The organism is Sphingomonas sp. P3_C5, assembly GCF_056402635.1.
Window position 1 is genome coordinate 55,798 of record NZ_JBFUHA010000012.1, and the last position, 81,753, is coordinate 137,550.

An 81,753-nucleotide genomic window follows, 5' to 3' on the forward strand; every position below is an offset into this window, starting at 1 on the left:
TCAACCGATCCGAAGGATCAGTAGCTGTAATACATGTCGAACTCGACCGGGCTCGGGGTCATTTCCCAGCGCGCCACGTCTTCCATCTTCAGCTCGATATAGGATTCGATCTGGTCCTTGGTGAACACGTCGCCCTTGAGCAGGAAGTCGTGGTCGGCCGCCAGGCACTCGAGTGCCTCGCGGAGCGAAGCGCAAACGGTCGGAACCTCGGCGAGTTCTGCCGGCGGCAGGTCGTACAGGTTCTTGTCCATTGCCTCACCCGGATGGATGCGGTTCTGGATGCCGTCCAGGCCGGCCATGAACAACGCCGCATAGCAGAGATACGGGTTGGCCATCGCATCGGGGAAACGCACTTCGACGCGCTTCGCCTTGGCGCCCGCACCATAAGGGATGCGGCACGATGCAGAGCGGTTGCGCGCCGAATAAGCGAGCAGCACCGGCGCTTCGTAACCCGGCACCAGCCGCTTGTAGCTGTTGGTGGTCGGGTTGGAGAAGGCGTTGACAGCCTTGGCGTGCTTGATGATCCCGCCGATGAAATACAGGCAGGTGTCGGAAAGCCCCGCATAGCCATTGCCGGCGAAAAGCGGGGTCGAACCCTGCCAGATCGACAGATGGGTGTGCATGCCCGAGCCGTTATCTTCCTTGATCGGCTTCGGCATGAAGGTGACCGTCTTGCCATAAGCCTGGGCCACGTTGTGGCAGACATATTTGTAGATCTGCATGCGGTCGGCGGTGGTGGTCAGCGTGCCGAAGGTCAGGCCGAGCTCATGCTGGGCAGCCGCGACCTCATGGTGGTGCTTGTCGCAAGGCAGGCCCATTTCAAGCATGGTCGAGACCATCTCGCCGCGGATATCGGTTGCCGAATCGACCGGTGCCACGGGGAAATAACCACCCTTGGCGCGCGGACGGTGGCCCAGATTGCCGCCCTCATATTCCTTGCCGGTGTTGGTCGGCAGCTCGATATCGTCGATCTTGTAATAGCTGGTCGCGTAGCTGTTCTCGAACTGGACGTTGTCGAACATGAAGAACTCGGCTTCCGGGCCGATATAGACCGTGTCGCCGATCCCGGTGGTCTTCAGATACGCCTCGGCGCGCTTCGCGGTCGAACGCGGATCGCGGGCATAGAGCTCGCCGGTCGAAGGCTCGACGATGTCGCACACCAGGATCAGCATCGGCGTCGCCGAGAACGGGTCGGTCCAGACCGCGTCGAGATCCGGCTTCAGGATCATGTCGGATTCGTTGATCGCCTTCCAGCCGGCGATCGAGGAGCCGTCGAACATGAAGCCGTCAGTCAGCTCGTCCTCGCCGACAACGCCCGCGACCATCGTCAGATGCTGCCATTTGCCCTTGGGATCGGTGAACCGCAGATCGACCCACTCGATCTCCTGGTCCTTGATCATCTTGAGGACGTCATTCGCCGAATTCGCCATATGCCCCATACCCTTTCGTTTTCGATTGTCTGCCCGACAGAATCGGGAATCATGTTGTCACCCGGACGCGCGCGTTGTCACAATATGTTGCGCCGCGTCAAATAGCGTCTTCATTCCGCTCGCCGGTGCGGATGCGCAGAGCCGTCTCCACCGGAATCACGAAGATCTTGCCGTCGCCGATCCGGCCGGTCTGCGCGGCGGCGGCGATCGCCTCCACGACACGGTCGGCCAGGGCGTCCTCGACGACCACCTCGAGCTTCACCTTGGGAAGGAAATCGACGACATATTCCGCGCCGCGATACAGCTCGGTATGTCCCTTCTGGCGACCAAAGCCCTTGGCTTCGGTCACGGTGATGCCGGATACGCCCACTTCGTGAAGCGCCTCCTTCACCTCATCCAGCTTGAACGGCTTAATGATGGCTTCGATCTTCTTCACTTGGGTACGCCCCCGATAGTTGATGCATACGACTGCCCTGTCGGCCACCCTTACAACAAGCGTGCCAGCCGCGCGAGCCGCTACCAGCCCTAGCCGAGGGCAGCTGGCCGCGTAAACAAATGCCTAACGTCCATGCAGGCGGGCAGCTGCTGCCCTATTTTGCGGCAGTCCGACGCGCAGAAGGTATCAGGGCTCGCGCAGGAATGACGCCGGCACATGATCGGTCAGCCACACGCCATTGCCGGTCAGGAAAAAGGCGTGACCCCCCGCCGCCATGTCGCGCGCCCGAATCGTCAGGATCATCGCCTTGCCGCGCCGATTGCCGACGATCGTCGCGGTCGCTTCGTCAGGCGAGAGATGGACATGATGCCGCCGCATCGGGCGCAGGCCGTCGGCACGGATCGCCGGCAGGAAGCGCTCGACGGTGCCATGATAGAGGAATTCGGGCGGATCGACCTGCGGCCAGTCAAGCGCGACCTCGACTGAGTGCCCCTGCCGCGCCCGGATGCGGCTGCCATCGGCCGACATCTCGTACCGCTGCTTGTCGCTCGTCTCGACGATCGAGATCAGCCGCTCCCAATCGCAATCGACCTTCTCGGCGGCGAACGCGGACAGAACCACGTCGGTATCGGTCCAGCCCTGTGCATCGAGCGTCAGCCCGGCAGCATCGGGGCGATGCCGCAGCCAGAAGGAAAGGGTTTTGGAGATGTTTTGGTCGGTAGCCATGGGCGCGCCTTACAGCGCTCCTGGTAGGAAAGGGAACAGTGATGGTTTGGCCAGGGGCCCTCCTGGAAGCAATGTTTAAACTGGAAGCGCTCTTGGCTCGTCAGCCACAGTTCCGTGGGTAAGCAGCCCGCCTATGTCCGTCATGACGCGCCGTACGAGCTGACTTTGCCGATTCACGCCGATCTTTTCATAGATCGATTTGAGATGGGTTTTAGCTGTGTTTTCTGTGATTCCGCGGGCCTCGGCGGCCGAAGCAACGGTAGCTCCCATGACGATACGCGCGGCAATTTCTGCTTCGGCGACGGTCAAATTATAAATCGACGCGATCCTCTTCACCGAAGGGCTGGTGTTCGGGCAGGAGTCTCCCACGAAGAGTATCGTTCCTGCGCGTCTGCCCTGACCCAAAGTTTCATTGTGCCCCGGAGCAAGCGGCTCCGCGACGACGGCGATAGGGTTCACGTCATTCGAACGGGAAATCGAAACCGCATCGCCGGCGACCAAATCCTTTCCAACGCCGGTGCGCGCCGCGCGATAGATCAAGCTGCGCAGCTTTTCGGCCGGCCTTGTCCGGGTTGCGCGCACACGGCCTCTGGTCGCATCGATCCCGTCGCCCGCCGTCAACAAACGATCCGCGGCCCGGTTCGCGAAGCGGATCTGACCTTCCGGGCCGGTAATGATGACACCCCGTTCCAGCTTGTCGAGCGCAGCGGTCAGGTCGTCACTATGCGCGCGCATCTGTTGCAGCTGGCGTCTCACGCGAAAAGACCGCGCCAGATGAACGAGAAGCCGCCGAAAAACGCCGGTATCCGCCACGGAAAACGGACGGCTCCTGCGGCCGAGCATGATGATGTCGGTCTGTTCCGGCTGCCGCTCGAGGACAGCGCCGATCGTCTGATGGCACGCGAACGCGATATAGAAACCTTCCCAGACGCGACTGCGGCGAAGCACCTCCTGGCCGCCGATATCGCTGACGGTGACTGGACGGCGAAGGGGTAGCCTGGGTGCAGCGGCAACCCATGGATTATCGTCGGGATTTGCCAATGGGCCTGAAAGCAGGGCCACCGCGGCGGGATCGAGCCGGTGGCCGCTCAACTCGAAATTTCCCCGGCTGAACATTGTCCCGATCAACAGGCCGCTTTGCCCGACAACATCGCTCACCAGGTCGAGCGCCGCGTTCCAGCTGACGTCATCGGCCACGCCCTCATGAAGCGCGCCGACAATGTCCAGGATGTCGGTCGTGGTCGGCCGCATGCGCCAAATTCCTCGCTTGGCCAGTACGATGCGTCTCGCCGGGGAAAAAGTACAGCCTCCCCCGTTCGGGTGAGCCGGGGCGCGCGGCGAGCCCCTACGGACAGGTTCCCCGTACATCCAACATTGGAGGTTTATATGTTATCCCCGACAATCACCCGCAAAGCATCATCGACCGCTTTGCTCGCGCAAAATCTGAATGACCGCGCGAGAAAATCGGTTCTAGAAATTGCCGACCTCGTAACATCTGTGTTCGGTGAGGCGAGTGACGCGATCAAGAAGAAGGTCGCTGCCCTTGGCGGAGCGCCAGGCAAAGCATTGGGCAGGGTGGAATTTGGAGCCGGCAATGGCTTTCGGCAAAAATTCGAGAACGGCGAAATCTTCCTTTTGCCGCCGAACGCCCCCTGCTGGGTGCACGGCGCCATCCTGGCCGAGTATGACGCGCTGGGAGCGGAGGGCGGTTTTCTTGGCTACCCCGTGACCGATGAGCGCCCGACGCCGGATGGAGCTGGTCGCTACAATCATTTCGCTAACGGCTCCATCTACTGGAGTTATGCTTCGGGCGCACACGAAATCCATGGCGCAATTCGCGACAAATGGGCCTCGCTCGGTTGGGAGCAGGGGTGGCTCGGATTTCCGCTCGAAGGGGAACGTCCGTTCACCGAGGACGGCAGGATTTCACGTTTTCAGAACGGTGCGATTTACTGGTGGCCGGATATCGGCGCCTTCGATGTCGGTGCGGTGACCCTGCGGTACAGGGGCATCTATTGCTTCGGCGAGTCCGACGAAGCGTCGTCAGCCGACGAACCCTATGTGGTGATGGGCGCGGTGCCGGTCCCCGGCGCCTCCAGCGCGGCGCCGTCCGCCATCCGGTCGCCGATCTACGATGATGTCGATTCCGGCAATGAGCGTCCGGATGACATTGAAGTCTATCGTGGAAATCCTTTCGGGCTGGCCCTGGGGGTCGCTCTGATCGAACATGACGAAGGCAATCCCGACTCCTATCTGGGTCTGGTCAAGGCCGGTGTCGATCTGGCCGGCAAGGGCGTGTCCGCAGGATGCAGCGCGCTGTTCGGAGCGGATGCCGCGCAGGTCTGCGATTCGATCTGGAGCGAGATAGCGCCGAAGATCGTTTCCACCGTGAATGATCTCATCGGATCAGAAGATGATTTGATCGGTAAAACGACTCTCTACATTTCAGCAAAGCAAATGGTAATGCTTGTCCATCAGCCCTGGTACCGGTTCTGGGGCATTCGCTATCACTTTGAAACTGAATTGCTCACCGATGGCGATGCGTCTTATAAGGCATATTTTTCGGTCGATCCTGCCTGAGAATGGCGTGATCTGATACTCGAAGAGTATCTCCGTTTTTCGAAAGATGTTTTTTGTGAAGCAGGTCTCTCAGCCGCTTTATCGGCACCCGCCGATAGTGCGGCTGAGACGACGGCTTTATTACCCCGCATCCTCGCAAATGCGCACGGCCCGCCGGCCCGGTTTCGGCATCGCGGCCTCCCGAATCACTGCTGAACGGTTCGACGTGGCGCAGAGCAGCCATTCGCCAGTTTGCGCTGCGGCGTAACGAAGGTAGGTTTATGGGATGGAGCCTCGCTATCTGCATTTGCGACCAGAGGGCCCGCCGCCAGATTTGGTGGCGGCACCATATCGAGCCATCATCATCGCCGATCAGGCGGTCGGCGACGACTGGCTGCGTCGCATCGCTGAGTGGATTGTCGCGATCGGAAGCCTCTACGTGGTTGCCTGGGGCGTCGATTGCGAGAAGTGGCACGATGGCGTCGATTGGGTCAGTCTTGAGATGTTCGAGTTCGGCGACATTCCCGACGATCGCTTTGTGATGACCACGTGGCACAGTGAGGAACCGATTTCGGAAGCCTTCTGGTTCGCCGAACATTGTGCTTTTCACCCGGACGTCGAGCTATCGGAAACGATTATTCTCCACGTCGCCGCAGAAGCGCGCGCGACGGCCATGTTGCAGACATATCGCGATAGCCAAATAATGGCCGATGACCTCTGATCTTTGGCCCGGTTATCGGGGCGATATCAATCGGCCGGTGCGCCAGCTGGATCGGCAGGCAGAGCTGAAACAACGCCGCGGTGAACTGAACGCCGGTCATCACCGTGTCCCTGACGAGAAGGGGAGATGTGCCCCGAGTGAACGCCGGCGGAGTGAGGGCTTATGACCTTCGCCCGCCGCCGCGTGGCAAAAAGCTCATGAACGTTACCGCCCCGGCGCCGGCGATTATCACGGCGACCGGAAGGTTGCAGACGACGCTCATGAGCGCTGCGGTGACCATCGGGAAAAGGCCCAGTATCCCGATGCAGAGGCGGGTAAGCATTGGGTCCTGACGCCGGCTATTATGGACAAGGCGATGGCTGGTCTGGGGCATGATGATGAACCTGGATTGATCACGCGATCCGACAACGGGGGCGCGAAAGCCCCGGACGCGAGCGTCGGGTCCAGTGGACCGTGACGCCCGCGCCGCTTCTTGTGGTGCGTGGTTTGAGGGATCAGAAGCGATAGGTGATGCCGGTCAGCACCTGGTGACGGTCATATTTGCCGTCACCATTGCTCAGATCGGCATAGCGATATTCGACCCGGGCGGAGACATGATCAGTCACCATGCGCTCGACACCGCCGCCGACCAGCCAGCCATCGCGATCCTCAGACGCGCTCGTGGTGAGCGTCGGCGAAACGATCGTCGTCTTGACGCGATCGTTCGTATAGCCGGCGCGTCCATAGACCAAAGTCCTGGGCGTCACGAGATAGCCGGCGCGGGCGGTGAAATCGAACGAGCGCTTCGAATCGAGCATGACGCGGTTCGCGCCGGTGCCGCTGTTCACGGTATCGCTGGTGCCGAAATTCGCGCCCATCTCGGCGCCGAGTACGAACTTTCCGAATTCCTTGTCATAGGCGGCATAGCCACCGACAACGGCCGAATCCTTCGAAGCGTCGGCCGACACAACACCGAGATCGGTCTTGGGATCGCGCACCTTGTTCTCGGTCCACCCTGCCTGCACGCCGACCGACGGGCCGTCGAAGCTTTGCGCCTGCGCTACACTCGTCGCAGACAGCGTGGACAGAAGGGCGAACATCGAGATCGAAACAGTCTTCATCTTACTATACCTTGATATCACGCACTGATTGCATGTGAATTTCGAAGTGCGCGGTTGAACAATTGGACTAAACATTCATCTTGTGTGCGTGTTACTCAGGGTACTGCAGTCTCCTTCTTCGTCGTTGCTTGAAATCAGTGAGCGCCACTGGTGTCGATCGGGCCCTTCGGCTTCGGAACCAGCCAGATCAGGGTGGCAGCAAAGCCCAGGCAGAGCGCGATCACACCGAACATGTTGAGCGTGGCGAGCATCACGCTCTGCCCCTCCACCACCATCGACAGCAGGGTGACTGACCCGTCATGCGGCATGCCGGCTTGGTCGGCGGCCTCGATCAGATGCCGGCCATTGCTCATGGCGCCGGCAAGCTCGGTCTGGTTGGCACGCGTCGCATTCGACCAGCCACTCTGGATCAGCGAGGTGGCGAAGGCGCCGGCCAGGGTCCGCATGAAGTTCGACAGGCCGGCCGCATTGGCCTGCTCGTCGGGCCTGACGCTCGCCATTGCGAGGCCGGTGACGGGTACGAAGAACATCACCATGAAGACGCCGGTGAGGAGCGTCGGCCAGGCCATCTGCGCGAAGGTCACATCGGGGGTGAATTCCCACATCCGCCAGACCATGATCAGCCCGAGCCCGACGACGCCGGCACAGACGATCAGCCGCGGATCGAACTTCTCGCAGGCCTTGCCGACGAACGGCGCCGAGAAGACCGCGAGGATTCCCATGATCCCGGTCGCATAACCGGCCCAGGTGGCGGTGTAGCCCATGTTGGACTGCAGCCAGAGCGGCAGGATGACGATGCTGGCGAAGAAGCCGCCAAAGCCGACGGCATAGGTCAGCGCCGCCCCGACAAAGCCGCGATGCCGGAAGATCCTGAGGTCGACGATCGGGTTCTTCTCGGTGAGCTCCCAGATCAGGAAGGCGACGAAGCCGATGGCCGCGACGATCCCCAGCGTGCGGATCTCGGCCGAGGCGAACCAGTCATGGTTTCGGCCCTCGTCGAGCATGATCTGCAGCGCACCGACCCAGATGATGAGCAAGGCGAGACCGACCTTGTCGATAAAGGCCTCGCTCTTCGGGTCGGACTGGCCCTTCATCAGATTCATCAGGACAAAGCCGCCAGCTGCCGCGATCGGCACCTTGATGAAGAAGATCCATGCCCAGCCGTAATTGTCGCAGATGATGCCGCCGAGGATCGGCCCGGCGACCGGACCGACCAAGGTGGTCATCGCCCAGATGACGGTCGCCAGCGTCGCCTTCTCCTTGGGGAAGACGCGGAGCAGCAGCATCTGTGACAGCGGCATGATCGGGCCGCCGACCAGACCGAGCAGCACCCGCGTTCCGAGCAGCATGCCGAGCGAACTCGACAGGCCGCACAGGAGCGACACAGCGGCAAAGCCCAGATAGCAGGTGATGAACGTACGCTGCGCGCCGAACTTCCGCGCGAGCCAGCCGGTGAGGGGCACGGTGATCGCCTCGGCGACCGCATAGGAGGTGATCACCCAGGTGCCCTGGGACGACGACACGCCGAGATTGCCGGCGATCGTCGGCACCGAGACGTTGGCGATGGTGGTGTCGAGCACCACCAGAAAATTACCGAGCCCGATCAGGATCGCGGCGATGTACAGCGGCACCCCCGTCAACGGGGCGGAGTCCGGCTGTGCTTTGAGGGCTGCTGCCATGGCTTTCTGCTTTCCTGAGTGGCGGAGGTCAGCCGGCGATCTGGACGTCGACGTCCATCGACAGGCCGACGCGGAGCGGATGTTGCGCCAGCTCAGCCGGATCGAGCCTGATGCGGACCGGCAGGCGCTGGACGACCTTGATCCAGTTGCCCGTCGCATTCTGCGCAGGCACGATCGCGAACGCAGCCCCGGTGCCGCCGGAGAAGCCCATGACCGTGCCGTGATAGACGGTTTTCGCGCCATAGAGATCGGAAGTGAGCTCGACCGGCTGGCCGGGACGCACCTTGGCGAGCTGAACTTCCTTGAAGTTCGCATCGACATAGGCTGCCTGGACCGGCACCACGACCATCAGCATCGCGCCCGGCTGGACGCGCTGGCCGACCTGGACCTGACGCCGCGACACCACGCCGTCGACCGGCGCGCGCAACACGGTGCGCGCGAGATCGACCCGCGCCTGATCGAGCGCGGCACGTGCCGCGAGCACTTCCGGATTGTTATCGACTGACGCGTCGGCGATCAGGACGCGGTTCGCCTCGCGGGTGCCGATCGCCGCATCGCGCGTCGCCGCCGCCTGCGCGCGGGCGGCCTCGGCTGACCGGAGGTTCGCCGCCGCCGTGCTGAACGCATTGCGCATCGTGGTCAGCTCCTCGCCGGAGACAGCACCCGAATTCGCCAGGCCTTCGCGGCGGGCGAGGTCGATCCGCGCCTTCTCGGCATCGGAACGCGCAGCGACGAGCCCGGCTTCAGCCTTCATCTCGTCCGCATGCCGCGCCGAAATCTGGGCGCTGAGCCCGGTGTCGTTCGCGACGAGCCCACGCACCCGGCGGATCGTGACCGCGAGATCAGCTTCGGCACGCGCCACCGCGATCCGGGCGTCGGTATCGTCGAGCCGGACGAGAATGTCGCCGCGGCGAACCATCTGCGCATCCTGGACAAGGACTTGGCTGACAGGGCCGCCGATCAGCGGCGTCACCTGAGCGACGTCTGCGCCGACATAGGCATTGTCGGTCTCGACATGGTGCGATCCGACCATTGCGTCATAACCGTAATAGCTGCCGCCGATCAGCGCGATCGCCGCGGCGAAACCGCCGAACAGGCGCTTGCGCTTGGCCTTGGTCTTTTTTGCTTCGAGTTCGGCCTGAGCCGGATCGACGTCGAAATGATGTTCGATGACTGACATGAATTGGGTCTCCTTTTATGAATGGAATCCGCCACCAAGGGCGCGGATGAGCGTGACATCGAGGGCGAAGGCACGGGTCTCGAGCTTTGCGACGTTGAGGCGGGAATCGAGCACGCCCTCCTCGGCCGAGAGCACATCGAGATAGGTCGACAGCCCTTGGGAATAGCGAAGCCGCGCAAGGCGATTGGCTTCCTCGAAATCGGCCAGCGCGCGGCGCGAATTCTCCAGCCGCGCGGCGAGCCTGGTCTTGCTCGTCAGTGCGTCGGCGGTCTGGTGCAGCGCCTCGATGACCTGGCGATCATATTGGGCGATCGCTTCGTCATATTGGCCGCGGCTGGAGCGGTACTGGCCCTGGAGCGCGCCGCCATGGAAGAGCGGCAGGCTCACCGCGGGGCCGGCATTTCCAAAGCTCGAGCCTCCCTTGAACAGATTGGCGATGCCGAAGCTTTCGAAGCCGGCAAGCGCACTCAGGCTGACATTCGGGTAGAAATCGGCACGGGCGACCTTGATGCGCTCCGCCGCGGCGTCAGCGCGCGCGCGGGCGGCGGCGATATCGGGCCGGCGGCCGATCAGGTCGATCGCGGCATTGTCTGGAGTGCCCTGCGCCGCGAGCGCCGCGATCATCGGGCGGGTGATGCTCCGGCCGCGGTCAGGCCCGGAGCCGATCAGCGCGGCGAGCGCGTTTTTGGCGAGCTCGATCCCTTCGTCGGTGGCGGCGAGGTTCGCATTGGCCTGTTCGAGCCGACCCTTTGCCTGGCGCAATGTCGCGTCGGCATCGAGGCCTTGCTCGACGCGCTGCATGACGAGCTGCAGCGTCTGGGTGCGGATGACGACCGCGGCCGCGAGGCTGTCATGCTGTGCATAGAGCGCGGCCAATTCGGCATAGCCTGAGGCGATCCCGGTGGTGAGCGCCAGCCGCGCCTCCCCGGCGTCATAGCGTGCCGCCTGCAAGTCCAGCTTGGCGGCACGCAGCGCTGCGCGGTTCTTGCCCCAGAGATCGAGGTCGATCGAGATGCTGAGGCCCGCCATGCCGCTGTCGTTCCAGCCGCCGGGCACGAGTTGCGCGGGAACGCCGTTGTTTTTGCTGAGCTTCCCCTCCTGGACATTGCCAACGGCATCCACCGTCGGGAGGAGCGCAGCGCCCGCCTGCCGGGTAAAGCCTTCAGCGGCCCGGATGCGCGCCGCCGCCACATCAAGGTCAGGCGAATTGGCCAGGGCTTCCTCGATCAGCTTTGAAAGCTGCGGGTCCTGATAATGCTGCCACCAGCCTTCTCCGGGCCATTCCGAACCGGTTCCGGCGAGCGTGAGTGATGCGGCCGCGACGGGAGCGGTGCGGCCGTTGGACATCGGCCCCAGGTCCGGAACCGACGCACAGGCGCTTGTGCAAAGCGCAAGCAGAAGAGCCGCGCGGCGAGGCCGCGCGGGAATGAAGCGGATCATGTCCGAATGTCCTTTGTTTCTGAACGGGTGTTTTGAACTGGTACCGTACGGTCTAGTCCAATTTAGAATTGCTTGTCAACGACAAAAATGGACCGTACGGTACCGTTTAGATTTTAAGGAGTTAGCGGACGTGGCGCGAATGAAGTCGGACGAGAAGCGCCGGGAGATCGTGCGAGTCGCATCACTGGCATTTCAGGAGCTCGGTTATGAGCGCACGTCGATGCTGACGATCGCCGAGCGCCTGCACGGCTCCAAGCAGACGCTGTATAACTACTTCCCCTCAAAGGAAGATTTGCTGCGCGCTGTGCTCGATTTCGACGTGGCCGAGGTCAGCGACAAGGCGATGGCGACCTTCTTCGCCGAGCCCGATCTCCAAAAGGGGCTGGCGAAACTCGGCCAGATCTATCTCGAACGCCAGCTCGGTCCGCTGGCCATCGCCAACATTCGTACAGTCTCAACGCAGCCGGCCGAATCGCGGATCGGCGAGGAGTTTTACCGCAATGTCCTGTGCGCAGCCTGGAAGCGCCTCGCTGACGCGTTCGAGGCACTGATGGGGGAGGGGAAGCTCAGGCGCGCAGATCCCTGGCTGGCAGCCATGCATTTCAAAGGCCTGATCCTGCAGGACCTGCTCGAAAGACATCTCCTCGGTGCCGCGACGGCGATAGATCAAGCCGAAGTCGCGGCCGCGGCGCAGCAGGCGGCCGATGCTTTCCTCATGATCTACGGCCCGCGCGAGTCCGCGCCCGCCGCGTAAGCACCGCGGCGCCGGCGTGGGCGCTGCGGTGAGCGCCAGACCGACCGCTCAAACAATTCCGTACCTGCTGGTCCATTTTCCGTTGACGTCCGTTAATTAATGGACTAGACCGTACGGTACCAGATCAATGAAGCTCAAGAAATGAGTTCGGGGCTGGCAGGCCGCCCCCCCCACCCGTCGGCCGCCAGTCCCGGCCCTGCCCGCGCTCTGTCAGTGCGCGGGCAGGGCTCCCATCAGGAGCCAGAGAACACCGAATGCGCTCACGTACCGAAAGAAAGAAAAACGAGATTATCCAGGTGGCAGCGGAGCTTTTCGACGCATTGGGGTATGAACGCACATCCATGTCCGCAATCGCGGCCCGCGTAGGTGGATCCAAGGCGACGCTTTACGGCTATTTCGAATCCAAGGAGGAGCTGCTCCGCGCGATCCTTGATCGCGACGTGAATGAGGAAGCCGACCGCCTGATCCAGGAGCTTCTGTCCGAAAAGGACTTGCGGAGCGGCCTTATCCGCCTCGGCATCGCCTATCTTGCCGGTCAGCCGGCGCGGGCGGCGAGTATCCGGACCGTCGCCAACCAGCCGATCGCGCAAGCGTTCTACGAGGACGTGCTTCGTCCGGCATGGCAGCGCCTGGCCGACCGCTTCGCGACGATGATGAAGGAGGGCAGGCTCAAATTCGCCGATCCCTGGATCGTGGCGATGCACTGGAAGGGTCTCAACGAGTGGGACATGCTCGAGAAATATCTTCTCTGCGCGCATGTCGGGCCCAATGCGAATGACATCATGAGCGCCGCAGCCGCGGCGGCGGACGCATTTCTCAATCTCTATGCCGATCCATCCGAAGCCAGGCAGGTGCCGGCAGGATGAACAAGGGCACGGTCACCTTCGCTGTCGAACCGAACGCCAGCAATCATCTCGCCTGGATGAACGCGATTCTCGGCTTGCAGCGCACGCTGATGGCCGCTGAACGCACGGCCGTGACGCTGATCGCCTTCGGCTTCACGGTCGCGCAGATTTTCCAGAACATGAAAGCGATCGTGCCGCCGCAATTCCTGATTCTCGGGTCGCATCTTCCCCGTACCGTCGGGCTCCTGATGATCGCGGCGGGAGTCGGCTCACTCGCGCTCTTCACCTGGCAGTATCTCCGCGCGGTCGCCTATCTCGCGGCCGAGCCGTTTGTCGGCATCTCGGTGAAGATCGGGAATCCGCTGCATCAGCTTACCTGCTGCACGGCCTATGCGATCATGCTTCTCGGGACGCTGGGTTTTGGCTCTGTGCTGGTAAGCTTCTGATCCAGCATGAAAGGTCGAACCCGCGAGGCAGGGCCTTTACTGAAATGAAGCTGAGTGATTACCAGCGGTTCCAGCTTCAATCGACGTAACGAGACAGTGCCGGCGCGGCGCAACTGTGCTCGGGCCAGCGCTTTACGCCGCCCCGATCCGCTGCAGCTTCGCCAGCAACGTCGCCTCGTCGAATGGCTTGGTGACATATTCGTCAGCACCCGCGTCGATGCCCTTGTGGATGTCGGGCGCGTCGGATTTGGAGGTGCAGAACACCACTTTCGGCCCCACACCGCCCTCGAGCTGCCGCAGTGCCGCGACGAACTGGACGCCGGTCATCACCGGCATTTCCCAATCGAGCAGGATGAGGTCGGGCATCGATGCCTGGCAGCGCAGGAGCGCTTCCTGGCCATTCTCCGCCTCGGTCACCACATAGCCGAGATTGGCGATGATGCGACTGGCGACCATCCGCATCACGCGCGAATCGTCGACCAGCAGGCAGCGCGGCTGGCGACCCGGCGCGGCGGGCGCCGTGGGTGCGGGCGGCGCCGCGGCCGCTGCCGGCGATTCGGACTCCGCGGGCAGGGGAGCGGTTCGGCCGAGAGCCTCCGGGCTCAAGCGCTTGATCAGACCCTTAATGACTGCGGCTCCCTTTGGCTGAGGACCTGGCTCGCAGCGGCGACCACTGCCTGATCCGCTTCTGTCATGCGGACGTGAATATACGGCACCCAGATCTCGCCGAACTCGGCTTTCTGATACCACACGTCGATTACGTCGTACGAGGCCCAATAGCCGTCCGGCTGACGCAGCCGCAGGCCTTCGCCGATCCGGGGGACCGATGCGAAGCGCAGCCCGACCTGGGTCTGGTGGGTCTCGTTCTGAACTTCGATCTCAATCAAGGACTGCTGCCTCCTGTACGTGGAGATCACCATAGCCGGCAATTCTTGCCGAAAAGCGAATGACGGGGCCGCAGTGGCCAAAAATTCGTGTTTTCATTGGCGATTCGTCGCAATTCAACACGCGGCCGGCCTCGGCTACGATGGTAGGGTGCCACCGCCCTCCGTTAACGTTCTCGCCGCGCTAGGCGATTCGCGCTCCGCGCGCTTTTTCCGATCGGCGCGGCCCCAATGGTGCGACAAAACTCTCCAACAAAGCGCGGCCACGCTGTCATATCGTCGCTCTCCAGAAACCGATCGCGGGGAGTTCCGGTGGGAGTTTCGGGGACACTATACTTAATTGTTTGGGCCTTGACTGAACGAGACGCCGATCATCAGTCCGGCCATTCCCCGGATTGCCAGTCGCGGGCGGTGTGGATCAGGCGCAGGGGTGGCTGATATTGGCTATTTCGGCGACAGTCCGCAGCCCTAACAATATCAAGCCACCCCCGGATAGGCATGACATAATTCACCGGCCCCAAGCGCCCGTTTCCACCCATTTCCCCTCGTAAAACCCCACATCGCGCACCGCATCCGCCCTCGAATTATGTCACAACTAACGCCGCCGCAGCCCGCCAAACCCGCCCGCCGGCCCGTTGATTCAACCCCACCGCAGCCCGCGCTATCCACCCCTCATGACCGCAGGACGCCCCACCACTTATCGCCCCGAATATGCCGAGCAGGCGCGCAAGCTGTGCGGCAACGGTGCCACTGATCGCGAGATCGCCGATATCCTCGGCGTCTGCGTGCGCACCTTCTACAGGTGGCGCGCCGAGTATGACGCATTCGCCGAGGCGCTCACCGCCGGCAAGGAATTCGCCGACGATCGGGTCGAGCGCGCGCTGTACGAGCGCGCCTGCGGCTATGAGTATTCCGATGTGAAGATCTTCCACCCCAGCGGTGCGAAGGAGCCGGTGATCGTGCCGGTGACCGTCCACGTCCCCGCCGATGTCGGTGCCGCCAGGCAATGGCTCGCCACGCGCCGGCCGCCTGCGCCTCCCGAGCCCCCTGAGAATACGAGCTTCGTCGAGCGGTTCCGCAAGGCAATGGCGCGCGTCGAGGAGGGCAGAGCCCAAGACCAGGCTGCCAAGGCCAGACACTTCGCCGACCGGGTCGAGGTCCGGGTCAGCGAGGAACTCGCCCGACGCGGGCTTCAGGCATGAGCGTGGCTGATCGAGCCCGATGGGGCATGCCGTGAAAATCTCTCGTCGGCCCGCCGCCTGCGGATTGCACCGAGGGTCGTCACCCGGTGTCCGCCCGCAGCACCTCGAGCGCCGCGTCGGGTCGGGCCAGCACGATCAGGCGCAATCCGCAGGCGCGGGCGCGATCGATCGCGAGATCGGTCGCGGCGGACAGGGTCACCAGCATCGGGCAGCCGGCCAGTGCCGCCTTTTCCACCAGCTCGTACGAGCATCGCGACGACAACAGGGCGAAGCCGCCGCCCCAATCCTCGCCGGCCCGGCGCATCGCCCCGATCAGCTTGTCGAACGCATTATGCCGGCCGACATCCTCGCGCACCGTGACGATCGACCCGTCGGCACGGCAGCGCGCGGCGGCATGGACGGCTCCTGTCGCGCGGTTGAGCGGCTGATGCTCCCGCAACGCAGCGATCGCCTTGAAGATCGTCGTTTCGTCGATCTCGCCGCCGCCGCTGACGGCGGGCAACGGCCGCAGCGCCTGTTCGAGATTCTCGATGCCGCACAGCCCGCACGACGATTCGGACACCCGGTGCCGGACGCGCTCGAACACCTGTTCGGCACAGCGCGGCGAAAGCGTGACACGCAGGATCTCGCCGTTTTCCGTGCCGTGGTGATCCACGTCGATCACGTCCCCGGTCTCAGCGATCAGCCGCTCGCTGAGCGCGAAACCGACCGCGAAATCCTCGAGATCGGCGGGCGTCGCCATCATCACCGCATAGCCGATCCCGTTGAACTCGATCGCGATCGGCCGCTCCACCGCGACCGCGCGTGCGACCATGGTGCGTGCACCGTCCGGCTTTATGCTGTCGAACGCTGAATCCCTGGCGCCGCCGATCGAGCCGTCCCTGATCGAACCTGGCCTGTCGTGCACGCGCTTCTCCTTCAGCGGAAACGCAGATGAGGATTCAGGCGTAGGGCGGCCGGTCGAGCCCGGCTGGGCTGGTCGTGAAGATCTCGCAACCCGTCTCGGTGATGCCGATCGAATGCTCGAACTGCGCCGAGAGCGAACGGTCGCGGGTCACCGCGGTCCAGCCATCGTCAAGCAGTTTCACATCGGGGCGGCCGATATTGATCATCGGTTCGATCGTGAAGATCATGCCGGGGCGGAGCTCGGGGCCAGTGCCGGGCTTGCCGACATGGACGACCTCGGGCGCGTCATGGAAGAGCTGGCCGAGGCCATGGCCGCAGAAATCGCGGACCACGCCAAAGCGGTGCTTTTCGGCATGATGCTGAATGGCGTGCGCCACATCGCCCAGGCGGTTGCCGGGTTTCGCCTGCTCGATGCCGAGCATCAGGCATTCATAGGTCACGTCGACCAGCCGCTTCGCTTTGATCGGCACGTCGCCGATCAGATACATCCGGCTCGAATCGCCGTGCCAGCCGTCCAGGATCGGGGTCACGTCGACATTGACGATATCGCCCGATTTCAGCGTCTTCTCGCCGGGAATGCCGTGGCAGACGACATGGTTGATCGAGATGCAGCTCGAATGCGTGTAGCCGCGATAGCCGAGCGTCGCCGGCACGCCGCCGCGCTCGGCGATGAAGCGGTAGATCATCTCGTCGATGTCGCTGGTCGCGACGCCGGGCACCATGTGCGGCACGATCATGTCGAGCGTCTCGGCGGCGAGGCGGCCGGCCTTGTGCATGCCGTCAAAGGCAGCGCGGCCATGAAGCTTGATGGCGCCGGTGCGGCCGGCGGGCGCGTCCGGGGTTACGGTTACATAGTCGGTCATGAGAGGCGATATAGCGAGCCCGGCCGGGCTTTGCGAGACCCGCGCGAAGGGCTATGCGAAGTCATGAACGAGCGTATCTGGACAGCCGCCCTCGCGGTGATCGGCGACGAAATCCTGTCCGGCCGCACCCAGGACAAGAATATCGCTCAGGTTGCGGCCTGGCTCAACGTCCAGGGGATCCGCCTCGCCGAAGTGCGTGTCGTGCCCGACAAGACAGCGGCGATCGCCGAGGCGGTTAACGCGCTCAGCGCCCGCTACGACTATCTCTTCACCACCGGCGGGATCGGCCCGACGCATGACGACATCACCGTTGATGCCATCGCCGAGGCGCTGGGCGTGCCCGTGGTGTACCATCCCAAAGCGGTCGCGATGCTGGAGCAGTATTACGGCCCGCGCGGCGGGCTGACCGAGATTCGCAAGCGGATGGCGCGGGTGCCCGAGGGTGCCGATCTGATCGAGAATCGCATGTCGGGCGCGCCTGGCATCCGAATCGGCAATATCTTCGTGATGGCGGGGGTGCCGCATATCACCGCAGGGATGCTGGATTCGCTCACCGGCACGCTCGAAGGCGGGCTGCCCGTGCTGTCGCGCACGATCGGCTGCTGGGCGCTGGAAAGCGAGGTCGCGCTGCTGCTCGCCGATGTCGAGCACGCCTATGAGGGCGTCGCGATCGGCAGCTATCCGTTTTTTCGAGACGGCCGCACCGGCGCCAATTTCGTGGTCCGCGCAACCGATCAGGCGCTGGTCGATGCCTGTATCGACGATCTCACCGCGCGGCTGGAAGCTGAGGGAAGGACAGTGGTTGCGGACGGAATCTGATCCGCATCCGTTTTCGCCCGCGTACGCCCGGAATGGGAAAACAATACGTATGCGAAACAATCATTGCCATGACCGGTGGCGCCGGGACTTCAGTTGCACAAGGCGCCTGTCGATATGGAGCAGCAAGAAAAGCTTCATTATTCATTCGGCAACGAGTAGCCACTATTGATCAAGATGATGGCGCGTCCTCAAAAGAAGGTATAACCATTCTGGGGATAATTCGTTAACGCTAATCAACGGAGAGGCCGGTGGTTCCCACCATCCTTATAGCTGATGACCATCCCGTCTTTTCGGTCGCGCTCGGGATGGCTGCGCGTCAGGCGATGCCGAGCGCGATGACCGAGCATGCCACGACGATCGCGGACGTGTACGCACGCGCGAAATCCGGCCCGCTAAAGTTGATCCTGCTCGATCTCATGATGCCCGATGTTCAGGGCTTTGCCGGGCTCGTGATGCTGCGCCAGCTGCAGCCCAACGCAGCCATTGCCATCGTCAGCAGCAACGATCAGCCTGCACTGATGCGGCGCGCGGCGCAGCACGGCGCCAATGGATTCATTCCCAAAAGCACCCCGATGAGCGGGATGATCGATGCCATCTGCGTCCTGCTCGCGGGCGGGCAGAGCTTTCCGGTCGAAACCTTTGCCGATGAGGACAAGGATGCCGAAGCGCCGGCCATCGCGCAGCGCATCAAGGAGCTCTCGACTGCGCAGCTGAGGGTGCTGCAAATGGCGGCGAGCGGGCGGCAGAACAAACAGATCGCCTATGAGCTCGGGGTTGCTGAAACCACCGTGAAGACTCACCTCGCCCAGACCTATCGCAAGCTCGCCGTGACCAACCGAACCCAGGCGATTCTCGCCCTTCAGACGCTCGACATAGCGCGCTGACTGCGCGCCATCGCGATCGCGGCGATCGTCTCGTTGCCGCATCGTGCCAGCGGCGCTGACAAGTCCGGCAGGCTGTTGGCAGCGCCAAATTCCACGGCACCACAGGACTTTGCCAGCCGGCGCGCGCCGATTCCGTCCGCCGCTCCGCGCAAGCTATGCGCCTCGGCACGCGCCTTGGCGCCTTCATGATGGTCGATCGCGGCCACGATCACCTTTACCCGGTACGCGATGTCGCCCGCCATCAGCCCGAGGATCATGTCGCTTTCATCGTCCCCGAGCGCGGCCCGCAGATCCGCCAGCTGAGCTGAGTCGATCAGGGGCGCCTGCTCGATGGGACTGTAAAATGTCATGCCTGGAATCCTCCAGCGTACCGCAGCGGAACTGACTGCACGATGGACTCCGGCTCGGCGCCAAGCCAGTCGTGAAGCAATTTATCGAGGGCCGACAGAGTGACCGGTTTTGTCAGATGGCCCTGCATTCCGGCATCCATGCAATTCTGGATATCGGCGGGATAGGCGTTCGCGGTCAAGGCGACGATCGGCAGTTCGGCGGCAGTGACGCCCGAGGCGCGTATGAGGCGAGTCGCCTCCAGCCCGTCGATGCTCGGCATCTGCATGTCCATCAGGACCAGTTGATAAGGCGTGCCGGCTTTCGTCGCCTCCGCGATCATACGGATCGCCTCAGCGCCATCGTCCGCGATGTGCGGCTCCAGGCCGAGCCGGCCGAGCATCGTCTTGATCAACATCTGCTGGATCTGGTTGTCCTCGGCGATGAGGATCCGCGCATCGGGCTGAACCTCTCTCTTGTCCGCGCCGATCAGCGCGTCGATCGGCCTGCGATGTTCGATTGCCGCTGCCGTGGTCGGCCGCAGCGGCACGCGCAAGGTCACGACCGTACCTTCATCGGGCTTGCTGACCAGGTTGAGCGATCCCGACATCATCAGGGCGAGCTCGGTCGAGATCGTCAGCCCAAGACCAGTGCCGCCATGCTTGCGAACGGTGGAGCCGTCCGCCTGAACGAATTGTCCGAACACCGCCATCTGGCGATCCTCGGCGATGCCGATGCCGCTATCCTCGACCTCGATGACGAGCTCGGCGCCCTCCTCGACCTGATCGACGAATGCACTGACGCTGACCGATCCCGCGTCAGTGAATTTGACGCCATTGCCAACCAGGTTGAGCAGGATCTGCTGGAGCCGAAGACCGTCGCCGACCACGAATGTGGGAAGTTCGGAATCGTAGCGCGCGCTAAGGTCGATGCCCTTTCGCCCGGCGAGCGGCATCAGCAACTGGACACAGCCATCGACCAGCTGGCGAATATCGACGGCTTCCTCGGTGAGCGAGACATGGCCCGCCTCGATCTTCGACAGATCGAGGATATCGTTGAGCAGACGCATCATCGCCGCGCCGGAATCCGCGATCATCTGAAGCTTCTGGCGCTGCGCCGGGGTCGGATCGTCAGCGAGCAGCAATTCAGTGAAGCCGAGCACGCCGCCCATCGGCGTGCGGATCTCGTGGCTCATATTGGCGAGGAAGGTGGATTTGGCGAGGACAGCGACCTCGGCATTCTGCCGCGCCGCGTCGAGCTCGAGCTCGAGCCGCTTGCGTTCCGAGATGTCGCGGACCGAACAGATAATCTCCTGCGGCGCGTGCGTCTCGGCGTCGCGGACCAGGCCGCAGTTCGCCTCCATCCACAGCCAGCGGCTGGGCTCGGACAGTGATTGTGAGCGATAGGTGACGACCATGCGCTCGACCTCGCCCGATGCCAGGGCGCGATGGGCCGCGAGGACATTGTCGGTATCGTCGGGGTGGAAGCCCTGGAGCATCGATTGGCCGATCAGATGCCGGGGCTCGACGCCGAGCAGGTCGCCGACTGAGGGCGATGCGTAATGGCAGATGCCATCCAGTCCGAGCCTGAAGACGGCGTCGGTGGCGTTTTCAGCGAGTAGCCGCAGCTGCTCCTTTTGCGCGGCCAGCGCAAACTCGGCCAGCTTGCGATCGGTGATGTCGATATTGACGCCGATATGGCCGACCCGCTCACCGCTTTCGGAGAGCGCGGGTGCAGTGATGGCCTGCGCCCAGCGCACGTCGCCATTACGATGGAGAAAGCGGAACTCGGTGCGCAGATCATTGTTTCCGGCAACGACGTCCGCGACTTCCGTTGTCAGGCGGGCACGGTCGTCAGGGTGGACCGTGGCGCTCCAGTCAATGCCAACCGCTTCATCATCATCCAGGCCGGCGAGCGCCATCCAGGCCGGGTTGACGTACGTGACATTGCCCTTGATGTCGGTGCGGAAGATGCCCGCAGGGGACAAGGCGGCGAGTGCCTCGAACAGGCGCTTGCTCTCCGCGAGATCGGTCGAGGCGCGGCGCTGCTCGGTTATATCGATGACGGCGCCGATGAAGCCGAGCAGTTCGCCTTCCTCGCCGAGCTCGGGGCTGTTGACGATCCTCACCCACATGTCGCTGCCATCGGCCGCGCGGAAAATGACTTCGCGGATCTGGATCTCGCCGGGCTCCGAAAGCGACGACGAGCTTTCGTCGCAGGGGCAACCCGCCAGCGCGCGCTTCCAGCCGTCGCCGAGCGTCTCTTCGACCGTCAGCCCGATTTTTTCGGCCCATGTCTTGTTGAGATAGGTGACGCTGCCGTCCGGCGCTGCGCGATAGATGCCCACCGGCGCAGCTTCGGCCAGCCGGCGGAAGCGTGCCTCGCTCTCCTCAAGCGCGCGCCGCGCGGCGACGCTGGCGGACGTGTCGCGGATGCTGCCGGTCGTGCCGGCAAACGCGCCATTCTCGTCGCTCACCCGCCGTAACACGACTTCGACATGGCGGCACTCACCGCTGGCATGGAAAAAGCGCTGATGGAGAGCGGTTTCGCTGATCTCACCGGAAACGATTTTCGGATATAGCTGCCGTGCGGCCGCGAAATCATCCGGGTGGAGAAGTTTCACGGTCGGCCAGCCGATGCTTTCCTCGACTGAATAGCCGGTCAGTTCGGACCATGCCGAGTTGAGGAAAATCCACCGTCCCTCGGCATCGGTGCGGAACACCACTTCGCGCATGGACTGCAGCAAGGTAGCCGCAAATTTATGGCTCGCGGCAAGCTCGTCGCGAATGCGGTCGCGGCTGGCAAGGGCCGAGGCGATCGGCAACCAGATGCCGAAATTGGTTGCGAGGAACAATTGCACGATGTGCACCCGCTCGCTCGGCGACACCGGGATGAGGAAGATCGGACCTGCCCCCCGTCCCGTGGCGGCCACGGCGACGAGCGCGATCATCCCGAAGGAAGCCGCTGTGCCCGCAACGCCGAGCCGGAATGCCGAAACGATCATGATCGGCGTTATCAGGAACAGGAGCGGGAAGCGCGACTGGCCGAAAACCAGCGTCGCGGTCGCGGCGCTGACGGCCAGGATCAGCACAGCTTCCGGTATCTTCTCCTGATCGAACGTCGCCCGCATCCGCCAGGCATCGATCGCTGCGAGCACGATGGGGCCGGCGATCAACATACCGAGGCCGTTCGCTAGCGACCGCGTCGTCCATGCCGACACATAAACAAGGCTGGAAGGGCCTGCGAGCCAGACAGCTACGGCGATGCTCGACAGCAACGGCGCGATGCCCCCGCAAACCAATCCGAAGCGGACGAGATCTCCGAAATGGGCGATGTCGGGCGTGTGCCGCTGCCAGCGCAATAACAGCCAGGTGCCGAACAGCGCCTCGCCGCAATTGGCGAGGGCGAGCACCACGGCGTTTCCGGTGAGGTCGCCGAGCGAGAAATTGGCAAGAAGATAGCCGGCAAAGGCGGCGATCAGCCATTTGGCCGGATGGGATGTACCGCGCCGCAAGAGGGTGACGGCAAGCAAGGCGTTCGGCAACCACAGCGCGCCAACCCGGCTGCCATCGCGGGTCAGCATCACGCCGCCCCAATCCAGCAGAAAGATCAGCAGACCGAAGGCGGCGAGACGGAGCGCGCTCCACATTGCAGCGGTCGCGTCTTGGGCCTCCAAGCGCAGCGGCATTCGTACGTCCCCCCCAGGTGAGACGAGATACGCCTTTCCTGGTTAACGGATGATTATCACGTCGCTGGCGTTAGCCGGCGATCCGGAGGCCCTGGTCATAGACCTGCTCGTCGGGCGCGACGCAACGATTGCGCAGCGCCGCCGCAACCAGTTCGGGCAGCATCCGGTTGGCGTCGAAGACGTCGTGGTTCTGCCATTTGAGGAACCGGCGGACGCGATGCTCGGCATGCTCAAGCGCAGCGCCGCTGTCGGCGACGGCGGAAACCTCCGCGAGAACGGCAAACTGGATATGCGTTGGCGTGATGGTCGCGCGCGGCGACGGCAGCCAGGCTGCCTCGGGCTGGATATCGAACAACAGCGGATCGCCGTCATAGCGAATGGATTTCGCAACGCGGATCTTGACGTCGCCGTCTTCGCCGCGCCGGGTGGCTACATTCCATTCTACGGCCGCCTGCTGCAGATTGACCGGGCGGATGGCGCAACGCGCGACTACCGCGTCGATGACATTATGCCGGTTCGAAGCTGAGACCGTCCGATAGGACTGCACCTTGAGTACCGTCAGGATGCGCTGGCGAAGCACGTCGATCCACTGCTGTGCGGCGCGCTGTTGCCAGAACAGCTCCCGGCCCTCGAACGTCAGTTGCATGATTTTCTCCCTATTTTCTACAGGTTGTGAGTGTGCGGCGCAAAGTGCGTCGAAGGCGGATGGGCGCGTCATTTGATGTTCGACACGAAAGACGTGGCGAAGGCGGTGCGGAGCGTGGCGAGGTACCTCATCGTCCGAACAGCCCGAGCGAGGCGAAGTCGGTCTGGTCGAACTTGAAGCGGATCGAGACATAGGGGCCGTTGTGCGTGTCACGTGCCCCGGCGAAATCGCGATCGGCGAAGCCTGCGAAGTTCCAGCCGGCGGTCACCAGCATGCCTTTTGCCGGGTGAATGCCGATCGTCGGTCCGGCCGCATAAGCGAAATTGCCATGGCCGACATCGCCACGCACCGTCGCGCGGCCGCCGATCTCGAAGATCTCGCCAAGGCCGAGCCGCGCATCCACGCCGACGAGGGTGGTGAGGCCGGCGAGGTCGAAGGAGTCGATCCGGTCGAACACATAGCGGCCGCCGACGAACAGGCTGATCTCGCTGCGCTGGAACAGGCCGCCCTTGTCATGGCCATATGGCGACCAGTCCATCGATACGCTGCCGACAACGCGGCGAGACCGGGCATTGCCATCGACGGTCAGCAGGCCACCACCCACCGGTCCCGCGGTGCCGGCGACCGCGCCGGTAACGCTGTCTTCGCGCCAGTCGAGCTTCCCGAGCACGGCGATGCGGCTGTCGATCGGGCGCGATGCGCCGGAAATCGCAGCATTGAACGAGGTGGTTGCCGTGCCGATCGGGCTGGTAGCGTGCGTCCAGCTCACCAGGGTGCCGAATGCCTGGCCATCGCCGAGCCGGCGGATCAATCCAGCGGTGAAGCCCATGCGGTCGCCGAGCGAACCGAGCCGATATTCCGCCCGTGCCGTGCCGCTCCAGTTCTTGCCGCGATAGGTCGCGCCGAGCGTGATGGCGGTGAAATCCTCGGTGACGGTGTTGCCCGAGCCGATGAACCCGCCCGACGCGGCTGGCTGCGCGGGGTTGACCAGCGTGTTCGGGTCGATCCCGCTCAGCGTGCGGTTGCCGTCGAGCGTGACATCAACCGACCAATGTTTGCCGACCTGCAGCGACTGGGCCAGGCCATAGGCGGCATAGGCGCGGCGGCCATATTCGCCGGTCGATTGCCCGGCGATGGCGGTGGTCAACCGCGCGCCAGCCCAGGGCTTCAGGTCGAAGCCGATCCGGGCAGTGCGAGCGTCGACTGCTTCGCCGTGCGCGATTTCGTAGGAGCCGACCAGCGCGACGGCCGGATCGATCTGGAAGCGGGCGCCGACGCGGTGCTGGGCCGGGAAGTCGGCGCTCTCGGCATGGCCGATCGCGAAGCTGGTGGAGGCGTCGAGCTCGAGCCGGTTGTCGAACAGCCGCTGCGTCGCGCCAGCTTCGACCAGGTTCGATTGCGCATCGGGAACCGTCCCACCGCTATCCTGAGCGTGGGTCACGCCAATCCGAAGGTCGGTCTTGCCGGTACGATATTCGAGCTGCGCACGCATCGCGATGCGGTTGGCGCTGCCATCGAGCGCATTGTCGCTCCACGCGCTACCCGAGGCGGACAGACTCTTGGTCAGCCGCACGCTGGCGTCGATGCCGAACTTGCGCCGTCCGCGCTCGGCGAGATTCTGTTCGCTGACGCCGTAGTCGGCCGCCTGCTGGCGCGCATAAGCGAGGACATCGAACTTGCTGTCGTGGTGCTCGACCTCGACCTGCCATGCGGTATCGACGCCACCGGCGCCATCGGCATGGCTCGCCGCGACTTCTACGCGTACTTCGTTGCCCTTGCCGATGCGTACCCGCGCGTCGGCGGCGGCGACCGTCGTGTGCCTGGTATCGCCGGCATCGCGGATCCCGGTCACGCCGATCCGCACCTTGTCGTCAGTGGTGCGCCAGGTTGCGCGCGCGCCGGCATTGATCTCGCCGCCGTTCAGGCCGTCGACTTCGTAGTTGATCACGATGAACTGCGGGTCGAGGTTGCTGGTGCGGCTCAGCACCGGCGAGGAGAAGCGCAGCGTGCCCGCGGTATAATCGATGTCATAGTCGATGAAGCGCGTCAGGCTGCGCTGCTCGAGGATCTTCTCCGAGCGCAGGCGGTCGCGCACTTCGATCACCACCTGCTCGCTGTTGGCGACGACATCGCGTGCGCCGAGCGAATAGGGGCCGGTCAGGCCATTGCCCTGGATCTCCACGCGGTGATGATTGGTCGCGATGCGCGCCGCAAATGCCGAGGCGTCCACGTGCTTGCCGCGATACTGGGCCTTGAGGCCGGTAGCCGACCGGGAATAATAGCCGAGATCGGTATCAGTGAAGCCAGTCTCGAAATCGCCGAACAGCGCATAGAATTGGCGGGTCTCGATCTTGAGATACAGCTTGCGGGTCGAAGCCGCACCGAACCGGCGCTCGGCCTGATCGGCATAGACGGTGTAATAGGTGCTGGGGTCGATCGCGCCGGAAAGCGTCTGGTCCTCGCGGCGCTTGGCGCTGTCATAGGCGAGCGTCAGAAGCCACTGTCCAAGCACGCGACCCTTGGCGTAGAGCGCAACCCGGCCGTCCAGGTTGAGGCCGGCGCCGGGCGCTTCGAGCGCTTCGAGATGCTTGCCCAGCGTACCGAGTCCGGCGCGGCCTTCAGCGAGACCAACGATCGTCCAGGGCTGGTCGCCGGGAGCGAGCCAGCCATCGATGCGCTGGCGACGCACCTGGTCGCGGTCGCGGAAGCTGAAGTCCATCGTCACCGCGCCGCTGGTCGTGGTCGGCGCGAGCGCGATATAGGCGATGCCGTCGTCCCCGGCGACGCGCCAGGTCGGGGCAGCGCGCTCGAGCCCGGAAAGGACCCGGGTCTGTTCCGCGTCGATAGCAACGGCTGGCTGATAGGGCTGTGAAAGCTGGAATGTGCCGACGGTGCCGGCATGGACCGGGCGCCCGGCGCGATCGACCATGCGAACCGCCAGAACCGGCCGGTGAACGCCGTCAGCGAGGAGGCGCGATTTGTCGAGGAGGAATTCAGCGCGTGCTGCGGTCGCGACGAAATGCACGTCGCGGTCGAGCTTGGTGACCAGCGCGCCGGCGGCATCGCGGACTTCGGCCGACAGATGCGTCGTCTCACCAACCAGCGGAACACCACGCCACAAGCTGACGGAGAAGGCGCCGCCGGCATCGGTCCGGTGGCCATCGAAGGTGATCAGATCGACCGGCTTGCCGTCTGCGAACAACGTCACCGTCTGGTTGGGCAGGTGACGGATCGCGACGCGCACGGCGGGCGCGCGGGGGTTGGTGTCCGCTTCAGGGAACAGCCACGCGACGCTCGGTCCGCCACCAGTGAACCAGTCGCGCTCGGCGCCGGCAGCTTCGCGATCGGTCGCCGGCACTGGAATGGCCGGGTCTGCTGCGTTGGCGGTGGCGCTGTGCTCGGGAACCACGACATGGAAATCGGCGACCACGAGCGATCCGCCCTGGCCTTCGACGAAGCGCGAGATCGCGCTGCCGGCGCTGCGCGTGCTGCGCGCGCAATCGACGGCGTGGGCGCCTTCCGGCAGCGAGCCGGTGTCGAGCTGTACGACATGGGTCTCGGGCACCAGCCCTTCGAAATGGTAACGGCCGTCCGCGTCGGTGACCGTGTAGCTGCCGTCTTCGAGCAGCACGCGCACACCGCCAACGCCGTGTGCGAAAGGTGGGCGGGCATCGCAGCCCGCATCAACGACGCGCCCGACCAGGGTCATCCGGTCAGCGATGGTTTCATGCGTGATGCGCACTACGGCATTGGCCAGTGCTTGCGTGCCGCGCGAGTCGATCGTGTGGGCACGGTTGATCGCCTGACCGGCGGCCGCGTCAGGGCGGACCTGCAGCGCATAGCTGACGGTGTGTACCGCGGCGGGCGCCATGGTGCCGAATGCGATGGTGATCTGGCGGCCGTCGGCGGTGATCGAGACCATGCCCGGTGCAGCATGTCCGTCGACGCGGACGCTATCGGGGCGCAGCCGCATTTGCGGCGGCAGCGTATCGATCAGCGAGACGTCGCGCTTGGCATGCTGCGCGTCGGGATTGGTGACGACGAGCTTGTACAGCACGAGATCACCCGGTGCGGCGGTGCCGCGCGAGGCTGTTTTCGTCAGATTTACGCCGCCTGTGGGGCGATCGACCGGAACGTCGATGCGCACCGCTCCCGGATCAGCGAGCTGAAAGACCTTGCCATAGGAAGACGGGTCGATTGCGAGAGCGCCGCCATCGGGGCGGGTCAGGCCGACAAGCTGGGCCGGCGTCAGCACCGATGGGGCGGTGTACGGCGTGGGGGGTACGATCTTCAGCTGGTAGTGGCCGGGGACGACGAAGGGGAAATGATATTCGCCGGCGGGCATCGGATAGCTCGCGCCGGCGGCATCGCGCACCGTCGCGCCGGTGATCACCGTCGCTGGCCAGGCCGTGACTCCGTCGGGCGCCAGCACGTTCGCCGGTGCCCCGGTATCGCTATTGATCAGGGTCACGCTCGCGCCCGAAACCGGGGTGCCGTCCTCGCTGTCGAACACCAGGCCGAAGGGATCGATCAGCACGTCGAGGGTGGCGGTCGCGATCGGCGTCTGGGCTCCATTGCTGGTGCATTCGACCAGGACGGTCTCATTGGGGTCGAGCGTCAGGACGCAATCGCCGATCACTCTCGCCGGCGGCGATGCGCGGGTTCCGATCGTGCCGACAAACTCGCCCGTATTGGGCCCGGTTTCGAAAACGGTCAGCGTCTCGCGGTCCCCGCCGCTGGTCACGATGACGGTGGTGAGCGAATCGATCGCATTTGGATCGCGATTGAGCGCTGGTGCTATGAGCTTGAAAATCAAGGGTTCGCCGACATGAACCGTGGTCGTCGGCGTCAGGCCGATTGACGTCACGGCCTGCGCATTCGGGTTGAATGCGGCGGCGGTGAGCGCATCGCTGCGCTGGCACAGCGGCGCGCGAATTACGGTGGTGGGGCCGCCTGCCGGATTGGGGCGATACGTCGTGAGCGCGACCGGGCTGGTCACGATGTCGACATCGACCCTGTTCGAGTCGAGCGAATATGCAGTTCCACCCACAGTCCAGTCGACGCGGGCGATATTGGTGATCTGCGGTGCAGCAGCGGCGTGAGCCTCAGTGCCGAATGCACCGAGGATCGCCAGCGCGACCACGAGAAGCCAGGAAAGGTAGGGAAAGCGGTACATTTTGGTGGCTTCACCGGCGATCCCCCGGAGAGGGGATCGCCGGTGAAATCGACTCAGTTGATCGTCACGCGGAAGACCAGCGTGCGGGTATCAGCCGCAACAACGCTCGCCAGAGTGCCGCTGACCGTGGTGGTACCGGCATTGTAAGCGCCGCCGGCGACGCCGTCGGCATTACAGGTCGGGCCCGTGACGGTGCCGTTCATCAGGATGCCGAAGCTCGCCTGATAAGTCGTCGCCGCAGGCAGGATATCCGTCAGTGCGACACTGGTCGCAGTGGCGCTGCCAGCAGCGTTGGAGACCGCGATACAATATTCGACAACCGCGCCCGGGATCATCTTGGGGTTGGTTACGCCGTTGAGCGGATCGCTGATCACGCGGCTCGTCTTGGTCGCACTCAGCGCCGCGGCGAGAACCGTGTAGTCGTCCTTGGCGGAGAAGGCCGCATCGCGCGAGGCGTCGGTTGCACCGGCACCGTCTGCGAACACCGTATCCATCGACGCCGTATTGGCCGTCGCGGTCTGGACAAGAGCGATACCCTGGCTGGCTGCGGTACCGCCTTCGCGGCCGGTTGCAGTCAGAGTAACAGCAGCAACGTCATTGGTAACCCGGGCGACCGGGATGTCGGCAACCACGAAGACAGTCTTCGCGGCGTCCGCTGCCAGTTCGTCGAGATAGGTCACCAGTGTATCGGTACCGGCATCATAAACACCGTTGGCATTGGCATCGACATAGATCTTCACGTTCGTCGCGTCGAAATTGTCGGTGTTCGAATGCGCGCCGGCACCGCCGACTTGCTGTGCGGCCGTCAGCGCGAAATCGAGCGTGGCGTTCGACAGGTTGGTAACGGTAAAGGTCGTTACAGCGGCGAGCTGGCCAGGCGAGACCGAGGTGGTCGTGCTGCCGACTTCAGCGACCGTCACATTGACCTTGCGGTCGACCGTGAAGGTATCCGAAGCGGAAACTGCGGTCTGGGCAACGCCACCGACCTGGAAGTTGACCTGTACAGTATTGGTGATGGTGCTACCGGCAGTAGTTCCGGCGGCATAGGCAGGTGTTGCGGCGAGACCGGCGAGCACGAGTAGGCTCACCGCACCCAGCCGGTGGCTGGCACGTGTCATGACATTTTTCCTTCAGTTGTTAAACGAGACGCGCCTAAACCCCCGCCGGCGCGCCGTGGCGGAAAGCGGCTACCGAACCATGCCGCGATATTTCAGAGTTCCCGAAGTGCCGGGAGCGATTGTTGCGAGCGTCCACCGCAGATTCGTCACATCTTCGGGACGGGCGGGGCGGCTCTGACCGTTGGGCGCCGTCACGCTGAGCGCGGTGAGCTGCCCGTAATGTTTGCCGCCATCGACCGACATTTCGGCACCGGCGGTGCTTTCGCCGGCATAGGCGACATTCGACGGAACCGGGTTGGTCACGACGAAATGATCAGCGGCCTTGGCGCCGCTGTTCCGATAATTCGTCTGGAACAGCAGGCGGTCACCTGGGACGACGCTGTCAGGCGTTTTCAAAACGGTCTGCTGACGGCCATCGACCATGGCGATCTTCTCGACCATCACATTGCTGGTGAGCTGAACAGGGCTGGCCGGCGCGGTAGCGATCAACGCGACCGGTGCGCAGGCGAGCAGGCAAAAACGAAGTGATTTCATCATGATGCTCCTTAATTAATCTTGACGGTGAAAGTTACGGTGCGGGAGGTGCCGGGTGCCTGGGTGCCGAGGCCAACGCCGATACCGGATGACGAGGCCGAGCCGGCGTCGCCATCGGCCGCGTCGGTCAACGCCGTGCCGTCAAGCGTCAGGCTGCCGGACTGATAGGTTGTGCCGTCGGGAATGGTGTCGTTGATATGCACGCCACCGACGCTGACGCTGCCGGAGACCGCCGCGACGAGGTGATAGGTGATCGCCGCGCCGGGCAGGCCGCGCGTGCCGCCGAAGGGATCAACCACCGTCGCGCTTTTAGTAAGCACGACTGTCGCCTTGGCGACAATGAAGCCGCCTTTGGCATCCGCGTTTGCACGCGTCGCACCGACAACGGCGTCACCCCCGTTGACACCCTTGCCGGCGAACACAGTGCCCGGATCGCCGCTGCCGGTAACGGCAAGGGCGGACAGGCGTACCTCTCCGCGACTGGCATCAGCTGCCGTCGCGGGAATATCGGAGAGAACAAGAACAGTATAGGAAGCGTCGGGCTCGAGCACCGGCCCGGCATTGCCGTTGGCGACCAGGAGATCGGTGCCGGCCTCGTAGATGCCGTCGCCATTGGTATCGATTGCGACCAGCGTGACGGCTGGATTGAAGGCATTGCCGTTGACCGCGAGGGCCGAGAGGTTGAACGCTTCCGGGCCGTTGCCGGCGTTGGTGACAGTGAAGGTGCGGACCTGGTTCTTGGCGTCCGCGGCGACGCCGGCGTCGTTGGCATCGCGCGATGCGACCGTGACATCGAGCACTTCGTCGACGCGCATCGACACGGTGTTCGAATTGATCGTCGTGGTGGTGGGGCCGATGTCGTAGGTCGCCGTCGCCGTATTGGCGACAATCGAGCCGGCGCGCACGCCGCGCGCATAGGCCGGCGAGACGACGATGACGGCCATTGCCGACGTTAACAGGAGCCCGGCAGCCTTGCCGAGCGGTGATTGCCGACCAGCGGCATGTGTGCGTTGCGTGTTCATGCGCCTTATGAATCGGGAGCGAAGTTAACGGTCCCTTTCACTTTTGGCTCTCTCATCCAAAGGGACGAGAAAGCCTTCCACTAGGTATCATCCCTTAAGAGTAAAACCGGCTCTCCCGGCGGTTTTTCGATTTGCGCGCGGAGTGCGCGCTGACGGCCCGTTCGAGCGAGTCGCGCTATCATCGAAAGGTTCGTGGAAGGCCCTTTGGGCTTCCGGATCGGGCGGGTCGCCATTGTTGCAACATGACGCGCATGTAACTTGATTTCTGCCGCAAAAGGCCCAGCTAAGGCCCGTCGTGGCGCTGCGTGTCCTCCCCCCGGGCATTCGCATCGCTGCGGCACCACAGCGTCGGGCGGCGCGATATTCCACGGTACGGGATGGGAAGACCAGCATGATCGATGGGCGTTTCGCGACACGTGACCGCGCCATGTCGGCGCCGAATGTGCCGGAGCCGATCTCCCAACCGACCCTGGTCTCGCAGCACTACGGCGGTGCTTCGGGCGACCTCAGGCGACCGCTTGCGTTGTGGGTCTATGTTGCGCGCGGCCTGGGCAGGATCATCCTGTCGGTGCTGGCGCTGCCGTTTGTCTGAGCAACGGGATTATCCCGGCATCGTCTCGAATGCCTGTAATCCCTCGGGCAGGATGACCCAGTCCGGGCGGTCTCGCAGAAAGATCGCCATTGTCGGCTTGAAAAGACCTGGATCGTCGAGCGACCCGGCATAGATGGTGTGCGAAGTGTCTACGCCCACGATACCGCCAAAGACGAGGCTGCCGCAGGCGGCGCACCGGTTGCGCACCGCCTCGCTGCCCCGGAAGGATGTTGAACGGGCCTGCAGCGTTTCGCCGCTGAAGCGAAGCTTCTCGCTCGCATATCCCAGAAATGGGATGAATCCCGAGCCGGACGCCTTGCGGCAATCGGCGCAGCAGCAATAGCCCGCATGGAGCGGCTCGCCCTCAGCCTCATATCGTACCGCGCCGCACAGGCAGCCGCCGGTATATCGGGAGATTGCTTCAGTCATGCGCGGATCCTAATTTGCCCGGGGAAGACGGCGCAAGGGGCGCGTGCTCACTTCGCCGCTGATAACGCCTCAACCCCGTTGATCTGTTCGATCAGAGCGCGGTGTGGCGGCAGATCATGCGTCGCGCGTTCGCCGAAGTGCTTGATCCGGGCGAAGATCTTCTCCGCGGCATTGGTGTTGGGGAAATCCGCCCGCCCTGGCGACAGGTCGGTTTTGAACTCCATCCCGTAGAGGATGTATTGATAGTTGAAGAACGCGAAGGACTCGAGGTCGAGCGTGAAGTCGAAGCGCCCCGGCGGACGGTGGCGCCATTGCTTGAGCAGATCGCGGAGCCGTTTGGGGATCGATACGGGATCGGCATTTTCGCGCCAGAAGGGCTCGGTGCGCTGGCTCAGGCAATAATGCAGCTTCAGGAAATTGACGATATTCTTGTAGCGCGCGGACATCAGCTCGTTGAAGCGCCGCGCGGGCGCCTCGACCGGACCGTTATGCGGAAACATTTCGGCGATCATGCCAATTGCAGCTTCGATCAGCACCACGCCGGTCGATTCAAGCGGCTCCAGAAAGCCGCCGGACAGGCCGACCGCGACGCAGTTCTTCACCCATTGCCGCTCGCGATAGCCCGCCTCGAACGCGATATTACGGGTTTTGATCTCCCCGCCGTGCGGGCCGATATAGGCGTTGAGGATCTCCGCGGCACGATCATCGTCGATATGGTCGCTCGAATAGACGCAGCCGATGCCGCGCGCACCGTTCAGCCCGATATCCCAGATCCAGCCCGCCTCATGCGCGGTGGCGATGGTGTAGCTCTCGATCGGCGCATCAGGTCGCTCATAGGGGACTTTGCAGGTGAGCGCGCGGTCAGTGAACAGGATCGGGCGAACTGATTTGAATGGGGCGTGCAGCGCCTTGCCGATCAGTTCGGCGCGAAAGCCGGTGCAATCGATATAGAGATCGGCGTCGAGGCGGCCGTGCTCGGCGGTAACGATATGGTCGATTGCCCCCGTCGCGCTGAGTTCGACATGGCCGAGCATGCCTTGCAGATGGACGACGCCGAGCTCTTTCGCCCGTTCGGCGAGGACCTGGGCGAGCCTCACCGCATCGAAATGATAGGCATAGTTGAGCGGCCCCGAGAAATCGCCTTCGTCGGGGCGTTTGGGTCCGCGCTTGGCCTCGGCGACGCGGTTCTGGATCGTCATCGCCTCGGCAAAGGGTCGGCGGGTCTTCTCGTCCTGGAGCAGCCAATAGGGGACGAGGTTACCCCCTTCCGCATGAAAGGGCGCCTCGAACGGATGGAAGAAATGCTCGTGCGTGCCTGCTTCCGGCGTGCGGACCCAGTCGACGAAGCGAATGCCCTGTTTGAAAGTCGCTGAAGTCGCCCGGATGAAGCGGCTCTCGTCAATGCCGAGGAATTTCAGCGTGGTGCGGATCGTCGGGAAAGTGCCTTCACCAACGCCGACAATGCCGATGTCAGGCGATTCGAGCAGGGTGATCTCGAGCCGGCGATTGTCGGATATCTCGAGGAACCGCGCGAGATACGCCGCGGTCAGCCATCCTGCGGTCCCGCCGCCGACGATCAGAATGCTGCGTTTGCCATCCATTGGGCGGACCCTAGCCGGTCCTTAGCCGCGAACGAACAGATTCTTGAGCCACAGTGGCCCGGCCTTGGCGGCCAGCCGCCAATCACCGTCATCGTCGGCGCTGTCGGGCGTATAGGTCCATGGATTCAGGACCTTGATCCGGCCCGTCTTGAAGGCGGCCGGGTTGCGGGTCGCGATCGTCAGGCCATGCTCAACCGCAGTCGCCGCGAGCAGGCCATCCCGGGCATCGGCATAGGACAGCTGGCGGCGGCGCCGCACCACGGCGGCATCGACCGGCAAGATCCGCCCTTCAAAGGCGGCCATCACCTGGTTGTCGATCCATTCGCGCAGCGCGAGCCCCGCTGCCTTGTCGCCGCGCGCCACGCGTGCCGCGCCATTGTCGAGCTCGAGCACGGTGATAGCGGAGATGAACAGGTTCTGCCGCGCGAGGCCGGAGGCCCAGCTCGCGAAAACAGGGTCGGTCCGCCCGGCGCGCGCCTTGCGCAGCTCGAAGACGACGCCGGTGTCGAGCAGATACATCAGCCGATCGCCTCATGCCGGTTCCAGACATTGTCCGGTCGCGAATCCGCAAGGTCGATATCGGCAAGGCCAGGCATCGCCAGCAGGTCGATAATCGTCTCGGTCTGGCCGGTGAGCTGGCGAAATGCATCGATACTCATCAGCACATGGGTGGGCTTGCCACGGTCAGTGATGAACACCGGTTCGAGTCGCGCTGCGCGCTTCGCTTGGCTCACATCCTGGTTGAATTCGCGGCTGGCAATAACCTTCATCGCGTCCTCTTTTCTGAGCCTAGGTACCTACATTATGTGTCACTTGTTGTAGGTACATTACTACGCTGTGACGAGTCTGCAACAAGGAGAATGTGATTTCCGGGAAAGTGACAACGTGGGCCACCTCGGCAGTGCTTTTTGGTTGCGCGTTCCGGACGAATTCGAGTCCCTGAGGCGAGGCCGCAGTATCAAAATCGCGGGAATCGACCGAAAAATAGGGGGGAGGATCTATGGCAGACGGCGTTATCGACAGCATGTGGTCGACGATTGGGGGGATCCTGTCGGCGCACGGCCCGGCGGTTCAGGCCACCGCGAAAAGCTACACGCCGGGCGATTTCAGCGTGCATTTCTTCCTTCAGCTTGCGGTGATCCTGCTCGCCTGCCGCGTGGTAGGCTGGATAGGCAAAAAGGCGCTTGGCCAACCTCAGGTGGTTGGTGAGATGATCGCAGGCGTGGTCCTCGGGCCATCGCTGCTCGGCCTGCTCTTCCCGGACATACAGGGCGCGCTATTCCCCAAGGAAACGCGCAACGTCCTTTACGCCGGCGCGCAGCTCGGCGTTGGACTTTACATGTTCCTGGTTGGCACCACGCTGCAGATCGACAAGTTCAAATCCAAGGCAAGGAGCGCGATGGGCGTCTCCTTTGCCGGCATCGCCGCACCTTTCCTGATCGCGCTGCTGATAACCCCGTTCCTGCTTGGCGTGCCGGGGTTGTTCGCGAAGGACATCTCGACTGCCAATGCCACTCTCTTCATGGGCGCCTGCATTGCGCTGACCGCCTTTCCGATGCTGGCGCGGATCATCAACGAGCGTGGTCTTGCCGATAGCGCGCTCGGCACGCTGTCCCTGACCGCCGGCGCCTTCGACGACGCCTGCTCATGGTGCGTGCTGGCGCTGGTCCTCGCGACCTTCGGTGCTGGTCCCGGTGTCGCGGTCCTCGCGATCGGCGGGGGCATTGCTTACGGTGCCTTCATTCTGATGTTCGGCCAGAAACTCCTCGCGCCGCTCGGCCGTGCTGTCGAGCGCGCCGGCGAGATGAGTGTGACTGTCCTCGCCATCACTTTGATGCTGTTCTGCATGTCAGCGTTCCTGATGGACGCGATCGGCATTCACGCGATCTTCGGCGGCTTCATCCTCGGTGTGGTCATGCCGCGCGGTGTCTTCGCGCAGGAGCTCAAGAAGAAGGTCGAGCCAGTCGCCGTCGTGCTGCTGCTGCCGATGTTCTTCACCTATTCGGGGCTCAACACGCGCATGGACATGGTCAACTCGCCCAGCCTGCTGCTGATCGCGGTCGGCATTCTCGCTGCCTCGATCCTCGCAAAGGGCGGCGCCTGTTATCTCGCCGCGCGCCTCGCCGGGGAAGACAATCGGACCGCACTCGGCATCGGCGCGCTGATGAACTCGCGCGGGCTGATGGAGCTGATCATCATCAATATCGGCCTGCAAAAGGGCATCATCGGCCCGACGCTCTTCTCGATGCTGGTGCTGATGGCGATCGTCACGACGATGATGGCCGGCCCGCTGTTCGAGCTCGTCTATGGTCGGCAGGCGCGTGCGTCGGGTGAGCTCGGCTCGATTGACGGCGGTCTGGTTCCCGAACCGGCCTGAGGTTCCTCCCCTGGGGCAGGCAGTCCAAGCCGGACCGCCTGCCCCTTTTTGCCTGGTGGCAGATATCCGAAACGAAGGGATTTTTCGTGAGCAACACGATACGGGCGGTTGCGCTCATGGCGCTTGGCGCCTGCGCCCAGGCCGCCGGAGCGCAGGAGATCAAGCTGAAGCCGCTGGTCGACGCGCGCTTCCGCTACGAGCATGTCGATCAGGACGGGATCGCTGATCAGTCCGATGCCGCGACATTGCGCATCCGTAGCGGCCTGCAGGCAAGCAGCGGCCCATGGTCCGCGCTGGTCGAGAGCGAGGCGACGATCGGGATCGACAATCATTATAATGACGGCCTCAACGGCCGGCCGCTGCCGCTGGTCGCCGATCCGCAGAATATCGAGCTCAACCGCGCGCAGCTTCGCTACGCCGATCACCATGTCACCGTCACGGCCGGGCGGCAGTTGCTCGAGCTTGCCGACCAGCGCTTCGTCGGGCCGTCGTCCTGGCGGCAGAGCCAGCAGACCTTCGATGCCGTGCGGGTGACCTGGGCTGGCGTGCCCCGGCTGACCGTGGACGCGGTGTATTCCTGGAGCGATCGCACCGTGAACGGCATCGACGGCAAGGGCGCCCGGCCGCAAGCCGTGCCGGGCGACAATTGGTTCGGGCTGACGAGCTATGCCGCGCCGATCGGCACGCTCACTGGCTTTGCCTATCTGGTCGATCAGGATCTGGCGGCGGTGCAGGGCTTCCGCCTGTCGAGCCAGAGCTATGGCGCGCGCTTCGCCGGCAGCCGGCCGATCGCGAAGGGCTGGAAGCTCGGTTATGCCCTCAGCTATGCGCGGCAGAGCGATTATCGTAATAATCCAAGTAATTACGCTGTAAATTATTATCTTGCCGAGGCCTCGCTGACTGGCGAGGTGCTGACGGCGACCGGCGGATATGAGGTCCTCGGCGCGGACCAGGGTGCGGCGCTGACGAGTTTCCAGACGCCGCTCGCGTCCTTCTTCCGCTTCCAGGGCTGGGCGAGCAAATTCACCACGACGCCGCCCAATGGCCTGCGCGATCTCTACGGAATGCTGGGTGCGAGTTGGAAGACCAAAGGGCCGGTCAGCGGCTATAGCCTGAGCGCGACCTGGCATCAGTTTGAGAGCGACCATCTCGCGCAGCATTATGGCAACGAGATAGATCTGCTCGCCCAGGCGAAGATTCATCGAACGACCGTGGCGGCCCGGCTGGCGCGATACTCGGCCGATACGTTTGCGACCGACACAACCAAGGTCTTTCTAACGCTCGAATGGTCGCTTTCCTGAGGCGGCAGGCGCCCACTGGGCGCATCTGTTGGAGAATTATGTCACACATCCAACAGGATCGCTCCTGTGAGCGAATATTAAGTGTCTGATATTACAACATAAATTATCCAGGGATTGTGTCGCAACCCCCTATAGGTGTGACAATATTCTATCTGGCAGGGGCGGAACCCTTCACGCGTGCGCCACTCTGGTGGCGCGGCCGTGTGATCGCTCCCAATATAGACTGACCTCCAGTCAATCACTGCGATAGAGCTGAATAACAGTAGGTGCCACGTTGAAATTAGACTGACTACAGCAGAGTCGTATCGGCTCCGTACCATTAACTCTCCTCAATCGCCGCCGAAACGAAACCAATGGCTGACTTGATCGTTCGAAGCGTACTCAAAAAATCTGGAAAGGATTTGCTCATGAGTCGCTTGAGTCTATTAGCACGTGGCGTCACTATGTCGGCGCTACTCGCGCTCTCCACCACGCCCGCACTTGCTGGACCAGGCAAGGCCGAGCGCGCTCGCATCGCGATCGCCGAGGCTCGCGCGAAGGTCGAGGCAGGTGCGCGGATCGGTGCCGGTGGCGAAGCGCCCGCACTTCATGATCGCGCCAAGATCGCACTCGCCAACGCCGAGGCTGATCTGGCGAACGGCAGGAAGGACGAAGCGATTATCGAAGCGCAGCACGCGTCCGAGCTCGCCGGCATGGCGGTCGTCGCTGCTGACCGCAACAAGGTGGCGGCCGTGCGCGCGGACCGCGACAGCGCCGAGGCCGCCGCGGTGCAATCACAACAGGCCGCCGCCGCCGCCAATGATCGTGCCGATGCAGCCCAACAAGCCGCTGCGAACGCGACTGCCGAGGCGACTGCGCTCCGCAATGCTCCGCCGCCCGCGCCAGTCTATGTCCCGGTGCCGACGCCCGCTCCAACGCCCACCACGACCACGGTCGCCACGACTGAGCGCACTGTCGTTCGCGCTCCGGCCGCCACGCACCGGCGCGTCGTGAAGCGGGTCGTCCGCAAGCCTGTGCGTCGCCCGATTGCCGAGAAGACGGTGACGACGACGGTGACGACGCACTAAGCGAAGCTTTCCGGTCCAGGGCGGCGGCTGTCGCCCTGGACGGATTGCCCTTCCCTTACAGATCCCGGCGTTCGAGCCGCTCCAACAGCGCGAACAGCTTGTCCGCCGCAGCCTGCACTGCGGCTGGGTCCGATACGCCCGCCACTGCAGTCGGCGGCGATACCGTCACCTCGACCAGATTCGTCACCTCGTTCGGGTCAGCCTTGAGATCGTACATCTCCCACTCTTGCGGCTCCTTGCCCGACGGATCGAAATAGCGCGCAAGCTTGAAATCATGGGTGCGCACGCACCGGACATGATTGGGCTGCTTCACCGATCCGAGAGTGAGATTTTCGACTGGGCCCTTGCCGCCCTTACCGCTGATCACGGAGGCGACCACCTCCTGATAGACGGCGAACTCCTCATAGCTGTGCTTCTCCTGCGCGGTCCGTGAAGGGGGCAGGGGTGCGGTGATCTCGTCGTCAGTGATGAACAGCACGCCCTCGCGCACGCAGCCATCAGGCTCGATGATCGGGATCTCGAGCGGCGTGTCGCTCATCGCGTTGATGATGATGTCCGACAGATCGACACCGGGCAAAGGCGGTACCGGTCGGCTTTGGGCGAGCTTCGCGCTGTACTGCCGGCGCGTGGCGGCATCGACGCCGGCAAGGCCGAGTACCGTGGGAAGGATGTCGATATGGCTGGTGAGCGCGTCGAGTTGCGCCGGCTCGGGCGCGACAACGCCGTCCGCGGTCGGGGCGGTCGTGTCCTCGGCCTGGGGGAATTGCACGACCACCGGCACATGCAACGCCTCCTGATAAGCGGTGTGCCATTTCTCGATCATCATCCCGTGCGCAGCGGCATATTCGCCGTGGTCGGCGAGGAAGACGACTATGGTGTTGTCGGCCTGGCCGGATTCCTCGAGCGCATCGAGCACTGCGGTGATGTGGGTGTCGACCACCGCGTGGAGCCAGCCATAGAGCTGGATGAACTGCAGGCAGTTGGTGTCGGGATCGTCGGAGAGCTGGAGCGGCAGGCAGCTCTTGAGCGACTGGGTCACCGCAGCCTGCATCTCCTGCTCGCGGAAGGGATTGCCGGGAAGATCGATGTTGACGCCGCCCTCCGGCAGCGCAGCGGTCGCGCCACCGACGATGGTGTTGACGAGATTGAACCCGCCCTTTGCGGCGAGCGCCAGCCCGACCTTATAGGCCATCTCATATTGGCAGCTCGGCTTGGTCGAGAGATCTTCATTCTGGGTCGGGGCGGGGCCGGCGCAATCCTGCGGAAAGCCGAGCGGGTTGAGCGGAATCTGGATCGACCCCGCCACTGGCGGCGGCGTGATATCGCCCGCCAGCGGAACCGTCAGCGGACCGAAGATCGACTGAGTCGTTGGGGTGAAGGTCTTGGGCCCGATGGTGATGGATTGCGGATTGTCGGCGGGCAATGCCTGAGCGATCACGCCCGGATAGGTCGCGATGTCATGCGGATTGGTGAAGGACGCGACCGCGAACCAGGGTGGAATGCTGCTCGTGTCGGGGCCGGTCGTCGCCGGATCCTCGACTGCCATCTGGGCATAGACCCGGTTGTAATTGGAGGCGAGGCCCTGGCGGCGGATGAAGGCGCAGGCGCTGTCAGTGAAGCCGGCATCGCGGTACACGCCGAGATTGTTCGCCTGGGCACCGTGCGGCTCGGGATAGCTCTCCTCCCAATTGTCGAAGCCGTAGCGCTTCAGCGAATGCTCGGGCGGATTGGAGACGTGCCATTTCCCGAAATAATGGGTCGAATAGCCGGCTTCACGCATCCAGGTGCCGAGCGTCGGAATGCCGTCGGCATCGAGCCAGGGGAAGTTGGCGCTGTCGCCGTTCTTGAACAGGCCGTCAGTCTGGGTGACGCCGGTCTTGGTGCCATATTGGCCGGTATAGATGGTTGCGCGGCTCGGCGTGCAGGCACTGGCGGCAATGCTGTGGTTGCGCAGCACCACTGAATTCCGGCGCAGGCGGAGCAGACCGGGGAAATATTTGGCGTAGGCATTGTCCGCGCGGACCTCGCCCTGGAAGCCGAGGATCTGCTTGAGGTCCTCCACGAAGCCGCCCTCGGCGCCATAGGAGAAGCGCGGGAAGCGATATTGGTCGCAAGTAATCAGCAAGATGTTCGGCGGCGGTGGCGGCGTGGGCGCCGGCGTCGGTTTGGTGTAGCCGCTATCGTTCGTGCCCTCAGTCATTATCCCCACCCCTTTTGTTTAAAGCTCAGGGGACAAAATGCGCGGGGCGGGACGGCGAAGGCAACCCGATCGACCAGGGGATTGCGCCAGACTTGTGGCTTCTCCTGTCGTGCTCCGTCCTCAACTTTACACTGCTTAACATTCGCCCGGAACGGGCGAAACACGGAGCAGGCAAAGTCTCCCTGCCGTCACGCACCGGGTCGGCGCTAAGGAGATCAACGACATGAACGATATTCCGGAAAACAGCACGAGCATGCAGAGTCCCGCCGCAGGGCGCGGATGGTTGCGGCGCACAGCGCTGGCAGCTGCGCTTGTCGCAAGCGGGGCGGCACTGCCGGTCCTCGTCGCATCTGCGCAAGGTGTCGGCATGGGCATGCATGGCATGATGCACGGCAGCTCGGGCGACATGCATGCCAGGGCTATGGGCCATATCACGCAGATGCTCGACGCGGTCGGCGCGAGCAGCGACCAGAAGACGAAGATCGGGTCGATCCTCCACACCGGTTTCGAGCCAATGGCCAAGCTGCATGAGGACATGGGGGCTACCCACATGACCCTACACCAGATCCTCGCTGCGCCGACGGTCGATCGGGCAGCGCTGGAGCAGCTTCGGGCGGCGGAGGTCGCGAGGATCGACAGCGCGAGCCGCGCCGCAACCGGGGCAATGGCCGATGCCGCCGAGGTGCTGCGGCCCGACCAGCGCGCCAAGCTGGTCGAGATGGCGGCGCAACACGGCCACGGTATGTGAGGCAGTGAGCGCCCTTCTGCCCCTCTCCTTTTCAGGAGAGGGGCAAGCTGCGCAGCAGCGCGGGGTGAGGTTGAAGGCGAGGCGCTCTTGCCCTTGGTCGCCCCGCAGTTCACCAACGGCTATAGAGCCGCCCCTTTTCTCCCATTCGAGGCAGCATCACACGCTGATGTCCGACAGGATTCTGATCATCGATGACGATGTCCGGCTGGCGGACATGCTGAGCGACTATCTGTCGGAGGGCGGGTTCCTGGTTGAGGCACGTCGCACGGGCACGGCGGGGATCGCGGCGGTCATCGATGACGGGGCCTATAATGCCGTGATCCTCGACGTCATGCTGCCCGACATTGATGGGCTCGAAGTGTGCCGTCGCCTGCGCGCGCAAAGCGATGTGCCGATCCTCATGCTGACCGCGCGCGGCGAGGATACCGATCGGATCGTCGGGCTCGAACTCGGTGCCGACGATTACCTGCCCAAGCCATTCAATCCGCGCGAGCTGCTCGCGCGGCTCAAGGCGATCCTGCGGCGGCGGGGTGATCCCAACAGCGGCCCCAACAGCGGCGATACGGCGAGGCTGCGCTTTGGTCGACTGGAGATCGATGCCGGGTCACGCTCGGTGCGGGTTGATGGCGAGGCGAAAATACTGACCTCCTACCAGTTCGATCTGCTGCTGGTCCTCGCCCGACATGCCGGTCGGATCCTGTCGCGCGAGCGGTTGATGGACCTTGCCCGGGGCGAGGAGCTCGAGGCGTTCGACCGCTCGATCGACGTCCATATTTCCCGCCTGCGCGCGGTGCTTGAGGACGTTCCCGCGCAGCCGCGCCGGATCATCACGGTGCGCGGCGCGGGCTATGTCTTCGCCAAGATCCAGGACCAGGGCTGAGATGCGACAGTTCCGCCGCCGCCTGTTCTGGCAGGTTTATCCGACAGTGCTGATCAGCGTCGCGCTGGTGGCGATCCTGGGCGCGATCGTCTGGCATCTCGCAGGCGTGGCGCCGATGGGATCGGTGCTGCGCATGCCCGGCCCGTTCATGCACCGGTTCCAGATCCATAGCCTCGGCATGCTGATCCTGGTTGCCATGGTGGTGGGGATCGGCGCCTTTCCGGTGATTTCGCGGATAACCCGGCGGCTTGAGGCACTGCGCGGCAGCGTCGAGGCATGGGGCGGCGGTGACCTGACTCGGCGCGCGGTGGTCGATGGCGGCGACGAGATCGCGGCGGTCGCTGCCAGCTTCAACGCAGCGGCTGACCGGACCGACGCATTGCTCGCAGCCCACAAGACGCTGCTGGCGCATGCCAGCCATGAGCTGCGGTCTCCGCTCGCGCGGCTGGCACTGGCGGTGGAGATGCTTGCCGATGCTTCGGGCGGCACCCTCGTACCGGTGATCCGAGGTGAGATCGCCGAGCTCGATACGCTGGTGGAGGAGATCCTGCTGGCAAGCCGGCTGGATCATGGCGCCGATATTGGCCAGTGCGAGATTGTGGATTGCCTGGCGCTGGCGGCTGAAGAGGCGGCACGTGCTTCGGTGCGGGTGCGCGACGTCCCGCCGGGCTCCCCCGCCTTCGAGATTGCTGGATCGCCGACGCTGCTGCGCCGCCTGATTCGCAACCTGATCGAGAATGCCATCAAACATGGCGCCGCCCCCGTCGAGATCGCGCTTCGGCACGATATGCTGGATAGCGAAGCGGCGATCGTCATCGAGGTGCGGGATCATGGCCCGGGCATCGAGCCGGAGCTGCACGACCGGGTATTCGAGCCCTTTTTCCGGCCGGCGGGATCGAGCGAGATGGCGGGCAGCTGGGGGCTTGGCCTCTCACTGGTACGGCAAATCGCCGAGCGTCATCGCGGGCGGGTAACCTGTTCCTCGCCTGGCCAGGGCGGCACCATCTTCATCGTGAAGCTGCCGGTTGGTGGCTGATAGCCACCTGCCGCGCAGCTCTCGAGCAGGGCAATATGGGCCGCGTCGACCGTTTCGAACAGCTTTTGCGCGTCGCAGGGTTTCTCGACGAAGCGGAACACGCCGCCGCGCATCGGCCCCAGCGCATGCGGCACGGTATCCATGCCGGTCAGGATCAGGACAACGAATTTGCCGCGATGATGGGATTGTAGTGTCTTAAGCACTTCGAGCCCGCTCAGCCCGGGCATGTTGAGATCAAGCAGCAGCACGCCGGGCTCCAGGCTATCCGCCTCGGCGAGAAAGGCTTCGCCGCTATCGAAATCGCGGACGGTCTGATCCGGACGGAGCTCGAGCAATCTCCGGATAGCCGTGCGAACGCCTTCATGATCATCGACGAGATATGTGGTGCGCGCCATTTCGGCATCTCCCCAGCGGCGCTGGCTAATGTTCCGGCCCGGCCGTTTCCTGGGGCCTGACCCGCGCGGAAAAAGCGCCTTTTCCGCAGATAATCTCTTTTTCACATCCTCCGTGGTCAGGTCTGGAGTTTGCAATTTCTCCAAAGCATTTAACTATCGATGCGGAGATTCGTTCCACGTCTGGTTAATATTGCGAAAGGTATTGCGCGATATAGATAAATTCCCGTGCCCTACCCGTAGAATTACGGAGTTTACCTTTTATTTGCCACGTACTTGGGCGATCTGCCGCGCCAGTCCGCGACCGGCCAAAAAAGCAATCGGAAGGCAGGTCGGATCAAGGGCCATCACTGTGAGAAAGACCTGGCCATCGCCACGCGCTGCGAGACAAAGGTCTAACAGACGTTGAGGCGCGCTGAGAGCTGACTCATCTCCAGTCGGCGCCAGAGTCGTCGAGCAGAGGGTGCGGCTATATTGGTTACCGCAGGTCCGTCACTCGACTCCAGTCGTGTTCGTGTTCGGCGAGGTGTCCGGTTCGCCGATCTGGCCAGGATTCACGACATGGATCAAGCCGCCCGGCTGGAGGATCAGGATCCAGTCCCGGCCATCGACGCAATGCGCGACCCATGTCGGGCGGTCCCTTACCTTCGCATGGACGGCCGAACTGGTGATGTGCTGGCAGGGAACGTTGGAATCCTGGATCGCGCGCATGAACACCATATCGCGCTGGCCGCTCGGCAAAGCTTGGATCTCTTCGAGATAATTGCCCTCGGCTACGGGCGTGGGCGCGGTGTCGTTCTGCGGCGTGGTGGGGCCGCATGCGCTCAGCAGGAAGGGGAGCAGGACGGTTGCGATGGCGGGGCTTTTCATCGGCGGGACTCCATGGGGCTGGCCGCACTCTGCCGGATTTCGGCGCGCTTCTGAAGAGCAAGTTTCGCGGGCAACGAGCGCAACGAGACTCCGGGTAGCGCAGGTTTCGGCGCGGTTGAATCGACAGGCGGGTGCGCCTGCATCTGTTGGGAATGTCATGCGGGGCGCTGACATTTTTCATCTGTACCGAACATTGTACAATGTTTGTGACAGAGCGCTGCGGTTTAAATTAGCATTGACTAATCGATTAGTGATGGCTAATTGAAAGCCATGATCCAGACCACCAGCATCGATGCAGTCATGCGGGCCCTTGCCGACCCGACCCGTCGCGCCGTGTTCGAGCGCATCGCCGGGGCAGGGGAGATCAACGTGCTCGAGCTGACCCGCACTAGCGGAGTCACTCAGGGTGCCATCTCCCAGCACCTCAAATCGCTGAAACAGGCGGGCCTCGTCGCTGATCGGCCTGAGGGCCGGAAGATTTTTTACCGGGCAAAGCCTGAAGGCCTCGCCCCGTTGTTCGACTGGCTGAGCCATTATGACGCCTTCTGGCGCGACCGCTTCGCCAATCTGCGTACTTTGCTGAAGGAGATCGATCCATGAACGACGCCGCATTGCAGACCCGCCCCCAGATCATGGTCGATGAGGTCTTCCCCCATGCCCCCGAGACGATTTGGAAGACACTGACATCGGCTGAGCTTATGGCTCGTTGGGTCGGGATGGTGCCGAGCGGGTTCGAGCCGGTGGTCGGCAATCGCTTCACCTATCGGACCACGGCGGCCGGGGAATGGGACGGCACGATCCAGTGCGAGGTTCTGGAGGTGATCCCCAACGAGCGCTTCGTTTATTCCTGGCGGGGCGGGCACGAGGGCAATGTCGGTTATGGCGCGCCGCTCGACACGCTGGTTACCTTCACGCTCGAACAGACCGAAGGCGGCACGCGGTTGCGCCTCGTCCATTCGGGCTTCGTCCTGCCCAGGAACGAGACTGCGTATCGCGGCATGAGCGCCGGCTGGTCTCAGGTGGTTTCCCGCATCGCTGCGATCGCCGAGGAGTCGGGCGCGGCAACGCAGCACTGACACGAAGATGGTTTGAACAGCAGGAGCAATGCCATGCAGGATGAAGGTCTGAAGACCCGGCAACCGATCGTGTCGCCGGAGACGTGGGAGGCTGCGCGCAAGCAGCTGCTCGTGAGGGAAAAGGCCGTGACCCGCGCGCGCGACGCGCTGGCCGCGGAGCGTCGGCGGATGCCGTGGATGGCCGTCGAGAAGGCGTACGTATTCGAGGGACCTGAGGGCAAAGCAAGCCTGCTCGATCTGTTCGAGGGCCGCAGCCAGTTAATCGTCTACCGCGCCTTTTTCGAACCCGGTGTGTTCGGCTGGCCCGATCATGCCTGTCGCGGCTGCTCGCTGGGGGCCGATCAGGTCGGCAATCTCGCGCATCTGAACGCTCGCGACACGACGCTTGTCTACGCCTCGCGCGCACCCCAGGCCGACATCGCCCGGCTGAAGGCGCGGATGGGTTGGGAGATGCCCTGGTACACCATCACCGACAGCTTCGACGCTGATTTCGGTGTGGATGAATGGCACGGCCACAATGTGTTTATCCGTGATGGCGATCAGGTTTTCCGCACCTACCTCATCAACAGCCGCGGCGATGAGGCGATGGGGAGTGTGTGGAACTATCTCGACGCGACGCCGCTCGGCCGCCAGGAGACATGGGAGGATTCGCCTGAAGGCTATCCCCAGAGCCCGCCGTACAAATGGTGGAACTGGCACGACAATTACGGGGCCGAGGCCGCGCCGGACCCGAAATGGGTCGAGGTCTCGGATGCGGGAGAAGCCAGCTTCCGGGAGCTCGAGGCGGGCGCAAAGCCGTGAGCGACGTGGGTGGAGAGGAAGGGGCCGGCGCTGCTTCTTGGCTAAGTCTCGCCGCCACGCCCGTTTTCGCTTTCATGGCGCTGCAGACGGCAGCGCATGGGGGCGCGGCCGATATTCTTTGTTCGGCCGCTCAGGGTGCGTCGCCGTTCAGCGGCATGGTCCCGATGTACCTGCTGATGAGCGTCTTCCATTCCGCACCCTGGGTGAAGGCCGCCCGGCGCGTTACCGCAGGGCGGCGAGCTGATCGACCAGCCGGGCATTGGCGAGCGTGGCTGCCTTGATCGCACCCTGCTCGTAAATCCCCGGCCGGGCGGTAAAGGTGAAGGTCTTGGCCTTGCCGAATTTCATTCCGCCCATGCCCCGCATCGCAGCGAAACCGCCAAGGATGTTCATCGCTTTCTGAACGCCGGCACCCTTGGTGGTATCCTGCATCACGGCGAAATCACCCTCGACGGCGACCGGCTGCTTGAGCGTGATCGTCGCTGTCTTGCCTTCAGGCGTAACGAGGTTGAGCTTCGAAAAATCGTCCACCACGGACATACCCGAGGTGACCTTGATGCCGCCGCCGAAGCTGAAGGCGCCCGGCTTTTTCGCGTCCGAGAAATCGATGAGATAGACCACGTCGATCACCGCCTGGCCGGTCGCCTTGGCATGCTGGCTCATGCCATATTGCGTGTTGCCCGCTGACATGGACATGCCCATTCCGCTGAAACCGCTCGGTGCCACGTCGCCGGGGAGCATGACCAGGCCGGGGATCGCGCCCGGCTTGTAATAGCTCGACTTGCCGGTGCTCTTCTTGTCGAGCTGGACGTTCGCATCATAGGGCGATGCGATCGGCTTGACCCGCGCAAAGGCAGCGCTGGAGAACATTGGCGCACTGTCAGCGACGGTGAAGCCCTTTGCCTCGAGCTGTGCCTTGAAATCGGCATAAGCGGCGTCAGTGATGGCCTGCATCATCGCGGGCGTCACGCCCTCGAGGACGCTCTTCGCCTTGGTCGTGCCGCCGAACGCGCCGATCATGCCGCCGGTCGCCTTGGTGTTGTCGACCGACTGGAAGATGAAGCCGATATTGAACGCTCCGATCACCACGGATTGGGTTCCGTGGACCGCCTGGGGCGACGAGATCTTGACCGGCTGATTGTCCTCGGCCGCGGCAAAGGAAAGCGGCTGCATGATCGCGAGGCCGGCGATGAGCGTGGTCGCGAAAGGGTGGTAAATCTTCATGGTGAGTCTCCTGATGATGGTGAGGGGTGCCGGCGATGGACCGGGCTATTGCTTGCCGAAGGCCGCGACCCCGAAGATTGAAAGGCCGGTTCCGGGCGAGATGTTGTAGGTGATACCCGCCTGCTGGGCGCCGCTGCCGAACAGCGATCCGTTGATGTTGGCCCCGCATCCGGTCGTGCAGATGCCGGTTGCCGCGACCGTGACCGTCCCGTTGATCTGCCCGGCGGCCGAATAGATGATCGAGCTCTGCGAAGGGCTGACCGTGCCGCCGGTTGATTGCAGCGCGTAGGAAACGCCGCCGATCGCCACGAGCAGGTCGACGCCCACACGGGAGGTGGCGAAGTCGAGGCTCAGCGCGCCGCTGAAGGTGCCGGGCGCGAGCGAGCCGTCGCTGATCACCGGTTTGGTCGCGCCGAGCAGCGTATATTGCGCGCTGCCCGTGAGAGGCCGGTTGGTGAAGGGCGTGCCGACCAGAGTCACCACACCCTGGTTTGCCGAGAGCGCGACCGGGGTCACGCCGTTCGGCGTGCCGGTGGGCGTGCCGTTCGCCCAGCGCGTCCAGGCGATGACTGAGGTGGATGTCGTCGCGGTGCCGAAGTCCACCGCCTGCGCGGTGCCGCGGCCGGCGACGATTGGCCCGGCGGCATAGCTCTCGATCGAACCGTCGGCATTGGCGACGACCGTGACATTGTCGGTCTGGAAGACGTCGTTGCCCTTGGGTCCGTTGCCGAGCAGCGTCACCTTGGCGGGCAGGGGGGTGGTGCCAGGCGGCGGTGTCGTTGTCGTTGTCGCCTTGCCGAGGATTGCAGCACCGTTCAGGATCGAGGTGCTGTCGCTCACCTGGACCAGCCCCCAGCCCACACCGAAGGTTGCCGCGCCGGCTCCGCCCGAGATGAAGTTCGCGGTCATTTTGCAGGCCGCGGTCGAGGCGCAGAGGTTTGCCGTCACTGCAGTGAGCGGTGCGTTGCCGTACAGCGAGAGGTCGCCCTTCGTGAGGGATGTGTTGGTCAGCGCCGGATTGGCGCTCCCGCCGGAACTCGAGAAGGAGAAGCTGGCAGGATCGGTGCCGTTGATCTGGCCGGAGATGATCCCGTCAAAGCCGAATTTTGGCGAGGACCCGAAGCTCACACCCAGGTTGATGACGGTCACCGGGTCATCGAAGGTGCGGGCGCCGCCGGGGAAGGTGGGCTCGGTCGCAGCGAGTACCGCATATTGCACCGTGCCCGAGGCCGGCATTGCCGTTGTCGGCGCCTGCGAGACGAAGTGCATCGCGTCGTTCGGGCCGAAGGTCAGCGTTCCGCTGCTGCCGCCGGTGAGGAAGGTGCCGTTGCCGAAGCGGCCAAGGATCCAGCCGTTGCCTGAGGCGAACTGAGTCAGCACCGCCGTGCCGGGCGAGCCGTAATAATCGAGCGAGGTCGGGTGACCGCTCGCATCGGTCTTGACGTTGGGCGTCCCGGGGTCAGCGGGGCCTCCCTTGTAGAGCCCGGACACTGCGGTTGGAGCGCCTACGGTCACGCTGTTGCCGATGCCGGTCGTCGGCGGGGTTGGTGTTGGTGTCGGGGTTGGAGTGGGTGTCGGCGTGGGTGTTGGGGTCGGCGTTGGCGTTGGAGTGGGCGTTGGCGTTGGAGTGGGCGTTGGCGTTGGCGTTGGAGTTGGAGTTGGAGTCGGAGTGGGGGTCGGAGTTGGCGTTGGGGTCGGCGTTGGAGTTGGCGTGGGTGTCGGGGTTGGAGTCGGGGTTGGAGTCGGAGTCGGAGTCGGAGTCGGCGGGGGAGTCGTCAGCCTGAGAAGCAACGCCGGGAGATTACCGCCGCCATTGCCGCCGCCAATCAGCCCGATCAGATAATTGTAGAGCGTGTTGACTCCGCCCCCCGGGAGCCCCGGGATCGACGGGTTCTGGACCAGCCCCGGCGGCAGCGATATGGGTGCGACACGGACAGGCGGGACTGCCTGCGGGCCGGAGCGGAACAGGGCGATCGGGGTTCCGCCGGGGCTCGTGCCAAAGGGTTCGCCGATGCCGAAGGTCCGCGTTGCGCCGGCCAATGTCACCGATACCGGGCCGCCCATCGGAAAGCCGGTCACGCCGCTCGGGCCGACCGTGAAGCCGGCGCCGCCGCCGAATGTCGCCGAGCCGCCCGGAAGGTTGACCGTGATCGGGCCCCTGCCGTTTACGATCGTCACCGCACCCGCGAGCACCGTGAGCCGTCCGTTAGCGCCGATCGAGAACCGCGCCGGCCCGACGAACGAGACATAGCTGCCATCGTCGAGCTGGACCTGGACGGTGCCGGTCGTGGTAACGATCTCCTGCCCGGCCGGCAGGTTGCCCGCCGCGATGAGATGGCCGTTGGCGTCTGTGGCAGCCGCGAACAGGATGGTGGCGGCAAGAGCCGGCGGGGCGCTCAGCGCGGTGCTGGCGATCAAGGCGGCGGTGATGGTATTGCGGACAAAGCGTTTCATGAACGGCTTCCCTTTGCGAATGGCTTAGAATTCGGCCCGGACGGCGACGCTCGCGGTGAAGCGGCGATAGTCGTAGAGCGCGATGTTGCTGAAGTTGCGGGTGTAGGAGACGCCCGGGCGCAGCGTGAGATTGCGTGCGACAAGCAGCTTCATGCCGAGGGAGAGGTCGATCTCGGCGTCACGCCGCTGCTTGAGGAACAGTGGATCGTCGGCATCGTGGAAGCGCCCTTCGACACCGGCCGAGGCGACCAGCGCGAGCTGCTGCGACAGCGGTTTCTCGATCGCGCCGCGCAGCGAGACAAAGGCGTTGGAGAGATTGTCCGACGCGGCACCGCGCGTCTGCTCCTTGCCGCCTGCCAGGGTGATGGCCGTGGTGCGATCGGCAAAGGTCGCGCTCGCTGCGAAGCGATCGGCGTCGCGCAGCGGATCGGTCGGGTAATCGAGCCGGTACCATTGCGCGGCGAGCGACAGCGCCCGGCCTTCCTTCAGCCGAAAGGTATATTGACCGATCACGCCAGCCGCCGAGCGATAGCGCGATCCGCCGAGCCAGAATTGCTGATATTGGCCGCTCAGCGACACCACGTCGCGATTGCCGAGCGTGTGGGCGATGCCCGCGGTGCCGGTGGCGCTGATCTGGTCGAAGTCGGGCATACGGGTGTTGAAGCGTCCGTCGCCGAGCGCGCTCACATAGAGCGAAGTCTGCGCCGATAGCGGCGCCCGCAGGCTCAGCCCGCCGCTCGCCCCGAGAAAGCCGCTGTCCTGCGACCGTGCCGTGCCGGACAAGGTGGCAGGCCCTAGAAAGGCGAGGAGGGGCAGGGTGATCGAGTTCAGGCTCGTCGCAACATTGATGTTGCTGTCATAGCCGCCCGACGCTTCGACGAAGCCCGAGACATTGGGCTCGCCGCCGCCGCGCACCTTGTCGAGATCGCGCACGATGCGGCTGAAGCGCTGGCGCACGGGATCCGGAATGCTGGGATCGGCGAGCACCGTATCGAATTGAGCGCGTGCCGATTCGAGATCGCCCATTCGGGCATAGGCGCGGGCGATCTCTGAGCGTGCCTCGGCATTTTCCGGCTGCACCGCCAGCACGCGCTGGAAGGCGAGGATCGCTTCGAGCCCGTGCCCGGCATCGGTTGCCGCGACGCCAAAAGCATAGTCGAAATCGGGATCGCCCGCCCGGGCCGAAAGCTGCGGCGCCAGCAGGGCATAGGCATCCGCCATCTGCCCGTCTTTCTCCAGCGCCAGCGCATGCTTCACCAGGTCGTCGACCTCAGCCCAGGCGGGTGCCGCCATGGCGATGGCCAGCAGGCCAAAGCCCGCCGCCCTGATTGCTCGTTTTGAAAATGCGCTCACTGGCCGCCCCCAATTGAATAGGCGGCCCGGTTAGCTCGGGAGGGTCGTTACCGTCGTCTGACGAAAACTGACTTCGTCATGGATGCGCGGCATCCCAGGCGAGAGACACGCGGCGGCCCATGATCGGGCGCTGGTCCGGCGGCACTGGCCCGGGGTCGCGCGCCTGCTCGAGTTCGAAGCGCTCGGCCAGGGCTTCGCTGGCGGCGCGGGACGACGCCAGTGCCTCGCCCTTCCGCCCGCTCGAGGCGAGGGTCGCGGCGCGGATATCGAGGATCACCGCACGGTGAGCGTTGCGCGCCGGGACCGACGCCAGCAATTTTACGGCCTCTGCGGAAACCGCATCCGCCTCAGCCAGCTTGCCGGCGCGGCGCAGCGCACCCGCCAGTGCCGCGAGGTCAATGGGCACTTCGAGATTGTCGTCGCCGCCGAGCACCTGGCGATCGACCGCGAGCGCGCGGCGTTGGTCGGCCTCAGCGCCGGCGAGGTCGCCGCGCGCCTCGCGGATCCTTGCGCGGTTCATATAGGCTGGAGCGACATCGATGGTCGGTTTGGGGAGTTTGTCAGCGATCGTGATCGCATTGGCGATCGCCGCTTCCGCTTCGTCGAGCCGGCCGAGCGAGACGAGCACGGCGGCGAGGGCGCTGTGGTCCGGCAGCCGGCCAGGCTCCATCCGCTTTTCGGGCGTGGTCAGCTCAAGCGCGCGGCGGTACATCCGCACCGCCTCCTCGTCGCGGCCCTCGTCGCTCACCAGCACGGCATAATTGTGCAGGACGCGGGCATATTGGCGACCGGCGGTGAGGCTGGCCTTCTCCAGCACGTCGAGCGCGCGGCGGTAATTGTCTTCGGCGAGATCGAAGCGCCCGAGCCGCTTCTGTACCGCGGCGAGCGACGAATAGGCGGTGCCGATCCCCTCGGGGCGGAGCGGCGTTGCGCTGAGCCGCAGCTTGAGCGCGCTTTCCAGCGCTGCTTCGGAATCGCGGTAGCGGCCGTTCGCATCGAGGATGACCGCGTAATTGGCGGTGGCATTGGCAACCGCGTTCGCATCGAACGGCGTGATCTCGCGCGCCTTGGCAACGCTCTGCTGCATGTCGCGAGCGGCGCCCGCATAGTCTGCCATCAGATACAGCGCCGATCCGGAGCGGACCAACGCGTCGAACTCGTAGGCCGGCCCGAGCTTCATCGCTCTGATCCAGGCGAGCGCGCCCCGACCCAGTGCCAATCCCTCGGCGCCGTCGCCGGTGTTGAGATAATGCGCCGAGGCGGCGAGGAGCAGGTCGCTGATCTCCCCGTCGGTCAGCGGGCCGAGCGCGGTGGCGACGGCGCGGGTCTGGGCGGCGGTCTTGATCGGGTCGGTTGGATCGATCACTGCCTTGACCGCAGCGGCATGCTCGCCGCCCCAATCCTCAACGATCTTGCCGCGGCTCGGCGCTGCGGCCTGGTCGGCAGCCGCGTGGGCGCTGCCCGGCACCGCGCAAACCCCCATCAGCAGTGCCAGCAATATCGTCCGCATTTCCAACCCCCCGAGAATGCGTATATGGCTTGGCGGATGCCGCAAACCCTTTTCCGCATGCTGCTGTTGTTCCTGGCTGTGGTGGGTGTGGCAGCCCCGGCACAAGCGCGGCTGATCGGCGTCGCGATCGGGGTCTCGCAATATGCTGACGCCCGTCTGGTGCGGGCCGCGCTGCCGGGTGCGGCAGTCGATGCCGAGGCGGTGAACGCGGCGCTGAAAGCGCACGGTGCTGCGGCCAGTGATGCGATTCTGTTGACCGGGGCTGATGCCACTGCCCCTGCTATCCGCTCGGCGATCAGCCATCTGGTCGCGACCGCCGGCACTGGCGACCGGGTAGTGATTTACCTGTCCGGCCATGGGGCGCAGATCCCGGCGCGGCCCGGCGACGCTGGCGAACCCGACGGCCTCGACGAGATGTTCCTCGCCGCCGACGCTGCCCCCTGGAATGCCGCGACGCACAGCCTGCCGGGCGCGGTGAAGGATGACGAGTTCGGCGGCTGGATCGATCAGCTGCGCGCCAAGGGCGCAAGCGTCTGGTTCGTGGCCGATGCGTGCAACGGCGGCGGGCTGGCGCGCGGCGGTGCGCAGGACGCTACCGCGCGCGTGCTCGATCCCGCTTTGCTCGGTCTGCCCGCAGCGCTCAGGGGCGGCCGGTCGGATGCCAGCGGCCTTGCCGATGCCAGCCCGATGGCGGGGGCTGGCAAGCTCGTGACTTTCTATGCGGCGCCGGCCGGCGGGATCGCCTGGGAGCGGCCGCTCGTTCAGGAGAACGGCCCGCCGATCCGGCGCGGCGTCTTCACCTGGAGCCTGTTGCGGGCGCTTGGCGGGGTGCGAGCCGAAGCGAATTTCCTCACGCTGGCGGCTGCGACCGACGAACAGCGCCGCACGCTCGGCCCGCCCGGCGGCCCGGCCTGGATCGGCGGCGATCTCGACCAGCCGATGCTCTTTGCGGGCAGCGGTGTGGACCTGTTGAGCCACGCCCGTGCCGCCAGCGCGGCGCCGGTCCGACTGCGCATGGCAATCGGCCCAGCCGGCACCACCTGTCCGGGCGTTGACCCGGATCCTGCGACGCTGGCGAGCCCGCCTTCAGCGGCACTGCACATAACCGGCTGCCGGCGGGTGATGGTCGACCTTCAGTCGAGCGCGGCTATCCCGGTCACGCTGCGCCCATGGTACCGGGATGCGTCCGGAAGCTATGTCGCGCTGGCCGGGACCGGCGGCGTCACGCTCGCCCCTGGAGGCGCCGGGCGCTTCGGCTTTACTGTGACTGACCATGATCCTGACACGGGCCAGGCACTGCCGAGCGGGACTGAATATCTGCTGCTGATTGCCGATGACGGATCGCAGGGGGCGATGGTCGTGCCGCTGATGACGGGGAACTGAATGCGCTTTCCTTCCGCCCTGCTGCTGCTCTTCGCGGGGCTGGCCGCATCCCCGGCCATTGCCGCGCCCGCCTGCCCTTCGGGCACGACGCCTGCGGGCTATCGCCAGGAGAGCTATTGCACGGCGCAGATCGCGCTGAGATCGACCATCTCGCGGTCGCTCGGCCTGCTCGAAACCCGGATGGCGGCGGGCGACGGCGCCTTTGCCGCGCAACTGCGGACGGCGCAGGATCTGCGCGACCGGCGCGACAAGCTGGCAACCAGCGAACGCGACGCCCTTGCCGATAACAGCCCGGACGGCCGTGTTCGCTATGCCCGGTTCAGCGCCGAGGCTGCGCAGGTCGCGTCATCGCTCGCCGCGATCGAGGCGGCGATCCGGCGCGACCATCCGCGCTGGCTCGATCTGGCGCGCCCGACACCGCTGACCGAGGCCGAGACGCTCAGGCTGCTTCGCCCGGGCGAAGCGATGGTCTTCTGGTATCCGACCGAGGACGCGACTTTCGTCTGGGCGATCGATGGCAAGGGTTCCCGCTGGGCTCGCATCCCGATCGGCGCGACTGCGCTTGCCGCCCGTATCGCGTCGTTCCGCGCCAGGCTCGGCGTTGACGGCGCGACGCGCTCCGCCCGCGCGGACCGCCCGTCAGCCCGGCCCGCCTTTGATCGTGCCGATGCGTCCGCGCTCTACACATTGCTGTTTCCCGACACGGTCGACCAGATCGTGCGGGGCGCTCGTGCCGTTATCCTCGTGCCGTCGGGCAGCCTGACCTCCTTGCCCTTTGCGGCATTGCCGATGGGCACGGCCGCCACATCGCCCTGGCTCGGGCTCGCCAAGCCGCTTTCGTTACTGCCTTCGCCGGCCGGGCTGCGGACCTTGCGCGGCCATCCCGCTGCAGCCAGTGCCGCGATCGCCTTTGCCGGTTTCGGCGCACCTGCGCTTGGTGCCGCGAATGAAGGGCAGGCGCGGGGCCTCGACGGCGTCTGGCGCGGCGGCATGGTCGACGGCGCGGCTTTGGCAAATTTGCCAAGCCTGCCTCAGGCGGCGGACGAACTCTATGATCTCGCCCGCGAGTTGGGAGCACCAACGAAGAGCGTCACCGTCGGTGCGCGCGCGACCGAAACCTCGGTCAAGCAAGCCAATCTGAGCCATGTCCGCGTGCTGGCCTTTGCCACCCACGGCCTTGTCGCCGGCGACATCGGCGGGCTCGCCGAACCAGCGCTCGTCTTCACTCCGCCCGCCACGCCCAACGACAGCGATGACGGCCTGCTGACCGCCAGTGAGGCAGCGCGGCTGAGGCTGTCAGCGGACTGGGTGATCCTGTCGGCATGCAGCACCGCGACTGGGAACCGGGTCGGTGCGGAAGCGCTGTCCGGCCTCGCCTCAGCCTTCACCTATGCCGGCGCGCGCGCCCTGCTCGTGTCGCAATGGCAGGTCGGTGACGACGCCGCACGGCGCCTGACGACCCTCGCGGTGCGCGAACGCACGCTCGGCCGCGCCGAGGCGCTGCGGCGGGCAATGGTGGCGGTGGCGAACGATCCGGCCCACCCCGAATGGGCGGACCCATCGGCCTGGGCAGTCTTTGAGCTGGTCGGGGAAGGCGGGCGCTGATCCCGCCTGGGTGATCTGTTTTGAGTGCTCGACGCAGTGGCGGAGCCCATGGCCAGGTGCGACGATTGCGGCTTCCTAGTTCTTTCCCTGTTCCTGGCCAATTAACAGGGAAAGAACAGGGAAGATTTTATTTTTGGGCCCGATTTTACCCCTTTTGTTGGATTTTTTTAGACGAATTTAACGCGCTTATTCAAACCCTTGAAACCCGCTTTCCCTGTTATTCAATAACAGGGAAGATCCGCGCGCGGAACAGGGAAGGCCGCACCCGTAACAGGGAAAGAACAGGGAAGGGCGAAGCACCGAGGTTTCGACCGTCATGTGAAAGAGCCGGCCGGAGTTTTTACGCTCCGTCCGGTTTGCACATTGCAATGATCCGCACTGCGGTTGAATCGATCGATCAAGCCCGGAGCTATTTTGGGGGCGGGCCGCGAAGCCCGCCCCGTACACCTCACAGGCCGTCGACGCTCTTGCTGACCAGGATATTCACCGCAACGCGGCGGTTCTGCGCCTTGCCTTCGGGCGTGTCGTTGCTCGCCAACGGGTCCGCCTTGGCCATCCCCGTCGGGGTCAGCATGCGATAGGGTTTCCATCCGCAGGCCTGCTGAAGATAGTTGATGACGCGACTGGCTCTCTTCTCGCTGAGCGTCTGATTGAAGTCGTCACCGCCGGTCGAATCCGTGTAGCCGACCACCAGCATCAGGGCGTTTTCGGTTTGCTGGGCTGCGGTTGCCGCGGCACAAAGCTCGGCCTTGTCCTGAGCGGAAAGCTCCGACCTGCCGACATCGAAGTGCACATTCGTCGTGCCCTTGATGTTATATTTGTCGATGTCGCCCATCCGGCCGCGCAACGCCTCGGTCGCCGCGGTTTGTTCATCGAAGCGCTGGTTGGTTCCGTTGCGGATCATGGTCGCGGTTTTGAGATCATTCTTTCGCAGACTGATCTGGCTCGCGACCAGCTCGCCGCCCGATTGGGCATCCTGCGCCTGCAACGTCTTGATCGTAACGGGCAGCCCGTTGAGCAGTGAGTCCGCAGCGAGCTTCTGATTGCCCGCGAACAGCCCGCCTCCGGCCTTGATCCGCGTCGCCTCATTGATGGCAACGGTCGTACTAATGCCGTCGGCGCTCGTGACCTTCATCGTGTCGCCATGGCGCGCGGAGATGATACCCTTGATTTCAGGCCCTGCGACCATCGGACCCGTCGGAGCACCTTGTACGACGATATCGGGATTGGGTGAGTTCTGCTGCTGCTCCTGCTGCTGCGCAAACGCACTGCCTGACGCTGACGCGGCCAGCATGGCAACCAGGAAGCGAACTCCCGACCTTTTGGAAATGACATGCATTGAGGCGAACTCCTCTGAACGGCCCCCGCCGGCTCGCCTTGCGTGTTCAGGTCAAGCTGTCCCGCAGATGAACAGACTCGGCAAGGCCGCTCCCCAAGCGGGTGGTTCGAGCGCGTCGCGGGACGAACCGATGCAGATCACGCCGCTGAACGGCCCTTTTCGCCGCGCGAATGGTGCGTTCCGTCGGTGCTAGTTGCTCAGCACCGTGACGTTGGAAGGCACCGTACCCTTGTTGGTGACCTCGATTCTGTAGGTGCCGGCACGGCCGACGCTCCAGCGGCACATCGGGTAATAATCGCGCTTATGGTCGGCGCAGACCGCCCCGCCGGCGCCATTGCTGACCTTGAGGTCGATATCGCTGTCACCGTCGCCGACGGCCGAGACGATCGCCATTTCGCCGCCGCGCGCCTTGGCTGACCAGGACAGTACCGCGCGGGGCGCCAGCCGCCGCTCGAGCGCCAGCGGGCCCGCGCCCGAGGGTCCGTCGACAAAGCCGCGGGCGACTGAATCCCGCACGGCCGCCGCGGCCGTAGCAATCCGCGCATCCCCCGGCGCCATCCGCATCGCCTCGTCGGCCAGTGCCGCAGCGGGGGTGGTCGCAGTGTCGTCGGCGGGCAGCAGGGCGTTGCCGCTGATCAGCCCGGTGCGCGCGCCACTCGCCGCGACAACCCGCGCCGCCGCCAGCATCGCATCCGCATCGCCGGCCTGGCGCGCCCAATCGGCCAGCTGATAGCCAAGGCGCAGTTGCTCGATCCGGTCGACCGGCGCAGCGCCGATGAGCAGGAGGGCAGGGAGGAAGATCAATCGCCGCATGGCGATACCTAACCCCGACAGGGCCCGATCCCAAGCATGAACTATCCTGACATTCGCCCGCGGCAGGGCCGGCACCTTTGACATTCGGCCAAGGCACGGACCATGTAGCGTGGTGACCGAGACCCTAATGGACGATCCGATGCAGGCCTTCCGCGCCCTCCTGGTGGGGCGTGCGGCGCTGTTGCTCGAGGATGAACCCGCCGTCAGCGCGCATATCGAGCATATTCTGCGCGACATCGGCTTCGCGCGCGTTGACTGTGTGGACAGGGGCGAGGCGGCTGTCGCGCTCGCCACGTCGCGCAGCTACGACGTGCTGATCCTCGATCGCATGACATCTTCGCTCGACGGCCTCACCGCACTCGCCCGTATCCGCGAGCAGGATACAGGCGCGGGTGTGCCCGCCCTGTTCCTGACCGCGCTCGGCTCGGAGCGGCACCGGCTAGAAGGCCTGGCCAGCGGCGGCGACGATTATCTGGTCAAGCCGGTATCCGACGAAGAGCTGCTCGCGCGGATCGCCGTGCTGTTGCGCCGCCGCAGCTGGGCCCGCGACGATGGCAGCGACACCGTCACCGTCGGAGACATGGTGCTGAGCAAGGGCGCGCTCCGGGCCACGCTCAAGGGCCATCCGATCGATCTGACCGCCCGGGAGTTCGCGATCCTGGCATTGCTCGCCGACAATGCCGGGCTGCCAGTCACCCGATCGATGCTCTGGTCGCGCTGCTGGTCGAGCTATAATTTCCAGCCGGCCAATTTCGGCAACACGATCGACGTGCATATCTCGCGCCTGCGCCGGAAGCTCGAGGCGGCGGGAGCGGTCGCGGGCATCGACGCGAGCGACCTGATCGTCGCCGTCCGCACCCAGGGAATCATGCTGCGAACCGCGCCCCGGCCATGACCCGTGCCGGCTCGGCGCCAGCGCGCCTCGCGGTGCTTATGGTTCTGTTCTCGATTGTCGCGCTGGGGCTGTCGTTCGGCAGCGCGGCGCTGCTGGACCGCGACGCGCGGCGCCTCCGTGCCGGCGAGGCGGCGCGGTTCGACATGGAGTCGCTCGTCGAAAAGCTGAAGGGCGCGGCTGATGACCCGTCGGCGGGCCCCTTGCTGGCGGCGGCGACGGGCCAGATCGCGCGTTATTCCGGACGGGCTTCGGGCCGTGTCGTCCTGTTCGTTCCCACGAACAAGCCGGCCGCGCCGGGCGCCGCGACCTGGCCGGCGCGGCTGGTGCCGCTGAAGGACGATCTCCTCCTGATGCCGGAGGGAAGCGGAGAAGCCGTCGCGGTGGTGCGAAATCTTCCGGCGGGGCGGTTGCTCGTCGCCCGAGACGTGCAGGCGACCGGCCCATTGCGATCCTCGCTGGTGCGCTACGCGCTCATCACCGCCATCCTGCTGCTTGGCCTGTCCGGCATTGCGGCATGGCTGGTCGGTCGGCTGTTCAGCGCCAGGATCGCCGAGCTCAATACCGTGTGCAACGCAGTCGAAGCGGGGGACGTCGCCGCGCGTATCCCCGCTGTCCGGGGTAATGACGAACTCGCCCTGCTCAGCCGACATCTCAACCGCATGCTGGCTGAGCTCGAGCGCCGCATCGGTGACCTGCGCGCCTCGTCGGACCGGATCGCGCATGATCTTCGTACGCCGCTCGCGCGGCTCGGCTCGCGCTTGTCCTTCATGGCCGATCTGCCAGCCGAGCAGCACGCGGCGCAGATCGCCTCGGCACAGCGCGAGATCGGCGATCTCATCGAGGCCTTCAACAGCCTGCTCGACCTGCGCGAGATCGAAACCGAGAGCGGCCTTGTCCGTTTGGTGTTCCCGCTCGCCGATGCGGTCGAGGAGGCGATCGAGCTCTATGAGGCGGTCGCCGAGGATCAGAATGGCATCACGATCGAACGGCGGCTGGGCGATGTCGCAATCGAAGCCGTGCCCACCCTCATTACGCGAGCCGTCGCCAATCTGATCGACAATGCATTGCGGGCATCGCCGAGCGGCGGCACCGTCATCGTGGTCGTGTCGCGCGACGGTGCCGAGGCGGTGGTGGAGGTCCGGGATCGCGGTGCCGGGCCGCCGGCGACGGTGATCCGCGCGCTCGACGATGATCTCGGCCAGGTGTCGAGCTGGGGCGGGCATGGCATCGGCCTCTCGATCGTGAGCGCGGTCGTTCGCCGGCACGCTGGCCGCTTCGATCTCACCCGCGATGGCGCCGAGACCGTGGCCAGCCTCCGCTTTCCGGCAGCGCCAGCCATCGGCGGCTGACGGCCGCCGCGCCTCGCGCGCATGTCTTGTCATCTTTCGTCAGGCGACGATGCCTTCGTCGCGGCGGTATCGCCCTGCGCAAGAGAATGCGCGTTTGGGAGGGCGATCATGCGGTACCATAGAATGTTCAGCGTCGGCGTGGCGATGACGGCGCTCGCCTTTGCGAGCAGCGCTGCCAGCGCTCAGTGGAATGCGGCAAACGACGAAGCCAATCGTCAGCGCATGATGGCCGAGATGCGCGCCTCCGACGCAGCCAATGATCGCGCAAACCAGGAATCGCAGCGCCGCTTCAACGACAATGCGGCGCGCGCTTCGGCATCGAGCAGTTCGAGCGGCAGCAGCACTTCGTCGAGCTCGTCCGGAAGCAGCTTCTCCCCCAGCATCCGCAGCTCGGCCCCATCCGGCCCGCGCAGCATCGTCGCGACCTATAGTTTCACGGTCCATCGGCAGGAATCCCCGACCACATTGGTGGCGCGGCTCGAACAGGAAGCGCTTGGCGGCAACGCGCTTTCTGCCTTCAACCTGGGCCGCATCCGGTACACCGGGTTCGACGACATTCCGCGGGACGATGCGGCGGCAAGGCGGTGGTTCGCTCAGGCCGCCAAGCTCGGCCATGCCGGCGGTCAGGGGCAGCTCGGCTATATGCTGCACGATGGCATCGGTGGCGCCGCCGACCCAATCGCCGCGCTCGACTGGCTGAAGAAGGCGGCTGATCAGGGCGACGGCTATGGCGAAGCGCTGTACGGCTTCTACCGGATCAGCGCTGCGCCGACCGACCGGCCTGTCAATCTCGGGCCGGAAATCGCCTATCTCACCCACGCCGCCGATCAGGGCCAGCTGGTCGCGCAGGCGGCGCTCGGCATGGTCGTCTATGGGCTGGGCCACGGCGCCCCCGCGGACCCGGGCAAGGCGGCGCACTATACCCGCATGGCCGCCGAACAGGATTATCCGGAGGCCGAAGCCGAGCTCGCGAATATGTACATTTATGGCAAGGGCGTGCCCAAGGATGACGGCCAGGCTGTAGCGTGGCTGCGCAAGGCCGTTGCCGCGAGCAATGCCCAGGCGCTCAGGCTGTACGGGCGCCTCATGCTCGAAGGACGCGGTGTCCAGCAGGATCCGGCGGCCGGCGCGGCGCTGATCAAGCGCGCGGCGGATGCCGGCGATATGCCGGCGGCGGGCCTTTACGGCGTTTTGCTGCAGCAGGGCTTCGGCGTCGCGAAAGACGAGGCCGCGGGCGCGCAGCTGCTGGAGAAAGCGGCCGAAGCGCATGACGGCGATGCAGAACAGAATTACGCGGTCGCCTTCTTCAACGGCCAGGGCGTTCCGCAGGACGAGGCAAAAGGCGTGGCCTGGCAGAAGCGCGCAGCGGACGACGGCAATATCGATGCGATCGCCACCTATGCGGTTCGCCTGAGCACCGGCCAGGGCGTGGCGAAGGATCCGGTGGCGGGGGTGCGCTACGCCCGGATCGCAGCGGACGCCGGCAGCGCGGGGGGCCAGGCCTGCCTCGCCTGGGCCTATCATGACGGCGCGGGCGTACCCAAGGATATGGCGCAGGCGCGGGAGCTGTTTCTCAAGGCAGCCGCCCAGGGCGACGCGGGCGCGATCGACGCGCTCAAGCTGCCGGAACTGGCTGCGATTGCCGGCTAAGGAAACCGCCTTGCCGCAAAGCTGATGCAGATCAGGGACCGAGATCCGTCCCGCCTGCATATCGTCTCCCCTTCTAGCGCGAGGGTCGCGTGGTGGCAGGGATTTGATGATGTTGCAGCATCGCAACGCATGCTCCTCCGAACGGCGAACCTGCGCGTCACGATCTCGAAGCGTGGAGCCTTGATTGGTTTTGGTCGTTTCCCCCCGCGCAACCAGGAGCTGAAAAATGGCGGATGAAGGCGACACCGTTCATTATGACGGACCAACCGGCGGTTGGGGCTCGCTCAAAGGCATTGCGGAGACCTTCGCGCGGGAACTCACCGCACCCGGCGCGCTCGATACCCTGCGCCGCCAGAACAAGCCCGGCGGGTTCATGTGCGTCAGCTGCGCCTGGGGAAAGCCCGCCAAGCCCCATCTGTTCGAATTCTGCGAGAATGGGGCCAAGGCCACGCTGTGGGAGCAGACGTCACGGCGCTGCACGCCCGACTTCTTCGCCAAGCACAGCGTCTCCGAGCTGAAAACATGGCGCGACCATGATCTCGAGCAGGAGGGCAGGTTGACCCATCCGATGCGTTACGATCCGGCGAGCGACCATTATGTGACCTGCAGCTGGGAGGAAGCGTTCAGCACGATCGGCGCCGAGCTGAAGGCGCTCGAACCGCGCTCCACGATTTTCTATTCTTCCGGCCGGGCCAGCCTCGAAACCTCTTATCTCTATGCGTTGTTCGCGCGGCTCTATGGCCACAACAACCTGCCCGACAGCTCGAACATGTGCCACGAGACCACCTCGGTCGCGCTCAAGAAGCTGATCGGCGCTCCGGTCGGCACCTGCGTGCTGAGCGATTTCGAACAATGCGACGCGATGTTCTTCTTCGGCCAGAACACCGGCTCGAACAGCCCGCGTTTCCTTCATTCGCTGCAGGAAGCGGTGCAGCGCGGGTGCCGGATCGTGACCTTCAATCCGGTTCGGGAAAAGGGGCTGGAGGTCTTCATCAATCCCCAGAACCCGGCCCAGATGCTGACGGGCAAGGAGACGAAGATCTCCTGCCAATATCATCAGGTCCGCCCCGGCGGGGACATCGCCGCGCTTCTCGGCATGTGCAAGCACATCCTCGCAGAGGAGGACAGAAGCTGGCGCGAGCAGAAGCTGCATGTGCTCGACGTCGATTTCATTGCCCAGCATTGCTCCGGGTTCGAGGCGTTCAAGGCCAAGGTCGAGGCGACCGGCTGGGACGAGATCGAGCGGGAATCCGGGCTGGCACGCACCGATCTGGAGGCGGCGGCGCGGGTCTATATCGACTCCAAGAAGAGCATCGGCGTCTATGGCATGGGGCTCACCCAGCATGTCCATGGCTTCGAGAATGTGGGCATGCTGGTCAACCTGCTGCTGCTCAAGGGCAATATCGGGCGCGATGGCACCGGCATCCTGCCGGTGCGCGGTCATTCCAATGTGCAGGGCCAGCGAACGGTCGGCATCAGCGAGAAGCCCGAGCTCGTGCCGCTGGACAAGATCGCCGAGCTTTTCGGCTTCGCGCCACCGCGCGACAAGGGTCTCAACACCGTCGATGCCTGCAAGGGCATCGACGACGGCAGCGTTAAGGCCTTTATCGGCCTTGGCGGCAATTTCGTACGCGCCATTCCGGAACGCGAGAAGATGGAAGCCGCATGGCCGCGGATGCGCCTCACCGTGCAGGTCGCGACCAAGCTCAACCGTAGCCATTTGATCAACGGCGAGGTCGCGTTCCTGCTGCCGTGCATCGGGCGATCCGAAGAGGATCTGCAGGAGAGCGGCCCCCAGGCAGTCACGATGGAGGACAGTCTGAGCTGCATCCAGGGCTCGCTCGGCAAGCGCAAACCCGCAAGCGAGCATCTCCTCTCCGAGCCGGCGATCGTGGCGGGCATGGCCAAGGCGACACTGCCGCCCAACCCGAAAGTTCGATGGGACGAATGGGTCGGCGATTATGGCAAGATCCGCGACCTGATCGAGCAGACCTATCCAAAGCAGTTCAAGGACTTCAACGAGAAGCTCTTCAAGCCCGGTGGCTTCTACCGCGGCAACAGCGCGCGCGAACGCGTGTGGAAGACCGAGAGCCACAAGGCCGAGTTCACCGTCCCGGCAGTGATGACAGGTGCCGGCGTTGGCGATGCGGAGGGCCGCTTCCGCCTGATCACGATGCGGTCGAACGACCAGTTCAACACCACGATCTATGGCTATAGCGATCGGCTGCGCGGGATCGAGGGAACGCGCGACGTTCTGCTGATCAATCCGCGCGATCTGGAGCGCACCGGGCTGCGCGAAGGGCAGAAGGTTGCTCTCGTCAGCGATGCGGAAGACGGGGTTCACCGCGAGGTGGGCGGCCTGACGGTCACGCCGTTCGATCTGCCGGACGGCTGTGTCGGCGCCTATTATCCCGAGATGAACCCGCTGGTGCCGCTCTGGTACCATGACGAGCAGTCGAAGACGCCAGCCGCGAAAGCGGTGCCGGTCCGTATCGTCGCATGATGAAGGCGCGGTCGGCGTTTACATTGCTGCTGTCCTGCACTCTGCTCGCCGCGTGTGGCGCGGAGAAGCGCTCGACTGGGCCAAGCCAGCCACAGACACCCCCCAACGGGCCATCCGACCCGCGCATCGCGCTGGTCGAGGCGAGCTTCGACAAGATCAGCCAGGGCGGGCGCTATTTCGCCTGGTATGGCTGTAGCGGATGCCATGCCCAGGGCGCGTCTGGCGCGCGGGCGCTGGATGACCCGAGCTGGAAGCACGGCGGCAGTTTCGACCAGATCTATAGCGCGATTGCGAGCCATCCCGGTATTTCGCCCCCGTACGCGATCCGGATTCCGACAGAGCAGCTCTGGCAGATCACTGCCTATGTGCGGAGCCTGCCGACGCTCGAGGCCGATCGCCGCCGGCGGCAGGACTTCGACCAGAAGGGCGAGCCGCAGGCGGGCACATGGTCGGGGCCAGTCCGATGATCCGCCTGGCGCCGCTTCTGCTGCTTCTCCTGCTCGGCGCTTGCACCGGCGTGCAATCGCCGCTCAATCCCGCCGGCGACCAGGCGCGCAGCATGGACTTCCTGTTCAAGCTGATGACCTGGATCTGCGGCGGCATGTACCTGCTGATCATCGGCTTTCTCGGCGCGACCATCTGGCGCGGGCGTATTCGGCCGGCGCAGGATGCCGCGCCGGCAGTCGAGCCACCCGACAAGGGCCTCCACCGGAGCCTGATCTTCTGGGGCGTGACCATCGTCATCGGACTGACCGTCCTGATCGTGGCGAGCTTCCTCGTCGACCGCAGTCTCGCCGCCGCGAAGGATCGCGAAGCGATTATGGTGCGCGTCACCGGCCACCAATATTGGTGGCGGTTGCAATATCGCGATCCCGCCACGGGAGGCTGGATCGAGACCGCGAACGAACTTCACCTGCCGCTCGGCCGGACCGCCAGGATCGAGCTCGGTTCGGCTGACGTGATCCACAGCTTCTGGGTGCCGAACGTCGCGGGCAAGATGGATGTCATACCAGGCCGCATCAACGTGATCGACGTGACGCCCCGCCGCGAAGGCTGGTTCCGGGGGCAATGCGCTGAATTCTGCGGTGCGCAGCATGCCCATATGGCATTCGACGTAAAGGTCGACAGTCCGGCCGGGTTCGACGCGTGGCTTGCGGGCCAGGCACGACCAGCCCTTGCCAATGCCGATGCCGCCATCCAGCGCGGCATGCAGATCGTCACGACCGGCCAGTGTGCCGCCTGCCATGTCGTTCGTGGCACGGCGGCGCGCGGCCGCGCCGGCCCTGACCTCACCCATGTCGGCGGCCGGCGATCGATCGCCGCTGGTACGATGCCGCTCAGCCGGGGGGCGCTTCAGGGCTGGATTGCTCAGCCCCAGGCGCTCAAGCCGGGAACGCTGATGCCGGCCGTGGCGCTCGAGCCAGGCGATGCGGATGCAGCCGCCCGCTATCTGGAGACGCTTCGGTGACCGGCACGGCGGTCATCGCCGTGCCCGACAACCACGAGCAATTGCTCGACACATGGGCGGATGCGCCCGGCCTGTGGGGCTTCCTCACCACCGTCAACCACAAGCGGATCGCCGCGCGCTACACCCTGACCGCAATGGCGCTGCTGTTCCTCGCGGGCATGCTGGCCGTCGACATGCGGCTCCAGCTCAGCCAGCCGAACATGTCTCGCCTCGGCCCACAAGGGTTCAACGAGGCCTTCTCGCTCCACGGCTCGACCATGTTGTTCCTGGTGTCCGTCCCCGTCATGGAAGCCATGGCGCTCTGGTTGGTCCCGCTGATGCTCGGCCAGCGCACCGTCGCTTTCCCGCGGCTCGCCGCCTTCAGCTACTGGATGTATCTTGGCGGCGTGCTGATGCTCTGGGTCGCGCATGCGCTCGATATCACGCCGGATCTTGGCTGGTTCGAATATCCGCCGCTTTCCGGCCCCGCTTATTCGCCGGGGCACCGCGCCGATGTCTGGGCGCAGATGATCACCTTCAGCGAGGTGGCCGCGCTTGCGGCCTCGGTCAACATCGTCGTGACGATCCTGAAGATGCGGCCGCCCGGCATGACGCTCGCCCGCATGCCATTGTTCCTCTGGGCGATGCTGATCGCTTCGCTGATGACCGTGTTCGCACTGCCTTCGGTCATGCTGGTGACGAGCATGCTGATCTCCGACCGGATGGTCGCGACGCATTTCTTCACGCCTGTGGGCGGCGGAGACGCTTTGCTGTTCCAGCACCTGTTCTGGTTCTTCGGTCACCCGGAGGTCTACATCATCTTCCTGCCCGCGGTCGGCTTCGTCTCGGCGATCGTCGAGACATTCTCGCGGCGGACTCTGTTCGGTTATGTGCCGATGGTCCTGGCGGTGCTCGGCATCGGCGTGCTCGCCTTCGGCCTCTGGGTCCATCACATGTTCGCGGTCGGGCTGCCCCGCCTCGGCAATTCCTTCTACACCGCCGCCAGCATGGCGATCGCGCTGCCGGCGGGCCTCCAGATCTTCTGCTGGATCGCGACGATGTGGAGCGGCCGACCGCGCTACGCCACGCCTTTGCTTTGGGTGATCGGCTTCATCGCCACCTTCGTCATCGGCGGGCTCTCCGGGATCATGACCGCCTCGGCACCACTCGATCTCCAGCTCACCGACACCTATTTCGTGGTCGCCCATCTGCACTATGTGCTGGTCGGCGGCGCGATGTTCCCGCTCTTCGGCGCCTTTTGCTATTGGTATCCAAAGGCGACCGGGCGGCTGATGTCGGAGAAATGGGGCAAGGTCGCCTTCGCGCTCATCGTCGGCGGCTTCAATATTGGCTTCTTCCCGATGCATCTGCTCGGGCTCGAGGGCGTGCCGAGACGTATCTACACCTATGGCCCCGATATGGGCTGGGGCACCCTCAACATGGTCGCCACCATCGGCGCCTTCATCTCAGCGCTTGGCGGCGCGGTCTTTGTCGCCAATGCCTGGCTGAGCCTGAAGCGCGGTGAGCCTGCGGGCGACGACCCCTGGGGCGGATCGACGCTCGAATGGGCGACCAGCTCCCCACCGCCGGTCCATAATTTCACGCATGTGCCGGTGGCGAACTCGATCTCGCCGCTCTGGAGCGAGAACGGCGACCTGCCGGTGATGACCGGGCTCCATTCCGATTGTCGCGAGGTGCTCGTCACATCAGTGGTCGATGCCGTTCCCCAATATCGGCAGAAAAGCCCCAAGCCGTCGATCATGCCGCTGGTCGCCGCGCTCGCCGTCGCGATCCTGTTCGTTGGCAGCATCTTCACACCCTGGGCCCTGGTCTGGGGCTCGGTGCCGGTGGCGGCGGCGCTGACAGGGTGGTTCTGGCCGCAGCGGCCGCGCTCCACCGATGGGCCACTCGGGAAGCGGACGCCATGAGCGGCGAACGGCCAGTGCGCTTCACGGGCGATCTGTCCACACTCCCCGACGGTGCGATGGGCCCCACCAACCTCGTCTGGTGGGGCAATATCGGCTTCATGCTGATCGAAGGCACAGCCTTCGCGCTTGCGATCGGTGCCTATCTCTATGTCCAGAGCCGCAGCGGTTCCTGGCCCCCGACAGGCGACGGGCTGCCGGGCCTGCTCTGGTCAGGCATCTTCACCGCGATTCTGTGTGCGAGCGAGCTGCCGAACCTGTGGCTTGGGCGCGAAACCCATCGGAAAAACGCCTCCGCTGTCCGCAGGGGCACGCTGGCGCTGGCGGTGATCGGGCTCGTGCTGGTCGGCATACGCTTTGTCGAGCTGGACCATCTCAACGTTCGCTGGGATCAGGATGCCTATGGCTCAGTGGTCTGGCTGCTGATGATCCTCCATACCTCGCATCTCATCACCGATCTTGGTGACACCATCGTCCAGGCGGTCTGGCTCTACACCCACCGCATCGACACCGACCAGTTCTCGGACGTCGAGGACAATTCGGCCTATTGGACCTTCGTGGTGATCAGCTGGCTGCCCATCTATGGGCTGATCTACTGGATACCGAGGCTGACATGACGGCCGATCGCATCCGCGCCTTCACCGGGCTCATTCTGCCGCCGGTCGCCTGGTATGTCTTCGAGCAGGGCCTGAGCTTCACCTTGCGCGGTTCCTGTAGCGCCGCCGGCGTTCCTGTCGGGCCGGTCTGGGGCGTCTTCAGCATAGGCGCCTGTGCGCTGGCCGGCTGGCTCGCCTGGCCGATCGCGCGAGGCGAGGGCCGCACTGACGTGTTCATCGCAAGGCTGGGGCTGCTTGCTGCGGGTCTTTTCACCCTGGCTATTACCTATCAGACCCTCGCCACGCTGATCGTGCCGCCATGCGCACATTGATCGCTCGCCTGGGATGCGCGGTCGCGGCATGCCTGTTGGCCTCGCCCGCCCGGGCGCATGGCGACCATGCGGCCCAGGCGATCCCCGGCTGGACCTGGGACCTGTGGATCGTCCTGCCGCTAGTCATCGCGGCACTGCTGTTCGCGACGGGCCTGCTGCGCCTCTGGACGCGCACCCGCCATGCGGGGCTCGGGCGACGGGCCGGGTGGTTCGCGCTCGGCTGGCTGGTTCTCGCGCTGGCGCTGGTATCGCCGCTTCACGCCGCCGGCGAGCAGAGCTTCTCGGCCCATATGCTCGAGCATGAAATGCTGATGCTCGCGGCCGCGCCTGTCCTCGTCCTCGCCCACCCGATGCCGATCCTCTTATGGGGCTTCCCGGCGCCGGCACGCCGCGCGCTCGGCGCGATCGTCGTTGCACCGCCGATCGCCGGCCTGTGGCGGATGCTGATCGCGCCGGTGACGGCAACCCTGGTCCAGGCCGCCGCGCTGCTGCTGTGGCACGCGCCCGCCCTGTTCGATCTGGCCCTGGCGCATGAAGGCTGGCACGCAGCGCAGCATCTGAGCTTCCTGCTCAGCGCGCTGTTCTTCTGGACGGCGATGCTCGGCCGGCGGTCCCGGGGCGATCGTCCGCTCGCCGCGCTCTGTCTCTTTGCCACCTCGCTCATCTCGGGTGCGCTCGGTGCGCTGATGGCCTTCTCCGAAAGCCCCTGGTATGTTGGCTATGCCCGGCTCGGCATGGCGCCCTTCGGCCTTACGCCGGCCGAGGATCAGCAGCTTGCCGGCCTGATCATGTGGGTGCCCGGCGGCCTCGTCCATGCCGTTGCCGCCCTGGCGCTTGTCGCCACGATGTTCGGGCGACAGCTCCTGTCCAGCGAGGCGGCCGATGCCGTCTAGCCTGCGCTTCGTGCTGATCCTGCTTGGTCTCGGCGTGCTCGCGGCGATCGCATCGGGCTTTCTCCTGCACCATGAAAGCAAGCAGCAGGCGCGGACGATCGCCGAGCAGATCACGCACGGCGACAGCAGCGCCGGCAAGGCGGCGATCCGCCGCTATGGCTGTGGCGGCTGCCACGTGATCAGCGGTATCGCGGATGCACAGGGCACGGTCGGCCCATCCCTCAGCGGAATCGCCACGCGCGCCGAGCTCTCGGGGGGGCTCGCCAACACGCCCGACAATATGGTCCGCTGGCTGCGCGATCCTCAGGGGATCAGGCCGGGCAGCGGCATGCCAAATCTCGGCGTCACAGAGCGCGACGGGCGGGATATGGCGGCCTATCTCTATACGCTCGAACCGATGACGCCGCCGTCCTGAACCGGCGCCGGCTCAGCGATCGATCGACTCACCCGACGCCGCGAGCCTTGCGACCGCAGCACGCAGACCACTCTCGCGGCGCGCCTTGAGAAGGTCCCGGATCTCGAGGCTGTTGAACCCGACCGGCGCAACATGACGGTCGGGCAGCGCAATCTTCAGCCGCTTGACCTGGTCGAGATGCCGCGCGTCGATCTGGTCGACGACGGTGGCGAGAGGGCCATGCACCACAATCTCCCAATCGCCCGCCTGGTCGTGCAGCGCACGGCGGAGACAGACAGCGGGCTCCCGCCACAGATGATTCACTTCAATCGTCATGCCCCGATGTTAGTGAGACAGGGCGCGGCGAGAAATAACCTCAATCAGTGGCCGCTGATCTCATAATCGATCGGCTTGAACGAACCGTTGTTCGACTGAAGAGCCGAGCATGCGGTCAGGCCGATGACAAGATCCTCGGCCGCGCGCAGGACTATGCGGTCGCCCGCCTTGCTCAGCGGCGGCTCCACGCGAAGCTCGCCCGTCTTGCCGTCAACCGGCACGTTCATGAAGCAATTGAAGGCAACGGGAATGTCATCGGGCGCGATGCCATAGGGTGCGAGTGCCTCGGCCAGATTGCCGAAACACCCCTGATGTGGGTCGCTGTCGCCATAGATGATACGGAACGTATCCTTCGAACACGGCGTGAGCAGGAAATCGTGCCGGCCGACATCGTCCTCGACGATCTCGAGCAGGACATTGCTCCTGTTCGAATAAAGCTTGTCGCCGGTCGTGAGATAGATCCGGCTCGCATAGTCCAGGGTCCGCCCTGAGGAGATGACCTCCCGAACATCGTCTTTGCGAAATGCCAGCAGGTCGGCAACCTGCTCACCGGTCGGGTCGATAACGGTGAGCAGCGCGCCCTTCGGCAGCTCGAACGCCACTCCCGAGCGCGGCGCGATCCTATGCCGCATCCTGCGCCTTCCGGCCCGAAAAGGGGCAGACCCAGTCATTGCCCACGGCACGCCCGCTATATTGGCGTGCCTCGGAGATCGTCCCATGCCGCGCCAGCATCGGGTTTGGCGCACCGGCAAGCGCGACATCGCGATCGATGATCGTCGAGCGCAGCTTGTCATATTGGCCGCTTGTCCGGAGCTGCTCGAACTGGTCGTGCAGGTTGAAGACGAGCGCAGGCCGCTGGAAACGGCGCGCCGGGCGGCTCGCCTGAGGGTGGAGGCCGACCACGAAAAAGCCCTCGCCGCCGAAGCTGAGCGAGAAATGCGGGTCATCGGGATCGTGGCTCACCCGTGGGTCCGGCGCCTGGCCAAGCCATTCGTCCTTGCGGCTCAACGACTCAAGCCGTTCCCAGAGATTCGCCTCGAAACCCTCCTCGTCGAGTTCGGCATCCTGCTCGAACAGCACGACCAGCGACTGAAACAGCTCGGGTTCGGCGCGGTAGGACTGGGCGAGATCGAGCAGGTTCGGATAGATGCGCAGATCGTCCCAGGCCGAGCGGATGTCTCGGCCGATGACGAACCGCATCCGTCCCCGGCCGAGCGCCGATTTGGCGCCGACGCACGGAAATTCGGGAGCGCGGACAAAGTCTTGAAAGGCGCGTGCGAGCGGATGGCCGGCTTGGTTCGTCGGTCTGATCATAAGGGTTCAACGTTGCTTTCAGGGGAAGGTTTCGGCACCGCAGAAGGGCAAGGGACCGAACGCCATGTGCGTCCGGCCCCTTCAATATGCGTGCTATTGCTGCGATTTCAGGCGGCGTGTTCGCGCCGCCGCGTTCAGATTTGCGCGTCGACGAAGGTCTTCGTCTCCGGTTTGGTCAGGCCGCCCGCCTTGTAGGTGGCGATCAGCTCTTTCTTGCGGGCGCGCAGCTGATCGCCGAGCGCATCCATGTCGAGCCCGGCCTTGCGCGCCTGGGAGAACATGCCTTCCATGCGCTTTTCCTCTTCTTCGACATGGTGCTCTATCTGCTCGGAAAGCACCTTCACCTTGGCATCGTAATATTCATCGTCCGGTCCGCCAGCCTCGATCTCGGCGATCAGGACCTTGGCGCCGTCATGTTCGACATAGGCTTCCTTGAGCAGATCCTCCTCGATCTTGCCCTCGCAGGCCGGATAGAAGATTTCCTCCTCGATCGTCGCATGGACGGTCAGCTCGAGGCAGATCTGCTCGGCGATCTTCTGCTTGCGTCCGTCGCCGGAAGCCTTTTCGAACTGCTCGAACAAATTCTCGACGGTGCGGTGGTCCGCTTTGAGCAGTGCGATCGCGTCTTGTTTCGTATCGGCCATTGTCTGTCTCCCAGCTGTCAGGTGAACAAACCGGGGGGGAGCGGAATCGTTCCGGAGAAGGCACGACGACATGGTTGATCGAAATCAATAACCTTATGCAAAACAAAGGATTACAACGGGGCCAGGGCGTCGGCTCATTCGTCGGCAGTGCCCGGCTCGGCCATCTTGCGATGCTGCTCGGCCAGGGCAGCAGCCGGGGTAACGTTCGCCGCCGCCACCTGGACCTTGTTCTTCCAACCCGAGACAATGCTTGCCTTGCCGGCCATCACGGCTTCCCATCCGTCCTTGGCGACATCCGCGGGATCGCTCTTCTTCGGATCCACGCCGACCGAAGTGTCCATCATCTCGGCCCGTTCGAAGAATTTCGTGTCGGTCGGCCCCGGCATTAGGGTGGTCAGCGTGACGCCTTTGGAGTCCTTGATCTCGTTGCGCAGCGCATCAGTAAAATTGTCGAGGAACGCCTTGCTGCCGTTATACACCGCCTGAAAACTGCCCGGGATGAAGCCGGCGATCGATCCGGTGACGAGGATCCGGCCATCGTCGCGCGCCACCATCTGCCGCAGCACCTTCTGCAGCAGATAGACCGTGCCGGTGATGTTGGTGTCGATCACGTGCCGCCAGTCAGCAACCTCCTGATCGAGAAAGGCATGGCCGAGCCCATGGCCGGCATTGGCGCAGAGCAGATCGATCTGCCTGCCCCGCGCGGCATCGAGCAGGCGGTCCACGCCTTCGAAGGTGGAGAGATCGGTCTCAACCGTCTCAACCGATCCGCTGGTGCCGCCAACGCCGGTGGAACCATCGACAAAGGGCGTATCGGCGACGAGCAACAGGTCATATCCATCCTGCGCAGCGAGCTTCGCCAGCTCGAGCCCGATGCCGGTCGAGGCACCGGTGACGATCGCGAATTTGTTGGCCATATTGTCTCTCCTCAGGCAGCGGCGGCGAGGCCGGGCTTCAGCACGACCTTGGTCACCTCATTCTGGTTGTCGTGGAACACCTTGTAGCCATCGGGCGCCTGTTCGAGCGGCAGCCGGTGGCTGATCAGGAAGGTCGTATCGATCTTGTCTTCCATGATCGCGTTGAGCAGGCCGGGCATATAATGCTGGACGTGCGTCTGCCCGGTCTTGAGCGTCAGCCCCTTCTCCATGAAGGCGCCGAGCGGGAATTTGTCGACGAAGCCGCCATAGACCGCCGGCATCGACACGCGCCCGCCCTTGCGACAGGCAATGATCGCCTGGCGGATCGAATGGATGCGGTCAGTGCCGAGGAAAGTCGACGCCTTGATCTGGTCGATGACGTTATCGACGAAAAAACCATGCGCTTCGAGCCCGACGGCGTCGATCACCGCGTCCGGGCCGATCCCGCCGGTCATCTCCATCAGCGCTTCATAGACCTTCGAATCCTCGAAGTTGATCGTCTCGGCGCCGAAACTCCTCGCCAGTTCAAGCCGGCGCGGGAAATGATCGATCGCGATCACCCGCTCCGCGCCCATCAGGAAGGCTGACTGCACCGCGAACAGCCCGACCGGCCCGCACCCCCAGACCGCGACTGTGTCGCCGGGTTCAATCTGGGCATTCTCCGCCGCCATCCAGCCGGTCGGCAGGATGTCCGACAGGAACAGCACCTTGTCGTCATCGACACCGTCCGGAATCACGATCAGGCCGACATCGGAGAAGGGCACGCGGACATATTCCGCTTGTCCGCCAGCATAGCCGCCAGTCATGTGACTGTAGCCGAACAGGCCCGACATCTCATGGCCATAAGCCTCCATGGCGATGTCCTGGTTGTCAGCCGGCAAGCCATTGGGGCAGGCTGAATATTGGTGCTTGTTGCAATGATAGCAGCTGCCGCACGAGATGGTGAACGGCACCACCACGCGCTGCCCTTTCTTGAGCGTTGATTTCGGCCCGACCTCGACCACCTCGCCCATGAATTCATGGCCCAAAATGTCGCCGGACTTCATGGTCGGGATATAATGGTCGTAGAGGTGCAGGTCCGATCCGCAGATCGCCGTCGAGGTGATCTTGATGATCGCATCGCGCGGATTGAGGATCTCCGGATCCGGAACTGTGTCCATCCGGACGTCATGCTTGCCGTGCCAGGTGAGTGCGCGCATCGGATCAGTCCCTTTCCTCGTTGAGCTGGTCTTCAGTCCAGGCTCCGGTGGCGATCTCGCCGGTTTCCATCAGTTGCTTGAAGCGGCGCAGGTCACGCCGCGCCTGGATCGCCGGTTCGCGCTGGAACATCTTGGCGATGAGCTTGCCGACAGCGCCCGCGGGCGGATCATAGGAAATGGTCGCGGTGACGATCGTCCCGCGCGCGCCGGCATCGCGGAAATCGATCCGGCCGCTATTCTCGACATCGGCCCCAGGCTCCGACGCCCAGGCGATGAAGCTGTTCTCGCGCTCCTCGGTGATGACCGAATCCCATTCGACGGTCTTGCCGCCCGGCGCCTTCACCACCCAGTGCGAGCGCCTGTCGTCGATCGGCAAAATGCTGACGACATTGTCCATGAAGGTCGGCAGCTTGGTGAAATCGCGCCAATAAGCGAACAGCTCCGGCAGCGGCCGATTGATCGTCACCGCGCGGCCGATCAGCGTATCGCCCTTGGGTTCGATCAGCGTGTCGGTCGCGTCCTGAGCAGCGTCGCTGTGCTTGGACGCGGTGATCGGCGCATCATCACTGGTGAGGGTGGAAACATCGTCGGCCATGGCAGCTCTCCGTCTCTTGCCGTCGGCCCCTCAATCGCGCTGAGCTCGATGTTGTTCCTATCGTTTCCGGGTCGAAACCAAATAATCCCAATAACTTAACCTTGGTAAAGTTCAGCGGCGGCCTTAGCTGGACTGCGCGACGAGCGCTTCGAGCTCAGCCGGCATGATCTCGCGCACAAGCTGATCCGTCGAGCATTGATCCGGCCGCTTGTCCGGGCGCCAGCGCAACAGCCGCGTGCCATGCCGGAAGCGCCCATCGGTGATCTGATCGTACAGGACCTCGACCACCAGCTCAGGTCGCAGCGGAGTCCAGGCGACCGAGCGTTCGGTCGCCCAGCGGCTCGGCCCACCCGGCGCCTTGCCGCTGAAGCCCGGCGATCCGACATGGCGCTTGAGCGTCTTCAGCAAGGTCGGCCGCTCAGCTGCGGGCAGCGCCGAGGTGAAGCCGACATGGTCGAGCAGCCCGGCATCATTGTAGAGCCCGAGCAGCAGCGAGGCGACGCCCGAACCGTCCGCCGTCTCGCGAAAGCCGCCGATAACGCAGTCCGCCGTCCGGTGCTGCTTGACCTTCGCCATCGCCCGCTCGCCAAACTGGTAGGGCAGATCGAGCCGTTTCGCGACCACCCCGTCAAGGGCACCACCCGCCGCCGCCAGCCATTCGCGCGCTTGGCCGACCTCAAGGCTGCGCGGTGAAAGCCGTAGCCGCTCGCTGCCCTCCTTCTGGTGGAATTGCTCCAGCAAGGCCCGGCGGTGTTCGAGCGGCTCGCCGGAAAGATCGTCGTCACCCAGCTGCAACAGATCGAACAGCATGAACTCAGCCGGCGTCTCCCGCGCCAGCCGCGCAATCCGGCTCGGCGCCGGATGCAGCCGCGCCTGCAGCGCGCTGAACGACAGCACCTCGCCCATCGGCACGACGATCTCACCATCGAGGATGAAGCGGCGGGTCGAGACCGAGCGAAGCATGTCAACGACATCTGGAAAATAGCGATCGAGCGGCTTGCCCGATTTCGACCAGATCCTGATATCGTCGCCATCGCGCACAGCTATTGCGCGAAACCCGTCCCATTTCGGCTCGAACTGCCAGCCCGGCTCTTCGGGCAACGCCGCCACAAGCTTCGCCTCCATCGGTTCGATGGGATCTTCTAGCGGATTGCCGTCAGCCATCTCCTCACAACAGGATTCCGGCGTTGCTGTTCCCGATGGGGTGGGGCCAAACTCACGCCGGATTGATAGTGCGAAGCCCCCCATCGACGTCCAGCACGATGCCAGTCGTGAAGCCGTTGCCCGCGACGAACAGGATCGCCTCGGCCAGGTCGTACGGCTTTCCTACCCGACCAACCGGCAGCATCTGTTCCGACGCGCTGAAGAACGCCGCCTTCATCGCTTCGGGCTGGGTATCCCACCACGGCGTGTCCACGACACCTGGGGAGACCGCATTCACCCGTCGCGGCGCAAGCTCGCGGGCAAGCGGTCCGACCATGGCATTCACCGCGCCGTTGATGGCGGCCAGGCCGCTCGTACCTGGATTGCTCGCGCGCGCCGATGCGGCCGACACGAAGGTGATGGAGCCATGCTCGGAAAGGGTCTGGAGCGAGGCTTGGGCAGCCCGCCACTGCACCCAGAACTTGGCATCGAATCCGCTCTGCAGGTCGTTTTCCGACAATGATGCAAACGAGCCGCCGCCTCGGCCCCCGGATGCGGCGATGACAAGATGATCGAACGATCCCACGCCAGCGTAAAAGGAGGCCAGGCTTGCCGGGTCGGCGGCGTCCACGTGAGCGGCCCTCACATCTCCGATTTCCGCTGCGGCCGCCTGCAACTTCGCCTCGTCGCGTCCGCCGATCACGACGCTGGCTCCGCGGCGCCGCGCTTCGGCCGCCGCCGCCAGGCCGATCCCTGAACTGCCCCCGATGATGACCATGGTCGAGCCCTCGACACTCATCACGCTTCTCCTTACGATACTGATCGGCTCGTATATATTACGAGACGGATCGTATTGTAAAGGTGAAGGCAATGGCTGGCGTCGCTCGTCCACTCGGAAGACCAAGGTCCGATTCAATCGACGGAGCGCTGTTCCGGGCCGCGCATGAAATTGTCGGCGCGGAAGGCTATGGCCGGTTGACGATCGAGCGGGTCGCGGCCCTGTCAGGTATCAGCAAGGCGAGCATCTACCGGCGGTTCCGGTCCCGAGCTGAACTGGCGGCGGAAGCGTTGCTCGCTGTCGTCGCCCCCGTTTCAGTCTCTGAGGACGATGAGGCTGCCGGTTCGGTCGAGCGTCACCTGTGCTACATATTTGGAGTAGTGCGGGAGCGGGCGGGCCCAATGCTCCAGGGCTTGATGGCCGATGCGCAACTCGATGCCCGGTTCCGGGAGATCTTTCGCGAGCGATTTGTTCGCGAGCGACGAAGCGCCTTTGCGCGTGTGATCGAGGCTGAATATGGGCGCCCCGCCAACCTGGAGTTGCTGCTCGACTTCGCGCTCGGCTTGATGTGGTACCGGCTCCTGGTGGGGCACGGCGCGTTAGGTGACAGCGACGCGGCGGAAGTTGCTGCGGCGCTTGGCCGTTTGATTGACGGCAATGCCGTTGCAGGGCCGTCCTAGCTGGACGCCCCTATGACTTCCCGCCACCAGTCATTTCAGCCGCTACCGTCGTCACCGCGAGTACGACCCATTGAAGGGTCGCCGGCATCACGAAGAAGATGAACGGTGAATCATAGCCGGAATACAGGATCTTTGCGTAAAAAGCCGTCGCCAGCACGAACGAAACGAGCTGACCCGCGAAAAGCCATCGAAAGGATGGGCCATCCGCACCGCGCCGCACCAGAATCCAGGGGATAGCCGTCGGCACTGATGTCCAGAGAAGAAAGAGCAATGCGAACACCAGCCCGGCCACATCCGCCTTGGGTGCCGAATCAACGAGAATGAAGATGGGCAGCACGGAAGACAGGATTGCGATGGCAAAACTGATGCCGCGAAGTGCCATGAATGGACGGTCCGGGGTTACCACGGCGATCGGGGTAGCTGCTTCCGCCCGCCCCGGGTAGCCGGTTGAGGATTGCTTACGGCACATCGCATTTCAGGGCCCCGGCGTGAACGAGCTTCGCCTGAACGGGCAAAGCTGCCAGGCCGATGACCAGTATAATGAGATAAAATGGTCTCACCCGGCGCAATTTCAGCGAGACTATTCCCACTGCGAGAAGGACAAGAAACAAGAGGTGAAGCAGAGCGAACGCCAACGGCAGCAAGCCATGGGCCGGACCGGCACAAAATATCGAAACCTCGCCATAAGTGTTCAGGCTGACGATCAGCACCATTATTTGTAAAACGACTATGAACAGGACGGTCGATGCCGAAGTGAGAAGGCTCCTCAGAGAGGTCATTCGATTGGCTTACCACGGCCCCCAGCAAACAGCCATTGGCGTGCCGTTTCCTCCTCAGCTCTTGGGCACCATCCTGGTCGCCGCGGGCGCGGAGGCGCCGTCGGCGCGTCGGGTGAATTCCATATGGGCGACTGAGACCGGCTTCTTGCCGCCCATGATGAACCAGTCCTGGATCAGGTGGGTCGCGTCCACGATCTTCCACCGCGTTCCATGGAAGTGCACCGGCTGGGTGTCGAGATTGGTCGCCTCTCGGAATTGAAAATCGATGACGCCGGGCTCGGTCGAGGGCACTGCCGTGTAGCGCGGCTGGTTCTTGTAATCGCAATAATGGTCGGCGCGCAGCTCTCCGTCGACGACATAGAACACGGTAGCGGTGACCTGCTTTCCGTTCAGCCATTCCTCGCCAAGCACAGCGGTGCCGAAGGCGAAGGGCTTGAAGACGTCGGTCATCACACCGTTGCTGAGCTGAGCGTCCCATGTCCCGACAAGGCCGTTGAGCTGGTCCATGATCGATTGCCCGACTGACGGCGGCGGTGCGGACTCATTTGCCATCGCGCCATGGTTCATCGCCTGAGCCCAGTTGGGCGACGCGACGAAACTGGTGACGCAAGCGGCCGCGAGGCAGCCAAAGGACAAGAGGTGAAAGCGGCGGAAGGGCAGCATGGGAACTCCTGGGTCGAGGTGTCGCTGTTGCCTTTTCCGCCACCCCGACAAAGCCCGACAGTGGCGTGCGTCATGGGTGCGGCCCATGACAGGAGTCATGGGATTTGGCGGCCCGCCTCTGCTAGCCTGGGCGCCCATGGTTCGGGACCGCAGTGATGATTGATCACCTCCGCCAGCGCGATCGCCTTTTGAGGATTGCCTGTCTTCTGATGGTCGCCGCGATCGGCCTCTATGCCGTCTATGCGGGGCTGTTCCAGCCAAAGCTGTTTCAGGAAACGCCGAACTGGGCCATCAAATGGTTCTCCGGCTATGCCGTCTTCATTGGCGCTTATATCGTTGCGGGATCGAGCGAACGGTCGGGCCGCCAGCGGGCGCTCGTCGCGGCGCTCGCCGTGCAGTCGGCCATGGCATTGCTGCTGGTCTGGCTTTTCCCCAGCTTCATCGTGACCTGTCTCGTCGTTGTGGTGGCGTGGCAGGTCGCCTGGGTCGCGTCGCTTCGCACCGCACTCGGGGCGGCGGCCCTGCAGGCCGTGTCACTGGCGGTCATGAAGTGCACGACGGAATCCAGCAGCACCTTCCCTTTCCTGATCCTGATTGTCGCAGTGGGCTTCCAGATGTTCGCCATAGGCGCGGCGCATCTCGCCCGCAGCGAGGCGCGCGCGCACGACGAGGCGGCGCGGCTGAACATGGAGCTCCGCGCCGCCCAGGCCCTGATGACCGAGAATGCCCGGATGAGCGAACGCCTGCGGATCTCGCGCGATCTGCACGACGTGCTCGGCCATAGCCTCACCACCCTCACCATTCATCTCGACGTTGCCCGGCGCCTGTCTCGCGGGCGGGCCGGCGAGCATGTGCAGTGCGCGCGCGACGTGGCCGGCGCGCTTCTGGAGGAGGTCCGGACGGTGGTGAGCAGCGCCCGCGTCGACCCGGTCGATCTGCGAGAGACGCTTCGTGCGCTGGCCGAAAACGTCATCGGCCTTGCCGTGGAGCTGAACCTGCCGGCCGAGCTCTTCGCGCTCGATGCGGCGCGGGCCGACGCCATCATGCGCTGCGTGCAGGAAGTGATCACCAACACGCTGCGGCATGCCGGCGCGAGCCGCCTGGTCATCACCTTGGAACAAGCGCCGGACGGCGGAATCAGCCTCTCCACTGAAGATAATGGCCGGGGAGGGCGCTTCACCGAAGGGAATGGCTTTTCCGGAATGCGCGAGCGGTTCGGGAGCCTGGGCGGCGACCTGTCGATCGCCAGCGCGCCGGGTGAGGGGTTCAGTATCCGCGGGGTCATACCCGCGGTGGGGGCCTGTCCTTGATCAGGATCTGCATCGTCGACGATCAGGCGTTGATCCGAAGCGGCATCCGCGCACTCCTCGGGCTGTTCGACGGGCTAACCGTGGTGGCCGAAGCCGGGGACGGCGAGGCCGGCGTCCAGGCCGTTCTCGAGCATCGGCCGGATGTGCTGCTGCTCGACGTGCGCATGCCCCGGATGAACGGTGTTCAGGTGGTGACCGCCCTGGCCGCGGCCGGCGCGCTGCCACCGACCCTGTTGCTTACCACTTTCGAAGACGATGCCGCCCTGATCTCCGGCGTCCGCGCCGGCGCCCGGGGTTATCTGCTGAAGGGCGTCACGCCCGAGGTCCTTGTCGACGCGATCCGGACCGTGGCGTCCGGCGGGACCTATCTCTACGCCTCGCTCGCCGCGGCCAGTGACTCCGCGGACCGCGAGGCCCCCTGGCGCGCAGAGGCCTTCGACAAGCCGGACAGGCTGACGGAACGGGAGACGGAGGTTCTGAAGCTGATGACGAGCGGCATCGGCAACCGCGAAATCGCGAAGGCGCTGGGGATCGGGAACGGCACGGTGCGCAACCATGTCTCCAGCATCTTCTCCAAACTCGGCGTGAACGACCGCACCAAGGCGGTGCTTTGTGCGCTTCGAAAAGGGCTGGTTTGAGGGCTGGGAGGGTGGGATCGCCGGTTTGCCGACAGCCTCGCAAACGGTTCCACTAGCGCTCAAATAAGGTGAAAAATCGCTAAACAATTTCGCGATCCTCCTGATCTGACTCTCCGCATGGCCTGAGCACGCATTTCTTCGTGCCAGGCCGGGGGGATGACGATGGTTGCGATTTTCACAGGTCTCGGTGCTGGTTTCGAGCGCGGTTCGGGTTCGATCCTGGGGGGCGCGGGGCTGCTCGGCTCCGGGTCGCTCGGGCGCAACAAGGAGCAGGTGCTGCTGAACGCGGCGACCGGCAATCTGTTGATCAGCCAGCAGGACGAGTTCCTGGTGGGGC

The 81,753-nt window shown here is 64.4% G+C and carries 79 protein-coding genes; 36 read left to right on the forward strand and 43 right to left on the reverse strand.

Annotation, left to right across the window (positions count from 1 at the left end):
• Nucleotides 1-17: 17 nt before the first annotated feature.
• The 4 genes from glnA to AC1DVS_RS23075 all read right to left on the reverse strand — a co-directional run bounded on the left by glnA (nt 18) and on the right by AC1DVS_RS23075 (nt 3,843).
• Nucleotides 18-1,430 carry a type I glutamate--ammonia ligase gene (gene glnA, locus AC1DVS_RS23060; RefSeq protein WP_478026728.1) on the reverse strand — a complete coding sequence of 471 codons (1,413 nt, stop codon included), beginning with the start codon at nt 1,428-1,430 and terminating at the stop codon, nt 18-20.
• Nucleotides 1,431-1,527: 97 nt separating this feature from the next.
• Entirely contained in the window at nt 1,528-1,866 is a 339-nt protein-coding gene (locus AC1DVS_RS23065; RefSeq protein ID WP_332718811.1) for a P-II family nitrogen regulator, read from the reverse strand.
• 186 nt (nt 1,867-2,052) lie between these two features.
• On the reverse strand, nt 2,053-2,592 hold the full coding sequence (locus AC1DVS_RS23070; RefSeq protein WP_478026730.1) for an RNA 2'-phosphotransferase: 540 nt from the start codon (nt 2,590-2,592) through the stop codon (nt 2,053-2,055).
• Nucleotides 2,593-2,667: 75 nt separating this feature from the next.
• Nucleotides 2,668-3,843, reverse strand: coding sequence for a helix-turn-helix transcriptional regulator (locus tag AC1DVS_RS23075; protein WP_478026732.1), 1,176 nt, complete (start codon nt 3,841-3,843; stop codon nt 2,668-2,670).
• Between the two features lie 135 nt (nt 3,844-3,978).
• Here AC1DVS_RS23075 and AC1DVS_RS23080 point away from each other — a divergent pair, with 135 nt between their 5' ends.
• Together AC1DVS_RS23080 and AC1DVS_RS23085 are read left to right on the forward strand one after the other, a co-directional pair.
• Nucleotides 3,979-5,172, forward strand: coding sequence for an LGFP repeat-containing protein (locus AC1DVS_RS23080; protein WP_478026734.1), 1,194 nt, complete (start codon nt 3,979-3,981; stop codon nt 5,170-5,172).
• Nucleotides 5,173-5,437: 265 nt separating this feature from the next.
• Entirely contained in the window at nt 5,438-5,872 is a 435-nt protein-coding gene (locus AC1DVS_RS23085) for a DUF7684 family protein (RefSeq protein WP_478026735.1), read from the forward strand.
• 494 nt (nt 5,873-6,366) lie between these two features.
• Here the strand turns inward: AC1DVS_RS23085 and AC1DVS_RS23090 are convergent, their stop codons facing one another.
• The 4 genes from AC1DVS_RS23090 to AC1DVS_RS23105 form a co-directional block, all read right to left on the reverse strand.
• Complete coding sequence (locus AC1DVS_RS23090; RefSeq protein WP_478026736.1) at nt 6,367-6,972, reverse strand: outer membrane protein; 606 nt, start codon at nt 6,970-6,972, stop codon at nt 6,367-6,369.
• Nucleotides 6,973-7,106: 134 nt separating this feature from the next.
• A complete protein-coding gene (locus AC1DVS_RS23095) occupies nt 7,107-8,651 on the reverse strand; it encodes a DHA2 family efflux MFS transporter permease subunit (protein WP_478026738.1) in 1,545 nt (514 codons plus the stop codon).
• Nucleotides 8,652-8,679: 28 nt separating this feature from the next.
• Entirely contained in the window at nt 8,680-9,831 is a 1,152-nt protein-coding gene (locus tag AC1DVS_RS23100; protein ID WP_478026740.1) for an EmrA/EmrK family multidrug efflux transporter periplasmic adaptor subunit, read from the reverse strand.
• A 15-nt stretch (nt 9,832-9,846) separates the two neighbouring features.
• Nucleotides 9,847-11,271, reverse strand: a complete 1,425-nt coding sequence (locus tag AC1DVS_RS23105; protein ID WP_478026742.1) for an efflux transporter outer membrane subunit — start codon at nt 11,269-11,271, stop codon at nt 9,847-9,849.
• Nucleotides 11,272-11,410: 139 nt separating this feature from the next.
• Between AC1DVS_RS23105 and AC1DVS_RS23110 the strand changes: the two genes are divergently transcribed.
• The 3 genes from AC1DVS_RS23110 (at nt 11,411) to AC1DVS_RS23120 (ending at nt 13,316) form a co-directional block, all read left to right on the forward strand.
• The gene (locus AC1DVS_RS23110; RefSeq protein ID WP_478026871.1) at nt 11,411-12,025 is read left to right on the forward strand and encodes a TetR/AcrR family transcriptional regulator; all 615 of its coding nucleotides are present in this window, start codon (nt 11,411-11,413) and stop codon (nt 12,023-12,025) included.
• Nucleotides 12,026-12,279: 254 nt separating this feature from the next.
• A complete protein-coding gene (locus tag AC1DVS_RS23115) occupies nt 12,280-12,891 on the forward strand; it encodes a TetR/AcrR family transcriptional regulator (protein WP_478026744.1) in 612 nt (203 codons plus the stop codon).
• Nucleotides 12,888-13,316, forward strand: a complete 429-nt coding sequence (locus tag AC1DVS_RS23120; RefSeq protein ID WP_478026745.1) for a DUF202 domain-containing protein — start codon at nt 12,888-12,890, stop codon at nt 13,314-13,316. Before AC1DVS_RS23115 ends, AC1DVS_RS23120 begins: the two co-directional genes overlap by 4 nt.
• 132 nt (nt 13,317-13,448) lie before the next feature.
• On the opposite strand, the gene AC1DVS_RS23125 is transcribed toward AC1DVS_RS23120, so the two are convergent.
• A complete protein-coding gene (locus tag AC1DVS_RS23125; RefSeq protein WP_478026747.1) occupies nt 13,449-13,922 on the reverse strand; it encodes a response regulator in 474 nt (157 codons plus the stop codon).
• Between the two features lie 8 nt (nt 13,923-13,930).
• Nucleotides 13,931-14,203 (reverse strand): hypothetical protein, encoded by a 273-nt coding sequence (locus tag AC1DVS_RS23130; protein ID WP_478026749.1) that lies wholly within the window; start codon nt 14,201-14,203, stop codon nt 13,931-13,933.
• 671 nt (nt 14,204-14,874) lie between these two features.
• Here AC1DVS_RS23130 and AC1DVS_RS23135 point away from each other — a divergent pair.
• Nucleotides 14,875-15,402 (forward strand): helix-turn-helix domain-containing protein, encoded by a 528-nt coding sequence (locus AC1DVS_RS23135; RefSeq protein ID WP_478026750.1) that lies wholly within the window; start codon nt 14,875-14,877, stop codon nt 15,400-15,402.
• Nucleotides 15,403-15,481: 79 nt separating this feature from the next.
• On the opposite strand, the gene fdhD is transcribed toward AC1DVS_RS23135, so the two are convergent.
• Together fdhD and map are read right to left on the reverse strand one after the other, a co-directional pair.
• Nucleotides 15,482-16,216 carry a formate dehydrogenase accessory sulfurtransferase FdhD gene (gene fdhD, locus AC1DVS_RS23140; protein ID WP_478026872.1) on the reverse strand — a complete coding sequence of 245 codons (735 nt, stop codon included), beginning with the start codon at nt 16,214-16,216 and terminating at the stop codon, nt 15,482-15,484.
• Nucleotides 16,217-16,343: 127 nt separating this feature from the next.
• On the reverse strand, nt 16,344-17,171 hold the full coding sequence (gene map, locus AC1DVS_RS23145) for a type I methionyl aminopeptidase (protein WP_478026752.1): 828 nt from the start codon (nt 17,169-17,171) through the stop codon (nt 16,344-16,346).
• A 63-nt stretch (nt 17,172-17,234) separates the two neighbouring features.
• On the opposite strand from map, the gene AC1DVS_RS23150 reads away from it, so the two are divergent.
• Entirely contained in the window at nt 17,235-17,990 is a 756-nt protein-coding gene (locus tag AC1DVS_RS23150) for a competence/damage-inducible protein A (protein WP_478026754.1), read from the forward strand.
• 248 nt (nt 17,991-18,238) lie between these two features.
• Entirely contained in the window at nt 18,239-18,874 is a 636-nt protein-coding gene (locus tag AC1DVS_RS23155) for a response regulator transcription factor (RefSeq protein WP_478026756.1), read from the forward strand.
• Here AC1DVS_RS23155 and AC1DVS_RS23160 read toward each other — a convergent pair.
• The 7 genes from AC1DVS_RS23160 to AC1DVS_RS23190 form a co-directional block, all read right to left on the reverse strand.
• Nucleotides 18,850-19,224, reverse strand: a complete 375-nt coding sequence (locus AC1DVS_RS23160; protein WP_478026758.1) for a hypothetical protein — start codon at nt 19,222-19,224, stop codon at nt 18,850-18,852. The two genes, AC1DVS_RS23155 and AC1DVS_RS23160, sit on opposite strands and share 25 nt — an antisense overlap.
• Complete coding sequence (locus AC1DVS_RS23165; RefSeq protein WP_478026760.1) at nt 19,221-22,889, reverse strand: PAS domain S-box protein; 3,669 nt, start codon at nt 22,887-22,889, stop codon at nt 19,221-19,223. The genes AC1DVS_RS23160 and AC1DVS_RS23165 overlap by 4 nt, the downstream gene beginning before the upstream one ends.
• 70 nt (nt 22,890-22,959) lie before the next feature.
• A complete protein-coding gene (locus AC1DVS_RS23170) occupies nt 22,960-23,535 on the reverse strand; it encodes a hypothetical protein (protein WP_478026762.1) in 576 nt (191 codons plus the stop codon).
• A gap of 127 nt (nt 23,536-23,662) precedes the next feature.
• Entirely contained in the window at nt 23,663-28,711 is a 5,049-nt protein-coding gene (locus AC1DVS_RS23175) for a hypothetical protein (RefSeq protein ID WP_478026763.1), read from the reverse strand.
• Nucleotides 28,712-28,764: 53 nt separating this feature from the next.
• Nucleotides 28,765-29,829 carry a hypothetical protein gene (locus AC1DVS_RS23180; protein ID WP_478026765.1) on the reverse strand — a complete coding sequence of 355 codons (1,065 nt, stop codon included), beginning with the start codon at nt 29,827-29,829 and terminating at the stop codon, nt 28,765-28,767.
• Between the two features lie 69 nt (nt 29,830-29,898).
• Entirely contained in the window at nt 29,899-30,363 is a 465-nt protein-coding gene (locus AC1DVS_RS23185) for a hypothetical protein (RefSeq protein ID WP_478026767.1), read from the reverse strand.
• An 11-nt stretch (nt 30,364-30,374) separates the two neighbouring features.
• The gene (locus AC1DVS_RS23190) at nt 30,375-31,385 is read right to left on the reverse strand and encodes a hypothetical protein (RefSeq protein ID WP_478026769.1); all 1,011 of its coding nucleotides are present in this window, start codon (nt 31,383-31,385) and stop codon (nt 30,375-30,377) included.
• A 391-nt stretch (nt 31,386-31,776) separates the two neighbouring features.
• On the opposite strand from AC1DVS_RS23190, the gene AC1DVS_RS23195 reads away from it, so the two are divergent.
• Nucleotides 31,777-31,977 (forward strand): hypothetical protein, encoded by a 201-nt coding sequence (locus AC1DVS_RS23195; protein WP_478026771.1) that lies wholly within the window; start codon nt 31,777-31,779, stop codon nt 31,975-31,977.
• Nucleotides 31,978-31,986: 9 nt separating this feature from the next.
• Here AC1DVS_RS23195 and AC1DVS_RS23200 read toward each other — a convergent pair whose 3' ends face one another.
• The 4 genes from AC1DVS_RS23200 to AC1DVS_RS23215 are packed head-to-tail and all read right to left on the reverse strand — an operon-like array spanning nt 31,987 to nt 34,777.
• On the reverse strand, nt 31,987-32,406 hold the full coding sequence (locus AC1DVS_RS23200; RefSeq protein WP_478026772.1) for a GFA family protein: 420 nt from the start codon (nt 32,404-32,406) through the stop codon (nt 31,987-31,989).
• Nucleotides 32,407-32,453: 47 nt separating this feature from the next.
• Nucleotides 32,454-34,007 carry a tryptophan halogenase family protein gene (locus AC1DVS_RS23205; protein WP_478026774.1) on the reverse strand — a complete coding sequence of 518 codons (1,554 nt, stop codon included), beginning with the start codon at nt 34,005-34,007 and terminating at the stop codon, nt 32,454-32,456.
• A 21-nt stretch (nt 34,008-34,028) separates the two neighbouring features.
• Entirely contained in the window at nt 34,029-34,526 is a 498-nt protein-coding gene (locus AC1DVS_RS23210; protein ID WP_478026776.1) for a PIN domain-containing protein, read from the reverse strand.
• Entirely contained in the window at nt 34,526-34,777 is a 252-nt protein-coding gene (locus AC1DVS_RS23215; protein WP_478026777.1) for a type II toxin-antitoxin system Phd/YefM family antitoxin, read from the reverse strand. The genes AC1DVS_RS23210 and AC1DVS_RS23215 overlap by 1 nt, the downstream gene beginning before the upstream one ends.
• A gap of 230 nt (nt 34,778-35,007) precedes the next feature.
• Here AC1DVS_RS23215 and AC1DVS_RS23220 point away from each other — a divergent pair, with 230 nt between their 5' ends.
• The 3 genes from AC1DVS_RS23220 (at nt 35,008) to AC1DVS_RS23230 (ending at nt 38,752) form a co-directional block, all read left to right on the forward strand.
• Nucleotides 35,008-36,384, forward strand: a complete 1,377-nt coding sequence (locus AC1DVS_RS23220; RefSeq protein WP_478026779.1) for a cation:proton antiporter — start codon at nt 35,008-35,010, stop codon at nt 36,382-36,384.
• Between the two features lie 116 nt (nt 36,385-36,500).
• Nucleotides 36,501-37,685, forward strand: coding sequence for an alginate export family protein (locus AC1DVS_RS23225; RefSeq protein ID WP_478026873.1), 1,185 nt, complete (start codon nt 36,501-36,503; stop codon nt 37,683-37,685).
• A 407-nt stretch (nt 37,686-38,092) separates the two neighbouring features.
• The gene (locus AC1DVS_RS23230; RefSeq protein WP_478026781.1) at nt 38,093-38,752 is read left to right on the forward strand and encodes a hypothetical protein; all 660 of its coding nucleotides are present in this window, start codon (nt 38,093-38,095) and stop codon (nt 38,750-38,752) included.
• 55 nt (nt 38,753-38,807) lie between these two features.
• Here AC1DVS_RS23230 and AC1DVS_RS23235 read toward each other — a convergent pair whose 3' ends face one another.
• On the reverse strand, nt 38,808-40,952 hold the full coding sequence (locus AC1DVS_RS23235) for a sulfatase-like hydrolase/transferase (RefSeq protein WP_478026783.1): 2,145 nt from the start codon (nt 40,950-40,952) through the stop codon (nt 38,808-38,810).
• A 223-nt stretch (nt 40,953-41,175) separates the two neighbouring features.
• Here AC1DVS_RS23235 and AC1DVS_RS23240 point away from each other — a divergent pair, with 223 nt between their 5' ends.
• The 3 genes from AC1DVS_RS23240 to AC1DVS_RS23250 all read left to right on the forward strand — a co-directional run bounded on the left by AC1DVS_RS23240 (nt 41,176) and on the right by AC1DVS_RS23250 (nt 43,616).
• Nucleotides 41,176-41,700 carry a Spy/CpxP family protein refolding chaperone gene (locus AC1DVS_RS23240; protein ID WP_478026785.1) on the forward strand — a complete coding sequence of 175 codons (525 nt, stop codon included), beginning with the start codon at nt 41,176-41,178 and terminating at the stop codon, nt 41,698-41,700.
• A gap of 166 nt (nt 41,701-41,866) precedes the next feature.
• The gene (locus AC1DVS_RS23245; RefSeq protein ID WP_478026786.1) at nt 41,867-42,580 is read left to right on the forward strand and encodes a response regulator; all 714 of its coding nucleotides are present in this window, start codon (nt 41,867-41,869) and stop codon (nt 42,578-42,580) included.
• Nucleotide 42,581: 1 nt separating this feature from the next.
• Nucleotides 42,582-43,616 carry a sensor histidine kinase gene (locus tag AC1DVS_RS23250; RefSeq protein WP_478026788.1) on the forward strand — a complete coding sequence of 345 codons (1,035 nt, stop codon included), beginning with the start codon at nt 42,582-42,584 and terminating at the stop codon, nt 43,614-43,616.
• Here the strand turns inward: AC1DVS_RS23250 and AC1DVS_RS23255 are convergent.
• Nucleotides 43,538-44,011: a response regulator transcription factor gene (locus AC1DVS_RS23255; RefSeq protein WP_478026789.1), complete on the reverse strand. Its 474-nt coding sequence runs from the start codon at nt 44,009-44,011 to the stop codon at nt 43,538-43,540. The two genes, AC1DVS_RS23250 and AC1DVS_RS23255, sit on opposite strands and share 79 nt — an antisense overlap.
• A gap of 489 nt (nt 44,012-44,500) precedes the next feature.
• Nucleotides 44,501-44,878, reverse strand: a complete 378-nt coding sequence (locus AC1DVS_RS23260; RefSeq protein ID WP_478026791.1) for a hypothetical protein — start codon at nt 44,876-44,878, stop codon at nt 44,501-44,503.
• 270 nt (nt 44,879-45,148) lie between these two features.
• Between AC1DVS_RS23260 and AC1DVS_RS23265 the strand changes: the two genes are divergently transcribed.
• From AC1DVS_RS23265 to AC1DVS_RS23275, 3 genes are read left to right on the forward strand one after another with little or no spacing between them, the layout of a single operon-like run.
• Nucleotides 45,149-45,478 carry an ArsR/SmtB family transcription factor gene (locus AC1DVS_RS23265; RefSeq protein ID WP_478026793.1) on the forward strand — a complete coding sequence of 110 codons (330 nt, stop codon included), beginning with the start codon at nt 45,149-45,151 and terminating at the stop codon, nt 45,476-45,478.
• Nucleotides 45,475-45,954 (forward strand): SRPBCC family protein, encoded by a 480-nt coding sequence (locus tag AC1DVS_RS23270; protein ID WP_478026795.1) that lies wholly within the window; start codon nt 45,475-45,477, stop codon nt 45,952-45,954. The genes AC1DVS_RS23265 and AC1DVS_RS23270 overlap by 4 nt, the downstream gene beginning before the upstream one ends.
• A 33-nt stretch (nt 45,955-45,987) precedes the next feature.
• Entirely contained in the window at nt 45,988-46,755 is a 768-nt protein-coding gene (locus AC1DVS_RS23275) for a DUF899 domain-containing protein (RefSeq protein ID WP_478026797.1), read from the forward strand.
• A gap of 222 nt (nt 46,756-46,977) precedes the next feature.
• Here AC1DVS_RS23275 and AC1DVS_RS23280 read toward each other — a convergent pair whose 3' ends face one another.
• The 4 genes from AC1DVS_RS23280 to AC1DVS_RS23295 all read right to left on the reverse strand — a co-directional run bounded on the left by AC1DVS_RS23280 (nt 46,978) and on the right by AC1DVS_RS23295 (nt 53,296).
• The gene (locus tag AC1DVS_RS23280) at nt 46,978-47,979 is read right to left on the reverse strand and encodes a hypothetical protein (protein ID WP_478026799.1); all 1,002 of its coding nucleotides are present in this window, start codon (nt 47,977-47,979) and stop codon (nt 46,978-46,980) included.
• Nucleotides 47,980-48,024: 45 nt separating this feature from the next.
• The gene (locus tag AC1DVS_RS23285) at nt 48,025-50,433 is read right to left on the reverse strand and encodes a hypothetical protein (RefSeq protein WP_478026801.1); all 2,409 of its coding nucleotides are present in this window, start codon (nt 50,431-50,433) and stop codon (nt 48,025-48,027) included.
• A gap of 24 nt (nt 50,434-50,457) precedes the next feature.
• A complete protein-coding gene (locus tag AC1DVS_RS23290; RefSeq protein ID WP_478026803.1) occupies nt 50,458-51,786 on the reverse strand; it encodes a surface lipoprotein assembly modifier in 1,329 nt (442 codons plus the stop codon).
• A 76-nt stretch (nt 51,787-51,862) separates the two neighbouring features.
• Nucleotides 51,863-53,296 carry a tetratricopeptide repeat protein gene (locus tag AC1DVS_RS23295; RefSeq protein WP_478026805.1) on the reverse strand — a complete coding sequence of 478 codons (1,434 nt, stop codon included), beginning with the start codon at nt 53,294-53,296 and terminating at the stop codon, nt 51,863-51,865.
• 36 nt (nt 53,297-53,332) lie between these two features.
• Here AC1DVS_RS23295 and AC1DVS_RS23300 point away from each other — a divergent pair, with 36 nt between their 5' ends.
• Together AC1DVS_RS23300 and AC1DVS_RS23305 are read left to right on the forward strand one after the other, a co-directional pair.
• The gene (locus AC1DVS_RS23300) at nt 53,333-54,679 is read left to right on the forward strand and encodes a caspase family protein (RefSeq protein ID WP_478026806.1); all 1,347 of its coding nucleotides are present in this window, start codon (nt 53,333-53,335) and stop codon (nt 54,677-54,679) included.
• A complete protein-coding gene (locus tag AC1DVS_RS23305; RefSeq protein WP_478026808.1) occupies nt 54,680-56,284 on the forward strand; it encodes a CHAT domain-containing protein in 1,605 nt (534 codons plus the stop codon).
• Between the two features lie 448 nt (nt 56,285-56,732).
• On the opposite strand, the gene AC1DVS_RS23310 is transcribed toward AC1DVS_RS23305, so the two are convergent.
• Together AC1DVS_RS23310 and AC1DVS_RS23315 are read right to left on the reverse strand one after the other, a co-directional pair.
• Entirely contained in the window at nt 56,733-57,623 is an 891-nt protein-coding gene (locus AC1DVS_RS23310) for an OmpA family protein (RefSeq protein ID WP_478026810.1), read from the reverse strand.
• A gap of 189 nt (nt 57,624-57,812) precedes the next feature.
• Nucleotides 57,813-58,436 carry a hypothetical protein gene (locus AC1DVS_RS23315; RefSeq protein WP_478026812.1) on the reverse strand — a complete coding sequence of 208 codons (624 nt, stop codon included), beginning with the start codon at nt 58,434-58,436 and terminating at the stop codon, nt 57,813-57,815.
• Nucleotides 58,437-58,548: 112 nt separating this feature from the next.
• Here AC1DVS_RS23315 and AC1DVS_RS23320 point away from each other — a divergent pair, with 112 nt between their 5' ends.
• The 12 genes from AC1DVS_RS23320 to AC1DVS_RS23375 all read left to right on the forward strand — a co-directional run bounded on the left by AC1DVS_RS23320 (nt 58,549) and on the right by AC1DVS_RS23375 (nt 70,441).
• Nucleotides 58,549-59,331, forward strand: coding sequence for a response regulator transcription factor (locus tag AC1DVS_RS23320; RefSeq protein ID WP_478026814.1), 783 nt, complete (start codon nt 58,549-58,551; stop codon nt 59,329-59,331).
• On the forward strand, nt 59,328-60,680 hold the full coding sequence (locus AC1DVS_RS23325; RefSeq protein ID WP_478026816.1) for a HAMP domain-containing sensor histidine kinase: 1,353 nt from the start codon (nt 59,328-59,330) through the stop codon (nt 60,678-60,680). Before AC1DVS_RS23320 ends, AC1DVS_RS23325 begins: the two co-directional genes overlap by 4 nt.
• 108 nt (nt 60,681-60,788) lie before the next feature.
• Nucleotides 60,789-62,330, forward strand: a complete 1,542-nt coding sequence (locus AC1DVS_RS23330; protein WP_478026818.1) for an SEL1-like repeat protein — start codon at nt 60,789-60,791, stop codon at nt 62,328-62,330.
• A gap of 24 nt (nt 62,331-62,354) precedes the next feature.
• Nucleotides 62,355-62,567: a hypothetical protein gene (locus tag AC1DVS_RS23335; RefSeq protein WP_478026820.1), complete on the forward strand. Its 213-nt coding sequence runs from the start codon at nt 62,355-62,357 to the stop codon at nt 62,565-62,567.
• Nucleotides 62,557-64,833 (forward strand): FdhF/YdeP family oxidoreductase, encoded by a 2,277-nt coding sequence (locus tag AC1DVS_RS23340; protein WP_478026822.1) that lies wholly within the window; start codon nt 62,557-62,559, stop codon nt 64,831-64,833. The genes AC1DVS_RS23335 and AC1DVS_RS23340 overlap by 11 nt, the downstream gene beginning before the upstream one ends.
• Nucleotides 64,830-65,300 carry a c-type cytochrome gene (locus AC1DVS_RS23345; RefSeq protein WP_478026824.1) on the forward strand — a complete coding sequence of 157 codons (471 nt, stop codon included), beginning with the start codon at nt 64,830-64,832 and terminating at the stop codon, nt 65,298-65,300. Before AC1DVS_RS23340 ends, AC1DVS_RS23345 begins: the two co-directional genes overlap by 4 nt.
• Complete coding sequence (locus tag AC1DVS_RS23350; RefSeq protein WP_478026826.1) at nt 65,279-66,301, forward strand: cytochrome c oxidase subunit II; 1,023 nt, start codon at nt 65,279-65,281, stop codon at nt 66,299-66,301. The genes AC1DVS_RS23345 and AC1DVS_RS23350 overlap by 22 nt, the downstream gene beginning before the upstream one ends.
• Nucleotides 66,298-68,208: a cbb3-type cytochrome c oxidase subunit I gene (locus AC1DVS_RS23355; protein WP_478026828.1), complete on the forward strand. Its 1,911-nt coding sequence runs from the start codon at nt 66,298-66,300 to the stop codon at nt 68,206-68,208. Before AC1DVS_RS23350 ends, AC1DVS_RS23355 begins: the two co-directional genes overlap by 4 nt.
• A complete protein-coding gene (locus tag AC1DVS_RS23360) occupies nt 68,205-68,822 on the forward strand; it encodes a cytochrome c oxidase subunit 3 (RefSeq protein WP_478026830.1) in 618 nt (205 codons plus the stop codon). The genes AC1DVS_RS23355 and AC1DVS_RS23360 overlap by 4 nt, the downstream gene beginning before the upstream one ends.
• Nucleotides 68,819-69,133: a hypothetical protein gene (locus AC1DVS_RS23365; RefSeq protein ID WP_478026832.1), complete on the forward strand. Its 315-nt coding sequence runs from the start codon at nt 68,819-68,821 to the stop codon at nt 69,131-69,133. The genes AC1DVS_RS23360 and AC1DVS_RS23365 overlap by 4 nt, the downstream gene beginning before the upstream one ends.
• Nucleotides 69,121-70,026, forward strand: coding sequence for a cytochrome c oxidase assembly protein (locus AC1DVS_RS23370; protein ID WP_478026834.1), 906 nt, complete (start codon nt 69,121-69,123; stop codon nt 70,024-70,026). The genes AC1DVS_RS23365 and AC1DVS_RS23370 overlap by 13 nt, the downstream gene beginning before the upstream one ends.
• On the forward strand, nt 70,016-70,441 hold the full coding sequence (locus tag AC1DVS_RS23375) for a c-type cytochrome (protein ID WP_478026836.1): 426 nt from the start codon (nt 70,016-70,018) through the stop codon (nt 70,439-70,441). The genes AC1DVS_RS23370 and AC1DVS_RS23375 overlap by 11 nt, the downstream gene beginning before the upstream one ends.
• Nucleotides 70,442-70,453: 12 nt before the next feature.
• Here the strand turns inward: AC1DVS_RS23375 and AC1DVS_RS23380 are convergent, their stop codons facing one another.
• The 9 genes from AC1DVS_RS23380 to AC1DVS_RS23420 all read right to left on the reverse strand — a co-directional run bounded on the left by AC1DVS_RS23380 (nt 70,454) and on the right by AC1DVS_RS23420 (nt 77,367).
• Entirely contained in the window at nt 70,454-70,756 is a 303-nt protein-coding gene (locus AC1DVS_RS23380; protein WP_478026838.1) for a hypothetical protein, read from the reverse strand.
• A 44-nt stretch (nt 70,757-70,800) separates the two neighbouring features.
• On the reverse strand, nt 70,801-71,388 hold the full coding sequence (locus AC1DVS_RS23385) for a DUF1989 domain-containing protein (protein ID WP_478026840.1): 588 nt from the start codon (nt 71,386-71,388) through the stop codon (nt 70,801-70,803).
• Nucleotides 71,378-72,070: a guanitoxin biosynthesis heme-dependent pre-guanitoxin N-hydroxylase GntA gene (gntA, locus tag AC1DVS_RS23390; RefSeq protein WP_478026842.1), complete on the reverse strand. Its 693-nt coding sequence runs from the start codon at nt 72,068-72,070 to the stop codon at nt 71,378-71,380. The genes AC1DVS_RS23385 and gntA overlap by 11 nt, the downstream gene beginning before the upstream one ends.
• 134 nt (nt 72,071-72,204) lie before the next feature.
• Nucleotides 72,205-72,714 carry a hemerythrin domain-containing protein gene (locus tag AC1DVS_RS23395; protein ID WP_478026844.1) on the reverse strand — a complete coding sequence of 170 codons (510 nt, stop codon included), beginning with the start codon at nt 72,712-72,714 and terminating at the stop codon, nt 72,205-72,207.
• A 134-nt stretch (nt 72,715-72,848) separates the two neighbouring features.
• Nucleotides 72,849-73,631, reverse strand: coding sequence for an SDR family NAD(P)-dependent oxidoreductase (locus tag AC1DVS_RS23400; protein ID WP_478026846.1), 783 nt, complete (start codon nt 73,629-73,631; stop codon nt 72,849-72,851).
• Between the two features lie 11 nt (nt 73,632-73,642).
• The gene (locus tag AC1DVS_RS23405; protein WP_478026848.1) at nt 73,643-74,830 is read right to left on the reverse strand and encodes a zinc-dependent alcohol dehydrogenase; all 1,188 of its coding nucleotides are present in this window, start codon (nt 74,828-74,830) and stop codon (nt 73,643-73,645) included.
• Between the two features lie 4 nt (nt 74,831-74,834).
• Entirely contained in the window at nt 74,835-75,425 is a 591-nt protein-coding gene (locus AC1DVS_RS23410) for an SRPBCC family protein (RefSeq protein ID WP_478026850.1), read from the reverse strand.
• 123 nt (nt 75,426-75,548) lie between these two features.
• Entirely contained in the window at nt 75,549-76,589 is a 1,041-nt protein-coding gene (locus AC1DVS_RS23415; protein ID WP_478026852.1) for an ATP-dependent DNA ligase, read from the reverse strand.
• A gap of 52 nt (nt 76,590-76,641) precedes the next feature.
• A complete protein-coding gene (locus AC1DVS_RS23420) occupies nt 76,642-77,367 on the reverse strand; it encodes an SDR family oxidoreductase (RefSeq protein WP_478026854.1) in 726 nt (241 codons plus the stop codon).
• Nucleotides 77,368-77,438: 71 nt separating this feature from the next.
• Here AC1DVS_RS23420 and AC1DVS_RS23425 point away from each other — a divergent pair, with 71 nt between their 5' ends.
• Nucleotides 77,439-78,026, forward strand: a complete 588-nt coding sequence (locus AC1DVS_RS23425; RefSeq protein ID WP_478026856.1) for a TetR/AcrR family transcriptional regulator — start codon at nt 77,439-77,441, stop codon at nt 78,024-78,026.
• 10 nt (nt 78,027-78,036) lie between these two features.
• Here AC1DVS_RS23425 and AC1DVS_RS23430 read toward each other — a convergent pair whose 3' ends face one another.
• Complete coding sequence (locus AC1DVS_RS23430; RefSeq protein ID WP_478026858.1) at nt 78,037-78,408, reverse strand: hypothetical protein; 372 nt, start codon at nt 78,406-78,408, stop codon at nt 78,037-78,039.
• A 106-nt stretch (nt 78,409-78,514) separates the two neighbouring features.
• On the opposite strand from AC1DVS_RS23430, the gene AC1DVS_RS23435 reads away from it, so the two are divergent.
• Nucleotides 78,515-78,748 carry a hypothetical protein gene (locus AC1DVS_RS23435; protein ID WP_478026860.1) on the forward strand — a complete coding sequence of 78 codons (234 nt, stop codon included), beginning with the start codon at nt 78,515-78,517 and terminating at the stop codon, nt 78,746-78,748.
• 111 nt (nt 78,749-78,859) lie between these two features.
• Here the strand turns inward: AC1DVS_RS23435 and AC1DVS_RS23440 are convergent, their stop codons facing one another.
• Nucleotides 78,860-79,468 carry a hypothetical protein gene (locus AC1DVS_RS23440; protein WP_478026861.1) on the reverse strand — a complete coding sequence of 203 codons (609 nt, stop codon included), beginning with the start codon at nt 79,466-79,468 and terminating at the stop codon, nt 78,860-78,862.
• Between the two features lie 209 nt (nt 79,469-79,677).
• Between AC1DVS_RS23440 and AC1DVS_RS23445 the strand changes: the two genes are divergently transcribed.
• Together AC1DVS_RS23445 and AC1DVS_RS23450 are read left to right on the forward strand one after the other, a co-directional pair.
• Complete coding sequence (locus tag AC1DVS_RS23445; protein ID WP_478026863.1) at nt 79,678-80,778, forward strand: sensor histidine kinase; 1,101 nt, start codon at nt 79,678-79,680, stop codon at nt 80,776-80,778.
• The gene (locus AC1DVS_RS23450; RefSeq protein ID WP_478026865.1) at nt 80,775-81,416 is read left to right on the forward strand and encodes a response regulator; all 642 of its coding nucleotides are present in this window, start codon (nt 80,775-80,777) and stop codon (nt 81,414-81,416) included. Before AC1DVS_RS23445 ends, AC1DVS_RS23450 begins: the two co-directional genes overlap by 4 nt.
• Nucleotides 81,417-81,753 lie beyond the last annotated feature (337 nt).

Excerpts from the sequence above, each read along its gene's own strand:
- glnA (WP_478026728.1), bottom strand. The coding sequence starts at position 1,430 with ATGGCGAATTCGGCGAATGACGTCCTCAAGATGATCAAGGACCAGGAG.
- AC1DVS_RS23070 (WP_478026730.1), bottom strand. The coding sequence starts at position 2,592 with ATGGCTACCGACCAAAACATCTCCAAAACCCTTTCCTTCTGGCTGCGG.
- AC1DVS_RS23075 (WP_478026732.1), bottom strand. The coding sequence starts at position 3,843 with ATGCGGCCGACCACGACCGACATCCTGGACATTGTCGGCGCGCTTCAT.
- AC1DVS_RS23080 (WP_478026734.1), top strand. The coding sequence starts at position 3,979 with ATGTTATCCCCGACAATCACCCGCAAAGCATCATCGACCGCTTTGCTC.
- AC1DVS_RS23085 (WP_478026735.1), top strand. The coding sequence starts at position 5,438 with ATGGAGCCTCGCTATCTGCATTTGCGACCAGAGGGCCCGCCGCCAGAT.
- AC1DVS_RS23090 (WP_478026736.1), bottom strand. The coding sequence starts at position 6,972 with ATGAAGACTGTTTCGATCTCGATGTTCGCCCTTCTGTCCACGCTGTCT.
- AC1DVS_RS23095 (WP_478026738.1), bottom strand. The coding sequence starts at position 8,651 with ATGGCAGCAGCCCTCAAAGCACAGCCGGACTCCGCCCCGTTGACGGGG.
- AC1DVS_RS23100 (WP_478026740.1), bottom strand. The coding sequence starts at position 9,831 with ATGTCAGTCATCGAACATCATTTCGACGTCGATCCGGCTCAGGCCGAA.
- AC1DVS_RS23105 (WP_478026742.1), bottom strand. The coding sequence starts at position 11,271 with ATGATCCGCTTCATTCCCGCGCGGCCTCGCCGCGCGGCTCTTCTGCTT.
- AC1DVS_RS23110 (WP_478026871.1), top strand. The coding sequence starts at position 11,411 with ATGAAGTCGGACGAGAAGCGCCGGGAGATCGTGCGAGTCGCATCACTG.
- AC1DVS_RS23115 (WP_478026744.1), top strand. The coding sequence starts at position 12,280 with ATGCGCTCACGTACCGAAAGAAAGAAAAACGAGATTATCCAGGTGGCA.
- AC1DVS_RS23120 (WP_478026745.1), top strand. The coding sequence starts at position 12,888 with ATGAACAAGGGCACGGTCACCTTCGCTGTCGAACCGAACGCCAGCAAT.
- AC1DVS_RS23135 (WP_478026750.1), top strand. The coding sequence starts at position 14,875 with ATGACCGCAGGACGCCCCACCACTTATCGCCCCGAATATGCCGAGCAG.
- fdhD (WP_478026872.1), bottom strand. The coding sequence starts at position 16,216 with ATGGTCGCACGCGCGGTCGCGGTGGAGCGGCCGATCGCGATCGAGTTC.
- map (WP_478026752.1), bottom strand. The coding sequence starts at position 17,171 with ATGACCGACTATGTAACCGTAACCCCGGACGCGCCCGCCGGCCGCACC.
- AC1DVS_RS23150 (WP_478026754.1), top strand. The coding sequence starts at position 17,235 with ATGAACGAGCGTATCTGGACAGCCGCCCTCGCGGTGATCGGCGACGAA.
- AC1DVS_RS23160 (WP_478026758.1), bottom strand. The coding sequence starts at position 19,224 with ATGACATTTTACAGTCCCATCGAGCAGGCGCCCCTGATCGACTCAGCT.
- AC1DVS_RS23165 (WP_478026760.1), bottom strand. The coding sequence starts at position 22,889 with ATGCCGCTGCGCTTGGAGGCCCAAGACGCGACCGCTGCAATGTGGAGC.
- AC1DVS_RS23170 (WP_478026762.1), bottom strand. The coding sequence starts at position 23,535 with ATGCAACTGACGTTCGAGGGCCGGGAGCTGTTCTGGCAACAGCGCGCC.
- AC1DVS_RS23175 (WP_478026763.1), bottom strand. The coding sequence starts at position 28,711 with ATGTACCGCTTTCCCTACCTTTCCTGGCTTCTCGTGGTCGCGCTGGCG.
- AC1DVS_RS23180 (WP_478026765.1), bottom strand. The coding sequence starts at position 29,829 with ATGACACGTGCCAGCCACCGGCTGGGTGCGGTGAGCCTACTCGTGCTC.
- AC1DVS_RS23185 (WP_478026767.1), bottom strand. The coding sequence starts at position 30,363 with ATGAAATCACTTCGTTTTTGCCTGCTCGCCTGCGCACCGGTCGCGTTG.
- AC1DVS_RS23190 (WP_478026769.1), bottom strand. The coding sequence starts at position 31,385 with ATGAACACGCAACGCACACATGCCGCTGGTCGGCAATCACCGCTCGGC.
- AC1DVS_RS23195 (WP_478026771.1), top strand. The coding sequence starts at position 31,777 with ATGATCGATGGGCGTTTCGCGACACGTGACCGCGCCATGTCGGCGCCG.
- AC1DVS_RS23200 (WP_478026772.1), bottom strand. The coding sequence starts at position 32,406 with ATGACTGAAGCAATCTCCCGATATACCGGCGGCTGCCTGTGCGGCGCG.
- AC1DVS_RS23205 (WP_478026774.1), bottom strand. The coding sequence starts at position 34,007 with ATGGATGGCAAACGCAGCATTCTGATCGTCGGCGGCGGGACCGCAGGA.
- AC1DVS_RS23210 (WP_478026776.1), bottom strand. The coding sequence starts at position 34,526 with ATGTATCTGCTCGACACCGGCGTCGTCTTCGAGCTGCGCAAGGCGCGC.
- AC1DVS_RS23215 (WP_478026777.1), bottom strand. The coding sequence starts at position 34,777 with ATGAAGGTTATTGCCAGCCGCGAATTCAACCAGGATGTGAGCCAAGCG.
- AC1DVS_RS23220 (WP_478026779.1), top strand. The coding sequence starts at position 35,008 with ATGGCAGACGGCGTTATCGACAGCATGTGGTCGACGATTGGGGGGATC.
- AC1DVS_RS23225 (WP_478026873.1), top strand. The coding sequence starts at position 36,501 with ATGGCGCTTGGCGCCTGCGCCCAGGCCGCCGGAGCGCAGGAGATCAAG.
- AC1DVS_RS23230 (WP_478026781.1), top strand. The coding sequence starts at position 38,093 with ATGAGTCGCTTGAGTCTATTAGCACGTGGCGTCACTATGTCGGCGCTA.
- AC1DVS_RS23235 (WP_478026783.1), bottom strand. The coding sequence starts at position 40,952 with ATGACTGAGGGCACGAACGATAGCGGCTACACCAAACCGACGCCGGCG.
- AC1DVS_RS23240 (WP_478026785.1), top strand. The coding sequence starts at position 41,176 with ATGAACGATATTCCGGAAAACAGCACGAGCATGCAGAGTCCCGCCGCA.
- AC1DVS_RS23245 (WP_478026786.1), top strand. The coding sequence starts at position 41,867 with ATGTCCGACAGGATTCTGATCATCGATGACGATGTCCGGCTGGCGGAC.
- AC1DVS_RS23250 (WP_478026788.1), top strand. The coding sequence starts at position 42,582 with ATGCGACAGTTCCGCCGCCGCCTGTTCTGGCAGGTTTATCCGACAGTG.
- AC1DVS_RS23255 (WP_478026789.1), bottom strand. The coding sequence starts at position 44,011 with ATGGCGCGCACCACATATCTCGTCGATGATCATGAAGGCGTTCGCACG.
- AC1DVS_RS23260 (WP_478026791.1), bottom strand. The coding sequence starts at position 44,878 with ATGAAAAGCCCCGCCATCGCAACCGTCCTGCTCCCCTTCCTGCTGAGC.
- AC1DVS_RS23265 (WP_478026793.1), top strand. The coding sequence starts at position 45,149 with ATGATCCAGACCACCAGCATCGATGCAGTCATGCGGGCCCTTGCCGAC.
- AC1DVS_RS23270 (WP_478026795.1), top strand. The coding sequence starts at position 45,475 with ATGAACGACGCCGCATTGCAGACCCGCCCCCAGATCATGGTCGATGAG.
- AC1DVS_RS23275 (WP_478026797.1), top strand. The coding sequence starts at position 45,988 with ATGCAGGATGAAGGTCTGAAGACCCGGCAACCGATCGTGTCGCCGGAG.
- AC1DVS_RS23280 (WP_478026799.1), bottom strand. The coding sequence starts at position 47,979 with ATGAAGATTTACCACCCTTTCGCGACCACGCTCATCGCCGGCCTCGCG.
- AC1DVS_RS23285 (WP_478026801.1), bottom strand. The coding sequence starts at position 50,433 with ATGAAACGCTTTGTCCGCAATACCATCACCGCCGCCTTGATCGCCAGC.
- AC1DVS_RS23295 (WP_478026805.1), bottom strand. The coding sequence starts at position 53,296 with ATGCGGACGATATTGCTGGCACTGCTGATGGGGGTTTGCGCGGTGCCG.
- AC1DVS_RS23300 (WP_478026806.1), top strand. The coding sequence starts at position 53,333 with ATGCCGCAAACCCTTTTCCGCATGCTGCTGTTGTTCCTGGCTGTGGTG.
- AC1DVS_RS23305 (WP_478026808.1), top strand. The coding sequence starts at position 54,680 with ATGCGCTTTCCTTCCGCCCTGCTGCTGCTCTTCGCGGGGCTGGCCGCA.
- AC1DVS_RS23310 (WP_478026810.1), bottom strand. The coding sequence starts at position 57,623 with ATGCATGTCATTTCCAAAAGGTCGGGAGTTCGCTTCCTGGTTGCCATG.
- AC1DVS_RS23315 (WP_478026812.1), bottom strand. The coding sequence starts at position 58,436 with ATGCGGCGATTGATCTTCCTCCCTGCCCTCCTGCTCATCGGCGCTGCG.
- AC1DVS_RS23325 (WP_478026816.1), top strand. The coding sequence starts at position 59,328 with ATGACCCGTGCCGGCTCGGCGCCAGCGCGCCTCGCGGTGCTTATGGTT.
- AC1DVS_RS23330 (WP_478026818.1), top strand. The coding sequence starts at position 60,789 with ATGCGGTACCATAGAATGTTCAGCGTCGGCGTGGCGATGACGGCGCTC.
- AC1DVS_RS23335 (WP_478026820.1), top strand. The coding sequence starts at position 62,355 with ATGCAGATCAGGGACCGAGATCCGTCCCGCCTGCATATCGTCTCCCCT.
- AC1DVS_RS23340 (WP_478026822.1), top strand. The coding sequence starts at position 62,557 with ATGGCGGATGAAGGCGACACCGTTCATTATGACGGACCAACCGGCGGT.
- AC1DVS_RS23345 (WP_478026824.1), top strand. The coding sequence starts at position 64,830 with ATGATGAAGGCGCGGTCGGCGTTTACATTGCTGCTGTCCTGCACTCTG.
- AC1DVS_RS23350 (WP_478026826.1), top strand. The coding sequence starts at position 65,279 with ATGGTCGGGGCCAGTCCGATGATCCGCCTGGCGCCGCTTCTGCTGCTT.
- AC1DVS_RS23360 (WP_478026830.1), top strand. The coding sequence starts at position 68,205 with ATGAGCGGCGAACGGCCAGTGCGCTTCACGGGCGATCTGTCCACACTC.
- AC1DVS_RS23365 (WP_478026832.1), top strand. The coding sequence starts at position 68,819 with ATGACGGCCGATCGCATCCGCGCCTTCACCGGGCTCATTCTGCCGCCG.
- AC1DVS_RS23370 (WP_478026834.1), top strand. The coding sequence starts at position 69,121 with ATGCGCACATTGATCGCTCGCCTGGGATGCGCGGTCGCGGCATGCCTG.
- AC1DVS_RS23375 (WP_478026836.1), top strand. The coding sequence starts at position 70,016 with ATGCCGTCTAGCCTGCGCTTCGTGCTGATCCTGCTTGGTCTCGGCGTG.
- AC1DVS_RS23380 (WP_478026838.1), bottom strand. The coding sequence starts at position 70,756 with ATGACGATTGAAGTGAATCATCTGTGGCGGGAGCCCGCTGTCTGTCTC.
- AC1DVS_RS23385 (WP_478026840.1), bottom strand. The coding sequence starts at position 71,388 with ATGCGGCATAGGATCGCGCCGCGCTCGGGAGTGGCGTTCGAGCTGCCG.
- gntA (WP_478026842.1), bottom strand. The coding sequence starts at position 72,070 with ATGATCAGACCGACGAACCAAGCCGGCCATCCGCTCGCACGCGCCTTT.
- AC1DVS_RS23395 (WP_478026844.1), bottom strand. The coding sequence starts at position 72,714 with ATGGCCGATACGAAACAAGACGCGATCGCACTGCTCAAAGCGGACCAC.
- AC1DVS_RS23400 (WP_478026846.1), bottom strand. The coding sequence starts at position 73,631 with ATGGCCAACAAATTCGCGATCGTCACCGGTGCCTCGACCGGCATCGGG.
- AC1DVS_RS23405 (WP_478026848.1), bottom strand. The coding sequence starts at position 74,830 with ATGCGCGCACTCACCTGGCACGGCAAGCATGACGTCCGGATGGACACA.
- AC1DVS_RS23410 (WP_478026850.1), bottom strand. The coding sequence starts at position 75,425 with ATGGCCGACGATGTTTCCACCCTCACCAGTGATGATGCGCCGATCACC.
- AC1DVS_RS23415 (WP_478026852.1), bottom strand. The coding sequence starts at position 76,589 with ATGGCTGACGGCAATCCGCTAGAAGATCCCATCGAACCGATGGAGGCG.
- AC1DVS_RS23420 (WP_478026854.1), bottom strand. The coding sequence starts at position 77,367 with ATGAGTGTCGAGGGCTCGACCATGGTCATCATCGGGGGCAGTTCAGGG.
- AC1DVS_RS23425 (WP_478026856.1), top strand. The coding sequence starts at position 77,439 with ATGGCTGGCGTCGCTCGTCCACTCGGAAGACCAAGGTCCGATTCAATC.
- AC1DVS_RS23430 (WP_478026858.1), bottom strand. The coding sequence starts at position 78,408 with ATGGCACTTCGCGGCATCAGTTTTGCCATCGCAATCCTGTCTTCCGTG.
- AC1DVS_RS23440 (WP_478026861.1), bottom strand. The coding sequence starts at position 79,468 with ATGCTGCCCTTCCGCCGCTTTCACCTCTTGTCCTTTGGCTGCCTCGCG.
- AC1DVS_RS23445 (WP_478026863.1), top strand. The coding sequence starts at position 79,678 with ATGGTCGCCGCGATCGGCCTCTATGCCGTCTATGCGGGGCTGTTCCAG.